Here is a 93,270-nt window from a genome sequence, read left to right as displayed (position 1 = left end):
CCTATTCGGAAAGAAATAACCCGTTTACGGGTAGCCGGGTAAGGACCATCGCAGGGGGCAGACTGCGTACGCGTGTTAGCGCGTGCCGTAACATAGGGCTTTGTCCGTCTATGAAGAACCACCGGCCGGTGGGTTCCTTTTTTGTGAAAATTGGACTAAAGTATCTGGTTGGAATGACTTTTTGTGTGTGTTTGTATATATGCCGTCTTACACTGTTTATACATTGACTGAATGTGAAAAACTCATCCGCTTTCGCGAATGAGTTTCTTTTTCTCCTTCTTTTTTATGGCTTTACTTTACGTCATCTAGTTTCAAGTCGTTGATGAGCGTTGTGCCGCTAATGGTGTAGTGGGCTATCATCGAGGCGTCACTTGTGTATCGGAACTGCTCGCCACCTTCCTTATCCTTGCCCAAGACGACATCTGCGTGCAGACGGACGTTGGCTCCTTCGGGGATGCCGGTTTCGGAGAGGTTGATTGTCCTTTCCCCGGCTGCGCAAATGTCGTGGTAGCCGGAGGGTTCGTACACTCCCGAACTGTTGTCGGATTCCGGGTCATTCCAGTTGATTCGCATTCTAACAACGAATGCACCAGAATTCTTCAGCGTGATTGCCTTGATGTGCTTGATTTTTGCCATTTTATTCTCCTTCTTAGGCGTGTTTTTAACTAGGAATGTGTAGACATTCCCATGGGGTGTTTTTCGGAATAGGGGATGCTTGCGCGCCCCCTATATTTTTTGAGGTGTAGTTTCTTTATTGGGGTTTGGACCTAGATCTTGCTAAAATCGGTCAACTGTTCGTGGGGCAGGTTTTCATCTGCACGATTCAGGTGGACCTTGCCGATTTTTTTGACATTTTCAATGTTGAAGCATAGGTCGTTGGGGGTTACGAACATGGCCTGCATCTCTCGAGCGTTCTTGATCATGTCCTTAATCGAGGTGAAGGTAAATCCCAGCACTTCCATGAGCGTTTTCAGCAAATTCTCGATGGCGCTGCTGAGTGCGTTTCCCTTCAGCATCATGACGCGGTTACTGCGGTCGCTTTCGACGATCTCTTTTGCGAGGTCTTCAAGATTGGCGACAGGTTCTTTGGGGGCCACAGCCTGGTGGAATGCCTCTGTCTTGAAATCGTATTCTGCGGCATGTTCTGCGTACAGGTCGAGGAGTGTGTTGGCCTTTCTGCGGTTTTGGTTGAGCAGTCCCTTCTTGGAGGTGCGGCAACTCAAATCGGCGTCCTTTGTCAGTTTCAGCTTAAATTTGCGATTCTTCTTTGAGGCATCCAAATAGCACTGGTAAACCAGGGACGAACAGACCATGGTGTAATTGTGTCGATATTTATCGTCTAACAGTTTTTTTAATTCAGCGGCAAGGCATCTGAGAAGTGCGATGATGATGGATTGCTTGATCCCTGCCTGGGAATGGTCCTTGTAAAGGAGGATTAGGGCCAGGAATACCAAGTCGGCGTAGGGGTAGGGGAGGTCCTGTTCCACGTATCCCTTGGCGGCTGCAAGAACGGGGGCCATTTCCTTATCGGAATAGAAACTGCTCTTGTTGCCAATTTTAGAAGTCTTGATCAGGCGACTGACATAAGCAACGCGATCTTCGGGATTACTGGTTACCTTATGACCCTGGATTCCGGTGGATCCTGCGTCAGTTAGGGCTTCAACGGGCCCATGCTGATAGAATAATGCTCCGTGAGAAACCCAGGAGTTGGTGAAACAGAGGATCAACTTGGTGATAAGGGATTCTTCTCCCTCGCCACTGAATGCCAAAATGTCGCCGGGGCGTAGGTCTTCCAGAGGAATTATCTTAGTGTAATAATCATCGGGCTTCTTGCCGGTGATTTTTTTTAGGTAGGTGTCAATCTTTTTGCTGTTCTCTTCCATTTTTAGGTTTCCTTTGCTGATGTTTCAAAGATAACCCCTGGTAGTATGGTTCGTCCATCACTCAAATGGGTGATTTTTAGCATTAGTCTAGATTCCACAATAGGCTAATAAAGCATTCCTGCTGCTCTTCAGTAACGCCTTTCAGGAATTCCTTTACGTCGTTTTTCTTGAAATTAGGGTGGTATTCCCTGAGTTTTTGCACATGCTTGTGGCTTTCTTTCAAGTTGCCCTTCTTATTGTTGCAGGCAATCATGAAGAGGCGGGCGAATGGAGTCGCGGGGTGGATCATCAAGACCTGCTGAGAAATGAGTTCGCATTTCTCGTATTCGTCCTGTAGCAGGTAGATAAAGGATTTGGCGATAAGTTGGAATGGTTGCTGATTTACATCGGGAATGTAGAGACTGTTTTCGTCTAAAAGCTTCAGGGCTTCTTTTTGCTTGCCTACCAGCAGGAAGATTTGCGTCAGGTATCTTCGTGCCATGACGTCCTGAGGATTTGCTTCCAGGATTTGCTCGAAATAGGCTATGGCGTCGCTCTTGTTGCCTATTAGGATGTTGTAGAGGGCCATCATGAACTGCGAATAGGCGGAATAGGGTGTGTTCCGCATGGCCTCGCAGGCCAACGCCCCGATTTTGGACGTGTAAATTGTCGCGTCAACCCAGTTTTCGATGATGGCTGTGTAATAGACGTTGGCTAGAGTGTATGCGAGATAACCGTTTCCTTTCTGGGAGTCGAGAATGGATTGCAGACTTGATTCGCATTTCGAAAATTCGTCCCTGTTGCGATTTTCCATCATTACGTTTGCGAAGCTGGAAGCGTACCACCAATCGGATTTTAGATCCGAATTTTCGGCGTACTTGGACGCTGCCGAAATGGTCATGTTGCGGAAAATCTGTATGGCGATGCGGGCTGCGAAAAGCTTGATCTCATCTTCTGACTTGATCTTTTGAAGATTGGACCAAAGCAAGGTTGAAGATTCATCTTGGTAAAGAGTGATGAATAGAGAGTCGCCGGAACCATGAGTAGCTGTAAGTTTAATCTGGTAATCCGTGCCGTTGTTAATTTGTTCAGGAGGAACGACCTGTATTTTGAAAATATGGTATTGGTGCAGCGCCTCGATCGTTGCGCAGACGACGCTGTAGGCTAGGGGAGTGCTTTCGAGAATGGAATTTTTTTCAAAGGCTACGACAATCTCTCTCTTGTTTGGCGATTGAGAAGATGGACGCTGGCTAAAGTTCTCTTCTGTCAAATCAATCGATGCGGCTTCAGTCCTGTTAGTTACATCAAGAATCTTGTAGATGTTCGCTAGATGGGTTTTTACCGTATTTTCTGAAATGTTCAGAGTACGGCAAATTTCCCCGTTTGTTAATCCCCTTCGCAGCAGATTTAAGACTTCAAGTTGCCGGGATGATAATTCCTCTTTTTTTGATTTTCCAAACATGAGGCAAAATTTAGCCAAAATGTATGTTTTTTTGTAGAAAGTAATAGAATTTATGCGTAAAATTTTTGTTTTGTTGTGAAAATAATTTTTTGCATATTTTAAATAAAATGCTTAACTAGTACGTTGTATGACAAATGTATAACTAATGTATGACAACGCGAGTGTGCTCGTTGCAGTGAACCTTTAAAAAAGGAAAGCCAGACGAGACGCCTGGCTTTTTGTGTGCGATAAGAGTTTTCCTATTTCAGGATAATGCTCTTGCCGCTGGCGATACCGTTCTGCTTGACAGACATGATATAACGACCTGCCGGAACCTTTGCGGAATTCCAGTTGATGCTGTGGGAACCCGGCTGGAGGTTTTCGGTGGTGATGCTGGCGTAAGAATGGCCGTCAACACCGATAAGGTTGATTTCGACCTTGCCTTCGGAGAGCAGTTCTACATTCATGGCAGTACGGCTTATACCCTTGATTGCGACTCCAGAAGGTGCTGCAATGGGGGCGTTGACCATGTTTTCGGCAACCACGGGCTTTGCTTCAGAAGCGGCTTCCTTAGTTGCAGAGGATCCTGTCATCCATGCGATTCGGTAGTCGGTATCTACCGATCCTGAAATGATGTTCTTGATGCGGCTGATGTAATCATCGCTCAGGTTGAAGAAATTCCAGGAGTTGTTGTTACGGGTGTCTTCGTCATCAACATGCAGGGTGCTCTTGGATATATTAGATGATGCCGTGGGATTTGCGAAGATACCGTAGGTGCTTGTGAAAGGATAGCTTCTGCCGTTCTTGGTAGCTGCTGGTACGAAGCAATAATACATCTTGGCGTCTTTTTGGATTACGCTGGGTTCCATGAATCCGTATACTTTATTGCTGGGAGTGTTATCTTCGGTATCGTGATATCTAACGAATTCGTAGGATCCGCTAGGACATTCGTCGTCAAGCTTCAAAACGATGTAATCGTATGTGGCCTGGTATAAGGACATGTTGCTGACACGAAGAGGGCAATAGTAGAATTCGGGATTCTTCTTGTCGTCAATTACAACGCCTTTCGGTTTTTTTGAACCGCTACTGATTTTTGTGGCGGGATTTGTGTCTTCGGCATCAATATGAATGTAATTCTTCTTGCCGTTAAAGCCGGGACAGACGTAATCCTTGTCTACCAGCAAACCGATTCTGTTGTTGAATGTGGGGTGCTTGCTGTTGGAAAGGTATCCTCCATTGCTGCTTTCAAGGACTATGTCGTAAGGATAGTTGTTTCGGGTATAGGGCTGGTAGCAGCGATTTGAAGATGACGGCTTGATGGAGAAGGGGTTGCCGAAATCTTTTGTCTGCAAATCACCGATAGGATACCAACCGTAATTAATGACGACTCGGTATACGTTACCATTAACTTTTTCAATTTGAGCAGGGAAGTCAACGTTGAGTTTAAAATCCTTGGTTGGGTCGGAACCATCGTTGCTTGAGAAATAAGCGTAAAGCTTTAAAGTCCAATTGGTTGTTGGAAGGTAGTTGTAGATTTGAAATCTAGGTGCGTATTCGCATTGTGCACCCTGCGAACCGTAGAAATCTACGCGGAGATTGTTGGAGGCGAAACTCATTGTTGCCGCCAGAAGTGCTGAAGCCAGTATTTTTTTATTCATTGGGGATACACTCCAAAGACCATTTCTTTGGTTAAGAAACGGTATGTTAAATAATCGTACTGTAATGAGGTACGAGAAGGTCTTTCGTTAGTTTATGAATAGAATCTTCCTAACCGATTTTTTCGTCTAACGAATCTTCTTGCGAAAATATAAGATTTTGTATAAAAATACGGACTTTGTTTTGAAAAAAATATTTTTATGGATTGTTTTGTTTATCGTGTATTTTGTATTTTCAAAAATTTTTTTTAGTGCGATGAAATTGTTAGTAAGAGAATAATGTATAGATAAATGATTTGTTTGAACGACTGCTGTATTGATTTTTGCCAACTATGTAATACATTGTGTAGCAAAATGTTTTGTCTGCAGAAAGTTGTAAAAAATGATGGAAAATTTTTTTAGATGAAAACACATAGACAAAATAATGTGATTTTTCTAACATGAAATCGCTTTAAAAGTTTTAGAGCGTTAATCCGAAAGGGAATTACATGAAGATATCATTGTGGAAAAAGGTTGCGTTGCTTGGCTTAATTGCTTTGGCTGCATCTGTATTTGCTCAGCAGAGTAAATATGGTTATGTTGTGGGAACTTTTGTTTCTGGCTCAAATGAAGTGGAACGCATTGGGCAAGAAGGTAAGTTTCTTCATTATCGTTTTAAAATAAAGACAAGTAACAATACGGTGTATGAATGCGTTATTGACGTCAAAAATGGGCATAAGTATGAATTCCCGTATAGAATTGTCGAAATGCGTGATTATAACGCTAGCTATTATGGTAATATATGGTCTGCAACAAATGCGTATCACCCGATTACAATGATTTCGGGTGTGGGCGGCACCGCTTCAGAAGGAGCTTTGGACTACATTCGTCATAAAGGAATTCTTCTTGATATCGCTGGTAGAAGATGGCAGCATGCTATTGCCTATCAGACAAGTGATCCTATGCAGTATAAGCTGCCGATGTTTGATGATCTCTTTAAAAATGTCAAGAGAATTTACGTGTTTGGTGCCCCTTATTCAAAGGGATACGGAATGCATCTGATCCACCAGAATCAGGGGGACCAGAATCCTGCTCATATATCGGGAAACGGTATTTTTCAGGATGGAGCTGTCATATTTGAGTATTCTGCGATAGGTGCCAAGAAGCCTGTGCGAAAAATGTTGATGGTTAAATTTGATGACCAGCCGAATGAACCGGGCCAATCTGATTTTTCTTATACAACCGATCCGGATGGAAGCGGCCCTCTGCATATTGGACAGGCTGCCCCCTATTATGAAGAAGAATTTTATTTTAGTGGTAGGCCTGGCCTTTCTGAAGCTACTGTGTCAAAAATACACGGACCGTTTAATGCTGAACAAATCGAAGTTTATGCCGATAATAATGAAGACGATTGTATGTCTTATAGCGATGTGGATTTGTTCCTTGGCAATACTCCTACATTGACGAAAGATTCTGGCTCTTTAACCTTTTCTCGACAAAATGGTTGTATTAATGAATTCGTTCGTTACTATGGCAATGATCATTACTACTATTACATAAACGCCTGGGATCCGGATTCAAGACCGAGAATCCGTCTGCGCTATAGGTAAACAATTCAAATAAAAAATGAGAATCCATTCGCTATGCGGATGGATTTTTTTTGTTTTGTTGGTAAAATTCTTTGAGTTTTTTTTGGTATATTTTTTTTTACAGGCGTGATGCTATACAATGTATAGCTGCTGTATTAATTGCTTTGTACTGATTTTTATTGCGATTAAATTAAAAATTTAAATGATACTTTTTTCTTATTATCTTGTCGGTTGTCATTTGTGTAACAATTAGAAATGCTTTGGTGTGAGTCTTTTTACTTGACAAAACGCCATACTTTTCAAGGGATAAACATGTCCAGTAGCTTAATTAGTATTGCCGGAATTGACAATAAAATGGTTGATATTTTATCGTCAAAGGCTGGAATCAAGACTTTAAAACAATTTTATGATGCGACTCGGTCGGCTAAAGATCGAAAAATCTTGTCCGAAAAAACGGGTATCGCGTTGGCCAATATTAGCCATTGGGCCACGCAGGCGGAATTACTTCGTGTTGATGAAATGTCTTACAATGAAGCGTATGATTTGATTGATGGCGGAATTTATTCCGTTGAACAATTGAAAAATACCGATGCAAAGGAAATATTGCAGAAGATAAAAAAAATAAATACCTTTTCTAATATTACAGAAAGTAAAATTTTGCAATTGCAAAAATCAACTGTGCAATCTGCGAAAGCCTTTGATTCCTGCTCAATTCAAAAGGAGTTGGTTGTGTCCAGTGGCGATACTCCTAGCATTTACTCTGATCTATCGAGTGTTATTACGGAATTGGGTAAGGGCGTTGCGCAAGCGCAACGAGCTTTGGATGAAAATTCTATGGCTATACAGAATGAAATTTTGCAGAATGATAGACTGTATAGTGCAGGAATGCAGGCCACATGGTATGTGATGCCTGAAGTTGAATTTACAATGAAAATAGATTACGCAGTTTCTAAAGAACGGAGTATGACAGGACAGGTTCTTAGCTCTGAAATTAGTATTGCTCCAAGTAATGCGACTTTCTCTAACTTGTTTAAATCTTCGAAAAAAGAGGAGAGTACTATCAAGTTGAGAATAGTTCCGATTCCTCCAAGTGATAAGTTTGTTGTAAGAAGATATATGCCGGATTTAAGTCTCCTACCTACTATTGGGGAAATAAGAAATGCTTTGGATGAAATAAATGTTTCTGTTTATGAAATTGATCCGGAAGAAGCGAAGAATTGGAGTGATGGTGTACATGTGAATGTAATTCATCAAGAACCTGCCAAGAATACGATTTTAAATATGGGCGTCGTCCCGAAAATAACGTTGAAAAAAATAGAATCCAAAAATGAATTGGATGGTAAGAATAAATAAAGCGGAGAAAGAATGGCTACACTTTCTGAACAATTATCTCGTCTGTATGTAAAATCGAGTTCATTGACCAAAAAGAGAATTCAAGAAGAGCTTAAAACGCTTGAAGAAAAAATAGTTGAGTATGAAGGAAAAATTCATGAACTTGATGTCGTAAAAAAAACATTGGAAGAAAAATCCGTGGAATTGGCTTCTGTAAAAGTTCGTTTGGAATCGGAACAAATAGAAGCTCAAAAGCAAACAGATGCTTTCAATGAAGAGTATAAAAAGTATTTAAGCTCAAAAGAAGAACTAGAAAAATTACAAGCACAAATTAGAGCATCTTATTCAACGGAAGACATTTCATCTTTCTTGAACAAGATGATAAATGATTTTAATACAAGTTCTGCTTCTGATACTGATGTTGCCAAATATATCATCAACAACATGGATGTTGATTTGAAGGTGAGAATTTATGATGATAGTAAAAATAATGGTGGAAAATCATTCAAGTTTACTGCACCTAGCATTAGTGAGACGACTGAAGACAGCTTGAGTAGTATAAAAATCACAATTCAAGCGGTTCCAAAATAAAAATGATTTTTTTTAGTAAGTACCGTCACGTCAATTGAATCTAGGAGGATTATCTATAGAAAAAAGTATTTAATGAATATGTTTTAAGCTGAAGTCCTGACTAGAATGTTTTTTTTAGAGGGGGCTTCTTAACAAGAAAAAAAGGAATAATAGATATGTCAATCGGAAAAGATCTTTTAAACGTTCCGTTTGGTGACATGGTCATGCAGTTAGCTAATGCGATTGCGGAAGGTCAGTTCAAAATGGATATGGCCAGCTGTAAGATTGCCAAGTTAATGGGTGATGTTGAAACATGTGGAATTGAAATTCCTAATTTCGGTGATTCGTTAACTGGCTCTGAAACGGTTTCCTTGATTGGTGCTGGTTTTCAACCAACTTTTTATCAGTTTACTGATACAATTATTGAAGTTAAGATCTCAATTTCAACGACTATGTCTGTAGAAACGTCGGCGTCAGTAGGCTTTACCTGTTCATGTGCGTCTGTGAATGCTTCTTTTTCTGCAAAGTACTCTTATTCTGCAGAGGGATCTAGCTTGATTAGGACGAAGATTACTCCTGTTCCGCCAAATGCTTTTATGTCAAAATTGTTGGATTTGAAAGCCCAGTTGGAGCAGAAAAAGTTTGAAAAAACATTGCAGTTAATCGAACAGGAAATAGCAAAGGAAACCTCTTCAGAGGAAAATAAACCTGCATCGAATAATTCTGAAAATAATCAAAATGTACCGGCAGAAGAACCTGCTGAAACTTAACACTAAAATAAATAAAGAGGATTATAAATATGAGTATTGGTCAACAATTACTGGATGTACCCTTTAGTGATATGGTTGCTAATTTGGGCATGGCTATTGCTAACGCTCAAAAATCTCTTGATGAAAATTCAATTGAAATTCTAAAGATGATGGGGGAAGATGATACTGTGTCCCTTCCCATGGTTTCTGTTTCTTATCACAGTGAAAAAGATAAGGATGGAAAGACTGGCATTGAAGTTACTGATAAGGAATTTAAAACTTCTATGATTGGTGCTGGTTTTCAGCCAACCTTTTATCAGTTTGCAGAAACTGTTATTGAGGTCAAAATTGCTATTAGTATGAATCAGGAAGCAACTTCTGAATCTACTTCACATAATGAATCCAAAGAAACAAAAAAGTCTTGGCGTAAAAGTCGTGCTAATGTATCTACTGTAGATGCAACGTATTCTAGTAAATATAGCTATAGTGCTGAAGGCTCAAGTTTGTTGAGAACTCGTTTGGTTCCTGTACCTCCTAATACGATCATTGCTCAGGCAATTGATATGAGGAGCCAGGCTATGAATAAGATTTTCCAGATTGAATCTGATAGGGTTGCTATGGAAATTGAAAAGGCCAATAATGATTATGATACAAAACATACTTCTACCACCCCACCTCAAATAGAAGTAGACAACAAAGAAAAGGATCAGTAATTAAATCGAGTAATATCGTTTAATTATATGGATGTTTTGTTGTGACAATTTCTTTTTTGGACAGAAATTGTCATTGGAATGAGCGGCCTTGATTAGAATATTAAGGGTGCTCATTTCTCAAATTAAGATTTTGATTATTACAGCACATGGATGAAAATACAGAAGAATATTTAGACAGCCTGTTGTTTGATGATATTGAAGGGCTGCTGTTTTCTGAAGAATATGCTGATTCAGACGACAATGCGTCGTTAATATCTGAAATTGCGGAATCGGAAATTCCCAGCGATTGTAGTACTTTAGATAATATTGCTGTATCTCCTGATGAAAATAAAAATGTTAATAGTGAATCGTCCATAGAAAAAGAAAATGTTCTAAAAATTGATGATGGGGATGATTCGTTTGCTAGAGAACTTGATTCATTTGCCATAGAAGAATTACGTACCTCTTTAGGAGCGTTTAAAGAGAAGAAAAATTCCTTAATTAGAGAAGGTTTTGAAACAAATACATTACGTAATTCTATTGATAGTGCTGAACGGACCATTTTTTCTTCTGTAAATCAGGAAGAAAAAAAAATAGCTGGTCGCGAAGTTTTTTTTTCTGGGCTTTTTTGTGATTCCTTGTGGAATCAAGGGTCTCTTTTTGGTTCAAAATTTAATGATTTTTCTTTACAAGAAAATATCGGGCCAGAATCTCTAGGTAAAATTGAACGGATTTGTCAACGGGAAAATCGATTTGCTGAATCTCTGTCTCAAGAAAGTGTGATCTTTGATGCAGAAAGGGCTAATGCGAAAATAAGAGATTCTTTTGTGAATGAATCTTCCGATAATACCGAAGAATTCCATAAAGAATCAGAAGTATCTCCGGTCATGAAAAAAAGAATGGTTTCTGAGGATGTCGAAATCATTAAAGTTTCAAAAAAAAGTATGCTTGATGCAAGAGTCCTTTGTGAAACCATTGTCGCAAAGGATAAATTGAGATTAGCTGAATCTTGTTTAAAAGAAAATAATGCATCAATCAATTCTGGTTTTGTAAGTGTTTCAAAAAAAGATTTGTTGAAATCAAACTTATCTGAACGTAGAACGGGAAAATATGATTCATCAATCAAATTGGATTCTGCGAAGGTTTCAAAAAATAGTTTGCTGGAAATGGAATTGCGTTGTGAATCTAAAATTGCGATTAAAGAATCAAGTTTATCCGAATGTAGAAAGGATGAAATTGATTCATCAATTAAATTGGATTCTGCAAAGGTTTCAAAAAATAGTCTGCTGGAAACGGAATTGCGTCGTGACTCTATAATTTCTGTTAAAGAATCGAAATTATCCGAAAATGAAACTGAAAAAAATAGTGTGTTTATTAGATCAGAATCCGTAAAAGTTTCAAAAAATAATTTTGAAATGGAGGCGCAACGAATTTCTGTTTCTGTTAATCAAGCTTCCATTGATACGAAATCTGATAAAAAAAATAAAACGAAAGAACCTCTTGAATTAAAGAATAAAAAAAGATTTGACAATAATTTTTCTGTCGCTGTTGAACTTAAGGTGAAAAGTTCCGATTCAATTAATTCTAAAAGAGAATCTTTTTCTTCGGTAAGTATTACTTCTTCATTTAGAGGCCTAAGGGGTAATGCTAATGAAAAAAAAACAAGGATGTTGATATCCCGTGATGTAAAAAGATTTTTTTCTTGTGATAATATGAAAAATAGTTTTAATCAAAAAAAAAGGTTGTTTTAATGGCTACTATAGGGTTTGATGAGCAGATAGAGCAAATTGTCAAACAATTGACAGAAAAAATAAATATGGCTATTTCATTTGCCTTGGATGAATCGAAATCGTTTGAACAGGCTGAAGCCATTTTCAATGAAGCTATAACTGTTTTGGAGTATTACCAGTGCGGCGATACCGCAGCAGAACAGCTTATAAATTTTTCCAAGATAACGTACTTTAGAAAAGAATGTAGAAAAGCTTTGCTTTTTGCTACTGATGCTGTAGAAAAAAGTGTGACAGATAATGTCAGGGAAAAAGCATCTAATAACCTTCATGATATGGCTTTTAAGTTGTTAGAATACATTGTAATCAATGATAAGGGACAGATTAACGTAACCTTTGATGATGTCCAGTCTTTTTTAGTTCCTCAGGATTATTGTAACGCTTTGCAAAAGGCTTATGAGGCGAGAAATTTAATCAAAACAAAGAATGATCTGGTCTTTGTTACGAATGCTTTGAAGAAACTTTCTATGGAGGTTTTGAGGCAAGGACTAAGACAAGAAAAGGATGGACATTTTGCAGACTCATTGTCCCTATTAAAGAATGTTCTGCCGTTCTTAAATGTAAAAAGAGCGGAAATTGTAAATAAGGAAATTGAAAAAATGGAGGGCATTAGCAATGCTGTCTAAACAGTTAAAGAATATCGTTGACATACTACACGATATGGATAAAAAAGCTGCACTTTTTTTAAGTAATCAAAATTATGATGATGCTCTTGCCGTGTATAAAGAAATTTTGAAAGCCCAAGAACAGCTGAAACTTGAAAAACTTTGCGGCCATACCATGTTGAACATTGCGAATATATACATGATGCAAAATGACTATGATCAAGCTTTGGCGAATATCAGTAAGGCTGCTATGTTGAAATCAATGCAGTCCGATAATGATGACCGTGGGAATTTGAAGCTGACTCAGGCTAGCTGCTTGTTTGTAATGAATAAGGGAAAAGTGGCTGAATCTGAACTAAAGAACGAACTTCGTAAAAATAGTAATAAAACGTTGTGTGGAAAAATAGAACTGCTTTTGTTCTCTTATTATAAAGATGTGCAGAATAGGTTGGCTGCTCGAACATTTATTGATAAAGCGATAAATCACTTTAAACTTGATCATAATAAAGAAGAATTATTGCGGGCATTAAAAGGTCGTGTAGATTATTTTAGGTCAATTGGTCAGGGGCATTACGCCCAGTTTGACGAAAGTGAAATTGAACGTTTGATGAATTCCTGAAAATAGGAGGTCTTCGATATGCAGAAGGATTGCCACTATTATGGAACTTATTATATGGCTACGAAAGCTGGATTTAACCATGAAGAAGCTGAAAAAATCGCCTGGGCTGCTCAATCTGTGGATGAAATGGATCATGATGTCGTTAGAAAGCTTAGAGATAATGCTGTTGAATTGGAAAAAAATAAAGATAAATCAAAAAAAAATGAAACTCTAAAAAAGGAATATACTGAACTATACTACAATGTGGTTACCGTACATGACTTCATTTTTTATTTATTTCAAAAAGAATGGACTCGACAAGACTCTTTGTTGCAAATGTCGAAGCAGATTGAATCTGTTTGGTCTGTTTTTCATTTTCTGCCGGCAAATATAACTGACAATGAGTTGAAATTAAAAGATAGATCTCCTGAATTGAAAACGGTGAAAATAGAGGGGTATGATACGGATTTTGCCGAAAAGAAATACAAGAAGGATTTGAAATTGGTTTGCAAACCTTCTTCAAAGTTGGCAAATCAAATTTTTCAATTTGTACTTGATTTTGTTAAATCCAATTCTACACCAGAATTCGGTTTTAGTGATGAAGTTTTGTTTTCGATTGGAATTTTTATGCATGTAATTGCTGATACATGGTCGCATCAAGATTTTTGTGGCTCATGTAACATGCATGTAAATCGTGGTGCGATTGTAGAGGGTGGCAATCGAACTTCATTTGAACCCAATTGGGGGGAAATTGGACTTGGAAAAATTGCGTGGTTAAATTCAAAATGGTTTGAATATACTGGTAAAGATACTCCTTTTCGCTGCTTTTCGGCTATATGGACGGGACATGGAACCTCCGGAAGTTTCCCTGATATTCCTGGGAAAAAGTACACTTATATTCCAGATTATTCAAATTCGTCTATTACAGTTGATAACCCAGATCGATTCAGGAAAGCTTTTGCTCAAATGTATTATATCATGAAAGCTTTATATGAAAAGAGAGAGTATGAAATTTCATCGAATGTAGATATCCCAGATTTTGTAGAAAATGCTGGTAAAATTTGTTTTACCGATGGCGATGAAAAAGATCGATGCGAATTGTGGAATACGTTTTTAGAAAAAAAATTGAAAGAGTATGACAAAAATAATGAAAACTGTAATTCAAAAGTTTTTCTAATCCGCGCTTATGAATACAGAAAATTCGCTTTAGAAAAAATTGCTAAAGAAATTATAAATGATCCAGACTACTACAAAGATGTTGAAACATTGACTATAAAGGAGTTGATGTCTTCAAAATTTGAAGAAGCGTTAAATGCGCTTGGTACAGTGACTCAATACCTTTCCGAAAATGGGCTGGTCAAGGTTCAGGATAGTTTAGGTAATAATCTTGATAAACTTGGGGAAAAATTGGATGAAAGTATGTTTAAACTACTTGATCAATTGTCTGTTAAAGGTGATGTGTGGGATAAATTTTCCCATGAAATCTCTCTGCAAAATTTCAAACTGATGAAAACAGGTTCTTCGTTTTAATCTTAGAACAGTAAAAAAGGATTTGTATGAAGGAATGGATTTTAAATGTTTTGTGTAAGTTGAATTGTGGTCGGTTGAAAGTCTTGGTTCGCGAAGATTTGCCAGTCAATGCATTGTCCGGTGCATTCAACAATACTATTGTATTATCAAAGAAATTGGTTTCAATGCAACAAGAAAATCTATTACCGAAAAACGTATTCATTTTTATCCTTTTACATGAGATAGCTCATCTTATTCAACAGTCTGTGTTGTCTAAAATGCTTTCAAAGGATGAAATTGCTGATTTTATTCAATTAAATAGAGACTCTTTAGAAAAAAATGCTGATGAAATTGCATTTTCCTTTTCTTGTGGGGATATGTGGAGAAAGGTAATTTCTTTAATTGATTTTTCTGATGCTCTTGAAGATTCGCCATCTTTTGATTATGATAATCTTTCTGTTCAATGGTGGATGGTTGATGGAATTTTATCGGAAGCATTGTTGACGGAAGATCCTGAAAAGGCTGGAAAGGCTGATGATATAAAAAAAGATGTGAAAGCTGCTATAGAAAATGTGAAAAATGATGAAGAACTGAATGAACTATTAGAAAAAACATTGTCGATAAAGGCTGATAAAGATTTTTCTGATGAAGTTTTTGATGTTCAAACTGCTGCTATAGAAGAAGGCATTCATGAAACGTATGCAAGAGATGCTTTGATTGAGCTTGAAAAAAATTGTAATCAGCATATTGACGAAAGATCCAAAGCGCTAAATATCAAATTAAGTTTTGAAAATACGGGTAATGGCGGACGAAATTGTTTTACAAAAAAGAACGGAGAAATTGTACATAAAATTAATTGCGAATCATTTGTACAAGGGGCTCAATGGAATGATCGGTGGCATTATTCTAATATAAATTTTGCCATGAAGTTTTTTTTTGCAGAACTTTCTGGAGACTTATTTGAAAAAGATGCTTTTGTTTACTCAAGTCATCTTAAAAGAATGCAATTCTTGCATTCAATGGATTGTAGTGGAGGATGTAAATCGCTTAACTATAGGAAAATTAGGCGATGGACTGAATTTTGTATAGATGTTTTTAACAATATTGAAGTTTCTCAAGTAAAAAAACATATTCAGGATTTGACCATTGATGAATATGTAAATATAGTTGATGATGAATTGTTCCGAATCATGATGCGAGATTTGCTTGATAGTGCATATGGTTCGAAATCAATTAAATATTTTTTTGGGGGTGATAAATTTGATGCAGGATCAGTTGCGCTAGGTTGTGTTTCGCATATGATTCAAGATAGTTTTGCTTTGTCTCATGTAAAACGCTGCTTGGATCCGTTTGCGATACGACGCTCATCTGATTTTGATTTGTCTATCGATGGTCAGAAAAAAAAATCATCAAGTGATTCTGTTGATATATCTCTTGATGGTAAAGATGATAAATCAGAAATGTTGGCAGGTAATCCCATACAAGTTGAAAACGATAAGTTTAAAAATTGTAAAGAAAATGTCAAAAATGGTAAGGAAAAATGGGATTATGATAAATTTAGAGAATCGTTGTCTCGTCAGGCGATGCCTGTAATTCTATATGCGAATTATGAAAAACAGGATGCAGCGAAACATAAGCATGCTGATGTTTTTTTGACTCATATAGATAGTCAAAAAAAGAAAACGAATGTCCGTCGTGTAGGTCAGTGGATTTTTAATAATCCTCAAACAGATGATGCTTTGCATGAAGACTTCTATGTGCAGACATTGAATGCGACAATGGCGAGAGATTGTTCCGAAATGTTTGTTTATATGACCGCAATGGATTATCCCAAGGAAGAAATATTAAACTTTCTTGATTCAATTTATCTTTCTTTTCGTAGTTTGGGTGAAACAACTACATCGGGCTTGCAGTATTGTTTGAAGGACTCTGTTGAAAATAGATATGAAAATGCAATAGAATCCTTAATGTGTTATAATTTTAATGAGCCTTTAGTTAGTCGAATCATAACTTTTAATAGAACTATTATTTTACTTAAGGATATTTTTCGACGCACTTCTATAGTAAATAGATTGCGGAGAAATGAGTGCTTTCATCATGTTTGTGAAATATTTAACGAAATATACTCATGGACATTTGTGCTTGCACGAACTTATAAGGATTGTCCAGGCTTGAGTTCTTTCTGTGTTGAGTGTGCAGGAAGCATATATTATTTGTTTTTAAAAGTATGTAGTTGCCTAAATGATATCGAAAAAAAAGCTGATGAACTAGATGGTGTAAATAATGGTGAAACGAAAAGTCGTATAAATGACGTGAATGTATCAGCCCAACTGGTGAAAACGTTACTAGAAAATATAATGAGAAACAAGGGCGTCAATTGCTGTAAAGAATATAACGATATGAGTAAGTCGTTTGAAGAAAAAAAGCAAATTGGCATGACGGAAAAATGTTTTGTAGTACAAATTATTTCTGGTGATGAACGATGTGCTGGTACGGATGCCGATGTCCATTTGAAAATTTATGGGAAAATAAAAGACGAAAATGGTAAAGTGAAAGAAATTTTAGTTGGAGAATATCCTTTAATCGATAATATTGGAAACTCGTTTGAAAGATGTTCTTCTGAAATATTTGAATTTTATACTGATAAAGATGTTTTCGAGATTACAAGTATCACGATTGGACATAATGGTAAATGGTGGGGAGATAAATGGTATGTTGATGATATCATTGTGTCTGCCCCTCTTAATTTGATGGAAAGTGGATGGGTATTTCATGTCAAAGATTGGATTGATAAGAATGAAGAAATGAATTTGTCTGCATATCCGCTTGAAAAGATGCGGTATTTTACTTTAAAGATTTATACTGGTGCTGAGCATTGGGCAGGAACGAATTCAGATATATATATATCAATATTTACTAAAAAAGACGGTGAAGTTGTTGAAACAGACGCAAAATTAATTGATAATGTGAATGATAATTTTGAAGCTGGTGATATAGACTTTTTTACAATAGAATGTCAGTCTAGTATTGATGATATTTGTAAGATAAAATTGAAAAATGATGGATCTGATAAATGGTTTGTTGATAAAGTTGTTGTAGCCGATGTTATTACTGAAAAAACATGGTTTTTTACGGCCAAACAATGGGTGACGAATGATAAAGATCTTTTCTTAAGTCGAGAGGAAGGCTGTAATTTTGTAGTAGATATTTATACTGGAGAGCAGTCGTGTGGTGGTACGGATTCTAACGTGTTTATTACCATTTTGGGCGAAAATGGCGAAACGAAAGAAACTGAACTTAATGATTCGAAGAATAATTTTGAACAAGGAAGCAAGGATACTTTTTGGATTTCTTCTGAAAATAGCATTGGTGTAGTGACTGGTGTTAAAATAAGAAAGAATGGGCGAGATGATTGGTTCCTTGATAAAGTGGTTGTAACAGATAATATTTCCGGGAAAAAATGGAATTTCTTTGCAAATTGCAAAGTGGGTAATGATGAATCCGTTTCTTTGCCAAACCCAAAACTAAAAAGTTGCTTTGCTATAGATGTTTATACTGGTTATGAATCTAATGGCGGTACGGATGATGATGTCTTCGTTGCTGTCCATGGAAAAAATGGAAATGAAATCCCAAAACAGAAATTGGATGGCTCGAAGAATAATTTTGAAAAAGGTAGTAAGGATTCCTTTACGATTACATCAGATGTTTATGTTGATGAAATTGATTACATAGAACTTTATAAGGAGGGTAGTGACGATTGGTTCCTAAATAAAGTTGTTGTAAAAAATATGCTTACGGATGAAGTGAAAGAATTTGTTGCCGATTGCTTAATTGGAGATGATGAATGTGTTAGACTACCTAAAATGACGGTGGAAAGCTGGTTTACAGTTGATGTCTATACCAGTAATAAAAGTGATGCCGGAACTGATGATGATGTGTATATGTCTATTCATGGGAAAAATAATAGGCTGATACCTAAACAACAACTTAATAATTCAAAAAATAATTTTGAAAAAAAGGATAAGGATACTTTTACAATTACATCAGATGTATGTATTGATGATATTGATTACATAAAGGTGTATAAAGATGGGAACGATGATTGGTTCCTTGAGAAAGTTGTTATAAAAAATGAGATAACAAAAAAAGAGAATGTGTTTGTTCCTAATAGAAAAATTGGTAAGGATGATGGTCCTTTTTATCCGCATGTTGCGCAACAGTCATTTATCGTTGATGTTTATACCGGAACGGAATTTGGTTCTGGAACGGATGATGATGTGTTTATTTCTATTTGTGGGCAAAATGGTGAAATAGAAGATTACGAACTTTGCGATTCGAAAAATAATTTTGAAAATGATGGTAAAGATACTTTTGTAGTTTCCTCTGAAAAACCGATTGGTGATATAACGAAAATTAAGGTTCGCCTTAAAGGTAGTGGACGCTGGCTCCTTAATAAAGTTGTTGTGACTGACATGATCACGAATGAGGAATGGGTGTTTATGTCGAATCAATGGCTTGAAAATAATGAAGTGGTTTTGACCCAGGAATCTCGGACTCGTTTGAAGTTAGAGGTTTTTACGAGCGATGACGATTATGCTGGAACGGACGATAAGGTTGAAATTGCTCTTTATGGTGAAAATGATAAAGTTATCCTGCCTTTCGTAGTTCTCGATGATTCGCATAACAACTTTGAACGTGGTGATCGAGATTTGTTTACTCTGTACATATTTGATGACTTTGACAGTATTAAACAAATTGGTGTGAAAAAAGATGGTAGTGATAAATGGATACTTGATAAGATTGTTGTGACGGATGAAAAAACTGAAAATGTAAAGGTGTTTACTACTAATCAAGCCATTGAAAAAAATCAAGAAGTGAGGTTACTTGAACAGGATTCTTTAGTGAATTTTAAGATTGATGTTTATACAAGTAATCAATATAAGGCTGGAACTGATGGGGATGTAAAAATTGCCATTTATGGAAAAGATGGTGCTTTGATCCTTCCTTTTACAAAGTTGGATAATTCGGAAAATAATTTTGAACGAAATAGTAAGGATTCCTTTATTGTTTCAACTTCGCTGGAGGAAAAGAACCTCTCGTATGATAATATTGAGTATGTTGAAATAACTCAAAATAACCGCGATGACTGGCTTTTGGATATCCACGATGACTGGCTTTTGGATAAAATTATCATAACGGATATTTACTCAAAAACTGAATGGACCTTTATTCCGGTTCCTTATAAAAAGATTACTAAAGGTGATACTATAAAAATTGATAGGAGTGAGAGAGGGAAGTGCTTCTTAATGAATGTCTATACAAGTGCAGAATCATATGCAGGGACTGACGATGTTATTGAGTTTGCGGTTTTTGGAAAGGAAGGTGTTGAAATAATACCATTTACTGCAATGAATGATTTTAAAAATAATTATGAAAAAAAAGATGTTGATTCATTTGTTTTTAATACTGAATTGTATGTTGATGATATAAATGAAGTAAGGGTAAGGCATAAAGGAGTTGATGATTGGTATTTAGATAAAATTGTAATAAGTGATGCAATTTCAGGGAAAGAATGGATGTTTGTCGCTAATTCATGGATAAGAAATAAAGAGGAAATTACATTATCTCATGAAGAATTAAGACATTTTGTAATTGATGTATATACAGATGGAAATCTTTTCTCGGGAACCGATGGTTCTGTAGAAATTTCAATAGACGGCGTGAAAAAGGTTCTTGATAATAGACATAATAACTTTGAAGCTGGGGATCGAGATTCGTTTACAATTCATTTTGACAAACCTTTCGTAGTTGCAGGTGAAGGTGGCTGTGATTGGAATCCTGTCGTTAAACTTTTGTGTAATGCTGTTGATGGCTGGACTCCAGAGATTGTCATAATATCTGATTTAAATTCAAATAATCGATGGGTTTTTGCTCCGGAAAAAACAACTCAAAATGAGTTCCTCTTGAAAAAATGTAAAGACTATACCTGTTTTGAGATTGATGTTTATACGAGTGATGAAACTGGGGCTGGGACAAACGCTAATGTTAAAATAGATATTAATGGCAATTGTCCTCAAAAGTTGCTAAACAATCGAAAAGATAATTTTGAATCAGGAGATAAAGATTCATTTATTGTAGTATATGAGAATTCTGTTGAAGAACCATCGTATATTACTGTTTCTCATGATGGCTCAGGAAAATTGTCTGAATGGAAATTAGGCAATGTTAATATTGCTGATTTGGTAAATGGAAAGGTCTGGCAATTTGCTGCAGGCAATAATTGTGTGATTAAAGCTAATGAAATGATTACTTTGGCTTATCGATGTGGGCGTTATTTTAGAGTTGATTTACCACAATCTGATAAAAAGATAGGTACTGAAATTTCTCTTGTTGGAGAAGAAGGCGATATTCCTTTTCAAAAAATCGATGGCAATACATCATTTTCAATGATATCTTATTCGGGAATAGGAAATCTTTTGAAAATCATAATAAAGAATGGGGATGATCAATCCGGATTGGATTGTGTTTCTGGAAAAATAACCATAACGGATATCTATTTGGGTAAAAAATGGATCTTTGATAGTGTTGGTTTGATTAAAGAGATTAATCAAGTTGAGTTGGAGCCAATTGAAATAATCGTTAACTCGAGAATAGGTTTCTATGAGAAAAAAGAGATTGCTTATGCCTAAAAAAATTGTCGTTGCGCAAGATTGTACTCATCTTAAACGGATTATTGAAGAAACTGTCAAACGAAATGGGGAAAAGTGTAATCTTAATTTTATAGACGTATCAAAAGTTGCTGATATGAATGGGCTCTTCCAATTTTCCAAATTTAATGGTGACATTAGCAAGTGGGATGTATCTAACGTTGCGGATATGAGTGATATGTTCTATTGTTCTGAATTTAACGGAGATATTAGCGAGTGGAATGTGTCTAAAGTGGTTGATATGAGTGATATGTTCTATTGTTCTAAATTTAGCGGAGATATTAGCAAGTGGAATGTGTCTGAAGTGGTTAATATGAGTGGCATGTTCTGCGGTTCTAAATTTAATGGCAATATCAGCGAGTGGAATGTATCTAAAGTCTCCGATATGAGTTGCATGTTTCTAAAAACTGAATTTATTGGCGATGTTAGCAAGTGGAATGTATCCAACGTTGTGGATATGAATGGCATGTTCTGCGGTTCTAAATTTAATGGCGATATTCTCGAGTGGAACGTGTCTAATGTAGCCAATATGAACTGTATGTTTCTAAAATCTATTTTTAATGGCGAAATTGGAAAATGGGATGTTTCGAGTGTCAAGAATATGAGTTGTATGTTTCAATTTTCCAAATTTAATGGTGACATTAGCAAGTGGGATGTATCTAAAGTTGCGGATATGAGTATGATGTTTTACCATTCCGACTTCAATGGTGATATTAGTAAATGGAACGTACCTTTAATGACCGATTTAAACAAAATATTTCTTTTTTCTGCTTTAGAGGACTCTGGAATGGTTCCTGGTTGGTATAATATGCGAAAAAGATTTCTGTAAAAGATTGTAAATCTCATTTTCTTTAATTTTATCAATCTGGAGTGAGTATGGACGACATTTATCGTCTTCATTTGACCGTTACAAGTGGATTTGCCTACCGTGCAAAAATTGATTTCAAAAACCCTGGTCAAAGTGACTGGAAAAGAAGTGGTAACCTTGCTAACGTGTCTTTGGGCATATCCAAAGAAGTCTATCTGAAAGATGTTTCTGGAATCCAGGAAGGGGCTGCTGTACGATTTGTTATGGATATAAGATTGGGGAGGACGGTAGTTGCTTCCGAAATTTTTGTTTATAAAAAAAACAGCGACTATTATGCTACGTACAATGGTACCAGAAAGAATATTTCCAATCCTAAAAGCGTGTTTAAGGGTAGATCACCTTCCTTCATTGATGTTGCCGATTTTAAGGGACGATTGTCCACTGCTATTAATGCCGGCGAAGCTTCCGCATTATTTTTAAAAGTGACGGGTGGTTATGCCTATAAAGTAAAAATTCAATATCGTAAGGATGGAAACTCTAGTTGGAATACCACGAATCACATAGTTAGTGTTACGGCCGGTATTCCCGAAATGGTAAACATCAGCGATGTAGATGGTATCAATTCGGGCTATCAATTCCGTTTCGTGATGGATGTTGTTGCGGGATATAGCAACGTTATCGCCAACGAATATTTTACCTATAAAAAGGATATAACGGCAATAGCAAGATACTGTTGTAAGGGCACTACACTTAATCCAAGAATTAATTACAATGGCGTTAAAGTTTATTCCCCAGTAGATTTTAGTTATGATTTAGACAAACAAAAAATAAATGCGTTTGCAAATGAAAACGCTAAAGAAGAAAAATTTAGAAATTTCAGTATTTATTCTAAAGATGATTCTGGTTTGTTTGTGAATGGTTGTGTAAGAGTTGAGAGTTACAATCTTGCTGATATCATGCTGTTTAAAAATAACGGCCGCATTGCTTTGATTACTGCTGAAAAGAAAAAAAATCAGTCTCAGATTACCACTTATGCTTCGGGGCCCAAGGATGATGGTGTAGGACACATTTGGTTCATTGACAAGGATTATAATTGCTATGAAGAAGATGTGTTTCTCTATGGAGAACTCGCGAAAAAACAAAGTACCGATTGCTGTAGAAGTAATGCTGACATTATTTATATATCTTGGAACGATAAACTAATGGGCGGAGATCCGATACTGAGATCCATCACGGCCAATGGCCAATTTCAAGATTTCTTTAAGACGGTTGGTTTTGAAAGTGTTGTTGATAAAGATACCGGAAGGCGTTTTTATCATGCCATGGTTGACTGTTTACAACGGAGATTTGGATATTGCGATTTATACGATGAAGTGTTCAACTATGCTACAACCATGGAATTTGAAAAGTTTGAATTCCTTTCTCAGGGAAAAAAGTATATTTTCTGGACTTGGAAAGGATATTACCTTAATTTGGGTGCAGGCGCAGAAATGGGTTTCTACGAGTTTGTTAAACGGATGAGCTTGAAGGAATTGACTGATAAAATGATGGAAGGCATTAGCGAGTTTTTTAAAGAACATGCTAAGTATATGCTTCCCGCTTTGCCCTTTACTGAACTTACCGCTAAAACAGCCTTTAAGAAAATCTTGAGTATGGTTGCTACAAATGATGAATATGATTACTATGAATCAATTAGTGGTACCCCGACTTTTCGCATGAAGCTTGCTCTTGCGGGTAAAAATAATCTTCCTCGTTTGATTCACTCCTATGAACCTACCGAGAAGCAATGGTGGATTACCACATTCGTGCCGTACCTACAGGGGGTTAATCCCAAGGATTTGGCTCCAGAATATACAGTTTGGATTGATGAGGAACATGCGCAATTGATTAATGATTTTGACATTGCTTGTGATCAAAAACCCGAAATGAAAGGTAAATGGCGTCATGAGTGGATTGATGGCGGTGTGCACACTTTAGTACATACTTTTGAGTAAAATATCAAACGTGTTTGGCGTCTTCGCTCATTTTTTTGGCGTGATTTTGTGTTTGCTAGGTTTTCGTTGTTTAAAAAAGAGCGTTTTTATGACCGATAAGTATCTTATCCCAAATTTTAAACTTTCTGAATTTACCAAGTCTTCCGTAACTGATTATCAACTTAGCTTGCTGCAGTTGCTGGCGAAAAATTTGCAGAAGGTTCGCGATTTGCTTCAGCCCTATGCTGTTTCTGGGAAAAGGTGTCAATTTCGATTACCAGTGGAGTTCGGACTGCCGAGGATTATAATCGTCTTGTGAAGAATGGTTATAATCCTTCTAAAACCTCGGATCATTTTTGTGGTTTGCAGATGGCGGGGGAGCCTACGTTGGGGGCGGCTGATATTTCGGTGAATAACTGCAAATTGAATCATCGGCAGATTGCTGAGATGATTATTGGATGCCAGATGTGTATTCGGCAGGAAGAGCGAAAAAGGCTCGGTCGTATGACCGGGCCTCTTGTCTAATGTTCTTTTTTTTGTTTGCTTTTTTTACTTTACGTTCACCTTGATTGTGGACGCCCCGCTCTTGCCGCTGATGCGGACTAGGTAGGTACCGCTAAGCATATTGTTCAGCTGGAGGCTGATGCTGCCAGTGGCGCGGGTTTTCATAACCGTGTTGCCCATGATGTCAAACATTTCAACCTTGAAGGCGCTGCCGTTGGGGCTGTAGATGCTGAGGGTGTTGTCCTGGCGGTTGATGGTGTAGCCTGCACGGGCTGCTTGGGCCTTAGCGATGGTTGTTGTTTCGCAGTCGGAGCATTCGTCCGTTGAGGAGCTGCTTTCAGTCTGCTGGCTTGCAGAGCTTGCGCTGGTGGGCGGGAGCGGAACGTCGTCAGAGCTGGAGTTGATGTCTCCGGAGGATGCGCTGGTGGGCGGGAGCGGAACGTCGTCAGAGCTTGAACTGATGTCTCCGGAGCTTGCGCTGGTGGGTGGAAGCAAAATTTCGCCAGAACTGGAACTGATGTCATCGGTAGATGCGCTGGAGGCGGGTCTTTCGATTTTTGTGCCGTTGCAACGGATGTTGTCTACGAATAGGTAGTTGTAGGTTTTGTCCTTGACTTCCCAGGAGAATCGTCCGATGTTGGTTTTGTCCAGCTCGGCCTCTTTGCCCCAGCCTACATCCTGGTAAAGGTCGCCCCAGTCGATGACGGCTGTTGTCCAGGTGCCGCTGGCGTTAACTTTTGTATGGTGATTATTGTATTCTGTGAGTTTTCCGTCAAAGTCTCCGGCCATGACGGCCTTGAAATTGTGGGCGGCTCCCTTGTATTCGTACTTGATGGCGGTGCAACTGCTTAGGTCGTAGCCGCCGTCCTTATTCAGGTTTAGTGCCAAGGTAACGTAGGGATCGTACATATAGTCGCCCTTTACCAGCTTGATATCCTGGAGTCCTGCTACATAATTGGATTCGTTTAGGTTAGGGAACGTGATGTCGTAGGCGATCTGTCCCTTGACCGTTTTGGAGGGGTTTCCTATGGTGGAGTTGGGACTGTTTCCGTCGTCGTCCTTAGAGGTGTTGTCGGTGTAGGCGATCCATTCGCCGGGGGTGTAGGGGAAGTTGTCGCCATCTTCCAGATCGTCAATGATGTCGCTGCCGTCTTCGGCGTCCTGGGGAATGGTGGGGGTGTCAGGAATGTATTCGGGGACTTCGTATCCGCTCTCACATTCGCTGTAGGAGGTGGGGTTGCTGGAGAGGTAGCCCTTTACCATGGAACCGGAGGTTGTGTAGTAGGTTTCGTTCATCAGGGAGCCTTTGCCCTGATCGTCTTGAGTGAATGCGGCGCAGGCTTCGTTGACCTGGGAGGCGGACCAGTTGGCGGCGGACAACTCGTATGTGTTCATCCAATTTTGCCATTTGGTATTTTCTTCATTATTGATGGAGCCGTTGCCGGAGGCTTCGCATACGCCCCATTCGGTTACGAATACGGAAAGGCCTCTCTTGATGGCGTTTGCAGCGCTATTGCCTTGGTTGCTTACGGTGTGGGTGGAACCGTAATAGTGGAAGGTGTAGGCGATGTTGCTGTAGCCGGTAAGGGGGCTTTGGGCTGCGCCGCTAAGGTCTGCGGACCAGGAGGGCGTACCGACTACGATCAAGTTGTCGGAATATTCGCGGATGACGGGAATGACTTCTTCGGCGTAGGACTTGACCGTTGACCAAGTGATGAATTCATTGCTTTTTTCGCATTCATCGTCTGCGCCGGTGGCGGTATGGCAGGTCTTGGCGGGTTCGTTATAGATTTCAAAAATGACGTTGTTGTAGCCGCCGTAGGTCTGGGCCATTTTCTTGAAGAACTTTTTGGCCAGCTGGGTTTCGGTGTGGGCCGTATGGGAATGCCAGTCGATGATGACGTAGATGTCGTTCTTGATGGCAGCTTCCACTACGGTCTTGAGGAGGCTTTCCTGGGTGTAAGGGTCGGAGTCGTAGCCCTTGTTGCCCCAGTCGCTGGCGGTGCCCATGGCGAAACGGATGACTTCAATGTTCATTTCGCTGACCATGGCGTCGATAGCCTGTTCTGTATAATATTTATCGGTGGCGTCCTTGAGAAGGCTCCAGTAAAGGCTCATACCCCTGACCTTTACTGCGTTTCCGCTTTGCTTGTTGTAATCTTTGCAGGATCCATAGATTCGGCCCTGGTTACTGGCATTCTTATCTGCCTGCAGCTGACCGTATTGGGTGACGGGGCCGATGCGGTTGGGAGTGGCGGCCATTGTGGTGGTGGCTAGACTCAATGCCAGGGCTATTCCAAAACGGAAGATGTTCATGGACTTTCTCCTTACCTTTTGTAAACAAAACTTTTCTTTTTAAAATAATTTCTGTATAGATTGTGTAACATGAGGAAACGTCCAATGTGGAATGATTAAAAGTGTGGACATTAAATGTTGAAGTGTAGACGTCTAATTTTGATGTTTGATTTCTGTTTGGGTAGTTTTGAAGTGTATTTTTAGCTTACTTTAGGGCCTGTTCTTAATAAAAATGTTGACTTTTAATTGATGGAATTTTATATTCCCTATAAAATTGGGATTTGGTTTATAACTGAAAATATTATTGTCTGGAGTATGGTCATGAAACGTTTTACCGGTTCTGTGGTGGGAATGCTGGTGTTAAACGCTGCATTTAGTTCTGCTTTGGCTGCCGATTGGTATGCCAAGGATAACTTGCAGCCTGGGCATGACCCAAGCATGATTCGCCTGGATGATGGCTATGCTCTCATGAGTACCAATAACCATCTGCAGCTCTGGACTTCCGAAGACGCCTACACTTGGAAGGATAACGGTCGTACCATGCAGGCTGTGCCGTCCTGGCTTGCTCAGTACGCCCCCGGCATGGAAGACGTCTGGGCTCCGGATATTTACAAGTTTGATGACGAATACCGTGTTTATTACTGCGGTTCTGAATTTGGTAAGCGCAACTCCGCCATCGGTTATACCGCTTCCAAGTCCATGATTCCAGGTACGGCTGGCTACGGCTGGACCGACAAGGGTCATGTGTTCCACACCAAGGAAGGTACTGACAAGTATAACGCCATTGACTCCGATATTATCAAGACTAGCCAGGGTGAATACTGGATGGCCTTCGGTTCTTTTGGCTTGGGCATTCAGCTGATCAAGATCGATGGCAAGACTGGCTACCAGGCTTCCGATGACATGACTGTCTATAACATTGCCCGTCGTACAAGTACTGCCAGTGGTGGCGCTGAAGAAGGCCCGGCCCTGATTGAACATAATGGCCAGTTCTTCCTGTTTACTGCATGGGATAAGTGCTGCCAGCAGGGTAACAACATTGAGCAGACCACTTACAAAACCGCCTATGGCCGCGCAGATAAAGTGACCGGTCCTTACAAGGATAGGGCTGGTTACAACATGGCGACTGGCGGTGGCACTATCTTGCTGGAACGTTATGGTCGCTATGTGGGCCCCGGTGGTGGCGAACCGTTCCAGGATATTAACCGCGTCCGTTTTGTCCATCACTACTATGATAATGCCGGCGACAAGTACAATCACATCCATATTCGCGATGTCGTTTTCACGGATGACAACTGGGCCGAAATGGGCCAGCCTTTCTTGGGGCGTTATTTGAGTGCCGAAGTGGAACATGGTGCTTTGACTCGCGGTGTTAGCGGCGATTTGGTGATTACCTCTAGCAAGACTGCGTCTAACGGTGAATACTTGGCTTATATCAATACCGAGGGTACTGTAATTCGTTTGCCTATGAATATTCCCCAGGCGGGTGAATACTTGCTGCGCTACCGTTATGCCAATGGCGGTACGGGTGATGCTACCCACGGGGTTTCTGTCAATGGAAAAGAGCAGATTGTGAAATTGCCGCCTACGGGTTCCTGGGGGACCTTCCCCGAAAATTCTGTGGTCATGATTCCTGCTACACTTAAGCGTGGTGGTAACTTTATTGAAGTTCGCCCCGTTCCCAATGATTTCTTCTCTGAACTGGACCGCATCGATTTCTTGCGCGTGATCCGTGATACGATTCCGGGTAACGGCTTTGATAATGGTATCCGTATTCGTCTTGATGAAAATGATCAGCTAGCTATCAGGGATGGGGGCTATGCCATTTTCGAGAACGTGGTGACGGATTCCATTACAAGTACCGCGGTTCGCATGCAGGTTAAGAATGGTTCTGGCAAGCTCTCCCTGCACGCTGGAGCCAAGGACGGTAAGGTAATTTCTGAATGCGACTTGAGTAAGACCGTAAAGGCCGAAAACGGCTGGAGCGAGGTTGAGTGTTCCTCGCTGGGTGGCGAGTCCAAGTTGTCTGGGGTTCAGGATTTTTACCTTACCGCTAGCGGCCAGTCCGGAGAAGTTGTTATTGGCAATATCATCTTTAAGGCTGCAAGCGTGGAAGCTTCTTCCTCAAGTGATGAAACTGTAGAATCTAGCGACTCCGGTTGCGAATCTGACGAGGATTGCGGTACGGGTATTCGCATAAGCGAAATTGCAGGTGCTCGCTTCTCAGTTTCCCGCATGGAAGGTGTCTATAGTGTTCGCCTGAATGACTCTAACATCAATAACGTTTACCTGTTGAATTCCATGGGTCAAATTGTGGGCGTGCGCAATGTTCGTGGCTCTATGGTGGGTGCAGAAGTCCGCTTTGAAAATCTGCCCAAGGGCAATTTCATTGTTCGCGTGAAGTAATTAAGGGATATGGCGTAGTTTCAAAAAGAAGTTGGGATATGGGTATAAGGAAGCATTTGGGGGTTGCAGCTTGTGCAATGGCCGCTGTGTTTGGGTTTGGCCTTGCACAGGCTGCTAATCCTTTGACTACGGATTTTTATTCTGCAGACGCTGCGGCACTTGTCTACAACGATAGCTTGTTTATTTTTGCTGGCCACGACGAACAGGGCCCTGAAGGAGCCAACAATAAGTTCTTCTTGATGAACGATTGGCATGTGATGGTCACCGATGATATGGAAAATTATCACGATTACGGTGCCGTTCTCAGTTACAAGACTTTCAAGTGGGCTGATGCCAGTGCCTTCGCAGGCCATTGCGAATATCGTAACGGAAAGTTCTACTGGTATGTGGCGGTTCATCATGCATCCATTAAACAGGATGAAGGATTTGCCATTGGTGTGGCCGTAGCAGATCATCCGTCTGGCCCGTGGAAAGACGCCATCGGTTCTGCCCTCATTACGGACCTTACTGAAAACGATGTTAAGTTGAATATCGACCCCGCCATCTTCTACGATGGGGACGACATCTGGCTTTATTGGGGCTCCTGGAGTGCTGGCCGTCGTGTAAAATTGAAAGAGAACATGATCGAGCTGGCAAGCAAGCCCGAAGATATTGGCATCAAGGATTTCTTTGAAGCTCCCTGGATGCACAAGTTTCGCGGAAACTACTATTTCAGTTACGCTTCCGGTTATCCGTCTACCACAAACTATTCCATGGCTCCGACCATTAACGGCCCCTGGACTCAGAAGGGCGTGATTAACGCCAAGGAAGATAATTCCGAAACTAACCACCAGGCCATTTTCAAATATATGGGCCATTGGTACTTTATGCATCACGGCGCCAATTCTCCAGGCGGCTGGACTTATCGACGTTCCGTGAACATTGATTATCTGTATTACGATCGTGATGGAAACGTTCAGAAGATTGTACGTACCGCTGGTGTAGACAAAGTAAATAATGCTCTTGTAAAGGATGGCGGTTATCGTCTTACGGTAAGCCATAGCAACTTGGCTTTACAGGATGATGGGGATATGGTTGTTCAGCAGACTGCTGATGAAACTGCAGATAATCAACTTTGGGTAATCGCTCAGGGGAAAACCAAGCGTCACTACACTTTGCTGAATTATGGTACCAAGAAGTATTATTGCCCGTCTGCAACCTTGCTGGATACGGTTCGCACCAGCGCTACGCCCTGCGAAATCCGCATTGAGAATGCTTCTGAAAAGAAGGGCTACTTCCTGTTTGCCGATTACGATGATGATTATCTTGGCGACATCCTGAATATTTCCAAGGATCCTGGCATGCCCTTGATCACCTGGGTTCGCACTGGAACTGATAATCAGAAGATTCAGTTTAATGCTGCTGAATTGCCTAAGGATCCTGAAAGTTCTTCTTCTGACGTAGTTCCGAACTCCTCTTCCAGCGTCATTCTGAGCGGTAGCGAAGAATCCAGTAACTGTGAAAATTCCAGTGACGAAAACTGCAAAACGGGATTGCGTTTGAAGGTCGAGAAACCTTCTATGAACTACGACATGTCTGCCGGGATTGTCCGCTTGGAAAAAGATTCTCATTGGACCATCTTTACCTTGAATGGCAATGTCGTCCAGTGCGGATTCGGTTCTCGGATTGCGTTGAAGAGCATGCCGAAGGGAACATATCTTGTGCGAGTTGGACGCGAAACTTTGAAGATTGTAACTCCCTAACTTATGATTCTTTAGCGAATGGGCCTGCTGAAAAATGCAGGCTCTTTTTTATTGTTTTGAAAAAGTTGTTCTAGGCTAACTTTTGCTATGTTTGGTTATGATGAAAGTCATATCCTACAAGATCCCGGGACCTTTAGGTGAAACCACCGTACAGGTCAAGAATGGTCGCGCCCGCATTGTAGAATCTCCTTGTCCGAACAAAATCTGTATTCGTCAAGGTTTTGCAAAGCCTCTTGTGTGCCTTCCCAATAAAATCATCGTAGACGTTGAAGATTCGGAGGGCTTTGATGCGGTTGCGCGATAGAAACTATATCGCCTATCTTGGGGCGTTGACTCTTCTTTTTTCGTATGCAGAAATGTTCCTGCCTCGAACGGTCCCTTTCTTTAGGCTGGGCCTTGGAAATACGGTGGCCTTGCTGGCGTTCGGTCTTGATTTCCCGGCGTTTGTTGTCTTGCTTTTGATCAAGGCGATTGCATCGTCCTTAATGGCTGGCACCTTGTTCTCTCCCTCTTTGCAAGTATCCTTACGGCGTTCTTGGCTTTGCATTTGCATATTCCGGAAGAAGCTCCTGTTATTTTGAACTCAAAAAATGAACTGAAAACTTATTCGCCCTATCGGATATGGGGAAAAAATGGAAAAATTGGATGTCCTGCTGAAAATTATGTATGTCCGTCTGATATTTAAGTAGCTTGAAAAATCCTGCGATTACTAATTTCGCAGGGTTTTTATATTTTTTAAGTTGTTTGGAAATTTCTAGGGAGACTTGGGGGAGATTCATGACCAACGGTATGATTTATAAAATAGCTCTATGGGTTGCGCTGTCTGTGTCGCTGTGTTTTGCGGTAGAATCGCCTGATTCCGATGAATTTGATCCGGTTTTTGCCAACTTCTGCTTTTACAAGGACACGAGTGTCTTTGTAGGGAGCGATAGCGGATTTGTGTTGACGTATTATGAGATGCTGGATGACATCTCCTTTACGATAGAAGGCCGAAGTGTAAAGACTTTTGCTTCTTTTGAAGCGGATTTGATTGGTCTTGATATGAGTAAAATACAGATAAATCCTTTTGCTGGTACATCGGGTTCTCGTTGCTTAAGAAATGATGCTTGTTCTTTTTCATTATCGGTTGCTCCGTATGATTTGATTGATTTTTATTTTAAGGGGAGCGATTCTCTTTATGTGCGCGCTCTTTTCGGTGTAACTCAGAGAATGAAATGGACATATGAATTGGATATTGGAAGGCAAAAACAGATTTTTTCTGGTGAAAACGATATCAACATATCCGGTCTTTGCGACAGGGAACAGCTGGAGATGATCAAGAATCGAAGGAAATCTGCTTCCACGAAAGAACTTATGAAAGTGAAAGAGTGAAAATGTGAATTCGCCTTTTGCTTCATTGATTGTTCTTGCTGCCTGCCTATGTTATGGAGAGGCGGCGCAACATAAAAGGGGCTCGGTCGTTAACGACCGGGCCTCTTTTAATATTTCTGTCGGAGCTTCTTATTTCACGATCACCTTGGTGGTCATGATGCCGCTCTTTCCGCTGATGCGGACCAGATAGGTGCCGTCAAGCATGTAGTCATTGGCCTTGGTGATGTTGTAGCTGGCAGCAAGCTTGCCAGTGATATTGCCGATGAAAGTAGTGCTTTCGGAACTTGTGGCGACGATGGCGCTGCTAAAGGGCGTCGGTATTGTGCTGTTGCTGGAAGTAGGCCCGAAGGTACTGCTGCTGGCGGGCTTGACGATGCTGCTGGAACTCTTAGGCTGAACGCTGTTGCTTGAATTAGCGACCTGTCCCTTGTTGATGGTGGTTCCGACGCAACGAACGTTGTCTACGTACAGATAATTGTAAGTGTCGTCACGAACGTCCCAGACGAAACGACCTACCCTGGCTTTGTTCAAAGTGGCCTTTGTGCCCCAGCCACTTTCCTGGGTCAAGCTAGTCCAAGAGATTGTTGCTGTCGTCCAAGAAGAACTTGCAACCTTTGTAATCTGATGGTAGTTGTATTCGGTTACAAGGCCATTGTTGTCATTGCTCATGACAACTTTAAAGAGGTGTCCAGTTCCCTTGTAGTCGTACTTAATGGAAGTGCAGCTGCTCAAATCGTAAGCTCCGTTGCTATCGAGTTCAAGGACCAGGTCTACATAAGGGTCGTGTTCGTATTCGCCTGCGTCCAGGACGATTCCCTTGAGACCTGCGGCGTACTTGCTGGAACTGATGCTGGGGAAAACCACTTGGTAAATGGTGTTGCCGAAACCATCGTCACCTACAACGGGGTTGCCGATAGAAGACCGCGGAGAGTTGCCCCAATCATCCACACTTCCGTTGTCGTCGTAAGCCATCCAGAAGCGAGATGCTTACCCTTGTGATCCCTGCCAATGACCAGGTCAACCTCAAGGTCTCCAAAACGGTTCTTTCTGTCAACGGCGTGGCTCAGGATGTTAAGCTTCCTGCAACTGGTGCCTGGGGAGAATTCTCGGAAAAGTCTGTAGTGTTGATTCCTGCCACACTTAAGCGTGGCGGCAACTTCATTGATGTAAGTCCTGTGCCCAATGGTTCCAACTTTGCGGAACTGGACCGCATCGACTTCCTCCGCGTTAACCGCGATGCCATTCCCGGTAATGGCTTCGATAATGGTATCCGCATCCGTTTGAACGATAGAGATGAACTCGCCATGAAGGACGGAGGCTATGCCCTCTTCGAAAATGTGGTTACTGATTCCATTGCCAGCAATTCAGTTCGCGTTCAGGTGAAGGGTTCTTCTGGTAAGTTGACTCTTCGCTCAGGCTCCAAGTCCGGTACCGTAATTTCTGAATGTGACTTGGGCAAAGGAATTGCATCTGCTGGTGGCTGGAATGAAGTGGAATGTTCCGCTCTTGGTGGCGACGAGAAGCTGGCTGGCGTGCAGGATTTCTTCCTTACTGCAAGTGAGGTTTCTGGCGAAGTGGCTGTGGGAAACATCATGTTCAAGTCGAAGGCGGTAGAATCGGAATCCAGTTCTAGTGAAAACGCGGAATCTGGCAACACCGAATGTGTTGTTGATGATGGCGAGTGTGGAGGTTCTGCTATTCATGCGAAGGTTTGGCCGGTGGAAGCTCGCTATACGGTTGCCCGCATGGGTGATACTTATAGCGTTCGCTTGAACCGCAATGGTTTCCAGAATGTCTACCTCTTGAATTCCATGGGACAGGTGAAGTAACCTGTTGCCGAGAATTTTAAGATTTCCTAATTTTAAGCTATACGGGAGCTGGTTAAACCGGCTGAGAGGAAATTTCGCCTGGTAGCCGAGTTGGCGCCGCGTAGATTTCGACCGCACCTGATTTGGATAATGCCAACGGAGGTATGATGATTAAAGTCAATGGCATTGATGTTGAAACGGACGGCAAGTCCTTTGTCGGTAAGTCTGTTGCCGAATACCTTTCCACCACAAATTTCGACTGCAAGCGCATCGCTGTTGAAAAGAATGGCGATATTGTGCCAAAGGCCAAGTATGGCGAAACTCTCCTTGCAGAAGGGGATTCTCTGGAAGTTGTCAGTTTTGTGGGAGGGGGCTAGTTTGGAACCGCGCATGCCCTCACGAGAGGAAATGCTCTCTGCCTTGGTGGAACGTCAGGGGGCGGAAAACGTCCAGAAGTTGCAGGCGGCAACGGTTGCTGTTTGCGGACTTGGCGGTCTTGGTTCCAATGTGGCTATTTCCTTGGCACGTGCCGGCGTAGGCAAACTTATCCTTATTGATTTTGATTGCGTTGACGTGACCAATTTGCACCGTCAGCAGTACAAGGCTTGTCAGGTGGGAATGCCTAAGCCTGTTGCCTTGGCAGAAAACCTTCGTGAAATTGCACCCTATATTGAACTGGAAGTTCATCAGGCCCGAGTGACGGAAGAAAACCTGATGGAACTGGTAGGGAAGGCCGACATCGTTTGCGAGGCCTTTGACAATGCGGAGTGCAAGGCCATGTTGGTGAACGGTGTTCTGGAAAGCAACGCCGAACGATCTGCAAATGCTGCGGAAGGTTCTTCGCCAACTTCGAAGAGTGCTGCGCAGTTTCTGGTGGCGGCCTCCGGAATGGCTGGCTTTGGGGATGCCAACAGCATCCAGACTCGCCGCGTATCCAAGAAGTTTTATTTGTGCGGCGATGGCGTCAGTGATGTAAATGATGGGGTAGGGCTTGTGGCTCCCCGCGTCATGGCCTGTGCTGCCCACCAGGCGCAAACCGTAGTGCGCTTGATCTGTGGAATGGAGCCAAAGTAGTCCCACTTTTTTATTTTTCAAGAAAAATGTTGAAGTGTAGCTGGTTTCGTAACCCTCGCACCTCGAAGCTGCGAAGCAGCGACCTCAAACCTCAAAGCGCCTTTGGCGCGCCCTAATATATGGAAAACGATAAACTTGTTCTTGGCGGTCATGAGTTCAACTCCCGCTTTATTCTCGGTTCTGGCAAGTACTCCTTGAAGCTGATTGAGGCTGCGGTGCAGTACGCCGGTGCAGAAATCATTACCTGCGCTGTCCGCCGTGCCAATACCAAGGAACACGAAAACATCCTGGATTACATTCCCAAGAGTGCAACCCTTCTGCCCAATACTTCCGGTGCCCGCAACGCCGACGAAGCGGTCCGTATTGCACGCCTTGCCCGCGAACTGGGCTGCGGCGATTTCGTGAAGATTGAAATCATGCGCGACTCCAAGTACCTGCTGCCGGACAACTACGAAACCATCAAGGCTACTGAAATTCTTGCCAAGGACGGCTTCGTGGTGCTGCCTTACATGCACGCCGACTTGAACGTTGCCCGCGACCTGGTGAATGCAGGTGCCGCCGCAGTGATGCCTTTGGCCGCTCCCATCGGTTCCAACCGCGGTCTTTCCGCCAAGGATTTCATCCAGATCCTCATCGACGAAATTGAACTTCCCATTATCGTAGATGCTGGTATCGGTAAGCCGTCCCAGGCTTGTGAAGCTATGGAAATGGGTGCCGCTGCTGTCATGGCAAACACCGCTCTTGCTACTGCCGGTGACTTGCCTCGCATGGCCGCCGCCTTCAAGTCCGCCATCGAAGCTGGCCGCAACGCTTACCTCTCCGGTATGGGCCGTGTGCTGGTTCGTGGTGCCGCCGCCAGCGATCCCCTTACAGGATTCCTCCGCGACTAAGGATCTTTATATGAATCGTTTTTCTACCGCTATTTTCGTTCTTACCGTCGCGGCTGCAGCCTATGCGACTACTTGTCTTGATGCATATCGCTACGCTGATATGGGTGTTCATAGTTACATTCAAGTGTACGATGCGTATGTAGATAGCTCGTATCAATATTGGGCCGATGATGACTTCGTAATGTCAAAATATGAGTACGAGAATGGTGCAATATCCAAGATTACCAGGAATGATTCTGGTAAAGAAGTTGCTCAACAAATCAATATTTTTAATGATGATTCAAAGTTAAGCGGAACTGGAGAAGAATACTACTATCAGAAAAGTATCAACGGGGATACGATTTCGGTTTTATTCAAAATATTTGAAGACGGAAAGGAAATCGTTTTTTATGAGGCAAAATATTTTTCTTCGGGAATGACTCTTTATGAAAAAGAGTATAGTGAAAAGTATTGTGAAGAAGGGTCTTGCTATTCGGAGCTTAATGTTTACACGTATATAAGCAATGATACTTTGTATGATATTGTGGTTCAATCTTATGAAGATGGCTATTTGGACACAACACAGCATGAGATTGTAATTTTAGATTCTCAAGATCCCTTAAAATGTTCTGTGTGGTCTTATGAGGATGAAGATAGGGAATTCTACGAACACACAAAAATAGAAGTCATTGATGATGAAGGTGGATTTGTTGTTGTTTCTACGCGATTACACGATGGATATTTAAGAAAAGATTTTTTGCGTTATGTAGATGGCAAAGTTCCTGAAAATTGCGAGACGACTTCTGTCAAACGTCGTTTCATTTCAAAGCCTTCATCAAATAAAATGTTTATGCGAGATCTTAAAGGTCGTAAGCAGAACAAACGCGTACCTTATCACGTTATCTTTTAAGTGGTTGATTTTTTATGTCTGAAAAAGAATATCACGACGAACGTTATTTTATTGATTCCGATACCTTGTCTCCGGAAGCTCTGGAACGTAAGCACCGTCTGGAAAATGACCCTAGCTCCCGTACCAATCACATGGAATACATGAAGGGCATGGAAGTCATTCAGTCCGACATTTATGGCAAGGTCATGGGACATGTGGATTCCGTAGACTTCAGTAAGTACACTGCTCGTGATGTGCTGGCTGCTTTGGATCATCACACTTGCACCGTAGAAGATTTCAAAGCGCTCCTTTCTCCTGCCGCCGCTCCCTTCCTGGAAAAGATGGCACAGAAGGCAAAGCTGGAAACCAGCAAGCACTTTGGCAATACGGTCTATTTCTTTACTCCGCTCTACATTGCCAACTACTGCGAAAACTACTGCGTCTATTGCGGCTTCAACTGCTACAATAAAATCAAACGCATGCAGCTCTCTATGGAGCAGATCGAGCACGAAATGAAGGTCATCGCCGACAGCGGCATGGAGGAAGTGCTGATCCTTACCGGCGAAAGCCGCGCCAAGAGCAGCGTGGAATACATTGGCGAAGCCTGCAAGATTGCCCACAAGTACTTCCGTATGGTGGGTGTCGAAGTTTACCCCATGAACACCGACGAGTACAAGTACCTCCACGAATGTGGGGTAGACTACGTGACGGTCTTCCAGGAAACCTACGACAAGGACCGCTACGAACAGCTTCACCTGCTGGGCCACAAGCGCATTTACCCGTACCGTTTCGATTCCCAGGAACGGGCCCTTATGGGAGGCATGCGCGGCTGCGGTTTCTCCGCATTGCTTGGCCTTTCCGACTTCCGTAAGGATGCCCTGGCCAGCGCCCTCCACGTGTTCTATCTGCAGAAGAAATACCCTCATGCAGAAATGAGCCTGTCCTGCCCCCGCCTTCGCCCCATCGTGAACAACGACAAGATCAATCCTCTTGACGTTCACGAAAAGGAACTTTGCCAGGTACTGTGCGCCTACCGCATCTTCATGCCCTTTGTTGGCATTACCGTCTCCAGCCGCGAATCCAAGGAATTCCGCAACGGCATCGTAAAGATTGCCGCTACCAAGGTTTCCGCAGGTGTATCCACAGGCGTTGGCGACCACGAGGAAAAGTACAAGGACAGCGACGACGAGGTTAAAACCAAAACCGCCGACGTAAACGCCGGCAAGAAAACCTCCGATGCCGAGGGCGATGAGCAGTTCGAAATCAACGACAACCGTAGTTTCAACGCCATGTACAAGGATATTAGCGGCGAAGGCCTCCAGCCCGTGCTAAATGACTATTTGTACGTGTAGTTTAAACCATCGGGATGCCGTCGACTTGATTTTTATTTAGATTATTTGCGATGGAACAGGCGCTTTACTGGATTGCTTCTTTGACTTTCGCCATAATTCTGGCGATTTTCTTGTGGCATGCCTATACCTACAAGAACGAAGCCTCGCCTGTAGATAAGGCTTATCGAATTCTTGTTTCCTGGTGCGTGTTCTTTTGCTTGCAGGATGCCCTGTGGGGAATTGCGGCCATGCCCGAAGTTGGCCATCCGTCGCTCCTTTTTGGGATCACTACCGGATTCCATATTTTTACGGTAATCACGGCGTACGTCTGGCTTCATTTTGTTCTGGTTTATCTGGGCAGCGAAATTCACCACAAAAGGCTTTACCGTGCGCTGGTTCTTTTGGCGGTTGTTTTTCAGACAGCCTTGGTAATAAGGAATATTTTCGTTCCCACCATCTTTACCATTGGTCCCAATAACGAATACCGATGCGAAGCCTTTAGGCAGGTTGCGTTCTTTAACCAGTACTTTATCTATGTGTTGATTGGCTTGATTACTGCAATTTCTGCTTTAAGTAAGAAGGGGGATACCCGTAAGCAATATGCCGCCGTCTTTGTTTTCGTGTTGGCTCCCATATTGTGCGGCATATTCCAGTTTTTCTTCCCCAACGCACCTTTCTATGCTGTTGGCTATGCGGTAGGCTGTACAATCATTCACGTATTCATTGCATCAAGGGAGCATAACGATCGCCTGGTGCTGGCGTCTACTACCGATGAACTGACCCAGGTTTACAATCGACGTTCCTACGAAGAAGACCTTAAGCGATACGAGGATCATCCCATAGAAGATGACTTGATTCTTTTTTCTGTGGACTTGAATAGCTTAAAACAGGTTAATGATACCCTAGGTCACCTTGCTGGCGACGAACTGATCCAGGGGGCCAGCCTTTGCATTACCAACGCTTTTTCCGGCAGCGGCAAGGTTTATCGCGTGGGTGGCGATGAATTTATTGTTGTTGTACATTCCGATGAATCCGGCAAGAAATATAAGGACAGGCTTGAAAATGAAGTTGACCAGTGGAAAGGCCAGAGAATAAAGGACATGTCTCTTTCTGTTGGTTATGCCGCCAAACGGGATATGCCTAACGCCAGCCTGATGGAATTGAAAAAGTCTGCTGACCAGATGATGTATCATGATAAGGAACAGTATTACAAATCCAAGGGCGTAGACCGCCGAGGACAGCGCGAAGCCTTTGATGCCGTCTGCAATTCCTACACCAAGATTTTGAAGGTCAACCTGACGGCTGATTCCTATGGAATCATCAAGATGAACCAGGATGAGAAAACAGAACAGAAGGGCTTCTCCCATAAGATTTCCGAATGGCTTCATGGCTTTGGAAAGTCTGGGCAGGTTCATGCTGAGGACTTGGATGGTTATCTGGAAAAAACTTCCCTGGAATTCTTGCGTAGTTATTTTACGAAGGGTAACACCTCTCTGAGCATTTTCTATAGGCGACTCTCTGCCGATGGTTACCGCCGTGTGATGATGGAAATGATTCCCTCCGATGATTACACCGCAGAAAATCAGACCTTGTATTTGTACGTAAAGGATATTGGCGCAGCCCATGAAACTTGATACAACCCTCTACTTTATTACCGACAGTTCTACCGTTCCCGCCGAAAAGTTCTTACCTTCTGTGGAGGCCGCCTGCAAGGGTGGCGCCACCATCATCCAGCTTCGCGAAAAGAACAAGTCTACCCGCGAATACATGGAACTTGCCGCAAGCGTTCACGAAATCACCAGCCGCTATAACGTGCCTCTGATTATTGATGACCGCGTGGATGTTGCTCTCGCCATCGGTGCCGAAGGTGTTCATGTGGGGCAGACCGACATGCCCGTTGCTGTAGCCCGCAAACTCATGGGCCCGGGTAAAATCATCGGTGCTACGACCAAGACTGTCCCCCAGGCTCTGGAAGCCTACGAACAGGGTGCGGACTATTGTGGCGTGGGCGCCATTTATCCCACAACCACAAAGGTCGTCACCATCCTCACTTCCGTGGATACTCTGAAGGAAATCGTGAAGGCGGTGCCTATTCCCGTGAATGCCATCGGTGGCTTGAATAAGGATAACATCCATGTCCTGACGGGTTCCGGAATCGCAGGCATCTGTGCCGTTTCCGCCATCCAGAAGGCCGCTGATCCCGAGGCCGCCGCCCGCGAACTGAAGGCTGCCTTCCTGGCGCTGTAACCTATTGACGCGGCAGAACTGGCCCGACGAGTCCCGCATCTAGCCCGACGCATCGGCACTTAACCCGACGTTCCTGACTCCAAACTGATATTATGTTTAGACTTTGGCTGACCACTTGCCCCGATGATTTTGCCGGTGAATATGATGACATCGAAGAGATGTTCAAGCGAGGCCTTACCCGCCTGATCCTTCAGAAACGTCGCAATACGCCGGAGTCCTATGAACGTTGGCTCCTGTCCTTGTCCATGGAATACCGCGACCGAATCTGGGTGCGTGGTACTCCCGATCTGGCGGAGCAGTTGGATGTCCGTGGTTGCGTGGCCGAGGCTCAATCCCTGATGGGGCCGGTTCCCGAATCCTGGAAACGCGTAAACTGTATCGCTTACTGCCGCGACCTGGAACAGCTGGCCCAATTGCCCGAATGGGTGTCTGGAGCTCTTGTTGGCCCGATTTTTCAACCTTTATCCGGCCTTGAGCCGGTCAAAACGGTTGGACTAGACCTCCTGCAGTCCCACCTATCTTCTAATCCTCCCAAGTGCCCGGTTATCCTTTTTGGGGGTATCGACGAGGAAAATGTCCACCTTTTCAAGGAACTTCCCAGGGAATTTGGGGTGTCTGGCGCTTCTGTAATCGGTGGAATTTGGAACTACGCCGACTCCATAAATGCCTTTATTAAGCTAAACAGACTGTGCGTTTAATCACAGACTTTGTAAAAGTGTTTACTAAATAATTACAAAATGCGTTTTTTAAGCGAATTTCGCGAAAAATGTTCCAAATTGGAATAAAATAGATTGTTCTATTTGAAATTCTAAACATATATTATGGAACATGGAACGAGCAAGAGCAAAGATTTTAGTTATTGATGATACCAAGACGAATATTGAAGTCCTGGAGGGCATTTTATCTAACGACTATGATATTTTTGTTGCCTTGAACGGAAAAAAGGCTCTTGTTCTTACAGAAAAGGTTAAACCTGACCTGATTTTGCTGGACGTAATGATGCCCGAAATGGACGGTTACGAAACATTACGCCAGATGCATGCCCTAAATTTGGTGAATAATACTCCTGTTCTGTTCTTGACTGCCAAGGCAGATGCCAAAAGTGAGCAGATGGGACTGGATTTAGGTGCCGTCGACTATATTACTAAGCCGTTCAATCCTGATTTGGTACGTCTCCGTATCAAGAATCAGTTGGAATTTAAGCAACAGCGTGACCATCTTCATGAACTGGTTGAAGAGAAAACCAAGGATCTTCGTAAGACATTGAAGGTCATGTTGACCAGTTTGGGTGCCCTGGCTGAATACCGCGACCCGGAAACCGGCGCTCATATTAAGCGAACCCAGGTGTTGGTCCAGATGCTGGCCGAGAAACTGCAGAACCACCCGAAGTTCAGTCACGCTATTACTAGCAAGGAATATATTGATTTTTACGCTACGGCTGCACCACTCCATGATATTGGCAAGGTGGGTATCCCCGACGATATATTAAGAAAGCCGGCTAAGCTTACCGATGAAGAAAGGTTGGTTATGAGTACCCATGCCCAGATGGGTTATGACGTACTTCTGAATGCGACCAGGGAACTGAGCAATCATCCTCTGGTCAAGATTTGCGCAGATATTATTTTGAACCATCATGAACGCTGGGATGGCGAAGGTTATCCCAACAAGATTAAGGGAGAAGATATTCCTGTGGGGGCCCGCCTTATGTCTGTGGCGGATGTTTATGACGCTCTTGTATCTCGCAGGCCTTATAAGGAACCATATCCCCATGAAGTTGCCGTGGCCGAAATCAAGGCCGGTAGGGGAACTCAGTTCGACCCCGATGTGGTCGACGCCTTTATGGAAATTGCAGACATTCTTCCCGGTATTTACGAACAGTTCAAGGATGGCGCTCAGTAAGGAGTAGCTATTGACTCATAGTCCTTTAAACGCCCAGCGACGTAGGCTCAGAATCCGAATTCTGACGGTTTTTGCCGTCCCCGTGATTATCGCCTCCATTCTATTGGTCTTCCTTTTCTCATTGACCGTCAAGGAAATGATGATTGATTCCGCATACGCCAATACGGAATCGGCTTTGCAGGACAAAGTTCTCTCTGAAGTGGAAGCCTTGCTGAAAAACGACGAAGATAAATTTGTCGCTGCGGCGAAGCGTGTTCAGAATGCCAAGGAATCGGGAATTCGTTCCATTCTCTACAGGGTCTTGCAGTCTAGTGAAGATCTCGTGGATGTCTACTATGGGGGCAATGAAGGCGAATTTATATCTGCTAGGGGGGTAAAGCTGGAAAGTGGCCAGGCGGAATATCGTACCAAGGCCTGGTATCTGGAGGCTTCCCGTAAGAGGGGGCTCGCTCTAACTGGCCCTACAATCCGTAAGGATTTCGGTAAGCAGGTCATGACCATTTCTTACCCGATCTGGGATAAGAATCAGAAGTTCCGCGGCGCTGTGGCTGCCGATATTGACTTGCACAAGGTTCGACTTTCTCTTGGTGCTGTAGCCAAGGAAGAAGGTGGCATTACCCTTTTGGCCGGTAATGACAACGATAACCTGTTTACCTATTTCCCGTATGAAACCAACCGCGGCAAGGTTCTGCAGGATAGTGTAGAAAACCTGCTTCTGCTTGCCTTGAGCGAGTTTAAGCCCGATACTCTGATGGAAGGGAAAGTTGTCCGTTTTGAATTGACCAACGACCATCGACAGCGTCTGGTGTTCATGGTGGCTCCCATCAAGAAGATGCCCTTCTATGTGGTTCATGTGAGTCAGCAGAACAAGATCGTTGCCGGCGTAGACGAAAATTCCTCCAAGACCTTCCTGTTGGTGGCTCTGGTGGTGCTCCTGTTGATGGGTGGTGCCGCTATCGTTTCCCATACACTGTTTACCAAGTTCATTCAGCGGGACTTGAACGAAAGTGTCAGCTCCAGTACCCTTTTCGATACGCTTCTGGGGAGTGATAATTTTAGGATTATCCTGACGAACGATACCTTTGATATCTTGCATGCCAGCGCCTTTATTGCGGACTTCCTGAATGGTGGTGAAGATTTGAAGGGACAGATCCTGTTCAAGTTCTTCCCGTCGGACCAGTTCAATAAATTTGTGCATCGTGTGGCCATGGGTGGCGAAATGCACGCCAGCGAACGCAAGATTCTTGTGCCTGTGAAGAGTTCTTCCGGGGAAGTGGCGTGGTGGGGCATTTTCTTCCAGGTCCTTGTGGAAGATAACGGCGAAATGCGCTATCTGTTCATGATCAACGATGAAACTAGCGGCATCCAGAAGGATACCATTTTGGATACCATTATGCTTTCCGCAGACCATTCTATCCTGGTGATTTTTGATAGAGCCAAGCGTGTGAAGTACATGTCTAAGCAGTTGGCAGACTTCCTGGGCAAGGAATGGCGCAAGATGATCGGCCTGTCTCTGGATGAATTGAAGGAACAGGGACTGCCTGAATCGGTGATTACATCCTTAAAGGATACCTTTAGCAGGCGTGAAATCTGGAAGGATTCCTTCGTGCTTAAATCCCAGGACGGCAAGAGTGAAACCTGGTTCCGTGGGGAAGGCTGTACATTGATGGTGCAGGGGTCCGTCGTGGGCTACATGCTTTCCATGATCGACATTTCTGAAGTGGTGGCTGCCCGTGAAATTGCGGAGCAGGCTACCCAGGCCAAGAGTGAATTCCTGGCCAACATGAGTCATGAAATCCGTACCCCCATGAATGCCATTATCGGTATGGCGCACCTGATTTCAGAAACCCAGTTGGATGAACATCAGAGAGGATTTGTAGACCGTGTAAGTACTGCGGCCAAGTCCCTCCTTGGAATCATCAATAACATCCTGGATTTCTCCAAGATCGAGGCCAAGAAGCAAGAACTGGAAATTACCCAGTTGGTGCTTCGCGATGTGGTCAGCGATGTGGCTGCCCTGGCCGAAGTCCGTATTGCCGGACGTCCCATCGAACTGATTGTGAATGTGGATCCGGAAATTCCTGAAATCTTGATGGGTGACCCGCTGCGCCTTTCCCAGATTTTTACGAACCTGATTAACAATGCTACCAAGTTTACCGAGAAGGGCGATATTTCCCTGATCGTTTCCCTGGAATCCCGCACCGAGAACAGCGTCAAACTGAATTTCTCCGTGAAGGATACGGGTATCGGCATGACTCCGGAACAGCTTGGACGTCTCTTTAACGCCTTTACTCAGGCTGATGGCTCTACGACCCGCAAGTACGGCGGTACTGGCCTTGGCCTGGTGATTTCCAAGTCCCTGGTGGAATTGATGGGCGGTCAGATGCAGGTGGAAAGCGTGGCTGGCGTTGGATCTCGATTCTTCTTCAGTATTACACTCCCTGTTGCGGCCCAGTCTGTGGATCCCAAGTGGAAGAATCAGATTCGCTTTGCCGGAAAGAATGTCTTGCTGGTGGATGATTGCGAAAACCTCCGTGACGTATTGCGCCACTATCTGACCAAGCTAAAATGCATTGTAGAAGAGGCGGAGTCCGTTGACCAGGCCCTGGATCTTATTCAGGCGCATGAAGAGGCTGGCGAAGCTCCCTACGATATGTTCATCGTGGATTATGACATGCCGATCTTGAACGGCTTCGACTTCGTTCATGGTCTCGATGAAAAGATGATCCGGATTCCCAAGGTGTTGATGCACCCCATCCATTTTGACGAAAAGGATCTGACTGCGGCCCAGAATCTGGGATTCAGCAGCTTTGTTCCCAAGCCTCTGCAGATCAGTTCCCTGCTCAGTAGCATGGAAGAAGCCATGGGCTATGAGCTAACCTACCAGAAGGCTGTCAAGAAGGAAAAGAGCAAGATCTACTTTAAGGAAGCCAAGATCCTTCTGGTTGAAGACAACCAGATGAATCAGGAATTGGCGGTATCCCTGCTGAATAGCGTGGGTCTCAGTTCCATGATTGCTAACAATGGTAATGAAGCCCTGGACATGCTCCAGAAGGATTCCTTCGACCTGGTTCTCATGGATATCCAGATGCCCATTATGGATGGTCTGACCGCTACTAAGGAAATCCGTGCCCGCGAAGACGAGTACTTCAAGAATGTGCCCATTCTGGCAATGAGTGCCCGTGCCTTCCAGAAGGATACGGAAGAATGTCTAGCTGCCGGCATGAATGCCCATATTGTCAAGCCCATTGACCCCAGCCTCCTTTACGAGGAATTGGCCAAGTTCCTGGCGGTGGCTGCGGAATCCAGCAAGGTGGTTACGGACGGAGATAGTTCGGACCTGTCCCAGGAAGACAGTGAATTCCTTGCCAAGTTCCAGAAGATTCGCGACCTGGATGCCGAAGCGGGTCTGTACCATTCCAATAGCAATAGGAACGTGTTCCTCAAGATTCTGCAGGGCTTTGTCCGCGATTACGGCGGAACATCCTTCAACTTGCGCCAGATGATCGAGTCTGTCCGTTACGATGAGGCTGCACGAATTGTGCATACCATCAAGGGCTTGTGCGGAACCATCGGTGCGAACCATTTGCAGAACCTGGGCGCAACTCTAGAAAGTCAGCTTTCCCAGGGGCAGTGTAACGCCATTGATTTCAGTAACTTTGAGAAGTTGCTTCAGGAAATTACGTCTGACTTGGATGTAGTACTGTCAGGTATTGCGTCTGAGCAGGTTGTTGTCGCCAAGAAGAAAGATCCCAACGCCAAGGAAAAGCTTCAGAAGCTGGTAACGGAACTGAAGGACGCCTTGGATATCTGCTCCGCCACCCGCTGCAAACGCAGCCTGGATGAAGTGGAGGGAATCTCCTTCGAGAACAACCAGGACGTGCTTATTGGCAAGCTGAAGGAACTGGTAGACGATTATGACTTTAGCGAAGCCGCCGAAGTTCTGGAAAGTCTGGAAAAGACGATTGCCTAAAAACTAAAGGACCATGGCCGCAATAAAGGCTAGGGCTACGATAATTGCGGCGACGGTGCCTACAATGCCACCGAAGCCGCTTTTCTTTTTGGCATAAGGGCTGTTAGGATCGTCTCCAAATTCATTTTCCAGGATTTCCTCGTAGTCGGGGAGCTCTTCGTCTGCGAATTCGGCTCCATCTTTCCAGCCGGTGTTCTTGTCGCTACCGCAGTGGCGGCAGAAGGTGGCGTCGGGCTTGATTTCGGCCCCGCAGTGAGGGCAAATCATGGTAACGGAATTGTCTTTCATTAGCTCCAATATACAAAAGTTGCGTGAATTATTAATACATTTGTTGAACGTATGCAGAATTTAGACGGCTTGTATTTTTCGTTGCTACGGATTGCCTTGAATGTGACCACAGAATCCTGCTTGCCTCGGGCCTTGTCCGATGACGAATGGCGGTGGGTTCATGATTACTCCGTAAAGCAGTGCCTGGTTGGGGTGCTGTTTCGTGCTGTGGAAAAGTTGCCTCATGATCAGCGTCCCCCTCGAGAACTATTGCTACGGTGGTCGTTTGAATCTCATAAGATTCAGCTGGTAAATGAACGCATGAATAAAACGGCTGCCGATTTAACGGAGATGTTCTGTGGCCGAGGGTTGCATCCTGTTATATTAAAGGGGCAGGCGAATACGCTTCTGTATCCCGATCCGTTTTGCCGTCAGGCCGGCGATATCGATATTTTGCTGGAAGGTGGCCGCGAAGGTGTTTTGCGAACTCTAACGGAGATGAACCTGCACGTAGATGCCGAGGATGATGTTAGCGATCATCATGTGCATCTTGAGCCGGGCCTTTTTGGTGGTATTACGGTGGAAGTCCATTTCTGTCCGACGTCCAGCTTTTCTCCCTATAAGACGAGAGCCATGCTTCGTTTTCTAGATGGTGAGCTGGAAGAACTTCGTTCCTGTGCGGATTGTAGTTCCTGGAAGGTGGCTCAAGGTTTTTGCGTTCCGAGTATTCCCTTTGCCCTGGTAATGCAGTTGTCCCATTTGAGACAGCATTTTTTCAGTACCGGAGTGGGTTTGCGCCAGTTGGTGGACTATCACCAGCTGCTAAAGAATTCTACCGAAGAAGATCGGGTGCGCGTGTCGAAAATGCTGGGTGAATTTGGCTTGTTTCACATGGCCGGTGCCGTTATGTGGTTGATGCGTGAAGTGTTTGGTCTCGGTGAAAATCAGCTACTTTGCCCTGTAGATAAAAAACGAGGGAAGAAACTGCTTAATGTTGTTATGAACGGGGGCAATTTTGGACGATATGCGGCTGATTATCGGGTTCCTGTGCTAAAACGCTGGATTATTGACCGCAAACGTTTTATTTGGCTGTTGAAATTTGATGCCACAGAGGCGATTTGGCATGAATTGCGTTATTGGAAGACCACGATTTCCTTGATTCCTCGAAGAATAAGGCGGGGGAGGGTGGCTCTAGGGAATCGCTAACTTAATGATGAATCTGAAAAGGAGATGGCTTTCGTCATCTCCTTTCAGCTTTTCGGGAGTGTGTATGAAAAAATCCTTGAAAATGCGATTTTTCGGAGCTTTTACGGCTCGGAAACCTGCAGGCTGTAGCCTAAATTGACCTTGCCGCCTGCATTTCGTGTTCTTTGAATCTTGTATTCTACGCGTTCAGCGCCCTTGGGCATGCAAAAGTTGACCTTCTGGTACCCCTTGTTCTTGTGAGATGACGTGTAAGTCTTGATAATTTTGCTGCCAGCGCCAATAATATTGACCGTCAGGGTCATTTCTTGCTGTAATTTATTGCTGTGAGTAGGAGAATCGTCTTGTTGCTGCCAGGTTATAGACTTCTGCCACATCTTGCCGGGCTCAACTTCACCGGCATCTTCTATGTAGATGTATTCGCCCTTGCCTTTGGCATCAGGCTTGAAATGCGACTTATTGCCGCCAATCCAGTACCTTGAAGAGGTACCTGTGACAATGCTCATTTTATTCTCCAACAAAACCCAAATGTGATGAATATCACAAATATAGCATAACTATCTAATTGTGGCAATGGTGGTTGGTTAAAATGAAAGAAAAAATGTAGAGAAGGTGAAATCTTTGTAAAAATGGTTTATTTACTTCGAATTTTCGTAGGTTTTTAGTCTGTCCTTAATTTTTTAACTTTATAAGAAAAAAGAAAGTTTTGCTAGGGACAAATTTATAGTAATTTTGCGTTGTCTTGGTAGCATCCCTGCTGAGACTATTACACCTCAAAAATAACCCGTCGACGTTGCTGTCGGCGGGTTCTTTTTTTTACCTCTTACTTTGTTTTAATTTTTTATTTTGATTTTGTACAAAAAACGCCCAGCCATTCGGCTGGACGCTTTTTTGTTTTGCGTAGGGTATAGCTTGATACGTTGTAATCCGTATTTGGACTACGATTGGTAAAAATCTTATGTGTGTGGGGGGGGGTAGTATAGGTATGAGCTGAGTATACTATCAGCTTTATCTGTAGTTTCTTTGTTGACCTCGATGTAACCCTACGCATTTGTTAGATGCGTTTGCAAATATACAATAGTTTGTTCTGTACCGCAATGGGAAATGATGGTAATATTTTAAAATAAGATAAATATATTTTAATGTTGTGTGTTGTGTGATATGTTGTATGTTTAGTTTATTTTGCTTGTTGAGTTCTTTTTGTTAAGGTTTATGCAATCTGTTTTTCAACATTTCTTGAAGAAATCATTAATCGAGAGAGAGAAGCTTTTAAAAGTCCCCTATAATCTGAAATCGCCCTATTTTGGTGTGAAATTTGAATTGTTCTATTCGCCAAACGGTTTGTTTTGTTATTTTTTTTACATATTTTTGTGAAATTCACCTTTTTTTTCATCTAGGAAGGAATGGACTATGAAAAAGGCTTTAAGAACGGCTGTTATGGCTCTAGGCTTCGCTGCCGGTGCTGCATTGGCCCAGCCGGGTATTGAAGGCGGAACTGACGGTCTTCATCAGATCAATACCAAAACCCTTGGTATAGGTAATATGACTTTGGGTACTGGTGGTAATATTTCTACCAGTGCATGGGGTCTTTCTCGTGGCGGCGTATTTGAAATGGATGGCAAGCGTTATTCCTACAACGCTGCTGACTATTCCCAGGCTGGTAACATTTTCTTTGGCATGGGTGTCCTTGACTTCTGGGATATCGGTGTCGTTCTGCCTCTGTACTATGAACACGCCAATTCCGACGGTCCTTCCGGTGATGCAAACCAGTGGACCACCAGCCGTGGTGACCTGGATATGTGGATGAAGATCCGCGCTCCTTTCAAGTCCAAGGTGTTTAGCCTGGCTGCCATGTTGGACTTGTACGCTCCTACAGGTGAAATTGGTGCCGGCGTGCGTCCACGCCATGTGTGGTACTTGAACAGCGAAACTTATACCAGCCCGTTCACTGCTGGTGACTGGACCTTTGCGGCCGGTCTTGTAACAACTTTTGACTTTACCAAAGTTGGTTATCCCTTCCGCGTGAACGCAGCTGCCAGCTATGTCTACCCGGTTGATCTGGCCGAAACCAATGCTCTTGTGTATGCCGCTGGCGTAAACTGGATTCCCAAGAAATGGGTGGATGTGTTCTTGGAATATTCCGGCGAAATGCGTTTGCAGAGCAAGGGTAACCTGAAGTTCAGTCCCATGAATGATCCCATGCTCATTACCCCGGGTTTCCGTTTCCACTTGCCTTATAATGTTGATTTTGCTGTTGGACTTGAAGTGGCTGTTCGTACCTTCAAGAACCTGGGCTTCGATCACGATAAGGAAATAGAAGGTTGCGACGATGTTATCCTTTCCTATATCGGTGAAAATGGCCATACGGCTACTTATTGCTACGCTCCTACTCCCCTTATTTCTGGTGCCGCCGTGCTTAGCGTTCGTTTCGATCCGTTTGGCCCCAAGGACACCGACAAGGATGGTGTTCCTGACGAACAAGATAAGTGTCCCAGCACTGCCAAGGGGATTAAGGTCGGTTCCGATGGCTGCCCCCTGGATAGCGACAAGGATGGCGTGATCGATGATCTGGACAAGTGCCCCAACACTCCGGCTGGTAGCGTTGTGTTCTATGATGGCTGTATCGATACTACCGGTACCCGTCTGAAGGCTGAAGAAGATGCCCGTAACAAGGCTAAGGCTGATTCCGCAGTTAGCGCCAACGCTCGTGCCCTGATCTTGGATTTGGATGGCGATGGCATTCTGGACGACAAGGACAAGTGTCCAAATACTCCGGCTGGCGTTCCTGTTGATTCTACCGGTTGCCCCATGGACTTTGACCACGACGGCGTGAACGACGCCCAGGACAAGTGCCCCAATACTCCGGCTGGTACTCCTGTAGATTCTGTAGGCTGCCCCATGGACTTTGACCACGACGGCGTGCCCGATCACCTGGACAAGTGCCCCAATACTCCGGTAGGCATCGAAGTGGACATTAACGGTTGTAAGATGGACTCCGATAAGGATGGCATCCCCGATACTCAGGACAAGTGCCCCGGTACTCCCGAAGGCATGCCTGTTGACTCTATCGGCTGCTCTCTGGACTTTGACCACGACGGCGTGCCTGACATGAAGGACAAGTGCCCCAATACCTTGCCCGGTATCCGCGTCGATGAAAATGGCTGCCCCCTCGACAAAAAGGAAGACCTTGACCAGTTGAAGAAGGGCATTCAGTTCAAGACAGGTTCTGCAACCCTTACCAAGAGCAGCTTCGGTACCTTGGATGACGTTGCCGCCCTCATGCGCAAGATTCCCAACGCCAACCTAGAAGTTCAGGGTCACACCGATGACAAGGGCTCCGACGAAAAGAACATGAAGCTTTCTCAGGATCGCGCCCAGGCTGTGGTGGATTACCTGATCAAGCGTGGTGTTGAAAAGGATCGCCTCCGTGCTGTTGGCTATGGCCGCACCATGCCTTTGGCAGACAATGTAAATGAAGATGGCCGAGCCCAGAACCGCCGAGTGGAACTGGTTCCGTTCGAAAAGTAATTCTTTTATATCGACATTGAAAAAGAAGCCTCGCTCTGGGCGAGGCTTCTTTTTGCGTAAAGCTGTAAAGTATAAAGCGAAAAAAGTTCTTTAGTCCTTTTTCGGCATCTGCACGGCGATATGGATGTCCTGCAGCTGCTGCAGATCCACTTCGCTGGGGCACTGGTCCATGGGACTGGATGCGCTGGTGTTCTTCGGGAATGCGATGTAGTCACGGATGGATTCTTCACCTTCCATGGTTGCAACAACGCGGTCCAGACCGAAGGCCAGACCACCGTGGGGAGGAGCGCCGAACTTGAAGGCGTCCACGAAGAAGCCGAACTTTTCCTTAACCTGTTCTTCGGTAAGACCGAGGAGGCGGAAAACCTTTTCCTGAACTTCAGGGTTGTGGATACGCACGGAACCGCCACCGATTTCAACACCGTTAAGAACAAGGTCATAAGCTTCGGCGTTGCAATCCTTCAGGTTGCCGGAGAGCATCATGTCCAGATGTTCGGGCAGCGGGTTGGTGAACGGGTGATGCATAGCCATGTAGCGGCCTTCGGTATCGCTGTATTCGAACATGGGGAATTCAGTGATCCAGACAAATTCGCGCTTCTTCGGGTCACGGAGACCCTTGATGCGAGCCACTTCGAGACGGAGCTGACCCATAGCGGTAGCTGCAATCTTTTCGGGACCTGCGATGAAGAACATCATGTCGCCGCACTTAGCACCGACTGCATCGCGGAGTTCGTTGAGCTGTTCGGTAGTGAAGAACTTGCCGACCTGAGTTTCCACTTCGTCATTTTCCTTGACGCGCATCCATACGAGACCCTTGGAACCGTACTTAGCAACGTAAGCGGTGAGTTCGTCAATCTGCTTACGGGTGAAGTCAACGCAGCCCTTAGCAGCGATACCGCGGATCTTGCCACCAGCGGCAACGCAGTTCTTGAACACGCCGAATTCGCTCTTGGCACCGATTTCGGAAACGTCATGGATTTCGAGGTCAAAGCGGAGGTCCGGCTTATCGGAACCGTACTTGAGCATTGCTTCTGCCCACTTCATGCGGCGGATCTTCTTGGGTGGTTCGAAGTTCCAGACCTTACCGAGAACTTCGGTAACGAACTTATCGAACATGCCCATCACGTCGTCCTGGTCTACGAAGGACATTTCGACGTCGATCTGGGTGAATTCCGGCTGACGGTCGGCGCGGAGGTCTTCGTCACGGAAGCACTTGGCGATCTGGAAGTAGCGGTCCATGCCAGCGATCATGAGGAGCTGCTTGTACTGCTGCGGAGACTGGGGGAGAGCGTAGAACTTACCAGCGTTCACACGAGAGGGAACCAGGTAGTCACGTGCGCCTTCCGGAGTAGACTTACAGAGAACCGGAGTTTCGATGTTTTCGAAACCGTTTTCATAGAAGAAGTGGTAGACTTCCTTCAGGAACTTGCTCTTGAGCATGAGTTTCTTCTGGATCCACGGGCGACGGAGGTCCAGGTAACGGTACTGGAGGCGGAGGTCGTCGTTTTCCTTACATTCTTCGTTGGGGTCGTTGATGGCCAGGGGAGAAGTGAGGGCTGCGTTCAGGATGGTAAGTTCGCTGATCTTCACTTCGATTTCGCCGGTAGCCAGCTTTTCGTTGGTGTTGCCTTCTTCACGGGCATAGACCTTACCGGTAACGCAAATCACGTATTCGTTACGGAGAGTTTCTGCGTTCTTGATAACGTCGGCATTGTAATCCGGATTGAACACAATCTGGGTCTTGCCATACTTGTCGCGGAGGTCCACAAAAATCACACCACCGTGGTCACGGCGACGATCCACCCAACCACAGAGAGTTACGGTCTGGCCAACATCTTCCTTACGGAGCTGGCCACAGTTATGAGTACGTTTCATTGTATTACCCTTTGGTATAAAAAATTTACGGGCGTAAATATAGAAACAGGAGCGTGGTGTGACAAAAGGCTACTCCGATTTTTGGGATAAATTCGGGCCTTGAAGTTCTTTTTCCTGATATGGATGGACGTCTGATAAAAAAGGTCTAACTTTTATAGATAAGCTTTAAAATCCATAATTAGAAATTCTCTAATGTATAAGCAAAAGTTATAGTTTTTCGTAAACTTTGTATAATAAAATTTAACATTCACGAAATCGGACCTTTTTTTAGAAAAAAAATGAAAAAATCGGAAAAATTTTATGAAAACTGCGACTTTTTGATAAAAAACCTTGTATATTCTTACCGAAATTTTTCAAAAAGTCCCTAAAAAGGGCTTCTTATTGTTATTGGAGATAAAATATGGCAGAAGATTTGCAATACCTTATGGAACGCATCCAGAAGGATGCTGTTGACAAGGCAGAAAACGATGCAGCAGCAATTATTGCTAAGGCAAAGGAAAAGGCAGCCGAAATTGTCAAGGCCGCCGAAGCCGAAGCTCAGGCAAAACTTGCCAAGGCCGATAAGGATGCTGAAGCATTTACCGAACGTAGCGAACGCACTCTGGAACAGTCTGCACGCGATCTTCTTCTTTCTGTAGGCAAGAATCTTCAGGATATGATTCTTAACCTGCTCTCCCTCCAGGTCGAAAAGTCCCTGGACGAATCTACCGTCAAGGAAATGCTCCTTTCTCTGGCTAAGGGCTACAGCGCCCACGTCGAAGTGGACTTCAGCGAAGAAGATGCCAAGAAGCTTGCTTCCTTCGTTACTGGCGAATTTGCAAAGCAGCTTTCTAACGGTGTTGAAGTTTCCAGCGATAAGGGTGTCAAGTATGGCTTCCGCGTCAAGCTGGACGGTGGCAAGGTCACCCACGAATTTACCGAAAAGGCAATGGCAGACGCTCTTTCTGCATTGCTCCGCCCGCAGCTGGCCAAGGTCGTTAACGCTGCAGCACAGGCAAAGTAATTAAGGCGAATCAATGAGTTCTCCTTCTTATTTAATGGCTTCATTGCCGATGATCAACCTGGGAGATGTTCCTCCTGTGACTATGGATGATTTCCGTAGCCGCTGCGAAGGTGCTCTGGACCAGGCTGAACTTGAAGCTTTGAACGCCTTGCTTAACAATGAACCGTCTGACGATGAATTCGTACAGTCCTATCAGGCTCACGAGATTCAGATGAAGAACGTTTCCGGCAGGCTCCGCGCCCAGGCATGGGGCCCCGATGTTCGCTTTAGCGAAAAGAGCTTTGCCGGCTACGACGTCTATTTCGCCAAGATGATTCAGGATGCATTTGCCAAGTCCAATCCTATGGAAAAAGAGCAGGATCTGGACAAGGCCCGTTTTTGGCTGGTTGATTGCCTCGCCGGTGTAGGGGAGGAAACGGTCAAGCACGTATATGCATACGCAATTAAGCTCCAAATTTGTGCACGTTGGGCCCGCCTTTCTGAAAAGGCCGGCGACGCTGCTGTACTCAACGTTATTAATGCAAACGATCCTGACTTTGTTCAGGAATGACCGGAGGTCCATTTTCAATGGCTAGTATCGGAAAAATCATCGGTGTGAACGGTAACTTGATTCGCGTCAAGTTCGAAAGCGCCGTGTCTCAGAACGAAGTGGCTTATGCCAAGTTGCCCTCCAAGAATAAGGATGGCAAGTCCGAAATTATCCCGCTGAAGAGCGAAGTGATTCGTATCCGTGGCGACTACGCAGAACTTCAGGTGTTCGAAGATACCACTGGCCTTAAGGCTGGCGACGAAGTCGAATTCACTGGCGAACTGCTTTCTGTGGAACTTGGACCTGGTCTTCTGACTCAGGTGTTCGACGGTCTTCAGAACCCCCTGCCCGAACTTGCCGAACAGTGCGGCTTCTTCCTGCAGCGCGGTAAGTATCTGCCGGCCCTCCCTCGTGATAAGAAGTGGGCCTTTACCCCGGTTGCAAAGCCTGGTGACGTTTTGGTCGCCGGTGATACCATCGGTACCGTACCCGAAGGCGTGTTCACCCACCGCATCATGGTGCCTTTCAAGGTTCTCGGCAAGGTGACCGTGGAATCCGTCGTTCCTGCTGGCGAACATGTCGTTGAAGACGTCGTCGCAGTAGTCAAGAACGAAAAGGGCGAAAAGATTGAAATCAAGATGGTCCAGACCTGGCCGGTGAAGATGCCTATCAAGGCTTTCGAAGAACGTCTTCGCCCCACCAAGCCGCTGACCATGCAGCAGCGCATTGTGGATACCTTCTTCCCTGTGATGCAGGGCGGTACCTTCTGTACTCCGGGCCCCTTCGGTGCCGGTAAGACTGTGCTGCAGCAGCTCATGAGCCGTTACGCAGACGTGGACATCGTGATCCTGGCCGCTTGCGGTGAACGTGCTGGTGAAGTGGTAGAAACCCTTCGCGAATTCCCTGAGTTGATCGACCCCCGTACCGGTAAGTCCCTCATGGAACGTACCCTTATCATTTGTAACACTTCTTCCATGCCGGTGGCTGCTCGTGAAGCTTCCGTTTACACCGGCGTGACCCTGGCTGAATACTATCGCCAGATGGGCCTGAACGTGTTGCTCCTGGCTGACTCTACTTCCCGTTGGGCACAGGCTCTCCGTGAAATGTCCGGCCGTCTGGAAGAAATTCCGGGTGAAGAAGCCTTCCCGGCATACCTGGAATCTGTGATCGCAGCCTTCTACGAACGCGGTGGCGTTGTTCGCCTGAAGGACGGTTCCACTGGTTCCGTGACCATCGGCGGTTCCGTTTCTCCGGCAGGTGGTAACTTCGAAGAACCGGTGACCCAGGCTACCTTGAAGGTGGTGGGCGCATTCCTCGGCCTTAGCCGTGAACGTTCCGACCAGCGCCGCTTCCCGGCAATCCACCCGCTGGATTCCTGGTCCAAGTACGAAGGCATCATCGATTCCAAGAAGGTTGCCGATGCCCGCAAGATTCTTGCTGCTGGCGTTGACGTCAACAACATGATGAAGGTGGTGGGTGAAGAAGGTACCTCTATCGATGACTTCATTACTTACCTCAAGTCTGAATACCTGGATGCAGTCTATCTGCAGCAGGACGCATACCACGAAATCGACGCAGCCTGCACTGGCGACCGTCAGAAGTATGTGTTCGGCAAGGTTTATGAAATTCTCAAGACTCCTATGTCCTTTGCAGAAAAGGATGTTGCACGTACCTTCTTCCTGAAGCTCACTCAGGCTACCAAGGACTGGAACCGCGTTGCAATGGATTCCGCAGAATTCAAGGAAATTGAATCCAATATTACTGCTTCCGTGAAGGAGGTAACTGTCAATGCATAATGTTGCTTACCATCGTATTGAACGCATCGCCGGTTCTGTGATCTCTCTGAAGGCAGAAGGCGTTGCCAACCAGGAACTGGCTCAGGTTACTAGCTCTTTCGGTACTTCTCTCGCCCGTGTAATCCGTATTGACGGTGACATGGTTGACCTGCAGGTTTTCGCAGGCGCCCGTGGCGTTTCTACCGATTCCGAAGTCCGCTTCCTGGGCGAACCCATGAAGGTTCCTTATTCCGAAGCTCTCCTTGGCCGCGTGTTTAACGGTGCTGGTCAGCCCCGTGACAACGGTCCGGAAGTCGATGGCGAACGTATCGCAATTGGCGGCCCTTCCGTGAACCCCGCAAAGCGTATTATCCCGAAGACCATGGTCCGTACCGGTATTCCCATGATCGACGTGTTCAATACTCTGGTGGTGTCTCAGAAGCTCCCGATTTTTTCTATCGCTGGTGAACCGTATAACGAACTTCTTGCCCGTATTGCTCTGCAGGCAGAAGTGGACGTCATCGTTCTTGGCGGTATGGGCCTGAAGCACGACGACTACCTGTACCTCAAGGACTTCCTTGAAAAGAACGGTGCTCTTAGCCGTACCGTGATGTTCATGCACACTGCATCTGACCCCATTGTGGAATGCTTGCTGGTGCCTGATGCATCACTCGCTGTTGCCGAAAAGTTTGCAACCGAAGGTAAGAACGTTCTGGTGCTTCTCACCGACATGACCAACTTTGCAGACGCCATGAAGGAAATCGCAATTACCATGGAACAGATTCCTTCTAACCGTGGCTATCCTGGCGACCTTTACTCTTCTCTCGCTAGCCGTTACGAAAAGGCTGTGGACTTCGAAGGTTCCGGTTCTATTACCATCCTTGCCGTTACCACCATGCCTGGCGATGACGTGACCCACCCGGTTCCGGATAACACCGGTTACATTACCGAAGGTCAGTTCTATCTGCGTAAGGGCCGTATCGAACCGTTCGGTTCTCTGTCTCGTTTGAAGCAGCAGGTGAACGGTAAGACCCGTAGCGACCACCGTACCATTATGAATACCATGATCCAGCTCTACGCTTCTTACAAGGAAACCCTTGAAAAGCAGTCCATGGGCTTTAACATGAGTACTTGGGACCAGAAGCTGTTGAAGTACGGCCAGCGTTTCGAAAAGGAAATGATGGACCTGTCCGTGAACATTCCTCTGGAACAGGCTCTGGATCTTGGCTGGACCATTCTTGCCGACTGCTTCCAGCCCGAAGAAACCGGTATTCCTTCCAAGATGATTAGTCAGTATTGGCCCAAGAAGGGGTAATTAATGGCTAAAGTCAAGTTAACCAAAAACGCCCTCAAGGCGGAACGCGACGCATTGAAGCGCTTCCAGCGCTATCTGCCCACGTTGCTGTTGAAAAAGCAGCAGCTGCAGATGGAAATGCGTACGCTCCAGGAGAGGGTGATGGCAAAGCGCGAGGAGGAAGACAAGCTCCGCAAGAGCATGTCCTCCTGGATTTCGCTGTATGCCGAACCTATCGATTGGTCGAAGTACCTGTCGGTGAAGGAAGTGCGCCAGGGCGAAGGTAATATCGCCGGTGTCCGCATTCCTACATACGATGGGGTAGACTTCAATGTGACCATCCCTGACTTCTTTACTACGCCGGTTTGGCTGGACGACGGTATCCGCAGTCTGCAGGGCCTTATTTCCCTGCGCCTGGAACGCCGCGTTCTCGAAAAGCAGTACGAACTTCTTTCTCAGGAACTTCGTACCACAAGCCAGCGCGTGAATCTTTTCGAAAAGGTCAAGATTCCCGAAGCCAAGGACAACATTCGCAAGATTAACATCTTCCTGGGTGACCAGCAGACCTCCGGTGTGGCCCGTAGTAAGCTTGCCAAGGGCAAGTCTACCGCTCGTGCCGCAGCACAGGATGCCGCAGCCGCTCAGGACAAGGGGGTAGCCGCATGATTACTCCTATGAAGAAAGTAACCATTCTCTGCCTGGACAAGGAACGCGAGGCTTCTCTTGAAAAGCTCCGCGAGATGGGCGTCCTTCATGTAACCCCGCTGGTAAATCCCACGGGCGTAAAGCTGAATGCCGCCAAGTCCAAGGTCATGCGAATCCGCAAGGCTCTCGAGGCAATCCCCGCCAAGGCAGGGAAGGATGCCGTCGCTCTTGACGCATCTGTTGCTTCTCAGCCCGCAGTCGAAGCCGTGCATCAGATGGTGCAGGTCAAGAAGGACGCTACGGACGAAATCTCCAAGCTCCATAACGACCTGAATCGTCTGAACAACTTCGGCAATCTGGACCCGCAGACTGTTAAGTCTCTGGAAGAGAGCGGTGTTTTCGTAAAACTCTATGAAGTTGATCCCAGCAAGACTATTTCTGCTGATGACGGCGCCGTTGTGTTGCCCTTCGGTCAGAGCCTTACTGGAAATCTCTTTGCCGTAATAAACAAGGGTGAAGCTCCTGCAGCCGTAAAGGATGCCGTTGAACTTCCTCTGCCGTCTATGTCCTTGGCCGAAATGCGCCAGAAGTTGGAAGCCGCCAATGCAGAACTTGCAAAGGCCGACAAGACTCTGGAAGGCCTGGCCGCCAAGCGCTCCGAAATCGATTCCGCATTGGTTGACGCCGATGAAGAATACGACCTTCAGGAAGCTTCTAGCGGAATGCTGGCTGGTGCAAGCATCGCCATGATCCAGGGTTTCGCTCCTGCAAATCGCATGGGTGAAATTCAGGAAGCCGCAAAGGCTAATGGCTGGGGCGTCCGTGAAGAAGATCCTTCCGACGACGACATGGTGCCCACACTTTTGACTCACAAGCCCATTGCGAAACCCATGCAGTTCCTGTACGATATTATCGGTATCGTTCCGGGCTACAAGGAAATCGACGTTTCCGCAGTGTTCCTGGCTTTCTTCAGCCTGTTCTTTGCTATCATCGTTGGTGATGCCTTCTACGGAGCTCTGTTCCTGGCACTCACTATCGTTGCCCGCAAGAAGGCTCCGAAATCCAAGAGTGCAGGCTTTAGCTTTATGTACCTTATGAGTGGTGCTACCATCGTTTGGGGCATCATGAATGCAAGCTATCTTGGTTTGACTCCGGAAATTGCTCCCTGGGTTGCAAATCTTGATTTGGCTAATGCATCCTTCTGCCCTGAAGGCCTGAAGAATGCCATGCATTGGATCCGTCAGTCTTCCAACATGCAGTTCTTCTGCTTCTGCATTGCAGTGGTCCATCTGACTATTGCACACGTTTGGAATGTGGTTGTCCAGATCCAGCGTAAGAGTACTACAGCTCTGGCTCAGGTTGGCTGGCTGTTCTCCACCTGGTACATGTTCTTCCTGGCAGGAAACATGGTGCTGGGCGAAAAGGTCCCGGAAGTGTTCAGAAACTTCTTCAGCGGTCCTACTTCGGCTCCGATGATCTACGTGCTCATCGCTGGCGTAGTACTTCTGGTGCTGTTCTCTGTGCCCCCTTCCAAGCTCAAGGAAGAATGGATTTCTATCCCCATGCTCGCCTTGAACATCGTGAACAACTTCGTGGATGTGATTAGCTACATCCGTCTGTTCGCAGTGGGCCTTTCCGGTGCTGCCATCGCAGAATCCTTCAGCGAAATGCTTTCGCCCATGTTCGGTTCTGTTGGCGGTCTCCTTGGTGCAGCCATTGTGCTACTCTTTGTTCATGCCCTGAACATTGCACTTGCCGTCATGGGTGTGGCGGTTCACGCAGTGCGTTTGAACACCCTAGAATTTTCTAACGGCCTTGACCTGCAGTGGAGCGGTTTTGGCTTTAACCCGTTCAAGAAACGGAAAAACGTTTAATAACAACAAGTAGAGGATAAAAATATGTTAGATCACGAAACCATGGTAACTCTCGGCAAGATGGGTGCAGCAGCAGCTCTCGGCCTCGGTGCTCTCGGTTCTGCTCTTGGTTGCGGTACCGCTGGTATGTCTGCAATCACCGTATGGAAGAAGGCTTACGCTCAGGGCAAGAGTGCTCTCTTCACTCTCCTTGTGTTTGTGGGTGCTCCCATTTCCCAGACCATTTACGGCATGCTCCTGATGAACTTCATCCTGGGTGCTGCAAATGCAGAAAACTTCAACAACTGGGCTGCTTGCCTCGGTGCCGGTATCTTCGGCGGCCTCGGCATGATGGCTTCCGCATGGTTCCAGGGTAAGGCTGGTGCTGTTGCTTGTGACGCTCTGGGCGAAACCGGCAAGGGCATGGTGAACTACCTGATGGTTCTCGGTGTGGTCGAAACCGTTGCTCTGTTCGTCATGGTGTTCGCAACCCAGACCTTCGCTTAGTAGGTATGAGGACGCCTTACTTTTGTAAGGCGTTGGGGTATGAGGTCGTGCCTTAGGCACTAGAGGCTAATGGATAATATCAAACGCCTTGATTTAATTGAAAAGACCTCATTCCTCTAGGCGCTATTGCGCCGACCTCAAAGCGAACGTAGTTCGCGTCCTCACTCCTATAAGGAATTGAATATGGATCAAGAAACAATAGTGACTCTCGGCAAGATGGGCGCCGCCGCGGCTCTCGGTCTTTCCGCTGTCGGCTCTGCAATGGGTTGCAGTACTGCCGGCATGGCGGCGATCGGTTCGTGGAAAAAGGCCTACCTTAAGGGGAAGAACGCTATGTTCACCTTGCTTGTTTTCGTGGGCGCACCTATTGCGCAGACGATTTATGGCATGCTTCTGATGAATACCATCCTGAATGCAGCCAACAAGCCGGATTTCCATAACTGGGCTGCTTGCCTGGGCGTGGGTATCTTCGGTGGACTGGGCATTATGTTCTCCGGCTGGTACGTAGGCAAGGCCGCCTCCAACGCCTGTAATGGCTTGGGTGAAACCGGCAAGGGTCTTGTGAACAGCTTGATGGTGCTTGGCGTGGGTGAAACCGTTGCCTTGTTCATCATGGTGTTCTCGATGATGCTGGTGAGCTAAAAAAGGTATGAGGTACGCTCGTACACTCGCTTGAGGTATGAGGTCGGCCCTTGGCCTTTGAGGCTTTATTAAGAACCTCGTGCAGATTCTGCATGGGGTTCTTTTTTCTATTTTTGGCTAAGTAATGTCGCAGTTCTTGAAAAGATTTAACAGGTTCCTGGTGGTCAACGGCTATATGCCGAAGATTTTCTTGGCTGCGTTTATTGGCTTTGTGACTGGTGTGGTGGCTGTTGCCTTTCATTTTGGCCTTGAGTTTGCCAGCGCACTGGTGCGTAAACCTTGGACCGGTGAGAATGCCTTGCCCTGGTGGACTTTTGCCGTAATGCCTGCGGTTGGCGGCCTCATTGTGGGTGTCATTATTTACGCAATCGCCAAGGCTCCCGAAACGGCCGGCCAGGGTACCGATAACATGATCAAGTCCTTCCATCACGAGGGGGGCAAGATCCGCAAGCGTGTGGCTCCGATAAAATTCCTGACCAGCATTATTACCTTGGCGACGGGTGGCAGCGCTGGTTATGAAGGCCCTATTTCACAAATCGGTTCCGGAATCGCCTCCACTGTTTGTCATGGTTTTAACATGCCCCAGACATTGCGTCGTCAGTTCACCTTGGCGGGAACGGCTGCAGGTCTCGGTGCAATTTTTAAGGCTCCGCTGGCAGGCGCTTTAACTTCGGTAGAAGTGCTTTATCGAGAAGATTTTGAATCCAACGCCTTTGCCACATCCATCGTTTCGTCGGTGGTGGCTTTTACAATCTACATTGCCTTTGTAGGAACTGCCCCGGCTATTGCGGGTGTTCCGATTTTCCCCTTTACCAACGGCGTTGAACTTTTAGCTTGTGCCCTGTTGGGCATTCTCTGTTTCCCCTTTTCTTATTTGTATGTTCGTTGCTACAACGAGTCTGAAACCCGTTTTGCACGCTGGCAGATTCCCAACTGGACAAAACCCGCTATTGGCGGCCTCATGATTTCGCTGCTGGTGCTGGCTTACCCCGAAGTAGCCGGTGGCGGATTTGAATTTATTGGCGAGGTCATGGGAGCTATGTTGCCCCATACCGTATGGGGTGTGATGCTGTTGCTGGGCATTGTGCTGGCAAAAATCTTGGCTACGGGGCTTACGGTGGGTTCTGGCGGATCCGGCGGCGTGTTCGGCCCTTCGCTGTTTATTGGTGGAGTTCTGGGTGCCATGTTTGCGGGCATCTTGGAACTGGTGGCTCCGGGTGCAATCCGCGAACCTGAGATGTTTATTCTGGTAGGTATGGCTGCCTTTTTTGCGGGGGCCGCCAAGGCGCCCATTGCCGGTGTGGTTATGGTCTGCGAAATGACTGGTAGTTATAGTTTGCTGCCTGGGCTTTTGATTGCGGCTGTTATGCACATCTCGTTCTCTCGAGGTTGGAGCATTTATAAAAGTCAGGTGGTGAACAAGTTTGCCTCGCCGGCTCATCGTGGCGACATGGATCAGGATGTTTTACGAATTACCACCGTTGGTGATGTGATTGAACATTGCGAAATGAAGACCCTCCGTGCAGAGGATTCCCTGTTTGATGTTTTGAAGGACATCGAGGTGGATTACGTCTATCCTGTCTACGAAGGAACTTCCAAGACTCCGACAGGATTGTCCAAGCCTCATGATCATTCGGGAACGTACATAGGATTGTTGGACATGTCCATCGTGAAGAATGCCTATATCAGTTCGCCGGACTTGATTCAGCACTTGCTGATTTCTGACTGTACAGTAAAAGCTCCGATGCTGAATGAATCCATGGACTTGCATTCGGCATTGAAGATTTTTGTACGAACGTCTATGAATGAGCTGTGTGTCAAGAATAAGAATGGTGATGTAATAGGCGTGTTGAGTCACGCAGCCATCTTTAAGGCTTACGATAAGATTGTAAGGGATTCGCAGAAAACTGATGAATTATAGAGAAGAAGTGAATGAGTATATGCCTGGTGATGTGATGTGGTCGGACATCTAGACTGTTACGCTGTACACATTCAGGGTAGCTTGTTTCAACGTGTGGTCAAAACCTACAGAATAAGTGCTGATGGGACTTACACTGTTGATGGACGTTCTAATGTTGGACTTGTAAGAGTGACGACTGAGATGAATTCTCTTGGTATCTATGTGTACAATATGTATCTGCTGCATAGCACGGGTATTGAGTATTACCATTATGGAGAAAATGGTCAAGAACGATTCTTGGGTGTTCGTGCTTCAACTACATATAATCCCCTGGAACAATTTTATTGAAGTTTACCATCCCGGAGGAATTAGTCCTTGACCTTGTTCAACGTGATGGCTGAAATTGCTCCGGCAGGTGTGTTGCTGTTTGTCAATGACTATTCTAATTATCTTTATGGAGTTTCTTTTAATACGCGAGTGGTGGTGGCTGGGGATTGAACGTACAGTACAATCTGCCTTAGGTTCCTCGCAAGTTCTTAGATAATACCGCGCAAATCGTCCACTGCATTTAGGTAATCGCTGAGGTTTCGGGCCTTGGCGATTTTCTTTATGATGCGTTTTTCCAAAACGGCGTAGGTCCAGAAGGGGCGAAGTTTGTCCAGGATTTGGGCGTCGTTCTGGAGGCGCTTGCGGTAGTTATCCAGAATGGAATCGTGGATTTTTAGGAGCGCAGAAAGAAGGCTCGTTTGGGACTGCGCAGGGGACTGCGCTTGAAATTGCACGGCGAGTGCTGGATTGGCCAGGAGCCCGCGACCGATCATGATTCCCTTGAGGTTCGGGAAGCGGCGTTCAATAGCCTGAATGTCTGAGAGGCTGGTGACATCGCCGTTGAATATGACAGGGTGGCGGCACTGGGAATAGAAGGCTTCGAATGCTGCGAAGTCCAGCGCACCCTTGTACTGCTGGATGCCTGTTCGCGGGTGCATGGTGATGTGGGCAAGGGGAGCCTCGTTCAACAGCGGCAGCAGGGCTAGACATTCGTCGGGGGAGGTGTAGCCCAGACGCATCTTGATGCTGAACGTGAGAGCTGCATCGGTCTGCTGTCCAGAACGGCGGGCGACCTCCTGAAGGATTTCCCTGACAGCATCCACTCGCGGGAGGATGCCTGAACCGCGGCCCGATTTCGCCTGCATGGGGAAGGGACATCCCATATTGATATCAATCTGAGGGAAGACTTCGTCTGCTGCAAAACCGCAATCTTTTTTTAGCTTTTGAATGTCATCAACTAGTATGCGGAATTCGGCGGCGTCCTTGCAAATGACTTGTGGAACCACGTTGTAAAAATGCGGGGCTTCATCATCGCTTGAACTGTAATCTGCGTTTTCGCAATGGCAGATGTTTGACTGCTGGCTTTTGATGAATTCCAGGTCCTGTTGCAAATCCCGCAGATCTTTTTCTCGGGCGGCACCTTTCTCGACGCGCAAAAATGGGGTGTAATAGGCGGCGATTCCTGACTCACCGGCCTTGGGCCCGGCATGCAAAAAATGAGCCCGTCTGTAGGCGGACTCAGTAAAACCTTGTAGCGGTGCGAAATAAACCGGCAACATTTCGGCTTCTCTCATCTCTCGTCTGTAGCGAAGCGTTCTCTCGTCTATATTACGAGCAGCGGAGGACTTGGCCGGGGCGGATGTTGTTGCTCTTGAGGCCATTTAGGCGCTTCAGCTTACCCACAGAAATTCCGTAGCGGCGGGCGATTTTACCCAGACAGTCTCCGCGGCGGACCTTGTAATAGCGGTGCTTGGCCAGTTCCTTCTGGTATTCGTCTTCGACACCCTGAATCTGGGCCTGGTCAATTTCGGTGGTGGCGGCTAGGTAGGTGCCTTCCTGGAAATTGAATACGGTGGTGGGGTCGATATAGACACCGTTATACTTCATTTCGAAGTGGAGGTGGGCGCCAAAGGATCGTCCGGTATTGCCTCCGATGCCTACGGTGTCCCCAGCCTGAAGTTCATCGCCGATTTTCACTTTCCAGCTGGCCAGATGGGCGTAAAGGGTAGTAAGACCGTTGCCGTGATCGATGATGACGTACTTGCCGTAACCTTTACGGCGACCCTGGTTGCGGACCAGCTTGACCTTGCCGGGGAATGCGGCCACGATGGTGCGGTCTTCGCCATGGCAGAGGCCCAAGTCAACGCCACGATGCATACGGTAGGTACGGATGCCATAGGGGCTTGCGATGCGGCGGCTTTCGGTGGGAATCATGGCTGTGGTCATGTCAAGAACCAGTTTGCCATCGGTGTCGTTCGAAGTGGAGTCGCTCATGGCGGCGGCCAGTTCGGCGTCCGCTTCTTCCTGGGACATTTCCTTGCCGTCGTCAGTTTCGGAGCTGTCGGATTCTGCTTCGGAATCGGTTACGGCTACGTCGGTATTTGCCTTGTCGGCGGCTTCCACAGCCTCGGTTGTGGCAAGCTTTTCTTCAATTGCTGCTGCTGGAGCGTCTACGTTACCTGCATCGGTAGAATCAATGGCTGGGTTGCCGGAAAATTCACTTTCGGTAATGGTTGCGGTAACTTTTTTTTCGGTTGAGGCCACGGAAGAGGGATTTGTCGCTTCGGTGACTTCTGTGATTTCGGATTCCAGGATAGCCTTGTCGTCTACAACTTCGGTAAGCTCTACAGTCCCATTTTCTGCAAATAGGGCGACAGGCAATGCAAACAGTGTGACAATTGAACCAAACTTCATAATAGTGGGGGTAAAGATACCTTTTTTACGGTCAATTGTCACGGAGGGAGAGGGGGATGAGGTATGAGATATGGGGTATGAGATATGGATTAATAAGTTAGGCGCCTTTGGTGCGATTATAACAATTCATATCTCATAATTCGTAATTCATAATTTACTATATTTCGCCCCGTCAGGGCCTATCATCCAGGTAGGTTCCTAGTCCGGCCAAAGGATATGCCTGCAAAGTTCAGGTTCGGCCGAAAAAGGATATATAAAATGGCAAAGAAAGTTCAAGACGCCCTCAAAGATATCATCTCCCTCTGCAAGCGCCGCGGTTTCATTTTCCCGGGCTCCGAAATTTATGATGGCCTGGCCAACACTTGGGACTACGGTCCGTATGGTGTTGAACTGAAGCGCAACATCAAGAACCTCTGGTGGAAGAAGTTCGTTACCAGCCGCAAGGATGTGCTGGGTCTTGATAGCTCCATTCTCTTGAACCCCCGCGTTTGGAAGGCTTCTGGCCACGTGGGTAACTTCTCTGACCCCCTGGTTGACTGCCTCGCTTGCCACGAACGTTTCCGTGCAGACCACCTGCTGGAAGAAAAGCTGGGTGACGGCTGCTGCGCTGGCAAGAACTTCGACCAGATTGCCGAAATGATGGTGGAAAACAAGATCGAATGCCCGAGCTGCGGCAAGACCGAATTCACCAAGCCCCGCGCATTTAACCTCATGTTCCAGACCGAAATCGGCGTTATCGAAGGCGAAGGCAACAAGGTTTACCTCCGTCCGGAAACCGCTCAGGGTATCTTCGTCGACTTCAAGAACATCGTCGACAACGTTCGCCCCCGCATTCCGTTTGGCGTGGGTCAGATCGGTAAGTCTTTCCGTAACGAAATTACCCCGGGTAACTTCATTTTCCGTACCCGCGAATTCGAACAGATGGAACTGGAATTCTTCTGCGAACCGGGCACCGAACTTGACTGGTACAACTTCTGGCGCAAGTATTGCTTCAACTGGCTCATCAAGGACCTGGGCGTGAACGAATCCAAGCTCCGCCTCCGCGAACATGCCAAGGAAGAACTTTCCCACTACTCCAACGGTACCACCGACGTTGAATACGAATTCCCGTTCGGTTGGGGCGAACTGTGGGGTATCGCAAGCCGTACCAACTTCGACTTGACTGCTCACCAGAACGAATCCAAGGTCAAGCAGGAATACAACGACCAGGTGAACAATAAGCGTTACGTTCCGTACGTTGTTGAACCGTCCCTGGGTGTGGAACGCTTGCTCCTCGTTCTCCTCTGCGACGCTTACGAAGTCCAGAAGCTTGAAAACGACGAACGTACCGTTCTCCACTTCGACCCGAAGGTTGCTCCGGTTAAGGTTGCTGTCCTCCCGCTGGTCAAGAAGGGTCAGGTCAAGGCTAAGGCTGAAGAACTTTACGAACAGCTGCTCCAGCGCTGGAACGTGGAATACGATGAAACTCAGTCCATCGGTAAGCGTTACCGCCGTCAGGACGAACTGGGTACTCCGTTCTGCGTCACCGTCGACTTCGACACCGTTGGCGAAGGCGAATCCGATCCGGCAAAGCTGGGCTACGTCACCGTCCGTGAACGTGACTCCATGCAGCAGGAACTGGTAAAGATCGACGAACTGGAAGCATACCTGGCTGCAAAGCTCGGTTGTTAAGAGGTATGAGGTCGGGCTTCGCCCTCTGAGGTGCGAGGTCGCGACTTTGTCGCTCTGAGGTTATAGTCAGAGCTTCGCTCTAGAATCTAAAAAGGTCACTCCCGATGTTTTTTCGGGGTGGCTTTTTTTATTTTCGCCTTTTTTGGCGAAAGTGGGCTCCAAAAAGAGTTGAATCCTCTGTTTGGAGTCTATTTTTATAAATAAATTAACTGTTTGCGGCTTTAAATTTTGCTTTGATTGAAATCTATGGATTCCAAATGAGGCTAATTTGCTGTTCTGGAGTCCATAATGCCAATAATAATGGACTGTAAATTCTGTATAAAGTATTTTTCTGGACTCCAATGTTGCAAAAAAGAAAAATTTGGAGCCCATTTTATATAATTTCCGCCACTTGATAGTATATTAAGCTCCATGAACAACCCGAAAATTAATCGCCTTATAGGCTACATCATTTTGTTCATTGGCTTTTTCCTTTTTTATAGGGGTTTTAAGCCTGTGGGTGTGTCGGACAATATTGCCGATGCGGATTTTGTTTTGCTTGCTTTGGCCGCCGGTTTCCTTGTGGGTTCCACTGTGTGGATGATCAAGAAGGTTCGCTGCCCTCATTGCAACAGGCTTCTGCATTTGAAACTGTATAATATTGATGTCTGCCCCCATTGTGGAAAATCTACAGACCCGGATGAAAAATGACTAATCTCAATCCTTTCTTCAAATCTATCATCGATCAGGACAACACCGCCATTGTGGTGTGCGACCTGAACCATACCATTGTGTACATGAATCCTTTTGCCTGCGTGGCCCAGGCCAAGCGTGGGGGAGCCGCCCTTATTGGTCGTTGCCTCATGGATTGCCACAGCCCCGATTCCAGGGAAAAGATCCAGAAGGTGATGGATTGGTTCAAGGCTGACAAGTCCCACAACCGTGTCCATTCCTTCTTTAACGAGAAGCAGGTGAAGGACGGCTACATGATCGCCCTTCGCGATGAGAACGGCGAACTGATCGGCTACTACGAAAAGCACGAATACCGCACCAAGGACGAAACTCCCTTTTACGCCTTTTGATGGTTAAAATCAGCCGCTTTTTGTGATTTATGTTACAATTTGGAATGGAAAAATGCTTCAAAAAAACTTATTTGAAGCATTTTTTGCTACAGCTCCCATATTATAGAATAGATTGTTAACATAGTTTTACAACCTGTTCTTATTGTATGTTGAAGTGGCTGAAAAATTATCTGCTTTATGCGACAGTGGACCCCGATGAACTGACGAAGGTCGCGGGTTCCGTTTCGCGGAGTAACCAGAAGTCTCTTGGCGCGTATTCCCTGATGGGGATGTTCTTTTTCGGCGCCATGTTTACCCTGTCTGCGCTTTCTGAAATTGCTTCCCTTAATCACAATGTGGTTGCCTATTCTTCGGCCACGTTGCTCTGTTTCTTCATTTTTATGGCCAACCGGTATTTAACCAAGAAGAATCCCCGGATGGTCATCTTTCTCATGTATGCATTCAACTGGCTCTTGCTTTCCTTTGGACTCTACCTGACGTTTGTGACCTCGCCGGAGCGTATTACGGTTTCGCTTTTGGTAATGCAGATGCTTACCGCCCTGATTTTTACGGATCGCCCTTACAGGTTCCTGATCAGTACGTTGTTGCTGGACGTGGTTTTTGTACCCCTGGCAATTATGTATAAGCCTTCCGAAATTCTGGTGCTGGATATTGTGGACGTGCTGATTTACGGTATCATCGGTCTGGTTGTTGGCTCCTTCATGTCCCGTATGAAGTTCGAACGTTTTGTTCTTGAACGTAAGGTGGGCGAGCTGAACGATGAACAGGGTTTGACTCATTACATCAAGTCTATGGCCGACATTTACGAGACTGTTGTGCAGATCGACGTAAAGACCGAAACCTTCCGCGCCGTGATCAACAAGACTAACATGGTGGAGTTTGACGGTCATGAGAACTTTGGCAAGCAACTTCTGATTGCCATGAGGGACGCCATTGATGAAAATGGCCTTGAAGCTCTTGTTCCCTACGCCAATATTGCCGCCGTTGCCCAGAGCATGAAGGGCAAGCGAACCATTACTCACGAATTCTTTGGTAAGCGTCTTGGTTGGTGTCGCGGCCGTTATGTGGCCGTGGGTTCTATGTCAGATGATCTTGTTCCCGAGCAGATTATTTTCGCTATCGAAAACATCAACGAAGAAAAGAATAAAGAGAATAAGCTGATTACCCAGGCGCAAACCGATTTGATGACCGGATTGTATAACCGTACCGGTGGCGTCAACAAGGTAAAGCTTTCCTTGCTAGAAAACAAGGTCGGCATGCTCTGCCTGTTCGATATCGATAATTTCAAGTACGTCAACGATACCCACGGACACCAGGCGGGAGACCAGGTTATTATTGCCGTTGCCGAAGCCATGAAGTCCGCTTTCCGCGATGAGGATATCTTGCTTAGGCTTGGCGGCGATGAATTCGTAGTCTACCTGAATGGCGTGGCTACGGAAGATCAGGGGACGCTTGCGATCCGCCGACTTTTTGATGAAATCGACAAGATCAAAATCGACGAAATCCCGGATTATAGGGTGTCGGTCAGTCTAGGTGCCGCCTTCTTCAGGAAGGACTCTAGCCTTGACTTTAACGACCTGTACAAGCAGGCGGATACTTGCACCTACCAGAGCAAGAAAATCGAAGGCAAGTCCTTTACGTTCTTTAGAGATTAGCTTGGATAGAAGTTGTTGAATGTCGCAAGCGTAAAATAAATGGTTCCTTTTCAAAACAAAAAAAAGCTTCTCTTTCGAGAAGCTTTTTAAGCGGGATAGACGAGGCTTGAACTCGCAACCTCCGGCGTGACAGGCCGGTGCTCTAACCAAAATTGAGCTACCACCCCAGTGGTTTGTCTGGTCTTTCAACCGACGCACCAAATGTACTAATATGTTTCTTTGTTGTCAAGGGAATTGCGGCTGAAAATGCAAAAAAATGCGTGAAAATGCAAAAAAAAAACGTGCCGTCCAACAATAAAACAGCATCGGCTGATGATAAAAAAAGAACACCTTTCTTTCGAAAAGTGTTCTTTTAAGCGGGATAGACGAGGCTTGAACTCGCAACCTCCGGCGTGACAGGCCGGTGCTCTAACCAAAATTGAGCTACCACCCCAGTGGTGAAACAAAGATATAAATATCCATAAATTTTGTCAAGCCATTCAGACCAAATTAAAATAAAAAACGGTCTCCGTTCGAAAGAACGGGACCGTTTTTTGCTTTAACGACTAGACCCGGGCGAAGCCCTTGGGGGTCCAGGGGGTGGAGCCCCTTGCGTCGCTAAAGGCTGATCAACCCTTCAGTGTCCTGGGACATTGCGGTGTAGAATGCAAAGCGTGCATCCACTTCCTTCTGGAGGTCGTCGGCCAGCTTCTTAGCAACTTCCGGGTTGTTACGGGTGAGCTGCTTGTAGCGGTTTTCGGTGTAGATGTATTCTGCAACCGGGATAGTCGGGGCCTTGGAGTCGAGAACAAGGGGAGCCTTGCCTTCGGCAGCGAGAGCCGGGTTGTAGCGGAGCAGAGTCCAGTAACCGGAATCCACAGCCATCTTCTGGTGTTCCAGCTGGCTGTTGAGATCGAAGCCGTGGTTGATGCAGGGGCAGTAGCAGATGATCAGAGACGGACCATTGTGAGCTTCTGCTTCCTGGAGAACCTTCAGAGCCTGAGCGTCGTTTGCGCCGATGGCGATACGGCCAACGTACACATTCTTGTAGCTCATGGCGATAAGACCGAGGTCCTTCTTGCCAGCGCGCTTACCAGCGGCAGCGAAGAGGGCGACGGCGCCACGGTTGGTGGACTTGGAAGCCTGTCCACCAGTGTTGGAGTAAACTTCAGTGTCGAGGACGCAGATGTTCACATTTTCACCGGTTGCCATGACGTGGTCGAGACCACCGTAACCGATGTCGTATGCCCAACCATCACCACCGAAGATCCATACGGACTTCTTGACCAGGTAGTCGGCGAATTCGTCGCGGAGGCTTACGGAAGCTTCGTCGGTTGCACCAGCGAGAGCAGCCTTCAGTTCAGCAACGTTAGCGCGCTGAGCCTGGATGCCGGCTTCGTCGGACTGATCCTGAGAAGTGAGCTTAGCCTTGAGTTCGGCAGGAACGTTCACAGCTTCGAGGAGGCTTACAGCCTGGTTTGCATGCTTGGTGATAGCCAGGCGCATACCGAAAAAAAAGCGTTTTTTTTACAATTAAAAAAGTTTTTTACATTGTTTTCTAAATTTCAAAAATTTGAATACGCTTTGAATACAAGAAACGACTTCATATCAAAAATTTATCCACGAGGTACGAAGTCGAAAAATCTAAAACAATAAGCCCAGACTCTAACGAGTCAAGGCTTATTGTCATCGTTCAGAAAATTCTGGACGTATTCATTCTCCCGTTTGTTCAGGTATGGCCGACGCCAACATTGCCAATCGAGTCGCATTCGGATGAATCGCTTCCGCACTACGAAACAAACTGCTCATCTTTTTCAAATTACTAAGTGATGTATAATCGTGTAAAATCTGATCAATGAAGTAAAGTAAGCACCTTGGTTTTATATATTCTATATGAAATCTATTTTTTATACCGCAGTCTTCAAGCCTTAAGGCATTATCCATTTGGTCTTTTCCTAGCGGCAACACAAGGAATGGGACTTCATAATAAATACATTCCTTGATTGTTGCCAGACCACCATGAATAATAGCGCAACAAGTTTTTTGTTTATTTTCATCAGACTGAAGTTTTTCATGCATTGCATTAAGAATTCGTCTCTGCGGAGCCCACCCACAGACTGTTACATTATCAGGGCAATCCCATTTTTTTTGAATAAGGGTTGACCCAACACAAAGAATAAGATGGTAATCCTTCATTTCTGCAGATGCCATAGCATCAATCATTGATTTAAACAATGATAGGGCACTATCTTCATAATCAAGAATTTGGGAACCAGCCGTTACAAAAATCAAATTTGGTTTCTCTAGCACATCGTCCCATTCAACGGAACCGTCATCATCTATTGGCATCAATTCTCTAACTATACAAGGCTCCCCATAATGAACAAGCGCTCCATGATGATTAGCGTAATTTTTATAATCAAATTGCTGCGGACACGGAATAAGTTCATTGAACGTCCGTAAAGGTGTCACAAACTCCTCAAGTGTGCAGTTACAATTCTCATGCCACAAATCAGGATTAGTCTGATGATTCCTTACAATATTAATTAGCATATTTTGTTCTTCTGGCGAAAACGCCATCAAATTCTGCAAGGCATGTATTGCAGGGTCGTCATTCGGATGACGAAGATATGTTGTCGATATGGCAAATTGTTTCAACTGTCCACTGATAGAAGAGGCGGTATTCTTAGAATGATAATAGAGAATCAATGTTTCTAACGAAGTAAAATATCCAGACACAAGCATATCAGGCAGCCTGGTCGTAATAGTATTCCTTAAAGATACCGCATCACTAATAATATTAGCTGAAAAAGGAAACTCAGACATTTGAGCATCTTCATAACCCAAACAAGCCATTACCCAAATATGATCCGTTTTCCATCGGTTACTCGGAGTTGTTTGAATTTCGTTCGTATACCCCTTGGGATATGTTTTCGACAAAATATTATTGTAATGATATATGCAATATTTTTCAGAAATCGGATTAACCGTTACATAATCACTAATAATTTTCCCACAATCACATATTCCCATATACTCGACTTCATATTTATGGACTTTTTCGTCATTGATGGTTACACACTGCGAATACAGGTAATCGGCCCAAGCAAAAGTAGGAAGCCAATGGCCCTCTTCCTTATATACATCAGGCCAAAAAAGGATTTTCTTCGGGGCTGCCATAATGTTTTCTCCTATTTCAGAATTACCACTTCGCACTTTCCGCTCACCCGTACAATGTAGTTGCCGGGTGTTTGCATAGTAATCGCTGTCGTGCCTGTCGCCGAGAGCGGCTTCGCAACAACCAAGTGACCAAGCGCATCGAAGATGCGGACATTCCCGCCCTGAGTATTGGAGAGCGTAATCGTCATGCCATTCACCGCAAGGTTGAATTTTTTTTGCGGGGGTGCCATCACGAAATTCGACTTCTCCGACGAACTGCTATTTGCCTTTGACGACGAAGATTTTGCCGAGGACGAAGACTTCGCTTCGCTTGAAGAAGATTCCTGCTTTGCAGAAGAACTACTCGGCACAACGCTAGACGAACTCTGTTCTTCAGAAGAACTCGAAGGCGGAGCCACAGAACTAGAGGAATCTTCCTTTGAAGAACTAGACGATTTCTCAGAGCTGCTGCTTGGAGCCTGCGACGAGCTAGATTCAACAGACGATGACGAAATTGATGAAGACGATTCCGTGCTAGAACTACTCGACTGCGAGCTGCTGGACAGACCAAACTTCGAATAGAATTCTTCACAGGATCCTTCGCTTACGAGAATCGGATAATTGCCCTCGCAGTATTGCCAGACGCCGCTATCGTCATCAAGGCCTGCATTCGTGTTGAGAGTTTCAACAAAAGCCGGCGACTGCATGACCGCGGTCGTTTTGCCAAGGACATTTGTCTGTGTTGAATTTCCATCAAGTTTTCCAACAGCGTGCATTGTGTCAGGGGTAGAAATGGCTTTGTCATAGTAAACGTTGCTTAAACGGCTATATGACGCTTCAAAAGTAACACCACCATACCTGTGATTTTTTGCATTTTTTTTAGTTTTTAGAACTCCATACGATGCACTTATTTGAGAATTGTTATAAGACGCGCCCTGTATACTAGCCACAAGAGATGATGCATAGAAGAAATTTTTACTTCCAATATTTACTCCTTCTCCTATGATTAGGTTCGATCGAGAATTATTCAAATCACATAGATTTGCTTCACCAGCAATTCCACCAACATAAACATTATAATAGGTTCCGCTATTACTATTATTGGGTGAAACGAGCGAATCTATTTGTATGTTTGCATACGAACCAGAAACAATTCCACCTAGATCTGCAGAACCAGAAGTATAACCATCCATATCCCCTACGATCCCTCCTATACTCCCATCGCCAACACCATTTACAATTAGCGATTCAACAAAAGCGATACTATTGAGAATTTGGGTATTTTCACTAGTACTTGCGACAATTCCACCAAAAACCATATGAATGGGACTTGATTCTTTGTTCTGTAATTTTATTTTCCCATTAAACAGACAGTTTTCTACAATACCATTTTTTCCTGAATATACGGAAATCCCACCAAAATACCCATTAGTTACAACCACCTTATTTATTGGTTCAAAAGTGCAATTTTTTACTTTCCCATAATTATTTATAACAATGCCTGCCCTATTAGCGGCTTGTTTTATTTCATTAAACGCACCACCTGAATAGCCACTAGAATAATAGGCTCCAATTGTTCCCGTACTATTACATTTTTCTATCAAGCCTCTATTTATAAATGCTATGCCAAAATTTTTTGCAAAACAATTTTTTATGGAACCATAATTTGTATATGCAAAACCAGCAATTTGTTTCGCACCATCATTCTCTTCAATAGAATTTTCAATCACTCCATAGTTTAATGCAACCCATGTAACAACATTACTTTTCTTTACAGAAAAATTCCTGAGGATAAAATTTTCACCTGTATAACCAAATATTGCGCCATTGGAGAACAACCCAAAGATTGTAAAACCAGCTCCATCAAAAATGCCGTCGTATACACTTGAATTAGAAGCTCCAATGGTTGATGATGAAATTTTGCTAGTTAGAGAATCATTGTCCATAAAATGGATGTCATTCCCAAGAATTGCATTTATCTTACTTTCACCTTTTTCATTCACCTGATACGCAAACCAAGCAAGTTCACTCGGACTTGTGATAACGTAATATTCAACGCCATCTATTTCTTTGGAAGATGGTTTTGATGTTGAGCCATCCCAGTCTTCGGCGAACGCAAAAAAAGCGAAAAAAAGGAAAACAATGTAGAAACACTTTTTCGACATAAGAACAACCTCCATTTTTATGCTGTATAAGTTAAAAATAGAACTACTTTAGCATTTACAAAGTTGACCATCGAATCGGCATCCATATCTCTTTTTAAATAAAGAGTGAATTCGTCTGTTAAGCGCGCACCTTCAAATGGCAAATATTGGTCACTATGAAAAGATATATCAAATTTATCAAATTCTGAAAAAGACATTCCCGTAGCCCAATTCCTATTTGTTAAATCCCCTTTTGTTATACTAAGTTTGGCATATAATCTAGTATAAGAAGCAACAGGAGTTTCACAAATAATTTGAACACGCATGTCTAAAATACGCATATTTTCATTACATTCAGAAATTTTTTGATTAAGATCTTTTATTGTGATTGAGCAAGTTCCTTCACTAATTTTAGGAGACAAATTTGCCTCTACAACAATTGGTTCCGTAATTGTAGTTTTATGTTCATCATTCTTCAAATATGCCTTTTCCATCCTTCTCAAGTCAAGCAAAATCCTTTCTGGAGCAAGCAATCCCTTGTAGAAAGAGTCCCAATAATTGTTCTGAATATATGGTTTGTTATTGTTGTCATTCGGAATTTCAAAATGATAAGCATTCTCTGCCATCCTGGCAACTTCAATTAGAAGATTCACATATTTTTTGAAAGTTTTGCCAAGTTCCTTTTCAAGCCAAACATACAATTCATTGTTCGTGAATTTTTCGCTAAGAGCTTCGTAAACTTGTTCAGAGCGAAGAATTTCGTTTTCAATATTCTTATGTTTCTTCTCAACTTGTTGAGTCTTGATTTCGTTAACGACTTCCTGCTTTTCGACTTCGACAACTTCGGCGTCGGCTTCTTCGTCTTCCAGGAGCCATTCCTTTTTACGGCGTTCCAGTTCAGCCTGCAACTTTGTCTTTGCGGCATCCAACTGTCGCTGAGCAAACCTTGCGGCGTAACTTTCAGCAGCACTTACAAGGTTCTCGGCCAATTTCGTACCGCCCAAAGATTCTATGTCGAATCTCGGGCCACCGAATGCGTTCACCACGGAGCCATATTTGAAATCAGGGATCTTGAATGTTGCAGAAGCGATGTTGCGGACTTTCTCGACAGTTTCTTGGATTTTCGCCACTTTCTCCATCAACTTCTGATACTTCTTCTCGGCAGCAGACACAAGGTGCATGGCCTTTTGCTTCTTAGAGGTATTCTGCTTTGCAGTCTTCTTTTCTTCAAGCCGAACCTTTTCGGCTTCCAGCGACTTGACTTCCAATTCTTGGACTGCCTTGCTCTCTGCAATAACAGCCTTGTCACACTTGGCCTTGAAGACCTGCAACTGTTCGGCGTCCTGTTTTTCAAGAATTGCAAGCAAGTCTCGGCCCATCAGACAAGCATCCTTCGCCATATCAACAGCAAGTTTGACGATGACGCGGAATCGATAGATGGAACGTTTTTCGTTAGCAGAGTTCAAAATAGAATCAATGGAAAGGCCCATTGCGCGAGCCTTCACCAACATTCCCGGGTCAATGGGTGGCGCAAACAGGGCAAGCGTACGCTTGACTCCCTGAATGTTGAGACTATTGCGGATTTTGTACAATCTGTCGGCAACCATATCCCAATAAGAGAACAAGGTATCGTTGCGTGGCACGGAAAAATAGAACATCGATTCTATGATATTTCCGGTACGTTTTGCCTGATCATCCATCGCACGTATATTCAGGACCTTCGCCTTGTCCCTACCAACAAGAGCCGAATTTTCATATTTTATAAACGCATTGCCCAAGTCATCAGTCTTTGAAAGCAACTGCCGAACCGTCAATGGAGATACAGCATCTGGTTCTGGCGCTTCAGAATTCTTGGGACCAAGTAATTCCGCCGCAAGCACATAGAACTGAATTGCCAAATTCACAGATTCCGTAGTATCTTTCGTAAATTCCTGGTCTCCCCATCCAATGAGCACATCCAGATACTTCATCACCACATATTTTTGGTATGCAACATTGCGATAACGAGCAATCAGGTGAGGATTGAAAGGGTCATTCTTCCACTTATCTACAAGCGACGAAAGTGCAGAACGGTCAGGCAATTTATCTTGCGCTGTAGGTTGTCCCAACATTTCCAAAACGGATTTAGCAGCGTCCTTATTTGCAAAGAACGGCAAGAACTTCCAGTATCGCGCACCCTTGGGCAAATCTTGGATAAAATATTTCGTTCTTTCATAGGACGAGAACTTTTCCCTAGGGTCAAACACAAGTTGTAGCCACAGCAGGGCTTCTTCGTAGCTCTGTTCCGCAATCATCTTTTCGGCAATGAGCATCGGGACATAGAAGAATAGTTCCCAGTTATACATGGCATTTGCGCCACCCCATACAAAATCCACCATGGGAGCCGGGTACGGGCCATCTACATTAGCCTTGTTGGGCCAGTAATTGTAACGGAAAATGGTCTGGCCCAAGTCCCAAGCCTGCCAGTCGCCCGCCATGTAGTAGCCGAGATAGACGCTGAAATAATAATTGTAATACGAGTATGAATAATAATAACTGTCAGATATCGGCAAGGCCTGAGTTTCGCGCGTATAAAGCCACTTTGTTCCTCCGTCGCGATAGCGCTTGTAGAAATCGTCAACCAAGGAATGGGACAGCAATTCGAAACGGAAGTTCTTCTGAGCCGAATTCGCCTTACCGTCTTTCGGCACAGCCTGCACAAAGAAAGTTCGACGGCCATCCATGTAGAAGAACGGCAAATATTCCACCTTGTCATCCTTGTCCAATTTCAACATCGACAGGTTGGTTGCTACAATACGGAACTGACCTGGCGTATAGTTCAATACAACATTATCTTCTGGATAATTAAATCCTTTGTTTCCGCATGTAAACTCATCTGCCTCGGTAAATATGCCATGAATAAGTTTCGTGCGTTCAGGAGCAAAGTCGTCTATCGGCTGATAATCGGCAGTATACATTTCAAGTTCATCCCGCCCATCGGCATAGACCGTCACAATCGCCGCACGTTTGAAATATTGACGGCTCTTGTCATAGATACGCTTTGTCACTTTATTCACCTTAGTCGAACCATCCATGACCTCGGTAGTTCCGACAACCTCTTCATATTCCTGATAATGGTAAGCCGTTTTAACAATAGAAACAGACACTCGGTCTATCGAGGACACCGTTTTCAAGTTATAGCGGTCATCAATCTTTTCATTGTCGCCAAGAGCAAAATCAAGCGGGTTCGTCGATGCATCAATTAGGGCGTTACTTGTCATGCGGGTTCCCGTCCACTTGGTACCCGTATAACTAGTCCAGCAGATCTGGATTCGAGCGTAATATTCGATTGTTTCCAAACCTCCCTCGGATGCGGCTTCGAGATTCCGCTGTCCCATGGTCACCTGTGGCCACAATAGATAAAGGCGTTGGTTTACAATCGCAGGAGAAACCGTTTCCGACGGAATATCGACATCCAACCGTTCCCACGGAGTCCACTCTCCCGAAAGAATCGCTTTCGCCTTGTATTTGCGGTAGTAATAAGTATGGGGTTCCCCCTGTGTGCGGCCAACAATGTGCAGAGTGTAAAGGATTCCACCCTCATTGCCACCATCTTCCTTGGTCGCACCGATAATTTCAATACTTGAGACTTCACGAACTTTCTCAAGATACTCATACAGGGCGTTTTCAAGGCTTGCATGGTCATCAGAAAATTCCTGGATACGGTCTTCCAATTCTTCAAAGAAGGGGGTCTTGTCATCACGTAAATCAGATGCAATCCAGTTTTCAGGATAAAGGAACACCTTGCGGGCCGCCTCCCACACGCGGTAATTCTTCATCCATTCCCATTCGCCACGCTGTTCATCGGTCAAAACATTTTGGCCCTCCAGGCCAAGTTCTGCACGCTGGACAAAAAGCTGGATAGATGCCGATGCCTGAACGATGCGTGAGATAGTCATGTCGGGTTCCATCTTCACATCCATCAGGTAATAAGCATAGATGTCATTTTCGTCAACAAACTGTCGCGGGTAGCGACTTACATGTTCAGAAATAGAATCAGAATCACTAGGCGGAACGAAACAGGAATCCCAACACACATACGCAGCTAGGGCATCACGTTTTCTCTTGCGAAGGTCATCGTTCATTTCTTGAGCAAACTTCAACCATTCGGATTCCTTGGTGTTGCTCTTTATTGTTTGTTCAAAACGCATTACATAAGCATTGAAACCAGCATTATCTTCATACAGCAATTGCTCCAAATCGGGAAGTACGCAATGCGTCTTGGCATATAATTCATACGATTTTGTAAACTTCATCCAGCCTTGGGCACTGGTGTATGAAGAAGCAACTATACCAAAAGAATCATCTCTCAATCTTTCAATCGTATCGCCATCAATCGCTAGAATGTCTTCTAGTTTTTCCCAATCGCCTTCATTTTCATTTTTCATTAAATTAGACAACAGGTCTAAGTTAAACTCTCCTGAAAGCAACCGATCTGTCGTATAGTTAGCATAGACAAGAGTCCACATGTTGTTTAGAGGTGATATGGTAGGATTCGAGGGTTGCTCTATCAAAGCAATTTGCACAAATAAATTATTGTCCAGGTTTACGCCCTGATGCGTCGTCTGGATATAATTAAACACCCTTATTTTTCTTGCAAAGTCAACATATACAGGAATTTGCTCTTCGGGATATTCGGGCTTCTGAATTTCCGTATTTTCATCATTCTTGAAAGCTTCTTCCCATATATGAAAATTACTGTAATAGGTAGAGAATGCATTATAAAACGGAATCCAAGCCTCATTAAGTTTTATAAGCGTTTCAAAATCCTCTTCAGCAATGCCAAACTCCGCACCCACTAAAAGATTTAGATTATTTTCCCATTGACCTTCTGGAACATTCCTATCCCCAAGATCGGCAACAGCTATGTTTGCGGCAAAGTCCCTTGCTGCTTGATTTTCATCTTCACTAATGGGAGCAAGAAGATCAAGATAAAATTCCGCATCAATGGAGGTTCCCGAAAGGATGCGCCATTCATCGGAGAATTTTCTTATTCCTTCAAGACTGTGCCAATCACTATTGGTCCATACTCCATATTTTATAATTTTGTCTAAATTTGAAAGTGAAACGCCAAACGTTTTTGCAATAAGAGTGTATCGATAGCATTCAAAAAGCCCTTCTAAAAGAGAAGCATTCTCATCAACATCTATTATGCCATAGACCCTTATCGAGTCCTCTTCTGACAGCTTTAACCCCTGAGTCAATAATTTGAGGACAATGCGGCGATATCCATCATCTTCCTTATTCACGTTTACTAGCAGATTCGGCAACTGATAAACTGAATTAATAAATTCTGCCGAAGCCTCTTGTTCGCCACCCAGAACAAGGGCTTCCTGTACAGAGACTCCATATCGACCAATCAGTTCGCAAATCACATCTAGTTTTTCAAGGGGCAAGTCAAATGTCAACAGTACATCGGAAAGCGACCAGCCAAGGATATTCTTCCTATGTACAAGCACAGCCATCTTCTTGAAGAAGGAATCCCAGTCAACGGGCGTTTCAACTTCCTTTTTATTGACTATTGTTGTTTTCCCAGCAAATTCGTAACCATTGATATTGGACAACTGGTAAAATTTTGAATCCTTGGGTCTGTAGCAAACATCACTAAAAGTATCTTTTCTTAAAATTTCATTCAAATCCTGAATAGTGAATCCAGTTCTTTGCATGAATATAGCGACACGTCGCAAAATTCCAATGTAAGTTCCTGCGGAGGTATAATTCTTGTCAGGATATAGGACTTTATTAGCAAGTTCCTTCAATCCCCACAAATCCCAGGTATTGTATTGGTTATTGAATTGTGCGAGGGCACTCTGTTTTTCTGGATCCGTACTCAGCAAGTCAACAAGGCAACGCTGATTAAAATCAAGACGCAATTCCCTACAAGTGTTTGAACCCTCTCCGTTCAATTCCTGCGCTTCAGCAATGTCGTAGAAATGCAACGACAAATTAGAAAGAATTTTCTTGGCCTTGTCTCGACTAAAATTGGCTGGCAGCTGGAAGGGGTATATCTTTGTTGCCAAAAGGTCGCATGCCGCAGCATCTATTGATGATTTATCAGGGGCTTTAAATTCAAGGGGTTCCGCTCTTAATTCAGCCGCAGTCACTCCATCAGGATTATTATTGGCAATCAGTCTTGCCTTTTGACCTCTATCCAGATTCTCATCTACCAAGCACTCCAATAATTCTATACCCAAGTCAATTGTCGGCATCGGTATTTCTGCATTTGCCTTGGTCAGTTGCAAATCAAGGTAATCCGGGCGACGAGCCACAAACATGCTATAAGCGGAGCTTTTCTTCAGGAACTTCAGCAGGTCAATATAATATGCAGAGGCGCTAAGTATAGATTGCCCCTGAGTTGCTTTGGTGAAGTTAATATTCCCGAATAGCCCCGCCCAATTTGCAGTATCTCGGGTCGCTTCACGAATTTTTGCTGTATTCGTGCTGATTGTAGACCTTGTGGCCTTCAACATTCCCACTTTAGGAAGCGCCCGCGGAAGAGCCCGAAGAGTTACATTCTGTGAATCTTGAATGTTTTGCGGAGACGAACTTTCCTCTTGTCCTTCATTTAATTCATCTTCTTCAAAAGCGTCTTCTTCAATAGGTTCTTCACCAGAACTTGTAACATATGCCTGGATATTGAGAGCGGCTTCCGCCATATAATTCTGGGCAAGTCGATGGATTTTCCTTGCCTCAGACACCTTTCCAACTCCGTTACCATGCCGAGCGATAAACTCATTTTCGCTCATCGTAGAAATCTGGTAAGCGGATTTAAAGTCATGCTTGACGAGGTAGGCAATTGCCTTTGCGTTCTCAGTCAGGTGATAGAGCCGCTGCAACTGCAAGATTTTCTCTTTATTCTGCTTTCTTTTTTTGTCTCTTATCTCTTCTTCGGTCAATTCTTGCGTTTCTTCACTATCGTCTTCTTCCGTGGCTCCGTTTTCTTGATTTTCAGCAGGTTCTTCCTGTTCTTCACCTTCATCTAAGGCAATAGGTTCAGGATCCGGTTCAAGTTCTACACCAGAAATATCAAAGAAAGTTTCATTCTTGCCAATATATTCATCCAAGTCAGTGTCAGAAAGTGAGAACTTTTCCCACTTCGGAGTCGTTAGCTCTTCGCAAACCTTCGCCCAGTTCGAGCCTGATTCAAATAGGCCTTTTAACTCCCACAACAAAGCCTGCTGCGGGTACCATGCTATAATCCGCTCCGAAAGTTGGCGGGCGTAAATAATTTTCTTCAAGTTGACGTTGTTGCCGGGAAATTCCGCAGGCAATGCACAAGGAAGGGCCTCGTCTAATTTTTCGGTCGGTTCGTTTTCGTTATTTAATGGATCGTCTCCAGAATTTGGTTCCTGTTCCACCTGTCCGTTATCCGAGTTGTCTTCATTGTCACTTTTATCACTTTCGTAGCAATAGAGAACATAATAATCTTCTGCTATAGCTTTTACAATATTTTCCCAGTCCGAGTCTGCGAGACGCAACAGGTCCGAGAGTTTTTTGAATTCAAAATTCTCTTTTTTCGTCACATAACGATAAGTGCAGACAACCCCAGGAGCAAACTTTTCAAAGAACTCGTTAAGGTCAAAAACGGCCTTTAATCTAGAAATTTCATCCTGCGTCAGATGAGGAACTTCAATTACCTGCACTTCAGGCAAAATACCATTTGCATCAATTTGAATGTCGTATTCTTCTTCCTCTTCCGGTTCTGTTTCATTTTCTGTTTCGCCCGGCTCAGTAGGAGAATCGCCTTCTGTCTGTTGATTTATTTCGGGCAGAACGTTTTCTTGCAGCAGTTCAATAAACGCATCGATATCAGCTCCCACGCTATAGTAGGCTTCAAGCAATTCTTCGTAAAGAATCTGGTTTGCCGATTTAGGTGTTTCTTGAGATTCCTCTTGGTTCTCTCCTTCTAAAGAAGGTTCATTACCGGTTCCTTCACCTTCGCCAGCGACTTCCTCGCCTTCGCCTGAAGATTCTTCCTCAAAATTTTCTACGGCAACATAGTGCGGAAGTTCCGTTACCTTTTGTTCTTCTTCAGAATCTCCGTCATCTTGTGGCGTGTTTGCGCCGGAACCATTGTCACCCGAAGCCGGACTGTCCCCAGAATCAGCAGGAGTTTCACCATTCTCTGTAGTTTCTCCCTCTTCGGGATATTCGATACTCAAGTCTTCCTTGATATACAGGCTGAGCAGCTGGCTTATGGTAAGGGAATCGTTCTTGTCGTCTTCGTCTTCCGCGCTCCGCAATGTTCCGCCATTCACCAGCCTTTGCCACAGGTCTAAAATAAGCGAGGTGTCAACAGGGCAAATCAACCCGTCGGATACGGCACCAAACAATGTTTTTTGGATAATAGTAGGCTTAACCTTGGTCAGTTTGTAGAGCGTAGTGACTCCTTCTCTCAAAGCCAAGGCAAAGAAAATTTCGAGCCAACTATTTTCTGCGTCTTGTTCCAGACTGCCATAATCATCGGGATAACGATTTTGCAGCTGGAGAAGCATGCTGTAGGCTCTGAAATAAGCCTGTACATTGCTTTCAACAACCCTTTCTCGCCCCGCGACGAGAGGGAACACCGTGTTGGAGTTCAAGAAAGTACTAATTGCATTGATTTTTTTCGTGTTGTTTACCGGTGCTGTGCACCAAGAATCAACCGTATTCCGATAAACGCGAAGCAATAAATCGAGTTTCGCATACTCACACTCAAAGGTTTCCTGTTGTGACTTTAGAGTGAAGTTTATTTCCTGTTCTGTTTTTCCGTTGAAAACAAGGTGTTCGGTCGATTTGTGATAATATATTCCACCCTTTTTCTCATAGGCTTCCGCATAAAGAGAGACTTTGTCTTTTCCGTAATCTTCCTTCGAATCAAGCAAAAGGCCTACCGGCAACAAAGAAGAACTATATCGTCTCTCATATTTACCATCAGAACCAGAAAAAGTTTCACCCAAAATTTTTTTTTCAAAATATCCCGAGGGGGCTTCACCGTCAACAGAGGTATCGACAAAATGCAAGCAATAGGCAATTATCTTTATATTCGCAAGGATGTTGCCCTGCTCATTTTTCACAATTCCAAAAATACGGCAATCGCCATTCTGGTCGGGAGATTTCAAGATATCAATTGCCCCCACCTTCAATGCAGAACTTGGTTCCCTATAAGTATTGGAGGTCCAGAGATTATTGCCCTGATAATCTTCTACACGAATCCGAATCGTGGGAAACTCAAGCGATTCGTCACCATTCTGAAAATTTCCACGAGAGTAGGTCAGCGTAAAGGAGCCGTCGGCGGAAATACCCGATTCTGCTATTTGCTCAAATTGGCCGTTATTATTCAAGTTGTCGGCATAAACTTTACCCTCAAAAAACGGGACCCCGTTCTTGTTGAGAGTTCCAGAAACAGTCCAATCTGTAGGTACAGGATAAGCCATATAGCCCCCTCTTTGTTATGACATCAACAACATCCTAATATGGAATGCATAACACTAAATCTACACAAGGTTTTCAGCCTAGTCAACATTTTTAGTACAATAATGCTTTAATTTTACATTTGGCTGCATTTTTCTACAACAATTTTATAAATTTCAGAATTTTGAATACGCTTTGAATACACTCCACAAAATGCTTGCAAGTATTTAACGCAAGAAAATGACAAATAATTGACGACGTTGTTATAGAGAATTCAGCACACGTCAACCAACCTATTTCGTAACATTCGGATCCGCAAAAACAGATTTTAATCATTGTTTTTGTAAATTTTTGACGAGAATTAAATTTAAAATTTGCTTTTTCGTATTTTATTTTCTATAATAATGGCATGCTTATAGAATTTTCTGTTAACAACTATAAATCGATAAAAGACGACCTAACGCTAAGCATGATGGATTTGAAAAATTCACCAAAGGCTTTACCCTCTGTAGTTCTTTACGGAGCGAATGCTTCTGGAAAGTCAAATGTTCTGCACGCATTGAAGATGATGCAGCGAATTGTTATGAATTTAGATAGGATTATGCTTTCTACGGATAAATTACCATATAATCCCTTTAGGCTATCCTCGCAAACAGAAACAGCTCCAACAAGTTTTGACGTAGTATTCGAAAAAGAATCAAAAAAATACAAGTACGGATTCTCCTACAATTCAAAGGAGATTGTTTCGGAATACCTTTTGGTGTATGAATCCACTCGTCCGACAACTATTTATGAATTTGAGAAAAACATATTTAAACCAAATTCTAAAATTCCTTCATTAAAGAAAATTGTTAAACCAAATAATTTTCTTTATTTATGGGAAGCTGACAAACAAAATGTGGAATCAGCTAAGGTGGTTTTAGAATGGTTTAATGCATTAACCCACATATCCTTTGATGATGAAGGTGGATTACGTGGTATTTTCTCGCCCCAATGGCTAGATTTTTTAGATGAAAAAACTCAAAAAGACATGATTGCAGCATTCTTGCAAGCAGCCGATACTGGAATTAAAGATGTTTTAAAGGATGTTTCTAGCTTAAAGAAGCAAAAAAGAAAAATGGCCGATGGGTCATTTGAAGATTTTTTTATTGAAAGCCGAACCGTTAAAACAATTCATGAAAAGTTTAGTGTAAATAAAAAGAAAGAAGGTATGGTGCCTTTTGATTTATTTGATGACGAATCAACCGGAACAAAAAAAATGTTTTTCATAGCAGAATTGTTTGTTGCGGCTTTATTGGAAGGACACGTTCTTTTTTTAGATGAAATGGATGCTAACCTACATCCGATTTTGACTCGTGAATTAATTAAGTTTTTTAACGATCCTGAAATCAATACATTGGGAGCACAACTAGTTTTCACATCGCAGGATACAAACTTACTAGATCTTTCTTTGATGAGAAAAGAACAAATATATTTTGTTGAAAAAGATCATTTCGGAGGATCTCATTTAGCGTCTCTTTCAGATTACAACAATGTTCGGAATTCTGATAAAATCGAGAAAAATTATATTTTAGGGAAATACGGAGCAATTCCTTATATCGGTAAATTTGACTTCTTTAAACAGGTGTAATTTTGGCACATCGAAACTTTAAAACCAAGTCTTTCAAAAGGAAGAGAAAAACGCTTTCTCTTAGAAAGCTTTTCTTGATTGCATGTGAAGGTGAAAAGACTGAACCAAACTATATTAATGATTTGATTCAATCGGAAAAAGACGCAAGAAGAATCGCCTCAGGATCAAAAGTTTTGATTGTAAACCATCAGCATACGGATCCATGCGGCGTATTAACCGATTTATGCTCCGACCCAAAGTATGAAGACGCGGAACAGCGTTGGATTGTAATTGATCGAGATGCTGTCGAAAACATCAAATCAGAAAACGGCGGACATACTCAAGAAAATTTTGACAAAGCTTTATGTGGCGCATCTGAAAAAGGTGTAGACGTCGCTTATTCAAATCCATGTTTTGAACTTTGGCTTATTTTGCACTTTGAATATAGGGATTCGTCATCAAGCCGTATTGACGTTCAAAAGAAAGCCTTGCAATTGCTAAAAAAGAGCAAACTATTGAAACCAAACGCAACCATCAATGACCTAAAAGCAGAAAAGGGCTTATTTACAGCTTTGGGCGAAACGAGACTAGAAAAAGCGGTAAAAGGTGCTGAAAAACTGTATGAAATAAATGGCGGTACACGCCAAAATCCGTGTACAACTTTTCATAAATTGATTGAGGCGATAAAAAGCTTTTAGATGACAAAGCGGTAATCGCTATAATATAATTGCGAATAACAATAGAAATGTCACCCTTTAATCCCGCGGACTAAACCTTTTTGAATAACCTTTTGCGGCGTTTTGAAGGCATTCTTGATTCTAGAAGCGTCCTTATAATCTATGCGGTGCAATGAGGCATACTTATAAACAAACCATACCATTGCATTTCGAGCAATCATAGAGGTATCGTTGTCTTCACAGAATGTTTTTATAGCATCGACATCAAGTTCCTTACTATACCACATCAGATTTTCAAACTTAACGATTTGGGCTGCCGGCGTACCGAGATTATCACATACACTAAGAACAATATCTCGCAATTTTTCAGATCCCAACGAACTAACCATCCTATTATGCGATATGTCGAATGGAATATTGCCTTCATCTTCTTTTATAATAATTGTTGAATACGGGCGATTTGTCGATCATATCGATTTTATCGTCATCAACCCACTCTTGGATTTTCTTCTTATAATCTTTATCTTCTTGTTTAAAGGATATATAGCACTTATGTCCCATTTTTCACCTCTCTTTTTTACGTTAAATTATCCAACAGCACCTGTGTCCCGGCGAAAAAAATATTCCCTTCTCATTTCTTTACTCATACCACAAATTGTAGCCAAGAGCGACATTTCCGACTCCAGAATTTGCATATCGAATTATCCGTATTTTCAAATCGCTATTAGAGTTCGCTGTAAACTCTACCGCTTCAAACGGATTGTCTACACTATTTGAATACGCTATATACAAACCATCTTGAATTATGTACAAATCAATATCTTGAGAAATCGTCTTATTTGAAAAAACATACGATCCAGGAACAAGCCAAGAAATTGCTATCCGATACCTTTTATCTTTTACAATATCCGTTTCCGTAAATACAATAGAATCGCCAGTAAAGCAACAAGAATTTGTACCACGCCAATATCTAGAGCGCGTATTCCATCCCAAGTCCTCGTACAACGGAATTCCCTTTGCCGCCGCACTAATGTTGTCTTGATCAAAAGAAACCGCATTGGCTATTTGCTTTGTACTCCCTGTAATCAGCAGAGCCTTTGCCATTTCCGGGCGATGTTTGAAGAACGGATGTTGGTGCAGGACATCGGCCATAACTCCAGCAGAAAAAGCAGTTGCATCACTTGTTCCACGAGACACTCCGTTATAAGTAGAGTCATGGTCATCTACAAAGTGTGCATCATTCGGGAAAGAGAAATAGTCATAAGTCGCGATTTCCGGCTTTTGATTTTCTATCTCGGAATTTTTCCACCGAGAAAATGTTTCATAGTTGTTTGTAAAAGGGTAAACGCCCCCTACCGTAATGGCATTTAGCGCCTTTCCCGGAGTTGTCACATAAAAAGATCCCGTAGAAGATGTTTGATTTCCGGCAGCAACAAAAGACGCTATATCATTTGCATAAATAAAATTGTCTAATACAGCATCGTTTGCGACGTAAGACGAACCGCCATTAACAGAATAAGAATGAAATCCTATTTCTATTTTCGAATACGGCGCAATATTTGGCGACTCTCCTTGTGCATACTGATACAAAACAGCATTGGGTGCCGTCGTTTGAAAAATACGAACCATAGATGTCGCGTGTCTTGTGACTCCACTAGCGCATGAGCTAGTCTGCACAAAATTTGACGTATTTATTATAGAAGTCTTGGGGCAACCATTTTCTGCGATATAGGCACCGATTCCGCTACCATTGTACCCATTCGCAAAGGCCCATGTAGACACACGCGTCGTATCTAGAATTCGCGTATAAGTAGCAGCGTCTTCCGCTTCCATAATTTCACTAATATAAACCGGTTCCGAACCATTCAGCAACGAATAGATTTCTTCAGCAGTCAACGACGCTGTATAACTCGGAATATAAAAGGACTGATTCGTCTGTATGCTATTAAAATAATCCGTTTCTGAAACAGATACTCCATTTAGCCAATAATGACGCACCCCATTTTCATATCGATATTCCGCAGATATGGTCCGTTCATCTTTTTTAGGAATATTTAAAGAAGAAACCTGGACATTCATTTTCACTTGTCGAGGGATAAATGAATGGGTATTTACGGTTCGACTTGACTTCACTTTTCTGCCTAAGGCATCGTAGCTCGCTGCAGCAGAATCCGCGCCCCAATTTAGGCTTCTTGAAGATTCCAAGAATTCCTGAACTCTTGGCGAAACAGAACTATGGGGTTCATAAGGTGGCAAATACGGAACTTTCTCTTTGCCCGCACATACGGTCAAAGAAAAGAGTATTATTCCTAGCATTAATCTTTTCATTTTACCGATTCTCCAGGCACCTTGTTTTCATATTTTCAGCGTAATCATTCAAAATTGACTCGACACTTCCATTCAAATGTCCTATTGACAAAGAACAAGTCAGGTGCAGTTTTCCGCTTTCACAGTTTACTAAATGGCGAAACAATTCCCCACCACCATTTTGGCAATATTTTTCAAAATCCAAAAATTCATCTTCACAAATGGCATGGTCAAGATAAAGATTGTCTATTTTTTCATGCGAAACAATTCCCCATTCATCCGCAGTTAGGAATAATGTACGCTGGGAAATATTCCCCACACCGAAAGCGTTAACGCTCCGCACACCAAATTCCATGTAGTAGGCGTAGACATGGCAATCAAAATACGGATCGATATTCTCATAGGAGAAATAAATTTCTCGCTCACCCCTAAAATTAATTTCAACCCAATATTTGGATGAATCAATTTCATGATCATCAATATCTGCAGTTTCAGCATCAGCGAAGACCTTTGTAGAATCAACCTGATGTTCCAAAACAGCCTTTTCATCTGCAGAAATCGCCACTACCGAATTGTCATCTACGGTTCCACCCGCAGTAGAAGATTCTGAACAACCAAAGACCGTCCATACCAAAGCACATATCGTTATAGGGGCAAAACATTTTCCAAACATCTTACTTTTCATCGTCTGCACCTTCTATTTTCTCGGTCAACGGGAACAGTTGCAAATTCAGGCGCAGCACCTGATTCACCTTGTCATCGTTTGCAACAATTTCTAGAACCTGCTCGCGGCACTTTTTCAGGACTTCGACAATTTTTTCAAAGGCACCATCCGAGACACCCATGGTAACACCCGCGACATAGCGTTCATCTGCGGCAAAGCGGTCAATCGCATCGACCGCAAATGTCGCCATCTGCCTGTTCATGGAACGCACGGCCAAAGACATGGACTGAGTATCACCGCCAAGCAACTTATCTGTCTGCGAATAATTGCCGTCATCCGTCTTTTTAAGGAGTCCCGCACGGACCTGGAACTCGATAGATTCCTTCACTTCTTTCGCAGAAACTTCATGAACGCACTTGCCCGCAATTTCTTTCGGCACGGCTCCCGGCATGGCAGGCGCCAATTCACGCACTACGGGGTGTACCCAAGAATCGTAATATTTATACGCCTCGGCCCCGACAAGGTTCACCTTGCTCGCCTTTGCGATAGTCTCCATTTCGGCATAAGCGAAATGTTTCTTGTCATCGGTCTTTGCTTGCGCAAACATAACCAAGTTGAAAAAATAGTCGCGCTCAATACCCGTAAAATTAAACGCGTCCGCCACCTTGACGGTCGCCTTCTTTCCGAGGTTTGCCTTACCCTCGCATACTTGCTTCATGAATACCGGCGAAACAAAGCCCGCCATTTTCGAATAGTCGCGCCACGAAAACTTCGACGTGCGCTTTTTCCAGTCGTAAAAATCCTGCAAATAGCGCCGAAAATCTTGGTACCTTAAAATCGATTCCATACTCCAAAAATATTAACGGGTTTTCACGCTGTCAATATTTTTGATACAAAAGTTTTATCTTTATGAAATTTTTAGACTTTTCTGTGAAATAATATACAATCTACACATTTTTTGAATACACTTTGAATACGGCGCAGAGAAAAAGAAGGGGCGTAAAGTCAATATCGTTTTTGAGAAACCGCTACCAAGCTCTTTCGGAGAGATTCTGCGTAATGGAACAGATCGCAGCACATCATGCGTGTACGCAACGGCTCATTTTCGTGAAGCTGAAGGCTTTCTCGTTCTTCTTTTTCTGATTTGAATATGAAAGAGAACTCATTGTTTCCATAGAACTTCAAGACAGACGGTGCGTTGTAGGCATCAACGGCGAGAAATCTGCAACCAGTCTTATTATGCGAATCAGAAAACCAAATTTTCAAGAAATCAAGAATTTCGGAACCAATCCCATTCCCCTGAAAGTTCTCATTTACAGCAAGACGACCGATTAGCACAGACGGGTAGTTATGAATCAGCCTCTTGGGATATGGCACCTTATCTCGCAAGGTGCGACGCATCTGCCGAGCCTGAACGCTTCCGTTCGATATCGTGAACATCGATGAAATTTCGCCAGATTTCTTATGCACAAAAGCATAAGTCTTTCCGAAAAGTGTATGCTCGTATTCAGCAGCATCACAATGGAAAAAATCATCAAGGTCCTTATCACCACAAGAAAAAAAGACAGGCCCGATTGAACCTGCTTTTCCTGTAAACACATCAACCTGCAGTTGGTCGAAATATAATTCATGTAATTAGATCTTCGCAGTTCTGAGAATAGACATAGTAGACTTGGCCTTCTGAGTCAGGTCAAGTTTTCTCTTCGCCTTCAACACGCGGTTCGCCTTTTTCACGAAACGGTCCGCAGCGGACTTGCCCACGTACCAGGCAGATGCCATCATGCCGACGCCACCGAAGATGCCAACACCCAGGTATGCAGCCCAGTTGGCCGGAGCCGCCTGGGACTTGTTCAGGATGTACATCATCAGCAATGGAGTGTGGGGGAAGTTTCCCCCTTTCTTTATATATAAAAAAGACGAGAGCCGAAATTTCTTCGACTCTCATCTTTATTACTTCAGGTCTGGATCCTTCGCGACCATCGGTCGCTCAGGATGACGACGTTAACCAATTACAGGCTAATCAGGCCTTCAGTGTCCTGGGACATTGCGGTGTAGAATGCATAGCGTGCATCCACTTCCTTCTGGAGGTCGTCGGCCAGCTTCTTAGCAACTTCCGGGTTGTTACGGGTGAGCTGCTTGTAGCGGTTTTCGGTGTAGATGTATTCTGCAACCGGGATAGTCGGGGCCTTGGAGTCGAGAACAAGGGGAGCCTTGCCTTCGGCAGCGAGAGCCGGGTTGTAGCGGAGCAGAGTCCAGTAACCGGAATCCACAGCCATCTTCTGGTGTTCCAGCTGGCTGTTGAGATCGAAGCCGTGGTTGATGCAGGGGCAGTAGCAGATGATCAGAGACGGACCATTGTGAGCTTCTGCTTCCTGGAGAACCTTCAGAGCCTGAGCGTCGTTTGCGCCGATGGCGATACGGCCAACGTACACATTCTTGTAGCTCATGGCGATAAGACCGAGGTCCTTCTTGCCAGCGCGCTTACCAGCGGCAGCGAAGAGGGCGACGGCGCCACGGTTGGTGGACTTGGAAGCCTGTCCACCAGTGTTGGAGTAAACTTCAGTGTCGAGGACGCAGATGTTCACATTTTCACCGGTTGCCATGACGTGGTCGAGACCACCGTAACCGATGTCGTATGCCCAACCATCACCACCGAAGATCCATACGGACTTCTTGACCAGGTAGTCGGCGAATTCGTCGCGGAGGCTTACGGAAGCTTCGTCGGTTGCACCAGCGAGAGCAGCCTTCAGTTCAGCAACGTTAGCGCGCTGAGCCTGGATGCCGGCTTCGTCGGACTGATCCTGAGAAGTGAGCTTAGCCTTGAGTTCGGCAGGAACGTTCACAGCTTCGAGGAGGCTTACAGCCTGGTTTGCATGCTTGGTGAT

Annotated in this window: 68 protein-coding genes, 2 tRNA genes, 1 pseudogene and 1 riboswitch; of the genes and pseudogenes, 44 read left to right on the top strand and 27 right to left on the bottom strand. The window is 44.4% G+C overall.

Features of this window, described 5'->3' with window-relative positions:
• Positions 1-291: 291 nt before the first annotated feature.
• The 5 genes and pseudogenes from B7992_RS08375 to B7992_RS08360 all read right to left on the bottom strand — a co-directional run bounded on the left by B7992_RS08375 (position 292) and on the right by B7992_RS08360 (position 4,961).
• A complete protein-coding gene (locus B7992_RS08375; RefSeq protein ID WP_249269265.1) occupies positions 292-636 on the bottom strand; it encodes a hypothetical protein in 345 nt (114 codons plus the stop codon).
• A gap of 131 nt (positions 637-767) precedes the next feature.
• Entirely contained in the window at positions 768-1,883 is a 1,116-nt protein-coding gene (locus B7992_RS08370) for a hypothetical protein (protein ID WP_073284244.1), read from the bottom strand.
• Positions 1,884-1,965: 82 nt separating this feature from the next.
• A complete protein-coding gene (locus B7992_RS08365; RefSeq protein WP_254917658.1) occupies positions 1,966-3,132 on the bottom strand; it encodes a M48 family metallopeptidase in 1,167 nt (388 codons plus the stop codon).
• 18 nt (positions 3,133-3,150) lie between these two features.
• A pseudogene (locus B7992_RS17400) lies at positions 3,151-3,324 on the bottom strand (response regulator transcription factor); the annotation flags it as partial.
• A gap of 239 nt (positions 3,325-3,563) precedes the next feature.
• Entirely contained in the window at positions 3,564-4,961 is a 1,398-nt protein-coding gene (locus tag B7992_RS08360) for a hypothetical protein (protein ID WP_141100417.1), read from the bottom strand.
• A gap of 485 nt (positions 4,962-5,446) precedes the next feature.
• Between B7992_RS08360 and B7992_RS08355 the strand changes: the two genes are divergently transcribed.
• The 12 genes from B7992_RS08355 to B7992_RS08300 all read left to right on the top strand — a co-directional run bounded on the left by B7992_RS08355 (position 5,447) and on the right by B7992_RS08300 (position 23,877).
• On the top strand, positions 5,447-6,547 hold the full coding sequence (locus tag B7992_RS08355; protein ID WP_088666034.1) for a DUF2278 family protein: 1,101 nt from the start codon (positions 5,447-5,449) through the stop codon (positions 6,545-6,547).
• 291 nt (positions 6,548-6,838) lie between these two features.
• Positions 6,839-7,879, top strand: a complete 1,041-nt coding sequence (locus B7992_RS08350; RefSeq protein ID WP_073284250.1) for a DUF4332 domain-containing protein — start codon at positions 6,839-6,841, stop codon at positions 7,877-7,879.
• A 12-nt stretch (positions 7,880-7,891) separates the two neighbouring features.
• Complete coding sequence (locus B7992_RS08345; RefSeq protein ID WP_088666032.1) at positions 7,892-8,449, top strand: hypothetical protein; 558 nt, start codon at positions 7,892-7,894, stop codon at positions 8,447-8,449.
• A 155-nt stretch (positions 8,450-8,604) separates the two neighbouring features.
• Entirely contained in the window at positions 8,605-9,198 is a 594-nt protein-coding gene (locus tag B7992_RS08340) for a hypothetical protein (protein WP_073284255.1), read from the top strand.
• Positions 9,199-9,227: 29 nt separating this feature from the next.
• The gene (locus B7992_RS08335; RefSeq protein ID WP_141100416.1) at positions 9,228-9,890 is read left to right on the top strand and encodes a hypothetical protein; all 663 of its coding nucleotides are present in this window, start codon (positions 9,228-9,230) and stop codon (positions 9,888-9,890) included.
• Positions 9,891-10,036: 146 nt separating this feature from the next.
• Entirely contained in the window at positions 10,037-11,620 is a 1,584-nt protein-coding gene (locus B7992_RS08330; RefSeq protein WP_088666030.1) for a hypothetical protein, read from the top strand.
• Entirely contained in the window at positions 11,620-12,282 is a 663-nt protein-coding gene (locus B7992_RS08325; protein ID WP_088666029.1) for a hypothetical protein, read from the top strand. Before B7992_RS08330 ends, B7992_RS08325 begins: the two co-directional genes overlap by 1 nt.
• Positions 12,272-12,880 (top strand): hypothetical protein, encoded by a 609-nt coding sequence (locus B7992_RS08320; protein ID WP_088666028.1) that lies wholly within the window; start codon positions 12,272-12,274, stop codon positions 12,878-12,880. Before B7992_RS08325 ends, B7992_RS08320 begins: the two co-directional genes overlap by 11 nt.
• A gap of 18 nt (positions 12,881-12,898) precedes the next feature.
• Positions 12,899-14,389 carry a DUF6765 family protein gene (locus tag B7992_RS08315; protein ID WP_141100414.1) on the top strand — a complete coding sequence of 497 codons (1,491 nt, stop codon included), beginning with the start codon at positions 12,899-12,901 and terminating at the stop codon, positions 14,387-14,389.
• Positions 14,390-14,415: 26 nt separating this feature from the next.
• The gene (locus B7992_RS08310; protein ID WP_088666026.1) at positions 14,416-21,057 is read left to right on the top strand and encodes a PLAT/LH2 domain-containing protein; all 6,642 of its coding nucleotides are present in this window, start codon (positions 14,416-14,418) and stop codon (positions 21,055-21,057) included.
• Positions 21,050-21,904: a BspA family leucine-rich repeat surface protein gene (locus tag B7992_RS08305; protein ID WP_073284275.1), complete on the top strand. Its 855-nt coding sequence runs from the start codon at positions 21,050-21,052 to the stop codon at positions 21,902-21,904. The genes B7992_RS08310 and B7992_RS08305 overlap by 8 nt, the downstream gene beginning before the upstream one ends.
• Before the next feature lie 47 nt (positions 21,905-21,951).
• Positions 21,952-23,877, top strand: coding sequence for a DUF4474 domain-containing protein (locus B7992_RS08300; protein WP_088666025.1), 1,926 nt, complete (start codon positions 21,952-21,954; stop codon positions 23,875-23,877).
• A 528-nt stretch (positions 23,878-24,405) separates the two neighbouring features.
• Here B7992_RS08300 and B7992_RS08290 read toward each other — a convergent pair.
• A complete protein-coding gene (locus B7992_RS08290) occupies positions 24,406-26,676 on the bottom strand; it encodes a cellulase family glycosylhydrolase (protein WP_088666023.1) in 2,271 nt (756 codons plus the stop codon).
• Positions 26,677-26,976: 300 nt separating this feature from the next.
• Here B7992_RS08290 and B7992_RS08285 point away from each other — a divergent pair, with 300 nt between their 5' ends.
• The 5 genes from B7992_RS08285 (at position 26,977) to B7992_RS08260 (ending at position 32,174) form a co-directional block, all read left to right on the top strand.
• Entirely contained in the window at positions 26,977-29,061 is a 2,085-nt protein-coding gene (locus B7992_RS08285) for a family 43 glycosylhydrolase (protein WP_254917657.1), read from the top strand.
• A gap of 77 nt (positions 29,062-29,138) precedes the next feature.
• Positions 29,139-30,803: a family 43 glycosylhydrolase gene (locus B7992_RS08280; protein WP_088666022.1), complete on the top strand. Its 1,665-nt coding sequence runs from the start codon at positions 29,139-29,141 to the stop codon at positions 30,801-30,803.
• A 97-nt stretch (positions 30,804-30,900) separates the two neighbouring features.
• Positions 30,901-31,107 (top strand): NusG domain II-containing protein, encoded by a 207-nt coding sequence (locus B7992_RS08275; RefSeq protein WP_088666021.1) that lies wholly within the window; start codon positions 30,901-30,903, stop codon positions 31,105-31,107.
• Positions 31,091-31,384: a Gx transporter family protein gene (locus B7992_RS17395; protein WP_088666020.1), complete on the top strand. Its 294-nt coding sequence runs from the start codon at positions 31,091-31,093 to the stop codon at positions 31,382-31,384. Before B7992_RS08275 ends, B7992_RS17395 begins: the two co-directional genes overlap by 17 nt.
• Positions 31,385-31,580: 196 nt before the next feature.
• The gene (locus tag B7992_RS08260) at positions 31,581-32,174 is read left to right on the top strand and encodes a hypothetical protein (protein WP_088666018.1); all 594 of its coding nucleotides are present in this window, start codon (positions 31,581-31,583) and stop codon (positions 32,172-32,174) included.
• 129 nt (positions 32,175-32,303) lie between these two features.
• Here B7992_RS08260 and B7992_RS08255 read toward each other — a convergent pair whose 3' ends face one another.
• Positions 32,304-33,146, bottom strand: coding sequence for a T9SS type A sorting domain-containing protein (locus B7992_RS08255; protein ID WP_088666017.1), 843 nt, complete (start codon positions 33,144-33,146; stop codon positions 32,304-32,306).
• A gap of 11 nt (positions 33,147-33,157) precedes the next feature.
• Between B7992_RS08255 and B7992_RS08250 the strand changes: the two genes are divergently transcribed.
• The 11 genes from B7992_RS08250 to B7992_RS08200 all read left to right on the top strand — a co-directional run bounded on the left by B7992_RS08250 (position 33,158) and on the right by B7992_RS08200 (position 46,264).
• Entirely contained in the window at positions 33,158-34,003 is an 846-nt protein-coding gene (locus B7992_RS08250) for a hypothetical protein (protein ID WP_088666016.1), read from the top strand.
• A 31-nt stretch (positions 34,004-34,034) separates the two neighbouring features.
• Positions 34,035-34,166, top strand: a riboswitch (TPP riboswitch).
• On the top strand, positions 34,150-34,359 hold the full coding sequence (gene thiS, locus B7992_RS08245; RefSeq protein ID WP_176421891.1) for a sulfur carrier protein ThiS: 210 nt from the start codon (positions 34,150-34,152) through the stop codon (positions 34,357-34,359). (Overlaps the previous riboswitch by 17 nt.)
• 1 nt (position 34,360) lies before the next feature.
• Positions 34,361-35,056 carry a thiamine biosynthesis protein ThiF gene (gene thiF / locus B7992_RS08240; protein WP_088666014.1) on the top strand — a complete coding sequence of 232 codons (696 nt, stop codon included), beginning with the start codon at positions 34,361-34,363 and terminating at the stop codon, positions 35,054-35,056.
• 119 nt (positions 35,057-35,175) lie between these two features.
• On the top strand, positions 35,176-35,946 hold the full coding sequence (locus B7992_RS08235; protein ID WP_088666013.1) for a thiazole synthase: 771 nt from the start codon (positions 35,176-35,178) through the stop codon (positions 35,944-35,946).
• A gap of 10 nt (positions 35,947-35,956) precedes the next feature.
• Positions 35,957-36,835 (top strand): hypothetical protein, encoded by an 879-nt coding sequence (locus tag B7992_RS08230; RefSeq protein WP_073159281.1) that lies wholly within the window; start codon positions 35,957-35,959, stop codon positions 36,833-36,835.
• A 14-nt stretch (positions 36,836-36,849) separates the two neighbouring features.
• A complete protein-coding gene (thiH, locus tag B7992_RS08225; RefSeq protein WP_073159279.1) occupies positions 36,850-38,166 on the top strand; it encodes a 2-iminoacetate synthase ThiH in 1,317 nt (438 codons plus the stop codon).
• Positions 38,167-38,216: 50 nt separating this feature from the next.
• Positions 38,217-39,779 carry a diguanylate cyclase gene (locus B7992_RS08220; protein WP_073159277.1) on the top strand — a complete coding sequence of 521 codons (1,563 nt, stop codon included), beginning with the start codon at positions 38,217-38,219 and terminating at the stop codon, positions 39,777-39,779.
• On the top strand, positions 39,769-40,392 hold the full coding sequence (thiE, locus tag B7992_RS08215; protein WP_088666012.1) for a thiamine phosphate synthase: 624 nt from the start codon (positions 39,769-39,771) through the stop codon (positions 40,390-40,392). The genes B7992_RS08220 and thiE overlap by 11 nt, the downstream gene beginning before the upstream one ends.
• A gap of 92 nt (positions 40,393-40,484) precedes the next feature.
• Positions 40,485-41,090, top strand: a complete 606-nt coding sequence (locus B7992_RS08210; RefSeq protein WP_073159273.1) for a thiamine phosphate synthase — start codon at positions 40,485-40,487, stop codon at positions 41,088-41,090.
• A gap of 130 nt (positions 41,091-41,220) precedes the next feature.
• Positions 41,221-42,291: an HD domain-containing phosphohydrolase gene (locus B7992_RS08205; RefSeq protein ID WP_088666011.1), complete on the top strand. Its 1,071-nt coding sequence runs from the start codon at positions 41,221-41,223 to the stop codon at positions 42,289-42,291.
• Positions 42,292-42,301: 10 nt separating this feature from the next.
• Positions 42,302-46,264 carry a response regulator gene (locus B7992_RS08200; protein WP_088666010.1) on the top strand — a complete coding sequence of 1,321 codons (3,963 nt, stop codon included), beginning with the start codon at positions 42,302-42,304 and terminating at the stop codon, positions 46,262-46,264.
• A gap of 3 nt (positions 46,265-46,267) precedes the next feature.
• Here B7992_RS08200 and B7992_RS08195 read toward each other — a convergent pair whose 3' ends face one another.
• On the bottom strand, positions 46,268-46,552 hold the full coding sequence (locus tag B7992_RS08195; RefSeq protein WP_249506250.1) for a zinc ribbon domain-containing protein: 285 nt from the start codon (positions 46,550-46,552) through the stop codon (positions 46,268-46,270).
• A gap of 51 nt (positions 46,553-46,603) precedes the next feature.
• On the opposite strand from B7992_RS08195, the gene B7992_RS08190 reads away from it, so the two are divergent.
• Positions 46,604-47,737 (top strand): nucleotidyltransferase family protein, encoded by a 1,134-nt coding sequence (locus tag B7992_RS08190; RefSeq protein WP_073237509.1) that lies wholly within the window; start codon positions 46,604-46,606, stop codon positions 47,735-47,737.
• A 101-nt stretch (positions 47,738-47,838) separates the two neighbouring features.
• On the opposite strand, the gene B7992_RS08185 is transcribed toward B7992_RS08190, so the two are convergent.
• Positions 47,839-48,240, bottom strand: coding sequence for a hypothetical protein (locus tag B7992_RS08185; protein ID WP_088666009.1), 402 nt, complete (start codon positions 48,238-48,240; stop codon positions 47,839-47,841).
• A gap of 904 nt (positions 48,241-49,144) precedes the next feature.
• Between B7992_RS08185 and B7992_RS08180 the strand changes: the two genes are divergently transcribed.
• Positions 49,145-51,262 carry an OmpA family protein gene (locus tag B7992_RS08180; RefSeq protein WP_073284308.1) on the top strand — a complete coding sequence of 706 codons (2,118 nt, stop codon included), beginning with the start codon at positions 49,145-49,147 and terminating at the stop codon, positions 51,260-51,262.
• A 90-nt stretch (positions 51,263-51,352) separates the two neighbouring features.
• Here B7992_RS08180 and aspS read toward each other — a convergent pair whose 3' ends face one another.
• Entirely contained in the window at positions 51,353-53,137 is a 1,785-nt protein-coding gene (gene aspS / locus B7992_RS08175; RefSeq protein ID WP_073159262.1) for an aspartate--tRNA ligase, read from the bottom strand.
• Positions 53,138-53,537: 400 nt separating this feature from the next.
• Here aspS and B7992_RS08170 point away from each other — a divergent pair, with 400 nt between their 5' ends.
• The 9 genes from B7992_RS08170 to B7992_RS08130 all read left to right on the top strand — a co-directional run bounded on the left by B7992_RS08170 (position 53,538) and on the right by B7992_RS08130 (position 63,306).
• Positions 53,538-54,140: an ATPase gene (locus B7992_RS08170; protein WP_088666008.1), complete on the top strand. Its 603-nt coding sequence runs from the start codon at positions 53,538-53,540 to the stop codon at positions 54,138-54,140.
• A 13-nt stretch (positions 54,141-54,153) separates the two neighbouring features.
• Entirely contained in the window at positions 54,154-54,690 is a 537-nt protein-coding gene (locus tag B7992_RS08165; protein WP_073159258.1) for a DUF2764 family protein, read from the top strand.
• Between the two features lie 17 nt (positions 54,691-54,707).
• Positions 54,708-56,465 (top strand): V-type ATP synthase subunit A, encoded by a 1,758-nt coding sequence (locus tag B7992_RS08160; protein ID WP_088666007.1) that lies wholly within the window; start codon positions 54,708-54,710, stop codon positions 56,463-56,465.
• Positions 56,458-57,759 (top strand): V-type ATP synthase subunit B, encoded by a 1,302-nt coding sequence (locus B7992_RS08155; RefSeq protein WP_073284313.1) that lies wholly within the window; start codon positions 56,458-56,460, stop codon positions 57,757-57,759. The genes B7992_RS08160 and B7992_RS08155 overlap by 8 nt, the downstream gene beginning before the upstream one ends.
• Before the next feature lie 3 nt (positions 57,760-57,762).
• Positions 57,763-58,404 (top strand): V-type ATP synthase subunit D, encoded by a 642-nt coding sequence (locus tag B7992_RS08150; RefSeq protein ID WP_073284316.1) that lies wholly within the window; start codon positions 57,763-57,765, stop codon positions 58,402-58,404.
• 8 nt (positions 58,405-58,412) lie between these two features.
• Complete coding sequence (locus tag B7992_RS08145) at positions 58,413-60,257, top strand: V-type ATP synthase subunit I (protein WP_254917655.1); 1,845 nt, start codon at positions 58,413-58,415, stop codon at positions 60,255-60,257.
• A 24-nt stretch (positions 60,258-60,281) separates the two neighbouring features.
• Positions 60,282-60,743 carry a V-type ATP synthase subunit K gene (locus B7992_RS08140; protein ID WP_233488164.1) on the top strand — a complete coding sequence of 154 codons (462 nt, stop codon included), beginning with the start codon at positions 60,282-60,284 and terminating at the stop codon, positions 60,741-60,743.
• Between the two features lie 183 nt (positions 60,744-60,926).
• Positions 60,927-61,385: a V-type ATP synthase subunit K gene (locus tag B7992_RS08135; protein ID WP_073159250.1), complete on the top strand. Its 459-nt coding sequence runs from the start codon at positions 60,927-60,929 to the stop codon at positions 61,383-61,385.
• 124 nt (positions 61,386-61,509) lie between these two features.
• Positions 61,510-63,306: a chloride channel protein gene (locus B7992_RS08130; protein ID WP_088666005.1), complete on the top strand. Its 1,797-nt coding sequence runs from the start codon at positions 61,510-61,512 to the stop codon at positions 63,304-63,306.
• A gap of 48 nt (positions 63,307-63,354) precedes the next feature.
• On the opposite strand, the gene B7992_RS16335 is transcribed toward B7992_RS08130, so the two are convergent.
• From B7992_RS16335 to B7992_RS08120, 3 genes are all read right to left on the bottom strand, one after another.
• Positions 63,355-63,531 carry a hypothetical protein gene (locus tag B7992_RS16335; protein ID WP_176421889.1) on the bottom strand — a complete coding sequence of 59 codons (177 nt, stop codon included), beginning with the start codon at positions 63,529-63,531 and terminating at the stop codon, positions 63,355-63,357.
• A gap of 290 nt (positions 63,532-63,821) precedes the next feature.
• Positions 63,822-64,907 (bottom strand): tRNA-dihydrouridine synthase family protein, encoded by a 1,086-nt coding sequence (locus tag B7992_RS08125; protein ID WP_176421888.1) that lies wholly within the window; start codon positions 64,905-64,907, stop codon positions 63,822-63,824.
• Between the two features lie 34 nt (positions 64,908-64,941).
• Entirely contained in the window at positions 64,942-66,027 is a 1,086-nt protein-coding gene (locus B7992_RS08120) for a peptidoglycan DD-metalloendopeptidase family protein (protein WP_088658484.1), read from the bottom strand.
• Between the two features lie 258 nt (positions 66,028-66,285).
• Here B7992_RS08120 and B7992_RS08115 point away from each other — a divergent pair, with 258 nt between their 5' ends.
• Entirely contained in the window at positions 66,286-67,698 is a 1,413-nt protein-coding gene (locus B7992_RS08115) for a glycine--tRNA ligase (protein ID WP_073284325.1), read from the top strand.
• Positions 67,699-68,100: 402 nt separating this feature from the next.
• Here B7992_RS08115 and B7992_RS16640 read toward each other — a convergent pair whose 3' ends face one another.
• Complete coding sequence (locus tag B7992_RS16640; protein WP_176421887.1) at positions 68,101-68,322, bottom strand: hypothetical protein; 222 nt, start codon at positions 68,320-68,322, stop codon at positions 68,101-68,103.
• A 62-nt stretch (positions 68,323-68,384) separates the two neighbouring features.
• Here B7992_RS16640 and B7992_RS08100 point away from each other — a divergent pair, with 62 nt between their 5' ends.
• Complete coding sequence (locus B7992_RS08100; RefSeq protein WP_073159242.1) at positions 68,385-68,759, top strand: PAS domain-containing protein; 375 nt, start codon at positions 68,385-68,387, stop codon at positions 68,757-68,759.
• 146 nt (positions 68,760-68,905) lie between these two features.
• Positions 68,906-70,414 carry a GGDEF domain-containing protein gene (locus B7992_RS08095; RefSeq protein ID WP_088666001.1) on the top strand — a complete coding sequence of 503 codons (1,509 nt, stop codon included), beginning with the start codon at positions 68,906-68,908 and terminating at the stop codon, positions 70,412-70,414.
• A gap of 91 nt (positions 70,415-70,505) precedes the next feature.
• Here B7992_RS08095 and B7992_RS08090 read toward each other — a convergent pair.
• From B7992_RS08090 to B7992_RS08065, 6 genes are all read right to left on the bottom strand, one after another.
• A tRNA-Asp gene (locus B7992_RS08090) sits at positions 70,506-70,581 on the bottom strand.
• 190 nt (positions 70,582-70,771) lie between these two features.
• Positions 70,772-70,847 (bottom strand) — tRNA-Asp (locus tag B7992_RS08085).
• Positions 70,848-71,011: 164 nt separating this feature from the next.
• Positions 71,012-71,899 carry a thiamine pyrophosphate-dependent enzyme gene (locus B7992_RS08080; protein WP_254917654.1) on the bottom strand — a complete coding sequence of 296 codons (888 nt, stop codon included), beginning with the start codon at positions 71,897-71,899 and terminating at the stop codon, positions 71,012-71,014.
• Between the two features lie 207 nt (positions 71,900-72,106).
• On the bottom strand, positions 72,107-73,573 hold the full coding sequence (locus tag B7992_RS08075; RefSeq protein ID WP_088666000.1) for a glycosyltransferase: 1,467 nt from the start codon (positions 73,571-73,573) through the stop codon (positions 72,107-72,109).
• A gap of 11 nt (positions 73,574-73,584) precedes the next feature.
• On the bottom strand, positions 73,585-75,717 hold the full coding sequence (locus B7992_RS08070) for a T9SS type A sorting domain-containing protein (RefSeq protein ID WP_141100411.1): 2,133 nt from the start codon (positions 75,715-75,717) through the stop codon (positions 73,585-73,587).
• A 17-nt stretch (positions 75,718-75,734) separates the two neighbouring features.
• Positions 75,735-85,151 (bottom strand): neuraminidase-like domain-containing protein, encoded by a 9,417-nt coding sequence (locus B7992_RS08065; RefSeq protein ID WP_088665998.1) that lies wholly within the window; start codon positions 85,149-85,151, stop codon positions 75,735-75,737.
• Between the two features lie 446 nt (positions 85,152-85,597).
• On the opposite strand from B7992_RS08065, the gene B7992_RS08060 reads away from it, so the two are divergent.
• Together B7992_RS08060 and B7992_RS08055 are read left to right on the top strand one after the other, a co-directional pair.
• Positions 85,598-86,758, top strand: coding sequence for an ATP/GTP-binding protein (locus B7992_RS08060; protein ID WP_254917653.1), 1,161 nt, complete (start codon positions 85,598-85,600; stop codon positions 86,756-86,758).
• Positions 86,759-86,760: 2 nt separating this feature from the next.
• Positions 86,761-87,435, top strand: coding sequence for an RloB family protein (locus B7992_RS08055; RefSeq protein ID WP_176421886.1), 675 nt, complete (start codon positions 86,761-86,763; stop codon positions 87,433-87,435).
• A 50-nt stretch (positions 87,436-87,485) separates the two neighbouring features.
• Here B7992_RS08055 and B7992_RS08050 read toward each other — a convergent pair whose 3' ends face one another.
• The 7 genes from B7992_RS08050 to B7992_RS08020 form a co-directional block, all read right to left on the bottom strand.
• Positions 87,486-87,791 carry a hypothetical protein gene (locus tag B7992_RS08050; RefSeq protein ID WP_141100410.1) on the bottom strand — a complete coding sequence of 102 codons (306 nt, stop codon included), beginning with the start codon at positions 87,789-87,791 and terminating at the stop codon, positions 87,486-87,488.
• Between the two features lie 262 nt (positions 87,792-88,053).
• Positions 88,054-89,742, bottom strand: a complete 1,689-nt coding sequence (locus B7992_RS08045) for a S8 family serine peptidase (RefSeq protein WP_088665994.1) — start codon at positions 89,740-89,742, stop codon at positions 88,054-88,056.
• Between the two features lies 1 nt (position 89,743).
• The gene (locus B7992_RS08040; RefSeq protein ID WP_141100409.1) at positions 89,744-90,406 is read right to left on the bottom strand and encodes a hypothetical protein; all 663 of its coding nucleotides are present in this window, start codon (positions 90,404-90,406) and stop codon (positions 89,744-89,746) included.
• The gene (locus B7992_RS08035) at positions 90,396-91,232 is read right to left on the bottom strand and encodes a TIGR02147 family protein (protein ID WP_088665992.1); all 837 of its coding nucleotides are present in this window, start codon (positions 91,230-91,232) and stop codon (positions 90,396-90,398) included. The genes B7992_RS08040 and B7992_RS08035 overlap by 11 nt, the downstream gene beginning before the upstream one ends.
• A 158-nt stretch (positions 91,233-91,390) precedes the next feature.
• Positions 91,391-91,984 carry a GNAT family N-acetyltransferase gene (locus B7992_RS08030; protein ID WP_088665991.1) on the bottom strand — a complete coding sequence of 198 codons (594 nt, stop codon included), beginning with the start codon at positions 91,982-91,984 and terminating at the stop codon, positions 91,391-91,393.
• A gap of 36 nt (positions 91,985-92,020) precedes the next feature.
• Positions 92,021-92,251: a hypothetical protein gene (locus B7992_RS17150; protein ID WP_254917652.1), complete on the bottom strand. Its 231-nt coding sequence runs from the start codon at positions 92,249-92,251 to the stop codon at positions 92,021-92,023.
• Positions 92,252-92,394: 143 nt separating this feature from the next.
• On the bottom strand, positions 92,395-93,270 hold an 876-nt coding region (locus B7992_RS08020), incomplete at its 5' end, for a thiamine pyrophosphate-dependent enzyme (RefSeq protein ID WP_254917651.1).

This window comes from Fibrobacter sp. UWH1, from assembly GCF_002210365.1.
GTDB lineage: Bacteria > Fibrobacterota > Fibrobacteria > Fibrobacterales > Fibrobacteraceae > Fibrobacter.
Note: the sequence above shows the minus strand (reverse complement) of the source record. Positions and strands in the feature narration are given on the sequence as shown.

Bases quoted from the DNA above. Each gene is read 5' to 3' on its own strand.
- B7992_RS08160 (WP_088666007.1), top strand. From the start codon at position 54,708: ATGGCTAGTATCGGAAAAATCATCGGTGTGAACGGTAACTTGATTCGC.
- B7992_RS08140 (WP_233488164.1), top strand. From the start codon at position 60,282: ATGTTAGATCACGAAACCATGGTAACTCTCGGCAAGATGGGTGCAGCA.
- B7992_RS08230 (WP_073159281.1), top strand. From the start codon at position 35,957: ATGAATCGTTTTTCTACCGCTATTTTCGTTCTTACCGTCGCGGCTGCA.
- B7992_RS08305 (WP_073284275.1), top strand. From the start codon at position 21,050: ATGCCTAAAAAAATTGTCGTTGCGCAAGATTGTACTCATCTTAAACGG.
- B7992_RS08125 (WP_176421888.1), bottom strand. From the start codon at position 64,907: ATGAGAGAAGCCGAAATGTTGCCGGTTTATTTCGCACCGCTACAAGGT.
- B7992_RS08185 (WP_088666009.1), bottom strand. From the start codon at position 48,240: ATGAGCATTGTCACAGGTACCTCTTCAAGGTACTGGATTGGCGGCAAT.
- B7992_RS08180 (WP_073284308.1), top strand. From the start codon at position 49,145: ATGAAAAAGGCTTTAAGAACGGCTGTTATGGCTCTAGGCTTCGCTGCC.
- aspS (WP_073159262.1), bottom strand. From the start codon at position 53,137: ATGAAACGTACTCATAACTGTGGCCAGCTCCGTAAGGAAGATGTTGGC.
- B7992_RS08095 (WP_088666001.1), top strand. From the start codon at position 68,906: ATGTTGAAGTGGCTGAAAAATTATCTGCTTTATGCGACAGTGGACCCC.
- B7992_RS08260 (WP_088666018.1), top strand. From the start codon at position 31,581: ATGACCAACGGTATGATTTATAAAATAGCTCTATGGGTTGCGCTGTCT.
- B7992_RS08340 (WP_073284255.1), top strand. From the start codon at position 8,605: ATGTCAATCGGAAAAGATCTTTTAAACGTTCCGTTTGGTGACATGGTC.
- B7992_RS08355 (WP_088666034.1), top strand. From the start codon at position 5,447: ATGAAGATATCATTGTGGAAAAAGGTTGCGTTGCTTGGCTTAATTGCT.
- B7992_RS17395 (WP_088666020.1), top strand. From the start codon at position 31,091: ATGCGGTTGCGCGATAGAAACTATATCGCCTATCTTGGGGCGTTGACT.
- B7992_RS08320 (WP_088666028.1), top strand. From the start codon at position 12,272: ATGCTGTCTAAACAGTTAAAGAATATCGTTGACATACTACACGATATG.
- B7992_RS08375 (WP_249269265.1), bottom strand. From the start codon at position 636: ATGGCAAAAATCAAGCACATCAAGGCAATCACGCTGAAGAATTCTGGT.
- B7992_RS08035 (WP_088665992.1), bottom strand. From the start codon at position 91,232: ATGGAATCGATTTTAAGGTACCAAGATTTTCGGCGCTATTTGCAGGAT.
- B7992_RS08315 (WP_141100414.1), top strand. From the start codon at position 12,899: ATGCAGAAGGATTGCCACTATTATGGAACTTATTATATGGCTACGAAA.
- B7992_RS08205 (WP_088666011.1), top strand. From the start codon at position 41,221: ATGGAACGAGCAAGAGCAAAGATTTTAGTTATTGATGATACCAAGACG.
- B7992_RS08345 (WP_088666032.1), top strand. From the start codon at position 7,892: ATGGCTACACTTTCTGAACAATTATCTCGTCTGTATGTAAAATCGAGT.
- B7992_RS08190 (WP_073237509.1), top strand. From the start codon at position 46,604: ATGCAGAATTTAGACGGCTTGTATTTTTCGTTGCTACGGATTGCCTTG.
- B7992_RS08070 (WP_141100411.1), bottom strand. From the start codon at position 75,717: ATGTCGAAAAAGTGTTTCTACATTGTTTTCCTTTTTTTCGCTTTTTTT.
- B7992_RS08040 (WP_141100409.1), bottom strand. From the start codon at position 90,406: ATGAAAAGTAAGATGTTTGGAAAATGTTTTGCCCCTATAACGATATGT.
- B7992_RS16335 (WP_176421889.1), bottom strand. From the start codon at position 63,531: ATGCAGCAGATACATATTGTACACATAGATACCAAGAGAATTCATCTC.
- B7992_RS08115 (WP_073284325.1), top strand. From the start codon at position 66,286: ATGGCAAAGAAAGTTCAAGACGCCCTCAAAGATATCATCTCCCTCTGC.
- B7992_RS08285 (WP_254917657.1), top strand. From the start codon at position 26,977: ATGAAACGTTTTACCGGTTCTGTGGTGGGAATGCTGGTGTTAAACGCT.
- B7992_RS08255 (WP_088666017.1), bottom strand. From the start codon at position 33,146: ATGGCTTACGACGACAACGGAAGTGTGGATGATTGGGGCAACTCTCCG.
- B7992_RS08060 (WP_254917653.1), top strand. From the start codon at position 85,598: ATGATGGATTTGAAAAATTCACCAAAGGCTTTACCCTCTGTAGTTCTT.
- B7992_RS16640 (WP_176421887.1), bottom strand. From the start codon at position 68,322: ATGCAGAAGCCTGTTGCAATGAGGGCAGCGAACCTTCTTGATCATCCA.
- B7992_RS08075 (WP_088666000.1), bottom strand. From the start codon at position 73,573: ATGGCAGCCCCGAAGAAAATCCTTTTTTGGCCTGATGTATATAAGGAA.
- B7992_RS08280 (WP_088666022.1), top strand. From the start codon at position 29,139: ATGGCCGCTGTGTTTGGGTTTGGCCTTGCACAGGCTGCTAATCCTTTG.
- B7992_RS08220 (WP_073159277.1), top strand. From the start codon at position 38,217: ATGGAACAGGCGCTTTACTGGATTGCTTCTTTGACTTTCGCCATAATT.
- B7992_RS08065 (WP_088665998.1), bottom strand. From the start codon at position 85,151: ATGGCTTATCCTGTACCTACAGATTGGACTGTTTCTGGAACTCTCAAC.
- B7992_RS08335 (WP_141100416.1), top strand. From the start codon at position 9,228: ATGAGTATTGGTCAACAATTACTGGATGTACCCTTTAGTGATATGGTT.
- B7992_RS08155 (WP_073284313.1), top strand. From the start codon at position 56,458: ATGCATAATGTTGCTTACCATCGTATTGAACGCATCGCCGGTTCTGTG.
- B7992_RS08210 (WP_073159273.1), top strand. From the start codon at position 40,485: ATGTTTAGACTTTGGCTGACCACTTGCCCCGATGATTTTGCCGGTGAA.
- B7992_RS08350 (WP_073284250.1), top strand. From the start codon at position 6,839: ATGTCCAGTAGCTTAATTAGTATTGCCGGAATTGACAATAAAATGGTT.
- thiE (WP_088666012.1), top strand. From the start codon at position 39,769: ATGAAACTTGATACAACCCTCTACTTTATTACCGACAGTTCTACCGTT.
- B7992_RS08330 (WP_088666030.1), top strand. From the start codon at position 10,037: ATGGATGAAAATACAGAAGAATATTTAGACAGCCTGTTGTTTGATGAT.
- B7992_RS08045 (WP_088665994.1), bottom strand. From the start codon at position 89,742: ATGAAAAGATTAATGCTAGGAATAATACTCTTTTCTTTGACCGTATGT.
- B7992_RS08120 (WP_088658484.1), bottom strand. From the start codon at position 66,027: ATGAAGTTTGGTTCAATTGTCACACTGTTTGCATTGCCTGTCGCCCTA.
- B7992_RS08360 (WP_141100417.1), bottom strand. From the start codon at position 4,961: ATGAATAAAAAAATACTGGCTTCAGCACTTCTGGCGGCAACAATGAGT.
- thiS (WP_176421891.1), top strand. From the start codon at position 34,150: ATGATTAAAGTCAATGGCATTGATGTTGAAACGGACGGCAAGTCCTTT.
- B7992_RS08275 (WP_088666021.1), top strand. From the start codon at position 30,901: ATGATGAAAGTCATATCCTACAAGATCCCGGGACCTTTAGGTGAAACC.
- B7992_RS08325 (WP_088666029.1), top strand. From the start codon at position 11,620: ATGGCTACTATAGGGTTTGATGAGCAGATAGAGCAAATTGTCAAACAA.
- B7992_RS08370 (WP_073284244.1), bottom strand. From the start codon at position 1,883: ATGGAAGAGAACAGCAAAAAGATTGACACCTACCTAAAAAAAATCACC.
- B7992_RS08100 (WP_073159242.1), top strand. From the start codon at position 68,385: ATGACTAATCTCAATCCTTTCTTCAAATCTATCATCGATCAGGACAAC.
- thiH (WP_073159279.1), top strand. From the start codon at position 36,850: ATGTCTGAAAAAGAATATCACGACGAACGTTATTTTATTGATTCCGAT.
- B7992_RS08250 (WP_088666016.1), top strand. From the start codon at position 33,158: ATGCTTACCCTTGTGATCCCTGCCAATGACCAGGTCAACCTCAAGGTC.
- B7992_RS08310 (WP_088666026.1), top strand. From the start codon at position 14,416: ATGAAGGAATGGATTTTAAATGTTTTGTGTAAGTTGAATTGTGGTCGG.
- B7992_RS08195 (WP_249506250.1), bottom strand. From the start codon at position 46,552: ATGAAAGACAATTCCGTTACCATGATTTGCCCTCACTGCGGGGCCGAA.
- B7992_RS08135 (WP_073159250.1), top strand. From the start codon at position 60,927: ATGGATCAAGAAACAATAGTGACTCTCGGCAAGATGGGCGCCGCCGCG.
- B7992_RS08130 (WP_088666005.1), top strand. From the start codon at position 61,510: ATGTCGCAGTTCTTGAAAAGATTTAACAGGTTCCTGGTGGTCAACGGC.
- B7992_RS08170 (WP_088666008.1), top strand. From the start codon at position 53,538: ATGGCAGAAGATTTGCAATACCTTATGGAACGCATCCAGAAGGATGCT.
- B7992_RS08300 (WP_088666025.1), top strand. From the start codon at position 21,952: ATGGACGACATTTATCGTCTTCATTTGACCGTTACAAGTGGATTTGCC.
- B7992_RS08150 (WP_073284316.1), top strand. From the start codon at position 57,763: ATGGCTAAAGTCAAGTTAACCAAAAACGCCCTCAAGGCGGAACGCGAC.
- B7992_RS08290 (WP_088666023.1), bottom strand. From the start codon at position 26,676: ATGAACATCTTCCGTTTTGGAATAGCCCTGGCATTGAGTCTAGCCACC.
- B7992_RS08165 (WP_073159258.1), top strand. From the start codon at position 54,154: ATGAGTTCTCCTTCTTATTTAATGGCTTCATTGCCGATGATCAACCTG.
- B7992_RS17150 (WP_254917652.1), bottom strand. From the start codon at position 92,251: ATGATGTACATCCTGAACAAGTCCCAGGCGGCTCCGGCCAACTGGGCT.
- B7992_RS08145 (WP_254917655.1), top strand. From the start codon at position 58,413: ATGAAGAAAGTAACCATTCTCTGCCTGGACAAGGAACGCGAGGCTTCT.
- B7992_RS08080 (WP_254917654.1), bottom strand. From the start codon at position 71,899: ATGCGCCTGGCTATCACCAAGCATGCAAACCAGGCTGTAAGCCTCCTC.
- B7992_RS08235 (WP_088666013.1), top strand. From the start codon at position 35,176: ATGGAAAACGATAAACTTGTTCTTGGCGGTCATGAGTTCAACTCCCGC.